Origin of the sequence: Bacillus sp. SJS (assembly GCF_000732485.2) — a bacterium.
Lineage (GTDB): Bacteria > Bacillota > Bacilli > Bacillales > Bacillaceae > Metabacillus_B > Metabacillus_B sediminis.
Genome location: NZ_JAQV02000004.1, coordinates 1 through 115,343, shown reverse-complemented (window position 1 = coordinate 115,343; position 115,343 = coordinate 1). Strand labels below are relative to the sequence as shown.

The following is a 115,343-nucleotide window of genomic DNA, read 5'->3' as shown; positions in this document are numbered from 1 at the left end:
GGTCCGATCTCGATAGCGGGTACGAAAACAGCGATCATTCTCCTTGGCTCCAGGTCTACGGTGAAATATGATTTGCCTCTTCTCGAAGACTGCAGGAAGCTTGGAGCAGCGGTGTATTATCTCGGACCGGACCTCACGGAAGAGGACAGGGAGAGGGTAACAGAATCATTCGCCCTGCCTGCCGGAACAGCGGATCATCATTCGGTTCTCGCCATGCCTTATGTTCAGAAAATAGCTTATTATAGGGCGAGATTTCTTAATCTAAATCCGGATCTGCCGAAAAACTTAACACAAGTGGTTCACATTCCATTATAGCTGGGAGGAAAATGGTATGGATTGCGCAATCGGACTGGACATTGGCGGATCCAAGATAGCGGCGGGACTCGTATTTGAGTCTGGGAAGTGCGGTTCAGTGACCATTCGCCCTTCTGCTCCCTCCAGCGAATCAGAAATGTATGAGCGGGTTAGGGAGTGCATTGGCGAAGTCATCGCCAAATCTGATATTCAACTGGAGCGGATTGCCGGCATTGGGGCAGGCTCACCTGGTTTAATTGATAGAGAAAAAGGGCTTGCTCTGTTTTCCAATAACCTTCCATGGAGGAGCTTTCCTCTCTCAGAAAAACTTCAGGAAGACTTCGGCATGCCGGTCCTGCTTGATAACGATGTTTGTATGGCGTCTTATGCGGAGTGGTACAATCTGGGCGGGGAAAAAAATGAAACGTTTGTTTTTATGACAGTAAGTACAGGCATTGCATGCAGCATCATTCATAACGGAGCTTTTTTTAGAGGGGCAGGAATGGCCGGGGAAATTGGAATGTATGTGGAGGAAGAGGCAGGTGACGGCACTTTCGTTTACCGAACTCTGGAAGAGGTGGCTTCCGGATCAGCCATTTCCGAAAAGGTTAAAGCTTTCAGCGGAAAATTAATGGAGGAGAAAATGGAGCTGTTTGATTACCTTCTTGCAGGGGAGCAGGCAAAGGAAACGGAGAAAATGATTGCCCGTTTGGCCAAATCCGTTTATTCCATCATCTGTTTGATTGATCCTCACCGAATTGTCCTTGGGGGCGGCGTTATGAACCGGAACCGCAGGCTTGCTGCCGAAATTTGCCGTGAGCTGGATGGGTACCGCTCCCTTCGGAATGAACCGATTTCAAAGCGGATATCAGTAAGTGCTTTAAACGATACCGCCGGCTTAACTGGAGCGGGTCTTATGCTTCTGCATTCTCTTAAGGAATAATCCTTTCCTTTCCTGGAAGGATTATTTTTTTAAGGGGCATTAAAGAATCTTTTTGGAAACAGTCCGCACTCTCCCTTATTATGGTAAAATTTCAAAAAAAGAGCTTGGGAGATTGATTGGTTTGAAGGTAACGATTATTAGACATTTTAAAGTAGATTGTCCGCCTAAAAAAATGATGACATCAAAAGAGTTTTCTGAATGGTGCATCCGCTACGATCATTCTCCTATATGCGAGCCTTATAGCATAAAGACTGCAGAAAACTGGGACAGCTGCCACTCAAGCAATATGACAAGAGCCTCCGATACCGCCGCTGCTCTTTACGGCCCGGCTCATATCACTCCATGCTTGAGGGAAATTCCGCTTTCACCTTTCTTGCAGACATCTTTCACGCTTCCATATTTCCTGTGGATCGTCTTCGGCAGGCTCGCCTGGTTTTTCTCACATTCTTCTCAATCCGAAACGAGAAAACAGTCTGCTGACAGGGCAGATCAATACATTTCTGAGCTGGAATCTCAAAACAGCAGGCATGTTCTAGTTGTGTCCCACGGATTCTTCATCTCTGTCTTATCAAGGAGACTGCTTAAACATGGCTATACCGGAAAAAGAGCCGTTCGCCTGAGAAATGGAGAAAGGATCGTTTTTGTAAAGGAGCAAGCTGATGATCTTTTATAGATCTATCTTAGAATAAAGACAGAAATAAATCCTGCTATGAATACGCATACCATGAGGAACCACCATGTTTCAGTTATCTCTTTTTTTGCTGACTGATCCTTATTCTTCATTTGAAAGAACCTCCAATATTTCTATAACTCTATAATGAATTATTGTACAGCAGTCATGAATTTTTTTCCAATTTTCATAAACTGCTTTAACGGCTGGCTATTCATTCTACTCCATCTTCAGCCCACATCCAGTTTGTATCGGCTACCTGCCTCAAGTATAATAGAGTAATTGAGGGGTGAAGAAATGTTAAAACCTAAAGCCCGATGGTCCGTCACAGGTGCGGATGCCGATAAGGCAGAAAAGTTAGCAGACAGCTTGAGAATCACGAATTTGGTTGCTTCTTTGCTTGTAAACAGGGGAATCGAAGAACCCGAGGCTGCAAAAGCATTTTTATATATGGAAGACCAGGAATTTCATGATCCATTTTTAATGAATGGAATGGAACAAGCTGCTGCAAGAATAAAAAGAGCCGTTGAAAATAAGGAAAAGATCTGCGTGTACGGTGATTATGACGCAGATGGTGTGACCTCAACCGTTGTGATGCTGGAGACGCTGAAGCAAATCGGAGCTGACGCAGACTTCTACATACCGAACCGGTTTACAGAGGGGTATGGTCCGAATAAAGAGGCATTTTTCAAACAAAAGGAAGCAGGCGTTTCGCTGATTATTACGGTCGATACCGGGATTTCTGCTGTAGATGAGGCAGAGTATGCAAAAGAAATCGGAGTAGACTTAATTATCACGGATCACCACGAAGCAGGTCCGGTTTTGCCTGATGCCCTCGCTCTAGTGCATCCAAAGCTGCCTGGCAGCGAGTATCCATTTAAAGAGCTTGCGGGAGTAGGGGTCGCGTTAAAGGTTTCTCAAGCTCTCCTTGGGACGGTCCAGGATTCATTTCTAGAGCTGGCAGCCATTGGGACAATCGCTGATTTAGTATCTCTGCATGGAGAGAATCGGCTGATTGCGTTCAAAGGCATTGAATTATTGAAAAAGACGACTCGTCCCGGGATCAAAGCGCTGCTTCAGCAGGCCGCCTCGAAGGACAGCCAGCTTTCCGAAGAAACAGTTGGTTTTGCCATTGCTCCGAGAATCAACGCAGTCGGCAGGCTCCAATCGGCAGACCCTGCTGTAGAACTGCTGCGCACAGCTGATTCTCTTAAAGCTTCGGAACTTGCTGCTGAAATTGACGGTCTCAACCGCGAAAGGCAAAAAATTGTTCAGGATATTGCCCAAGAGGCAATTGAGATGGCTGAAACACACTATCCTCCGGAGGAATATCCCGTTCTTGTTCTTGCGAATAAAGGATGGAACCCCGGTGTAGTGGGAATCGTTGCCTCAAAGCTTGTAGATAAATTTTACCGGCCGGCGATTATTCTTTGTTTGGATGAAGAAGGGATGAAAGCGAAGGGTTCGGCAAGAAGCATTGCCGGGTTTGATCTTTTTAAAAATCTTTCGGAATGCCGTGAGCTGCTTCCTCATTTCGGGGGGCACCCGATGGCGGCAGGAATGACGCTTGCTGCAGAGGATATAGACGAGCTCCGGGAAAGGCTGAACATGCTTGCGAAAAATCAGCTGAAAGAAGAAGATTTCATACCTTTAACAAAGGTCGATCTCTCCTGCAAATTGGAAGATGTGACTCTTTCAACGATTGAAGAACTGAATTTGCTCGCTCCATTTGGAATGAACAATCCCAAGCCCGTTGTTATGATCGAGGATTTAACAGTGACCGGGATGAGGAAAATCGGCTCGAACCAGAATCATCTGAAGCTTACCCTTGAACAGGATGCTTCTCAGGTCGATTGTGTAGGCTTCGGTTTTGGGTACTTGCATGACGAAATTTCGCCCGTCTCCAAAGTGTCTGTCGTTGGCCAGCTTTCCGTGAACGAATGGAATAATTTCCGCAAGCCTCAATTTATGCTGCAGGATGCCGCAGTCGACGGATGGCAGCTATTTGATCATCGCGGTGCCCGCCAGCTGAAAACCGTATTGGACCGGATATCAAATTCAAAGGCTCAGTTAATTGCGTTTAAAGAAGCAACGAGGCAGCAGCTCATCAAGGATGGGGCTGCATCTGACTGTCTCTTCGTTCAAAGCGCTGAAGAAGCGGAAAAAATAGATCTTACCGGACGATACGCTGTGTTTATGGATGTTCCGGAAGATCTTGATGCCCTGACAGCTCTTTTTGTACAAGGCATGCCTGAGAGAATATATGCTTTCTTCATCCAGACAGAAGACCACTTTTTTTCCACGCTGCCAACACGGGAGCATTTTAAATGGTTTTATGGATTTCTTGCAAAAAGAGACAATTTTGACTTGAAAAGGCATGGTGCGGAGCTTGCAAAGCACAAGGGCTGGACAGCAGATACAATAGATTTTATGTCTAAGGTGTTTTTTGAGCTGGATTTTGTTACAATAACTAATGGTCTGATTTCAATTAATCGACAAGGTGGAAAACGCGATTTAAGTGAATCGATTGCCTATAAAAAGAAAAAAGATCAAATGGAGCTGGAAAACAGGCTGCTGTATTCCTCTTACCGTGAGTTACTCGAGTGGTTTGATGAACGGATAAGCAGATCTTCTAAGCCTGTTCAAGTTTGAGGAGGAAAAACGAAAGATGGATTTAAAACAATATGTAACGATCGTCGAGGACTATCCGAAACCCGGAATCCGTTTCAAGGACATTACGACACTTATGGATAAAGGCGAAGTCTATAAATATGCTACAGATCAGATTGTTGAATTTGCCCGTGAAAAGCAAATTGATATCGTTGTCGGTCCTGAGGCGCGCGGATTTATTATCGGATGTCCAGTGGCATATGCACTGGAAGTAGGATTTGCCCCTGTGAGAAAAGAAGGAAAGCTTCCGCGCGACGTAATTAAAGTAGATTACGGCCTTGAATACGGCAAAGATGTTCTCACTATTCATAAAGATGCCATCCTGCCTGGTCAAAGAGTGCTGATTACGGACGATCTGCTTGCAACAGGCGGAACAATAGAAGCGACGATTAAGCTTGTTGAAGAGCTTGGTGGAGTAGTTGCGGGAATGGCATTCCTTATCGAGCTCTCCTATCTTGATGGCCGCAAAAAGCTTGATGGCTACGATGTTATGACATTAATGCAATATTAAAATTTATTTGAGGAAAACTGGCCGCCTGCGGTCAGTTTTTTTTCGAATAGCTAAAAAAGATGGATAAATAATTCAATGATAAAAATCTTTTTTAAAAATACAATGTAAGCGCAGACAAAGCCTGAAAATAAGGTGAAATACAACCATCTACTACCCCCGTAAACCGGATATCCAATCGAATTCTTTTCCTTACCCTTTACAGAACTCTTTTTTTTCACGATAATAGGTACAATAAAGTTTTCTTCAAAAAAGGTGATTCCATGGCGAATGAACAAGTCCTAACCGCTGAACAGGTGATCGAACGGGCGAAGCGGTATTTGGCTGACGACAATCTTGATTTTATCCGGAGAGCTTACGATTTTGCAGAGGAAGCACATCGTGAGCAGTACCGTAAATCCGGTGAACCCTATATAATTCATCCTATTCAAGTAGCGGGTATTTTAGTGGATCTTGATATGGACCCCTCCACTATAGCCGGCGGTTTTTTGCATGATGTGGTTGAAGATACAGATGTGACTCTGGACGATATCCGCAAGGCATTCAGCGATGAAGTGGCCATGCTGGTTGATGGAGTGACAAAGCTCGGAAAGATTAAATACAAATCCCATGAAGAGCAGCAGGCAGAGAACCATCGGAAAATGTTTGTTGCAATGGCCCAGGATATCAGGGTGATCCTGATAAAGCTTGCGGACCGTCTTCACAACATGAGAACTCTTAAGCATCTGCCGCAGGAGAAGCAGCGGAGAATTTCAAATGAAACGCTGGAAATTTTTGCTCCTCTAGCCCATAGACTCGGGATTTCCAAGATTAAGTGGGAGCTTGAAGATACAGCTCTCAGATATTTAAATCCTCAGCAGTACTACCGGATTGTGAATCTGATGAAAAAGAAACGGGCAGAGCGCGAGGAATATTTGGACGAGGTCATTAATGACGTTAAAAACAGTGTGCAGGAAGTTCAGATTGCAGCTGAATTTTCCGGCCGGCCAAAGCATATTTACAGCATTTATAAAAAAATGGTTCTCCAGAATAAACAATTTAATGAAATATACGATTTGCTCGCAGTCAGGATCGTAGTTAACAGCATTAAGGATTGCTATGCCGTTCTGGGAATCATTCATACGTGCTGGAAACCAATGCCCGGCCGCTTTAAAGATTATATTGCAATGCCGAAGCCAAACATGTATCAATCCCTTCATACGACCGTGATCGGCCCTAAAGGCGATCCTTTGGAAGTCCAAATCCGTACGATGGATATGCACCACATTGCTGAATACGGGATTGCCGCCCACTGGGCATACAAAGAAGGAAAAGAATTGGATGACCATGCTTCTCTCGAAAAGAAATTGACATGGTTCAGAGAAATTCTTGAGTTCCAGAATGAATCCACAAATGCGGAAGAATTTATGGAATCCCTGAAAATCGACTTATTTTCTGATATGGTGTTTGTATTTACGCCAAAAGGAGACGTTATTGAGCTTCCATCCGGATCTGTACCGATTGATTTCTCCTACCGAATTCATTCAGAAATCGGCAATAAAACAATTGGTGCAAAAGTAAACGGCAAAATGGTGACCCTTGATTATAAACTGAAAACAGGGGACATTATTGAAATTCTGACCTCCAAGCATTCGTACGGACCGAGTCAGGATTGGCTAAAGCTTGCCCAGACTTCACAGGCTAAAAATAAGATCAGACAGTTTTTCAAGAAACAGCGCCGTGAAGAAAACGTTGAAAAAGGGAAGGAATGGGTCGAAAAAGAAATCAAGAACATGGATTTTGATTTGAAAGAGATCCTTGCTTCCGACAACGTTAAACGGGTTTATGAAAAATTCAATTTTGCCAATGATGAAGATATGTTTGCAGCAGTAGGCTACAACGGAATTACAGCTCTGCAAGTAGCGAACCGCCTGACGGAAAAATGGCGCAAAAAGCGCGACCTTGAGGAGCAGGAAAAAGCCGTTGAAGAAGTGGTGACTGAATCAAAGCAGTATCCTTCTCAGAAGAAGAGGGATGCCGGTGTAAGAGTCAAAGGCATTGACAACCTCTTAATCAGGCTGTCCAAATGCTGCAATCCGGTACCTGGAGATGAAATTGTCGGATTTATTACGAAAGGGCGGGGCGTATCCGTTCATCGTGACGATTGCACGAATATCCAGGCAGATGATGCAAAGGACCGGCTAATCCCGGTTGAATGGGAGCATCAGATTGACGGCAGGAAAGAATATAACGTTGAAATTGAAATCATGGGCTATGACCGCAGAGGGCTTCTGAATGAAGTGCTTCAGGCAGTGAATGAAACAAAAACCAATATTTCTTCGGTCTCCGGCAGATCGGACCGGAATAAGGTCGCAACCATTCATATGGCTCTTTCCATTGCAAACATCAACCACCTTCATAAGGTGGTTGAAAGAATTAAACAAATTTCAGATATTTACTCTGTTAGAAGATTGATGAACTAAAGTGAGGGTTCTTTTCAATGAAGATTGTTCTTCAGCGTGTAAAGGAAGCAGAGGTTACTGTCGGCGGCAGCTCCACAGGGAAGATTGGCCGGGGGATTATGGTTCTTGTCGGTGTCACACATGATGACACGGCAGATGATGCGAAATACTTGGCTGATAAACTTGCGAACCTTCGAATTTTTGAAGATGATGAGGAAAAACTGAACCACTCGCTTCTTGATATAAAAGGGGAGGTTTTATCCGTATCGCAATTTACCCTTTATGGAGAATGCCGAAAAGGGAGAAGACCGAATTTTATGGCTGCAGCCAAATCGGACATAGCTGAACCGGTATATGAGCAGTTTAACGATGAACTGAGACAGCTCGGTCTGGTGGTTGAGACCGGAACGTTTGGGGCGATGATGGATGTTTCGCTTATAAACGATGGGCCTGTAACCCTGATTGTGGACAGCTCTGAAAGAGGAAAGAAATAGCATCAAAAAAGGAAGCCTCTGCGGCTTCCTTTTTTGATGCATTTTACAGTTTTGTTATTGCTGGCTGAAATAGTCTTTAAGTCCTTCCGTTATGCCGTGAACGGCATTTTTCTGAAAGGAGCTTGAGTTGACCGTCATTTCATCTGTGATGCTGCTTAAATATCCGAGCTCGATTAAGATGGATGGCCTGCTGTTTTCCCGTATGACATGGTAATCCCCGAAACGGACACCGCGATCTGCTGATCTTGTATTCTTAATCAATTCCTCTTTTACCGGGAGAGCTAATTTCTGGCCGGATGAATGATAATAATAAACCGTCATCCCTCTAACTGCTTTATTCGAGCTGCTGTCGTAATGGAGGCTGATAAAGGCATCCGCTGACCTCGACTGAGCTGAATTGACCCTTGAGCTTAGGCTGATATACAGATCAGAGCTTCTAGTCATGACGACATTGGCGCCCTCTGACTGCAGCTCGCCTGAAAGGTAGCCGGCTGTTTTCATCGTCAGAGATTTTTCAAGGGTTCCGCCGGATCCTGACGTACCCCCGTCTATACCTCCGTGTCCTGGGTCAATTACAATCGTTTTTCCCTTGAGGGACTTTGACTCTCCTGGCCGATTGACGGTTTTGCCAAATTCCGCATCCTCAGCAAGCCAGCCTGCCACATAGCCTGTCCTGCCATCAAGCAGCTTAATTTTGTACCAGTCGTTTTGCAGTGAAAGGACGGTGTATGTCTGACCTGTTGTCCCTCTGGCAATGACAGAGCTGTTCACAGAAGCGGAGGAGCGAATATTCGTCCCGTCTGAGATCAGCCGGATTGCTCCGCTGTTTTTGGGAGCTGTATCCTGTTGTGATCCTGTTTCTGAAGCTTTAATATAAAGCGATGAAACCCAGCCTGTCTGACTTCCGTTAAATCGGATTTTCGTCCAGCTGTTTTTTTCTTCAAGGATGGATACCTGTTCATTTTTTACGACTTTTCCAGATAACCCGCCAGTAGGGGAAGGAGCATTCCGGACGTTTAAGGATGCAGCTGTAACGATCCCTGTTTTCCCAGTTTTAATCTGGCTTTCAAGACTGCCGCTTTTTACAAAATCCCGGCTTACCCAGCCTGTCTTTCCGCTATAGGAAATTCTAAGCCAGCTGCCCTCCGACTTCAAAATGGCAACCTTAGTCCCTTTTGTTACTGAACCAAGCAATGAGCTTGCAGAAGAAGGGGCGGATCTTACATTTAGGGAGGTCGCAGTTATGTATCCTGATGGTCCTTTAACGTCCGTTTTTTCTTTCGAATCCTTAATGGATGAAGAAGCATAGCGGGAGGAAATCCACCCAGTTACCCCGTTAAACGAGATGTTTGTCCATTCCCCTTCTTTTTTCAGAAGCACAGCCTGTTTTCCATAAGGGAAGGTGCCGACGATTGCATGGCCGGTTCCCGGTCCCTTGCGAATCCTGACATCTTCGGCATTTGAGTATACGGTTTTTACTTGTGATGGGGACTGAATTTCCACAAGCCAAGTGGCCGCCCAGCCTGTCCGGTTTCCAGGCAGATCAAGTTTTACCCATTCCTTGTTTTTTTCAAGAACACCATACTTTTCGTCTTTGCGTGCAATTGCCTCAATTCCATAGCTTAATCCTGGTCCTTTGCGAATATTAAGGGTGTCATTTAAAATTTTCGCCGTTTCCTTCGGAGCAGCCTCTGCATAAAACGGCTCTGCTGGAATGAGTGAGAAGAGCAGAATCGCACACAAAGCTGCGCTAACTATTTTTTTATACATAAGAACCCCCTTTTTAACCTTCACTTCTATCATTATATCGTCAAATCCCTGGTTCGTTTGAAATAATTTTTCGTCAATTTGGGCAAGCTAAAATGAATCTTACGAAAGGGGCTTTCAGAATGAGATACAGTGAAAAAGGAGAATGGGCCCATCAGTCACCGGGAAATTTGTTTTCAGCCGACCTGCATGCCCTCTCAAAGGTGGAGAAGGATAGCGCCCCAATGGAGCTTGCTTCGGAATTTGGTTTAACATTAAGAGAGGTAAGAGATTTGAAAAAACATTTACACCAATCTTGACATGACAAGCGTGCATGCGTATGATAAGATAAAATTCGAATCTTGAAGGTTATACATATGAACAACCAGTGAGGGAGAAAAGTAGCTGGAACTACACGTGGAAAGAGATGAAATGCCTTGGCTGAAAGCATTTCTCCATGATGATCCAATGAACGAACACTCCTTAGGTTTCTTTCTGAAAAGCAGGAGCTTAGTAGGATAAGGACGCAGCCGGCGTTAAAGGTTATGAGCGGAAGCCTGAATCATGAGGCTTCAACTAGGGTGGAACCACGGGTATTAACTCTCGTCCCTGCGATAATGCAGGGATGGGAGTTTTTTTATTTTAGCTCATTAAAGTTCGAAGCTGATTGGAACGCGATGTGATTTCGGGAGTTACCGCTGAAAAAAGAGTGCTGGAAGCGGATTTTATCAGAATCATTATTTTTAAGAACGCAGGAGTGATGAAAAATGGCATTTCAAGTTCCAAGAGGGACACAGGATATTTTGCCGGGACAATCTGAGCGGTGGCAATTTATTGAAAATATTGCAAGAGAAGTATGCAGCATTTATCAGTACAAGGAAATAAGAACCCCAATCTTTGAACACACAGAATTATTTCTAAGAAGCGTCGGCGAATCAACGGACATCGTACAAAAAGAAATGTACAGCTTTGAAGACCGCAAAGGAAGGAGCATTACCCTTCGTCCGGAAGGAACAGCTTCTGCTGTAAGATCTTTTGTAGAAAACAAAATGCATGCAGCAGCGCAGCAGCCTGTCAAGCTTTACTACATTGGACCGATGTTCCGTTATGAAAGACCACAGGCAGGCCGCTACCGTCAATTTGTTCAATTCGGTATCGAAGCGATTGGCAGCGAGGATCCAGCAATTGATGCAGAGGTTATTTCTTTGGCAATGAGCGTGTATCAAAAAGCCGGTTTGAAAAACTTAAAGCTTGTCATTAACAGCCTTGGGGATCAGGATAGCCGCTCGGCACACAGAGAAGCGCTTGTTCAGCATTTCCAGCCAAGAATAGGGGAGTTCTGTGCAGACTGCCAAAAGCGTCTTGCTCAAAATCCACTTAGAATTCTTGACTGCAAAAAAGACCGGGAGCATGAGCTTGTTCAATCGGCGCCATCCATTCTTGAATATCTAAATGAAGAGTCCGCAGCGTATTTCGAAAAGGTGAAATTTTACCTGAAAGAACTGGACGTTGAATATACGGTTGATAAAAACCTTGTACGCGGGCTTGATTATTACAATCATACCGCTTTTGAAATTATGAGCAACGCGGAAGGATTCGGTGCTATAACGACTCTTGCCGGCGGCGGCCGCTACAGCGGTCTCGTAAAAGAGATGGGCGGACCGGAAATTCCCGGAATCGGTTTTGCGATGAGTCTGGAGCGGTTCCTCGCAGCGATTGATGCTGAACAGGCAGAGCTTCCTATACAGTCCGCAATTGATTGTTATGTTGCATACATGGGCGACAAGGCAAAAGACCGTTCCGTTTTGATTCTAAATCATCTGAGAAAAGCGGGCTTGTCCGCTGAAAGAGACTACGAGAACAAAAAACTGAAAGGCCAGTTCAAATCAGCAGACCGTTTACAGGCTCGATTTGTCGCGGTTCTTGGTGAAGATGAGCTTGAAAGAGAAGCGATTACGCTAAAAGATATGGAATCAGGAGAGCAGCAGGAAGTTTCCATATCAGACCTTGCGGAAGTCATTTTATCCCGAAAGAACGGGAAATAAGTTTCACTGATTAAAACGATTTTAATTGAAAGTAAGGAGAGGTTTACATGTTTGGAAGGACTTATTATTGCGGGGAAGTTGCACCGGAAGCCATTGGCGAAAAAGTAGTTTTGAAAGGCTGGGTTCAGAAGAGACGCGATCTTGGCGGACTGATTTTTATTGATTTGCGCGACAGAACGGGCATCGTCCAAATTGTTGTCAATCCTGAAGAGGCAAAAGGAGCCTGGGAGACGGCAAACAATGTACGCAGTGAATATGTCCTTGATATTGAAGGGACTGTAACGGGAAGAGCGGAGGGAACCGTTAACCCGAATTTAAAAACAGGGAGCATTGAAGTGCACGCTTCATCCGTTTCCATACTAAACGCTTCTAAAACCCCTCCTTTTATGATCGAGGATAAATCGGAAGAAGTATCAGAGGATGTTCGTCTCAAATACCGCTACTTAGATCTAAGAAGACCTGCATTATTCAATACAATTAAAATGCGTCATGATGTGACAAAGGCCATTCGTTCTTTCCTTGACAATGATGGTTTTCTGGATGTTGAAACCCCGATTTTGACGAAGAGCACACCAGAGGGTGCACGTGATTATCTTGTACCAAGCCGTGTCCATGAAGGGGAATTTTATGCGCTTCCTCAATCTCCGCAGCTTTTCAAGCAATTGCTGATGGCATCTGGGTTTGAAAAGTATTATCAAATTGCCCGCTGCTTCCGTGATGAAGATTTGCGTGCAGACCGCCAGCCTGAATTTACCCAAGTGGATATTGAGACCTCCTTCATGAGCCAGGATCAAATTATGGAAATGGCAGAGCACATGATGGCTCACGTGATGAAAGAGGCGAAGGGTATGGAAATCTCTCTTCCTCTTCCAAGAATGAGCTTTGATGAAGCCATGTCCCGCTTCGGTTCCGACAAGCCTGATACGCGCTTCGGAATGGAACTTGTAAATGTCTCAGAGCTTGTGGCAGACAGCGGCTTTAAAGTATTCAGCAGCGCTGTGGAATCTGGAGGAGAAGTGAAGCTGATTACCGTGAAAGCCGGTGCTTCAAAATATTCCAGAAAAGATATCGACGCCCTTACTGAATTCGTTAAGCCATACGGCGCAAAAGGGCTTGCCTGGCTGAAACAGGAAGAGGACGGCTTAAAAGGACCAATCGCGAAGTTCTTCTCAGAGGAAGAGCAAGCGGCTTTAATTCAAACGGCTGATTCAGAAATTGGCGATTTGCTGCTTTTCGTTGCAGATCGGAAATCAGTAGTAGCCGATTCTCTAGGCGCGCTCCGTCTAAAACTGGGGAAAGAACTTGAACTGATTGATGAAAGCAAGTTCAACTTCCTATGGGTAGTGGACTGGCCGCTTCTGGAATTCGATGCAAAAGAAAACCGATACTACGCTGCCCATCACCCGTTCACGATGCCTGTGCGCGAGCATCTGGATAAGTTTGAAAGCGATCCTGCCGGAATGATCGCACAAGCATATGATTTAGTATTGAACGGCTATGAGCTTGGCGGAGGATCCATCCGTATTTTTGAAAAAGAAATTCAGGAAAAAATGTTTACCCTGCTAGGCATGAGCAAGGAACAGACAGAGGATCAATTCGGATTCCTACTTGAAGCCTTTGAGTATGGCGTTCCTCCGCATGGCGGAATTGCACTCGGTCTTGACCGCCTTGTAATGCTGCTTGCGGGTAGAACCAATTTGCGCGATACCATTGCCTTTCCTAAAACAGCGAGTGCGAGCTGCATGATGACGGATGCTCCTGGCCAGGCAAGCGACGCCCAGCTTGACGATCTTCATATTGCCAGAAAGACAAAGTGAACACAGAAAACAGGAGGACTGCCCCTCCTGTTTTCCCTTGAAAACGGAAAATCCATATAGTATAATCTTCTAAAAGACGGGGAAAAGTCCTGATGTGTTCGTTGGATACCTTGCATTTTGACCGAACAATTTTTTGATTGGGAGCTCGCGTTTTTGAAATGAGCAAACGCCTTTTGTAAGGACTTGCGAACTTTCAAAACAGGGCACCCACCTGCTGAGAGCGGGTTCAAAACAAAGGATAAACACGACGGCACGATTGGGACTTAGCCCATCGAAATAATCAATAACCTGCATGGGCAAGGGTGCTCATGCAGTTTTTTATGAGGTAAAAAACCAATAAAACATACAGCAATGGAGTGAATGAATGTGCTGCACCAGTTTTCCAGAAACGAACTAGCGATTGGCCAGGAAGGCATTGAAATCTTAAAAAACAGTACGGTTGCTGTACTCGGAATTGGCGGGGTCGGCTCTTTTTCGGCAGAAGCTCTCGCACGCTCCGGAGTTGGCCGTTTAATATTAGTGGACAAAGATGATGTGGATATCACCAATGTAAACCGCCAGATTCACGCGCTTGTGTCTACAGTGGGCAAGCCGAAAGCGGATTTAATGAGAGACCGCGTAAAGGAAATTAACCCTGAGTGTGAAGTAATCTCACTGAAAATGTTTTATACGGAAGAAACCTATGAGGAATTTTTCAGCTATGGGCTCGACTATGTGATTGATGCATCAGACACCATTTCATACAAAATTCATTTAATGAAAGAATGCTTGAAACGAGACATTCCGATTATCTCCAGTATGGGTGCTGCAAACAAAACCGATCCGACAAGGTTTAAAGTAGCGGATATTTCAAAAACCCATACGGATCCAATAGCCAAAGTCATCCGCACGAGACTGAGAAAAGAAAGAATTCACAAAGGGATTGAGGTTGTGTTTTCGGATGAAAGCCCAATTGTGATCCGCGAGGATGTCCGCAAGGTGGTTGGTAAAGAGGATGCCCCTATCCGCAAAGCAAAAATGCCGCCTTCTTCCAACGCTTGGGTTCCCTCTGTTGCAGGCCTCATTATGGGCGGCCATGTGATTATGAAATTGCTTAAAGATATTAAAATAAGCCGGGTAAATGATTAAAGCAGCCACTGATGCTGCTTTTTTTAATGCTCTCCTTTTTGTTATTTCCAGTTGAAAAAGGGTAAAGATAGGGAGTCGAATATAAGGGAGAGATAATCATGAATTCAATTAAAGGAAGAACAGCAATTATTACGGGTGCAAGCAGCGGGATCGGAGAAGCGATCGCGAAAAAATTGGCTTCTGAAGGAGCAAATATTGTTCTGGCAGCACGCCGCGAAGACCGTATTTCCACATTGGCAAACGAGCTGAAAGAATCCTTTTCATCGGAAGTGCTTGCTATCTCAACGGATGTAACATCAAGGGAAGATGTAGAGCAGCTTGTGAAACAGGCGAAAGAAAAATTCGGACAAGTGGATATCCTTATTAACAATGCAGGAGTCATGCTGCTGTCTTTCCTTAAAAATGACCTTGTTGATCAATGGGAGCAGATGGTGGATGTGAACATTAAAGGAGTATTGTTCGGAGTGCATGCTGTACTTCCGGAAATGCTTGAAGCCGGACGAGGACATGTAGTGAACGTTTCCTCTGTAGCAGGGCATGAAGTATTCCCGACATCCGCTGTTTACAGTGCTACAAAATATGCTGTTCGGGCTCTGTCCATGGGAATGGAAAAGGAATTGGCGGAAACGGCTATTAAGGTGACAAATATATCTCCTGGAGCCGTGCAGACTGAATTGACAACCCATATTACGGATGAGGAAGTTCAAGGGATGTTTAAGAAAATGATTCCTGAAGATATGAAGGTGCTTGAAGCGAAAGACATCGCAGAGGCTGTTTTTTATGCCGTGTCCCAGCCGGATCATGTGAATGTGAATGAAGTGATTGTGCGGCCGGTGAACCAGGCTTAAGTGTTAGGGAACAAGGGGTCGTCTGAAAAGTACAATAACTAAAATAACTAAAACAGGGAGACGCATTTTAAGCGTTTCCCTGTTTTAGTTTAATAGTAGCCCAACCAATCCATATTCAAAAGCGAAAGCAGCTTTGAAAACTACTTTCTGGACAGCCCCTTGTTATTTAAGCTGCTGTCCATTTAGCTTTTTGTAGACCTGTGCAAGAGCCTGTTCAAATTTCCCGGTTGTTTTTGGGGTGTAATAGGTTTTATTTTTAATGGAATCCGGCAGGTATTGTTGCTTGACCCAGCCGTTTTCAAAGTCATGCGGGTACTGATAGCCGATTCCGCGGCCGAGTTTTCCCGCAGATTTATAATGGGCGTCCTTTAAATGTGCCGGAACATCTCCGGATTTGCCGGATCGGATATCTGCAAGCGCCTCATCCAATGCTTTATAAGCAGAATTGGATTTCGGAGACAGGCACAATTCAATGACTGCATTCGCAAGGGGAATTCTTGCCTCAGGAAATCCGAGACGTTCAGCTGATTCAATTGCTGCGAGCGTCCTTGCACCAGCTTGAGGACTCGCCAGCCCAATGTCCTCATAAGAAATGACGAGCAATCTTCTTGCAATGCTCACCAAATCGCCGGCTTCTATTAATCTGCCTAAGTAATGAAGGGCTGCATTAACATCTGAGCCGCGGATGGATTTTTGAAAAGCTGAGAGGACATCATAGTGGGCATCGCCGTCTTTATCATGAGCAAATGCCTTCTTTTGCAGGCACTGCTCGGCCGTTTTTAAATCGATCGAGATGACGCCTTCCGGATTTTCAGGGGTTGAAAGAACCGCAAGCTCCAATGCGTTAAGAGATGACCTTACGTCTCCGCCGCTTCCTGCAGCCAGGTGATCCAGGGCTTCGGGAGAAATGGAAATGTGTTTTTCTCCAAAACCCCGTTCCCTATCCTCTATCGCATTTGACAGTGCCTCCTTAATTTCTGCCTCCGTCAAAGCCTTCAGTTCAAATATTTGGCATCTGCTCCGGATCGCAGGGTTAATGGCATGATAGGGATTGCTCGTAGTAGCTCCAATCAGCACAATTCTCCCGTTTTCTAAATGAGGCAATAGAAAATCCTGCTTCGCCTTATCCAGCCTGTGGACCTCATCGAGAATCAGGATGACTTTGCCTGACATCTTCGCTTCCTCAACGACAATTTCCATATCTTTTTTATTATGAATGACCGCATTTAATGTCCGGAATGCCGTTTCTGTGCTTCCGGCAATCGCTGTTGCAATGGAGGTTTTCCCAATCCCGGGCGGTCCATAAAGAATCATCGAACTTAGGTGTCTGGCATTGACCATCCTGGAAATGATCATGCCTTCACCAACTAAATGCTCTTGTCCAATTATTCCATCCAATTTTCTTGGTCTCATTCGATAAGCAAGAGGCTTCAATTCAATCTCTCCCAAAAGTATCATGTGTGCTCCCTATTATAGTACGTTTTCACTTTGTTTGCAGGCAGCTGATTTGCGGTACGGAATTTTTGCAATGGCAGCTTGAATTCATTATAATATTCCAATCGGTCCTGCGGTTTTCAAGCGGACACCCTCTTAAATATGGTATAATGACATAGGTTTTCATGGAATTACAAATATGCATAAACAGTAAATTATTGCTTGATGTGTGAATTTATATAGATTTTTTGTGATATATAGCAGTCTGATTAATTTGAACGATACCGGATTAGGGGTGTTTTGGTTGAAAATATCGACAAAAGGCAGATACGGTCTGACGATTATGATTGAATTAGCAAAAAAACACGGCGAAGGACCAACCTCGCTTAAAAGCATCGCTCAGACAAATGATTTGTCCGAGCATTATTTAGAGCAGCTGATTGCTCCTTTAAGAAATGCAGGACTTGTCAAAAGCATCAGAGGCGCATACGGCGGATATGTACTTGGAGATGAGCCTGAGAACATCACATCCGGGGACATCATCCGGGTTTTGGAAGGGCCGATCAGCCCTGTAGAAGTTTTGGAGGATGAAGAGCCGGCTAAACGGCAGTTATGGATCCGGATCCGGGATGCTGTCAAGGATGTCCTGGACAGTACGACTCTTGAAGACCTTGCGAGCTATTCCGATGGCGAGCAGGAATCCTATATGTTTTACATTTAACCTGTAAGAGGTGAGAACATGTCACGAATATACCTGGATCATGCAGCGACTTCACCTATGCATCCAGCTGTAATAGATACGATGACTTCATTTATGGCCGAAACATATGGCAATCCATCAAGCATCCATGCGCATGGCAGAGAAAGCCGGCGTATTTTGGATACAGCAAGAGAGGAGATTGCCTCAATAATCGGTGCGAGGGCTAACGAAATTATTTTTACAAGCGGTGGAACAGAAGCCGATAACCTCGCCATCCTCGGCAGCGCATACGCAAACCGCTCCAAAGGAAATCACATTATCACGACGTCTGTTGAGCATCATGCTGTTCTTCACACATGTGAGTTTTTGGAGAAGGAAGGATTCCAGGTTACGTATCTTCCGGTTAATGAAGCTGGAGAAATCTCCATGCAGGATTTCGATCAGGCGCTTACCGAAGAAACCATTCTTGTTACCGTTATGTACGGAAACAATGAAGTTGGAACCATTCAGCCGATAAAGGAAATCGGCGAACGGCTTAAAAATCATCAGGCAGTCTTCCATACAGATGCCGTTCAGGCGTTCGGCATATTAAGCTTGAACGTACAGGAGCTGCAGGTCGACTTGATGTCAGTTTCGGGTCACAAGCTTAATGGACCTAAAGGGATTGGCTTTTTGTATGTTAAAACCGGACTTAAGCTGAAGCCCCGTGTTTTCGGCGGTGAGCAGGAGCTTAAAAGACGGGCAGGGACTGAAAATGCAGCAGGAGCAGCGGGATTGCATAAGGCAGCTTTACTGGCGGAAGATTCCAGGGAAAACAAGGTGCGGGAATTTACGGCCATGAAAAATAAGATGGCTGAAGTTTTTCGCAGCAACGGGGTTTCATTTGAAGTGAATGGGTCACTTGAAAAAGGCCTCCCGCATGTCCTGAATGTATATTTTCCGGGTACAAATGTTGAATCCTTTCTCGTTAACCTGGATTTAGCAGGAATTTCAGCGTCAAGCGGATCTGCATGCACGGCAGGCTCAATCGATCCTTCCCATGTGCTTACAGCTATGTATGGAAAAAATTCCAAACGTCCGGCATCGTCCATTCGCTTTAGCTTTGGACTTGGGAATACCGTTGAAGAGGTTGAGCAGGCTGCTCATAAAATAGCCGATATCGTAAAAAGGATTACAGCTTAGAATAGAGGTGAGAGCAAATGGAAAAAGCAATAAAAGACACGCGTGTAGTAGTCGGAATGTCAGGAGGAGTTGACTCATCTGTCGCAGCGCTCATGCTAAAGGAGCAAGGCTATGATGTGATCGGCATTTTTATGAAAAACTGGGATGATACCGATGAAAACGGCGTTTGTACAGCCACGGAGGACTACAACGACGTAATCCGGGTATGCAACCAGATCGGCATCCCCTACTATGCAGTAAATTTTGAAAAACAATACTGGGACAAGGTATTTACCTATTTCCTTGATGAATATAAAGCAGGCAGAACGCCAAATCCGGACGTGATGTGCAACAAAGAAATCAAGTTCAAGGCATTTCTTGAGCATGCCATGTCTCTCGGCGCCGATTACCTTGCAACAGGACATTATGCAAGAGTGGAAAAACGGGACGGCGTTTATAAAATGCTTCGCGGCATCGATGAAAACAAAGATCAAACGTATTTTTTAAATCAGCTCGGACAGGAGCAGCTTTCAAAGGTGATGTTCCCGCTCGGCGGAATTGATAAATCCAAGGTGCGCGAAATAGCTGCAGAAGCTGGATTGGCGACAGCGGCTAAAAAGGACAGCACAGGAATCTGCTTTATCGGTGAACGGAATTTCAAGGAGTTTCTGGGAGGCTACCTTCCTGCCCAGCCTGGAGAAATGCAAACCTTGTCAGGTGTAAAAATGGGCAAGCATGACGGCTTGATGTATTATACGATCGGTCAAAGGCACGGCCTTGGAATCGGCGGAAGCGGCGAACCGTGGTTTGTCATTGGAAAAGACCTGAAACGCAATATTCTATTCGTTGATCAAGGCTTCCATAATGACCTTCTTTATTCAGACTCGATTATCGCAACCGACATCAGCTGGGGCTCAGGTCAAGCACCCGAAGGCGATCTTGATTGCACAGCTAAATTCCGCTATCGTCAAAGCGATAATAAAGTAACGGTTACCATGCTGGATGAAACAACAGCCAAAGTAACGTTTGCCGAGCCGATTAGAGCGGTGACTCCAGGCCAGGCCGTTGTATTTTACGACGGTGATGTGTGCCTGGGCGGAGGAACGATCGATGAATTATTCAAAGACAGCGAAAAATTAATGTACGTGGGATAATGCACAGCAGGACTGTCTCGAAGGATGTTCGGCCAATCAGCCTAGCGCTGTATGAATGGGTCTGGCGAAATTTGAGCAGTCCTTTTTACTTTACATAACGTTAGGAGAATGATGATGGATAAAAATCAGTTAGGCATTCAATCCATGCAGGAGGGAGAGTTGGAGCAGGCAGCTAAATATTTTACGGAAGCAATCAGTGAAGACCCTTCCAACCCGGTTTTATATGTAAATTTTGGCAACCTTCTGGCTTCCATTAATGAATTCAGCAAAGCGGAAAACTTTTTCAGCAAAGCCCTTGAGCTGGATCCTAAATTGGCTACTGCCCAATACGGTAAAGGCAATGTTTATTACGAGAAAGGCGAATTTGATAAAGCAGCAAAATCATTTACATCAGCAATGAATGATGGGCTTGAAGAAGCAGATGCTTATTTTATGACAGGAATGTCCCTCGTCCAGCTCAGCAGAGAGAAATTAGCACTTCCGTACTTTATGAGAGCGGTTGAAATGAACGGAGAAGATGCGGATGCACGTTTCCAATACGGATTGTGCCTGGCATCACAAGGACAAATCGAGCATGCTGCAAAAGAATTCCGGCACGTAATCGAGCTTGAGCCCAATCACGCAGATGCCTACTATAACCTTGGAGTAGCCTATTCCTTTGAAGAAAAAGGACAGGAAGCCTATGAAATGTTTTCAAAGGCTGTTTCCATTCAGCCTGATCATGTATTGGCATTGAACGGCAAAAAGCTAATGGCAAATGCACTGGGGAAATCTTAAAGAAGCAATCATGCAGGAGGGGAGGAAAAAGCAATGCAAATATCGATGGATGAGCTTTCCAGCGCTAATCATGAGGAAAAGCCTTATGTTAAAGCGGTCATCAGGGCGGTTATTTTCCATAATGAACAGAATCTCTATACCGTTCTGAAGGCAAAATTGCTGGAGTCCAATCTGGAATTTGATGAGAAAGAAATCACTGTAACCGGATATTTTCCTCTCCTTGCTGAAGAAGAGACCTACCTTTTTTATGGAGCCGTCAAGCATCATCCGAAGTTCGGCATGCAGTTTCAGACCGACCACTTCAGAAAAGATATCCCCAATACAGAAGAAGGAATCATTCAGTACCTGTCCAGCGATTTGTTTAAAGGGATCGGAAAAAAAACGGCTGAAATCATTGTGGGGGAGCTTGGAACATCCGCCATTTCAAAAATCATGCAGGATCCGTCTGTCCTTCATAAAATTCCTAAGGTAAACAAGGAAAAAGCCGATATCCTTGCCAAAACGTTAAAGCAGCACCAGGGTTTGGAGCAAATCATGATTTCCCTGTCCCAATTTGGATTCGGCCCGCAGCTTTCGATGAAAATTTACCAGCAATATCAGGATCAGACGCTTGAAAAGATCCAGGAAAATCCCTTCCAGCTTGTGAAAGACGTTGAGGGAATAGGCTTTGGAAAAGCAGATGAACTGGCGCATCATTTAGGAATATCAGGCAGCAGTCCTGAACGGATCAACGCCGCTTGTCTATATACCATTGAACAGTCCAGTTCACAGGAAGGACATGTCTACCTCACCGAGAACCAGCTGGTTGAGAAGACAAGACAGCTCCTTAGTGCCTCAAATAAAGGACAGGTAAACGCTGAAAGCATTTCTGCTCAAATTGCCGCTCTTGCTGAAAGCAAACAGCTCATTGCGGATGAAGGAAGGATCTACTTTCCAATCCTTTACTACTCTGAAAAGAAGGTAGCCGAGCACATCCAGCAAATCCTGGAGCAAACGGAATATGACGACTTATTCCCGGAATCTGAATTCCTTCTTTCCCTCGGCAATCTCGAGGAACGAATGAAGGTTACATATGCACCAAGCCAAAAGGAAGCAATTCAAAGAGCGCTTATGACACCGATGCTGCTATTAACAGGCGGACCCGGTACCGGCAAAACGACCGTCATTCGGGGAATTGTCGAACTATACTCTGATTTGCACGGCTGCTCATTGGATCCAGGCGAATATAAAAAGGATGAGCCTTTTCCGATTTTGCTCGTCGCGCCCACAGGCCGGGCTGCAAAAAGAATGAGCGAATCAACCGGAATGCCCGCCGTCACCATCCACAGGCTTCTTGGCTGGAACGGATCGGAGGGATTTGACCGCAATGAGGACAATCCGATTGAAGGAAAACTTTTAATCATTGATGAAATGTCCATGGTCGATATCTGGCTCGCCAATCAGCTTTTTAAATCACTGCCTAAGCAGATCCAGGTTGTCATGGTAGGCGATGAAGACCAGCTTCCTTCTGTCGGCCCCGGTCAGGTTTTAAGGGACTTGCTTGCCTCAAAGGAAGTGCCGACTGTCAGGCTGACTGATATTTACCGCCAAGCGGAAGGTTCATCGATCATCGAGCTCGCTCACCACATAAAAGATGGGAAAACCCCGTCTGACTTGAAAACCCCGACCTCAGACCGGTCCTTTATTAAATGCGCCTCCGGCCAGGTTAAAGAAGTTGTTCGAAAAGTGGTCGAGAATGCGAAGAAAAAGGGCTTTACGGCCCGGGATATTCAGGTGCTGGCGCCAATGTACAGAGGACCAGCGGGAATCGACCAGCTCAATATTCTGCTGCAGGATATTTTTAATCCGGCCTCAAGCACGAAGCGGGAAATGAAATTCGGCGACCTCATCTACCGGATCGGCGATAAAGTGCTCCAGCTTGTCAATCAGCCGGAAAGCAACGTTTTTAACGGGGATATGGGCGAAATTGAATCCATCTTTTACGCGAAAGAGAATACGGAAAAAGAAGATATGATTGTCGTTTCCTTTGATGGAAACGAAGTCACCTATACCCGGTCCGATTTTTCGCAATTCACCCATGCCTACTGCTGTTCTATCCATAAATCGCAGGGAAGCGAGTTTCCAATCGTCGTTCTGCCTGTTGTAAAGAGCTATTACCGTATGCTGCGCAGGAATTTGATTTACACCGCGATCACTAGAAGCAAAAAATTCCTGATCATGTGCGGGGAAGAAGAAGCCTTTATACGCGGAATTGAAAACAGAGATCAGCTTGAGCGCCAAACTTCATTAAAACAGAGGCTGAATAAATTTACAGAAGAAGAAGATGAACTTCAGAAGCTCCTGCCGTTTGATGTAAGCGATGCGAATATTGGAATGGAAAATATAACACCATTTGATTTTATGTAAAAAAAAGCCGCCTGCTGGATGACAGGCGGCTTTTTGGCTTTTATTAATTAAACATCGGTAAAATATAGCTGATTAAAAACCAAATGATTCCAAAAAAGATGATCAAATACGCTGCGTATTTAATAAATGTAGATGCAACAAGACTTGAATCCTTTCTCTTCTCTCTAACCTCGACATCTTTATGTTCATTCATAAAATCACGTCCTCGATATTGGTATGATTGCTTGTTATTAAATACCACATTTGGAAAATGTCAAACCTTTTCCCTAAAGAACTTTTTAGCGGAATGGAAAACGTTACGCTGTATGACTTAATGCTGGAGGAAGAATCCTAAGTGTGTTCGGAAAGGTGGGAGATCATCTTGCGGACATACGGAACATTAAAGGGACTTCCGGTTTTTGATGCAAGAAACGCTGCCTGCATAGGCAAAATTACGGATTTAGTCATCAGCACAGACGGGCACGTTTCCGGACTTATCTTGGATGGCAAAGGTCTATTCAAGAAAGACCGCTTCATTCCGCTGGCCTGTATAGATTCAGTGGGAGAAGACGGAGTGATGGTCAAAGATCCGGAACAGCTGCAGCCTGCAGCTGCTGCAAAAGAAGATTATCGATTCCGCGGCAATGGGCAGCTGTTTAACAAAACCGTCTACTCGAAAACCGGCGAACAGCTCGGTCTCCTGGAAGACGTATATTTTACAGAACAACTGGGCACAATCGTAGCATACGAACTGACAGACGGATTCTTCGCTGATTTAACCGAAGGGCGGAAAAAAGTAAACCCCCTAAGCGAGGAACTAATGGTAAGCAAGGATGCCATCGTCATGGATGTGATTCAAGAGTGAGGTGTGCCCGGTTTGTTAAAATGCCCGAACTGTCAATGCAAGGACCTTGGAAAAATAGGAGTAAACCAGTATTACTGCTGGGGCTGCTTTATCGAGCTTTCAGTATCCAAAGGAATGATTTTAACCCATCAGGTTGAAGAAGACGGTACCTTAAGCTCACTAGATGACTTGTTTGACGAACATGACCGTACCGTAAGCTAAATCGAAATTAAAGGAGGAAAACGCCATGAACCGCACCATGACCTCAATAATTTCAATGGGAATCGGCGCTGCCGCAACCTACGCAATGAGCGGCAAACGCATGAACACCCGCAAAATGAAAAAAAACTGGCAGCGCCAGATGAAGAAAATGTTTTAATAGCAGTTGGTGAAAACCTCCGCGTGTTGCGGGGGTTTTTTTTGTTGGATTTAAACTAAAGAGAAGGGGCGAAAATTGTGTAAAATTGTCGATAGGTCGCTATTCGACAAACTGGAGTTTATATTCGACATATTGAGGTCGCTATTCGACATACCCTAGTTTATATTCGACATATTTCCGTTTATATTCGACAACCATCACTCAATTTCTTCAAAAAAAGTCGTATTTCGTAGCAGGAAACCGAGACGTCTTGTAGAATTTACAACTTGGAAAGGAGATTATTATGATCATCAAACCTCTTACAAGTCCTCAAGCTTTAAAGCAGCTGGAAGCATTAAAACGCAGGATTGCTCCTGGACATCCAAAAATGGATTCAGTCATTCAAAACTTTGCAATCAGAAATGTTGGTTATATGGGAGAAAAGAGCCTGGAGTATCCTCTAAGTTTTTTGGATCCCGTTAAGTATCATATTTTTCATGATATTAGGATGTTTGATGGCACCCATTATTTTCAAATTGATACTTTGATCCTTTCAACAAGTTTTATTGTTATTCTTGAAGTAAAGAATATCTCAGGAACATTATATTTTGATTCCGATTTTAATCAGATGATTAGGGTTCAAAATGAGGTGAAAGATTCTTTTCCTGACCCTCTAATTCAAATAAGGCGTCAACAAGCACAATTAATTAAATGGATAAATCTTCGAGGTTATCCTCATTTCCCTGTAAAAGCATTCGTTGTAATCAGCAATCCTCGGACAATTCTTCAAGCTTCTCCTAAAAATCAAACTTCACATGAAAAAATTCTACAAAATCCTCAAATTCCGTTTAAAATAGCCCAGTTAGAAAACGAATATGCCAGCCCGAATATTTCTGATCAGGAGTTTTATACCCTTAGTGAAACCGTTTCGAAATCACATACCCCTATTTTTTCAGATATACGCAACATGCACCAGATTCCTAAAGCAGATATTCGTTCCGGGGTACATTGTTTGAAATGTTTCAATTTGCCAATGATGTATATGAGCAGGCGAGGATGGAAATGTACATTGTGCGGATTTATGTCAAAAGACGCCTATAGAGAAACTTTAATGGATTATTCGTTACTAATAAATCAAACCATCACTAATCGTGACGCAAGAAATTTTTTGCAGCTCACTTCTAACTCAGTTGTAAAAAATTTATTAAATTCAATGGAAAGTAAAACATATGGTAATCATAAATCCCGTATTTACAAACTTGAGATGAATTAGTTTCGTTCCCTGCATAATCCCCCCAAAAATCCCCCAAACTAATCTCCGGAGGGGATGCCCCGTGAAAGAAAAAAAGATCCTGCTAAGAGCGGGAATTATTCTGCTGTCTTTATTATCCCTTTATTTATTTCTTAAACTGCGGGTAGTGTGGAATCCAGTCTGGATTATGCTGCAGGCCATTATCGTGCCGTTTGTGATTGCTTCCTTTATCACGTATTTGCTTCATCCGATTGTAGAGAAGCTGCATGAAACGGGGCTTCCGAGGACGCTTTCGATTCTCATTATTTATTTGCTGTTCTTCGGTTCGATTGGGTATGGTTTTTATCGGGGCATTCCGCTGCTTATTAATCAGCTGATGGAGCTGTCGGCTAATGCGCCGCGGATGGTGAAGCTTTATGAGGGCTGGCTTACGATGATCAGGGATCAGACGGATCATTGGCCGATGGGGCTGCATCATCGGGTGGAGGGGTTGCTTGGCGAGGCGGAGCAGTGGATCTCAGGGATGATTGACGGCATTATCTACTCGATCCGGTCACTGTTTGATAATGCGGTAATTTTAACGCTTATCCCATTTTTGGTTTTTTATATGCTGAAGGATTTTTCACTGTTGAAAAAAACGGCCTGGTATTTGACTCCGAAAAAGTGGAGAAGGAGGGGGAAGGAGCTGCTGAGGGATGCAGATGAGTCTCTCGGAAGCTACATTCGGGGCCAGTTTTTTGTTTGTGTCATTATGGGTCTGCTGGCGTTTCTCTCTCTATGGTTCTTTGGGGTAAAATATCCGCTTGTGCTTGGAATGATTATAGCGATTACAAATGTGATCCCTTACTTTGGCCCTGTGATCGGTGCTATTCCGGCTTTAATTTTGGCGGCAGCGATGTCGACCCAAACGGTGATAACCGTGGTTATTATCATTTTGGTTCTGCAATTTCTTGAAGGAAACGTAATCAGTCCTCTGATTGTTGGAAGAAGCCTGCATATGCATCCCATTGTTATTATGCTGGCGCTCGCTGCTGGCGGTGAGCTTGCAGGAATTTTCGGACTGATTATCGCCGTACCTGTCACCGCTGTCCTGAGGGTCGTTTTGGAGCATGGAGTCCGGCTTCTCCGGCATGATTGACAGGCGGGCGGGCATTGTCTATAATCTACGGTATAATAGGTAATAAACGCTGATGGAAACGAGTAGGTCACAGTCCATTTCCAGAGAGAATGCCCCAAGGCTGAAAGGGTGTTTAATGAAGGGTGACGGAACGCTATTCCTGAGTGCAGGTAAAAGTCCTGCCGTCCTGAGACCGCGTTAAGGTCCAATGAAGCTGATGGATATTTTGGAATCCATAATCAGGGTGGTACCGCGAGCAACTCTCGTCCCTGTGCAAATCTAAAGGATTTGTACAGGAACGGGAGTTTTTTGTTTTTCGGAGCCGCCCGGCATACATATTAAGGAGGAGAAATGAATGAAATTTTTAACGTCTGCAGAAGTACGCCAAATGTTTCTTGATTTTTTCAAAGAAAAAGGCCACTCAGTAGAACCAAGTGCATCACTTGTTCCGCATGAAGATCCTTCTCTTTTGTGGATTAACAGCGGGGTTGCTACCCTGAAAAAATATTTTGACGGACGTGTGATTCCTGCGAACCCAAGAATTTGCAACGCGCAGAAATCCATCCGCACCAACGATATTGAAAATGTAGGGAAAACGGCACGACATCATACGTTCTTCGAAATGCTTGGAAACTTCTCAATCGGAGAATACTTCAAAGAAGAAGCAATTGAATGGGCTTGGGAGTTCCTTACAAGCGAGAAGTGGATCGGCTTTGACGCTGAAAAGCTTTCTGTTACGATTCACCCTGAAGACAATGAAGCCTTCGACATATGGACGGCTAAAGTAGGCGTTCCGGAAGAGCGCATCATTCGGCTTGAAGGGAACTTCTGGGATATCGGCGAAGGCCCGAGCGGACCGAACACGGAGATTTTTTATGACCGCGGTGAGGCTTACGGGAACGATCCGGAAGATTCCGAGCTGTATCCAGGCGGCGAAAATGAGCGTTATTTAGAAGTATGGAACCTTGTTTTCTCTGAATTTAACCATAATTCGGATGGAACCTATACTCCGCTTCCTAAGAAAAATATTGATACAGGGATGGGACTTGAGCGGATGTGCTCCGTTATTCAAAATGTTCCGACCAACTATGAGACGGATCTCTTTATGCCGATTATTGAAGCAACTGCAGCAATTGCCGGTATGGAGTACCATGACAGCAAAGAGAAGGATGAGGCATTTAAGGTTATTGCCGATCATATCCGTACCGTATCCTTTGCAGTAGGGGATGGAGCTCTTCCGTCCAACGAAGGCCGCGGCTATGTTCTCCGCCGTCTGCTTCGACGGGCTGTGCGCTATGCAAAAAAACTTGATATCAACCGCCCATTTATGTATGAGCTTGTACCGGTAGTTGGTGAAATTATGGAAGCCTTCTATCCGGAAGTTAAACAAAAGACCGAGTTTATACAAAAAGTCATTAAAAACGAGGAAGAGCGTTTCCATGAAACGTTAAATGATGGACTGGCTATTTTATCTGAAGTGATTAAAAAGCAAAGAGAAGCGGGACACGATGTCATTCCAGGCACTGACGTTTTCCGCCTTTATGATACCTATGGCTTCCCGGTTGAATTGACAGAAGAATATGCAGAAGAAGAAGAAATGAAGATTGATGCAGAGGGCTTTGAGTCTGAAATGCAAAAGCAGCGCGAACGGGCAAGATCGGCTCGCCAGGAAGTCGATTCCATGCAGGTTCAGGGAGGAGTACTTGGTGATCTCACAACGGAAAGTACGTTTGTCGGTTACGAGCACCTTACTGTTGAAACTGAAGCTGCTGCCCTTGTGAAAGATGGCGAACTTGTCTCAGAAGCATCTAAAGGGGACGAAATCCAGCTTATCCTTGTACAGACACCGTTTTATGCGGAGAGCGGCGGACAGATTGCAGATGAAGGAACCATTTCCAATGCAAATTTCACCGCACGCGTTAAAGACGTTAAAAAAGCTCCAAACGGGCAAAATCTGCATCGCGTGATTGTTGAAAAAGGAACATTAAGAGCAAATGATTCCGTCACAGCTGCGGTTGACCGTAAAGTAAGAGAAGGTGTTGTGAAGAACCATACTGCGACTCATCTGCTGCATCAGGCATTGAAGGATGTTCTCGGAGGACACGTCAATCAGGCTGGATCATTGGTGACGGAAAACCGTCTTCGTTTTGATTTCTCCCATTTCGGCCAGATTACAGATAGCGAGCTAAAACAAATTGAGCAGATCGTGAATGAAAAAATCTGGGCAGGCATTGGTGTAAACATTGACTTAAAACCAATTGATGAAGCAAAAGCAATGGGAGCAATGGCTTTATTCGGTGAAAAGTACGGCAAAATTGTCCGTGTTGTTCAAATTGGAGAGTACAGTCTTGAACTATGCGGAGGCTGCCATGTGGATAACACTTCTTCAATCGGCTTGTTCAAGCTTGTATCTGAATCCGGTATCGGTGCAGGTACAAGAAGGATCGAAGCTGTAACAGGAAAAACGGCTTATGAAACGATGAATGAGCAAATTGCCATTCTGGAAGCGGCCGCTGCTAAGCTTAAAACAAACAGTAAAGAGGTTCCAGCCCGTATTGATGCTCTTACAGGCGAACTGAAAGATCTTCAGCGCGAAAACGAGTCTCTTACTTCCAAGCTTGGCAATCTTGAAGCCTCTTCTTTAACGGACCAGGTAAAAGAAATCGATGGCGTTAAACTTCTTGCAAGCAAGGTGAACGCAAAGGATATGAACAGTCTTCGTGCCATTTTGGATGATTTGAAGGAAAAGCTTGGATCTGCAGTAATCGTTTTAGGGGCTGCAAATGGTGATAAGGTAAATATTGCAGCCGGTGTTTCGAAGGATCTTATTGACCGCGGCCTGCATGCCGGCAAGCTCGTAAAAGAAGTCGCAGAGCGCTGCGGCGGAGGCGGCGGAGGCCGTCCGGATATGGCTCAGGCAGGAGGAAAAGACCCTGAAAAACTCGAATCTGCTCTAAACTATGCAGAGGAATGGGTTAAATCCGTTTTATAATTCTCATTCTTAGTGTAGAATGGTGATAAGAGTCAGGACGAGCAGGATCAAGTCCTCGAGCGCGAACTTGAGAAAGAGGTGCAGACAGTGAGCTCATTCGATAAAACAATGAAATTCAACGTTTCGGACGATTCCGTTCAAACAGATGTGAACGAAGTTTTGTTTACGGTACATGATGCACTCAAGGAAAAAGGATACAATCCGATCAATCAGATCGTCGGTTATTTGCTTTCAGGAGATCCGGCTTATATTCCCCGTCACCGTGATGCAAGAAGCTTGATCCGCAAGCTTGAGAGAGATGAGCTGATTGAAGAGCTTGTTAAATCGTACCTGCAAAATCATCGTGAGGAGTAATAGATGCGAGTATTAGGTTTGGATTACGGAACGAAAACAATCGGAGTAGCAGTCAGTGATCTTATGGGCTGGACAGCTCAAGGACTCGAAACGGTTAAAATTAATGAAGAAGGCGGAGACTATGGTCTGACTAGGCTTTCTGAAATCATTAAAACGGAAGAGGCGGACAAAATTGTCGTCGGTCTTCCGAAAAATATGAATAACACAATTGGTCCGAGAGGGGAAGCGTGTCAAAGATTCGCTTCCCTGCTGGAAGAGACATTTTCGCTTCCCGTTGTTCTCTGGGACGAGAGATTAACGACAATGGCTGCAGAACGGATGCTCATTGAAGCGGATGTAAGCAGAAAAAAACGCAAAAAAGTCATTGATAAAATGGCAGCTGTCATGATCCTTCAAGGATATCTTGACAGCCTCCGATAACGGAGATTACTTAACGAGGTGAATAGACATGGAACATGGTGAAAAACAGATTACAGTAGTAGACGAAAACGGAAACGAACAGCTTTGCGAGATCCTTTTTACATTTGAGTCAGATGAATTCAAAAAATCCTACGTTCTTTACTACCCAATCAGCAGTGAAGATCAGGATGAAGAGGATGTAGAAATTCATGCATCAAGCTTCACGCCAAGCGAAAATGGCGAAGATGGCGAGCTTCAGCCAATTGAAACAGAAGAAGAGTGGGACATGATTGAAGAAATGATGAACACATTCTTCGATAACGAGGAAGAAGAAGAAAACTAAATGCAAATAAAAAGGAGCCTGGGGATGTATTCCCGGCTTCTTTTTTTGTTCAGATAGTGACGAATGGGGTAGAATTTTGTAGTATAATATACGGAAGTGAAAGGGGGAAAAGGATGAAGCAAAAACAAAACAAACCATCCATACATAAAACACTGCTTGAAAAACAGGAAGAGGCAAAATCAATCCGGAAAATTGTATGGCGAATTGTCCTTGTGGCTGGGATCGCAATTGCTGCGATCGCTCTTGCAGGCATCATATATATTCAGAACGCATTGAGTCCAGTGGACCCTTCTGATAAAAAACAAGTAAAAGTATCCATTCCTCTCGGATCATCTCTTTCAGGGATAGCTGCGGAGCTTAAAGAAGAAGGAATCATTAAAGATGCCAGGGTGTTTAAATATTATGTGAAATTTAAAAATGAAACCAATTTTCAGGCCGGAGATTATTTGCTAAGTAAATCTATGACGATGGATGACATGATTCAGCTCCTTAAAACAGGAAAAATGGCAGAAAACATTGCCATGCAGTTTACCATTCCTGAAGGCCATCAAATGAAGCAAATCGCGGCAATCATTGAAAATAACAGTGAATACTCAAAAGAGGATGTTTTAAAGAAGATCCAGGATCCAGCATTCATTGCAGCAATGAAAAAGAAATACCCCAATACCGTAACCAATGAAATTGATAAAAAAACAGCAAAATATAAGCTTGAGGGTTATTTATATCCAGCAACTTATCCATTTGCGGACCCAAAAACATCTCTGGACACCATTCTTGAAAAGATGATCAGCGAGACAGATGAGAGGATAAAGCCTTATCTGCCACAAATGAAAGAGAAAAAATGGAGTGTTCATTATTTCCTGACCATGTCCTCGATTATCGAAGAGGAGGCAACAGGAAAGGTAGACAGAAAAAAGATTGCGAGTGTTTTCTTTAATCGCTTAAAGTCAGGCATGCCTTTGCAGACAGATCCAACGGTACTGTATGCACTCGGAGAGCACAAAGACCGGGTTACTTATAAAGATTTGAAGGTCTCCTCTCCATATAATACGTATGTAATCAAAGGCCTTCCGCCAGGACCTATTTCAAACAGCGGGAATATGTCCATGGAAGCGGCACTGAAGCCGGATAACACCGACTATCTATATTTCCTCGCAGCACCGGATGGAACCGTTTATTATTCCAGAACGCTGAAAGAGCATAACCAGCTGAAGGAAAAGCATATAACCGGTCCGAGAAAAGGATCATAAGTGAAAACGGGGAGTGAATTTTATTTTCATTCCCCGTTTTTTTATGCTAAAATATATCAGGTTATATGAAGAACAGGACTATGGTGTTAAATAAAGGCAAGAGTTCTTAACAGGAACTCTTCTTTTTGCGCAAGGAGGCAAAATTAGTGCTTGACCAAAAGCTTCAAACCTACATGGAAAGCATGATACCCGATCGCCCACCAGCTATTCAGGAAATGGAAGCCTATGCAAGCGAGCATGGAGTTCCGATTATGGAAGCGGCGGGAATGGAAGTATTGCTTCAATTTCTTCGGATTCATTCTCCCCATCATATACTTGAAATTGGAACTGCCATTGGCTATTCAGCCATCCGCATGGCATCTGCTGTTCCAAAAGCCTCTATTGTCAGTATAGAAAGAGATCAGGAGAGATATGATCAGGCACTTTTACGAATTGAACAAATGGGTCTAAGCAGCAGAATCCGAGTTCATTTTGGGGATGCCCTTGAACTTTCTGATGCAATAGAAAGCGAGGGACCTTATGACGCACTTTTTATTGATGCGGCAAAAGGCCAATATCAGCGCTTTTTTGAACTGTATGAGCCGATGCTGACTGAAGGCGGTATGATTATTACCGACAATATTTTATTTAAAGGTCTTGTAGCAGAAGAACAGGACCAGATTGATAATAGACGGATACGGAGTCTCGTTAAAAAGATAGCGGGCTACAACACTTGGCTTATGTCCCATCCTTCTTATGAAACGTGTATCATACCAGTCGGCGATGGCATTGCCGTGAGCATTAAAAGAGGTGAACAAAAATGAAAAAACCGGAATTGCTGGTTACGCCTTCAAGCCTTCACGATTTGGAGCCGCTCGCTGAGGCGGGAGCAACTGCATTTATTATTGGGGAACAGAAATTCGGACTTCGTCTCGCAGGTGAATTTAAAGGCGAAGATTTTAAAAAAGCGGTTAGAATCGCCCATGAAAAAGGGGTAAAAGTATACGCTGCTATGAACGCCATTTTCCATAATGACAAAATTGATGAACTAGCTGATTATATGCTGTTTCTTAAGGATGCTGGTGCTGACGCGATTGTGTTTGGCGATCCGGCTGTTTTAATGATTGCACGTGAAACGGTACCGCAAATGAAACTTCACTGGAACACAGAAACAACGGCAACGAACTGGTATACATGCAATTACTGGGGCCGGAAAGGTGCAAAAAGAGCCGTGCTTGCAAGAGAGCTGAATATGGATGCAATAGTGGAAACAAAGGAAAATGCAGAGGTTGAAATTGAAATTCAGGTTCACGGCATGACGTGTATGTTTCAATCCAAACGCTCACTTATAGGCAACTACTATTTGTACCAGGGAAAAGAAATGGAAGTTGTGAATAAAAGCAAAGTCGATTCCGGCCTCTTGCTGCATGATAAAGAACGGGAAAATAAATATCCTATTTTTGAAGATGAGAATGGCACACATATTATGAGTCCAAATGATATGTGCATCATTGATGAATTGCCGGAGCTGATCGATGCAGGAGTGGATTCCTTCAAGATTGATGGGATACTCCAGAAGAGTGACTATATAATTGAAGTAACTAAAAAATATCGAAAAGCCATCGACCTTTGCATCGAAGCAAGGGACCAATATGAAGAGGTGAAGGGCGCCCTTCTTGAAGAAATTGAGCAGATTCAGCCCGGGCACCGTCCGCTGGATACTGGATTCTTCTTTAAAGAAACCGTCTATTAAGGAAACCTCGTTTTCAGCTATGAAAATAAATAGGGAGGCACGCAGATGGACGCCTTAAAAGATTCAATTTCCAAGATCGTTGACGGAAAACGGGTCATTATTAAAAAGCCAGAGCTTCTGGCACCGGCCGGAAACCTGGAAAAATTAAAAATTGCTGTCCGTTATGGAGCGGATGCCGTTTTTATCGGCGGACGCGAATATGGACTTCGTTCAAATGCCGATAATTTCTCACAGGAAGAAATGGCAGAAGGCGTACAGTTTGCCAATCAGTACAATGCCAAAATTTATGTGACAACGAATATTTTTGCTCACAATGAAAATATGGACGGACTTGCCGATTATTTAAAAGGACTTGAAGAAGCAGGGGTTACAGGGATTATCGTAGCTGATCCGCTCATTATAGAGACATGTAAAACTGCTGCGCCAAAGCTTGAAATTCACCTGAGCACCCAGCAATCCTTATCCAACTGGAAGGCTGTTCAGTTTTGGAAGGAAGAAGGTCTTGAGCGGGTTGTTTTGGCACGTGAAACAAGCGGAGATGAAATCCGCGAAATGAAGGAAAAAGTGGATATTGAAATCGAAACATTTATTCACGGGGCGATGTGCATCGCTTACTCTGGACGCTGTACTCTTTCAAATCATATGACAGCCCGCGATTCAAACCGCGGCGGCTGCTGCCAGTCCTGCCGCTGGGATTATGATCTTTACAAACAGGAAGATGGTCTGGAAACTCCATTGTTCGGGGACGGCGATTCTCCATTTGCCATGAGTCCAAAAGATCTTAAACTAGTGGAGTCTATCCCTAAAATGATTGAAATGGGCATTGACAGCCTGAAAATTGAAGGCCGCATGAAATCCATTCACTATATCGCAACGGTGGTCAGCGTGTATCGCAAAGTAATTGATGCCTATTGCGCAGATCCGGACAATTTTGTCATTCAGCAGGAATGGCTGGAAGAGCTTGATAAATGTGCGAACCGCGATACAGCAACGGCATTTTTTGAAGGAGTGCCGGGTCACAAAGAGCAAATGTTTGGCATACATGGAAAAAAGACGGCATACGATTTTGTCGGAATGGTACTGGATTACGATCCTGAAACCAAGAAGGTAACACTCCAGCAGCGGAACTACTTTAAGCCGGGAGATGAAGTTGAATTTTTCGGACCTGAGCTTGAGAATTTCCGTACTGTAATTGAAGCGGTATACGATGAAAAAGGCAATGAACTGGATGCTGCACGCCATCCTCTTCAAACGGTGACATTTACATTGGACCGGCCTGTTTATCCTTACAACATGATGAGAAAGGGGTTCTAGGATAAATGGTAAAAAAACCTATTGTAATCGGGGTTGCCGGAGGATCCGGATCAGGAAAAACTAGTGTAACGAAAGCGATTTACGAGCATTTTAAAGGACATTCCATTATGATGCTTGAACAGGATTATTATTACAAGGATCAAAGTCATCTTCCTTATGAGGAGCGCCTCAACACCAACTATGATCATCCTTTGGCATTTGATAACAATTTGCTCATTGAGCATTTGAAGAAGCTTCTCCATTATGAAAAGATCGAAAAACCGGTGTATGATTATAAAATTCATACAAGATCTGAGGAAATCATCGAGGTCGAACCGAAGGATGTCATCATTCTTGAAGGAATTCTCATTTTGGAAGATGAACGCCTGAGAGATCTTATGGATATTAAAATGTATGTGGATACAGACGCAGATATTCGAATTATCCGGCGCATCCTCCGCGACATCAAGGAACGCGGACGTTCCATTGACTCAGTAATCGAACAATATGTGTCCGTTGTAAGACCGATGCATAACCAGTTCATCGAGCCTACAAAGCGCTATGCAGATATTATCATCCCTGAAGGCGGCCAAAATCACGTGGCTATCGATTTAATGGTAACAAAAATTCAAACAATTCTTGAACAAAACGCTATTTTGTAATAACATAGCATAGATATAGAGCACTGTGCCCATATTATGTATAGATTGTTAAACGTTTCATGTAAAAGACGCGCTCAGGCAGATTGAACGCCAATTCTCGATATGAAAGAAGAGTGTGAGGGCATCATTGCCCTCGCTCTTGTATTATTAACAGGTCTTACATACCAAATTTCGGGGGACAGCTGTTTCAGAAGGAGTGAGTATCGATGGCAGTAGAGAAAGAATTTCCGATGACGAAAGAAGGAAAAGAAAAGCTCGAACAAGAATTGGAGTACATGAAAACTGTACGTCGTAAAGAAGTAGTCGAGCGGATTAAAATTGCGCGCAGTTTCGGTGATCTTTCTGAAAACTCCGAGTATGATTCCGCTAAAGAAGAGCAGGCGTTTGTTGAAGGAAGAATTACAACGCTTGAAAACATGATCCGCAATGCGAAAATCATTGTCGAGGATACATCGAATTCAAATTCAGTAGCGCTTGGCAAAACCGTTACGTTCCAGGAACTTCCAAATGGTGAAGAAGAATCTTACACAATTTTGGGAAGTGCGGAAGCAGATCCTTTTGAAGGAAAGATTTCCAATGACTCACCAATCGCTAAAAGTCTTCTTGGCAAACAAGTGGGCGATGAAGTAACTGTGCAAACGCCTGGCGGTGAAATGCAGGTTAAAATTGTAAAAATTAAGTAAGATCCGATTAAAGAATGACCGCCTCGTCGACAATGGTGACGAGGTGGTTTTTTTATGCGTGCAATTAAAAAAAGAATCGTATCTGTTTGCGTGGTAATCACCATTTTTCTGCTGATTTTGACAGCAAGACTTGCTGAACTCCAGCTTTTTCGGACTGAATCGTTCGGAAGCCATCATATCAATTTGATTGAAGAGAGCGTGAAACAGCGAACGCAATCCGTATTAATTGATGATGGCAGGGGGAGCATTGTCGATCGGAGGGGTGAACCGCTTTCTGCAGGGGTTGAGCCATCCGTTGTGCTGTTTCCGTTTATTAAGAGCTTAAATTGGCCGAGCGAAAAAGTTGCCTCCATAACCGGGATGTCAGAGGGAATTATTCATTCCCTTGTTTCCAGAGCAAAAAAACCGGTTATCTTGTCAAAAAAGGATGGCGCGGAGCTTACCCAATCTGATTTAACAAAAATTAATGAATTTAAGTTTCCTGGTGTTTATGGGGTAATGGTGCAAGAGAAGCCAAGTGAATTATCAGCGTCCCACATCATTGGATATACAGCTGAAATGCCTGAGACGGCGAAAAAGCGGTACCCTGATAAAAAGCTTCCGCTCACTATGAAAATAGGCGCAGCGGGGCTGCAAAAGGCCTTTGATGCGTTTTTGCTGCCGGAATCAGAGACAAAGCTGCTGTATCATGTTGATGCGAATAACAATCCTCTTTTTGGCGTGAACGTCAAATACATCGCCGATTCCAGCGCACACTATCCGGTGAAAATTAAAACTACTCTTGATTCAGACATGCAGCAGCTTACGGAAAAAGCTCTTACACAGGCTGGCATCAAAAAAGGAGGAGCCGTTCTAATAGATATCCAGTCCAGTTCCCTTCTGGCAATGGCGAGCAAGCCGGATCTCAATGTGAACGGGTCGTCTTCAAGCTTAAGCAACTATATGCTTGAGAGCATGAAGCCAGGCTCAATATTTAAAATTGTGACTGCTGCGGCAGCGATAGAGAACGGGCTTGATCATCCCTCCGCCCGGTATAATTGCAATCTGAATCCATACGGCGGCGCTGAAGAAGACCGCCAGCTGGGTTCTCTGAGCTTTGATCAAAGTTTTTCAAGAAGCTGCAATTATACCTTTAACGTCCTTTCCAATCAGCTTATAAAAAAGGTGCCGGATTATATGGAAGCGACTGCTGAAAAAATGGGGTTAGTCCACCCTGTGGGATGGCAGGGCACAGTGTTCCATTACAGCGCCTTCAAGCAGTTTCCAGAAGAAAAACAGGGAACTGTGTGGTCTGATAACAGAGACAAAGGCTCCCCTAAAGCTGTTGCCCAAACCGCCATCGGTCAAAAAGATGTCCAGGTTACCCCGTTTGCAATTGCGAATATGATGGCGACGATTGCAAGAGGAGGTAAAGGGATGGAAGTAAAAACGGCTGAGGAAATCCTGTATAAAAATGGAACATCCATGTACCGTTTTCCGGATTCAGAGCTTGCGAACGTATCCATTGATCATTATACAGTCCAAAAGCTCCAGAAGCTTCTCCGCCTGGTGGTATCTGACGAAAAAGGCACAGGAGTTAGATTCAGGACGCTGCCGTTTGAAGTGTCCGGGAAATCAGGTACGGCAGAAACAGGAAGAAAGGACGCAGAAGGACATAATTTGATCAATAAATGGTTTGCCGGGTATTTTCCATCAGACAGCCCGAGGTATGCTCTAGTGGTTGTTGATGCTGATACAATTGCCAGCAAAGCTGCTGCAAATCAGGTGTTTTATGATATAGCGGCCGGCCTGAAATGATTCTATTGAATCAAAACTGGCTAGATTCATACTCCTTTGATAGAATAGTACAGAAAGAAAGTGGGAAGAGGAGTGAAGATGATGAATAGAACCCGCTATGGCAACCGCGATAAGCGCAGAAAAACTAATGTCGTATTGAATGTCATGATCGCTGTCGTGCTCATTCTCATTGCGGCCGTCGGCTACCAGCTTATTACTGGAGGCGAAAAGAAGCAGACTTCCAGCAGCAAAATCTCTGACCAGCAGTCACAAAGCGAAGAGACAAGCGAAGAAACTGCGTCTGAGCAAACAGACAAAGAAGATACAGAATCACAAAATACATCCGGTGATGAGGCATCTAAGGAAGAAGCCAAACCTGCTGATGACAATAAGCAGAGCGAGGAAGACAAAGCAGCAGAAGCGGACAAGGAAACAAAAAGCTCCGAATGGGAGCCTGTCGGTACCTCACAAAAAGGGGAACATACCACAGTTTATGATAAAGGCTCAGCGGATTGGCAGGAAATGACCAAGGCGATGAGTGTAGCAACTGGAATCCCGGAAGATAATATGACGATCTGGTTCCTTGGAAATAATGGTTCTCCGAACGATGCAAAAGGAACCGTTTCTGCTAAGAACTCGGATGAGAAATATGAAGTAACCCTTCAGTTTATAGAAAATGAAGGATGGAAACCCCTTACAGTTGAACCGAAATAATGATAAGAACGCTGCCGATTCACGGCAGCGTTCTTTTTTGCAGGAAGCGAAATTACATGTTCGTTTTAAAATGAACGACGGCACTGTAAAATCTCCGCCCGTCTTCAAGGACATGCATTTGATGGGTAACCGAGTGAACCTCCATCATAATGGCTTTATTATGGTCAATCTGCTCGGCAATTTTTGTTTCCAGATCTTTTATGCTCGAAGCTTCAAAAAATTCTACTTTATCTTTAAGATAATCAAGCTGAAAATTCATTCCATGTCTGCCTCCTCTGTTCTCCTCTCTCAGTTTACCAAAAACACTGCTGCAGCGCATAGGCAAAAACTTTTAGGTTGAGGTTACTGCAGGAATATGATAATCTTTGAACAGTTATTTATTTTAATTCATACTATACTCATAGGAATTATTAAGTTTTCAAAGGGAGCGTGTCGTCATGGGCAGAGAATTTTTGGAGTTGTTTGAAGGATGGGCCTCTGATTATGATACAACCGTCAGCGGACATGACGTTGAATATAAAGAAGTATTTCAAAACTACAGCGGTATTCTTGAAGAAGTTACAAAAAGATCAGGATCCTCCGTATTGGAATTCGGACTGGGTACCGGGAACCTGACAGCTCTTCTGCACGCTGCGGGCAAAAAGGTATATGGCATTGAACCCTCGAATGCTATGAGAGAAAAGGCAATTGAAAAGCTGCCTGCAGACATTTTCATTTCAGATGGAGACTTTCTTGATTTCCCAAAGCCTGCAGAGCAGATTGATTCAATAGTAAGTACTTATGCTTTTCATCACCTTACGGATGAAGAAAAAGATAAAGCCGTCGGGATTTATGGAAGCATGCTTGCCAAAGGTGGTAAAATAATCTTTGCTGATACTGTTTTCACTGACCGGGATGCGTATATAAAGAAGATTGAAGAATCGAGAAGAAGGCAGTATTTAAGCCTCGCTCTGGATCTTGAGACAGAATATTACACAACCCATGTTGTGATGAAGTCAATATACGAAAAGCATGGATTCCATGTAACCTTTACACAAATGAATCCATTCGTATGGATTATGGAAGCAGTAAAACAGTAATTTTAGAGTAAAGAGGGTTGTCACAATGAAAATAGCTATTATTGGAGCAATGGAAGAAGAAGTAAATATATTAAGAGAAAAGCTTGAAGGTCAAAACAGCGAGCTGATTGCAGGCAGTGAATTTACTGAAGGAATGTTCGAAGGAAAAGAAATCGTCCTTCTAAAATCAGGAATCGGAAAAGTGAATGCTGCTTTAAGCACAGCACTTCTGCTTGACCGCTATAAGCCTGATTATGTAATCAATACGGGATCTGCCGGCGGATTTCATCAATCGTTAAATGTTGGCGACGTTGTGGTTTCGACAGAGGTTCGCCATCACGATGTTGACGTGACAGCGTTTGGATACGAATACGGTCAGGTGCCTGGACTTCCTCCGGCTTATTTACCAGATCCAAAGCTATTGGAAATTGCGGAAGCACAGGCCAAAAATATTGAAGGAATCCAAGTGGTTACAGGAATGATTGCAACAGGTGATTCTTTTATGAACGATCCTGAACGGGTTGAATACATCCGCACTAAATTTGATAACCTGTATGCCGTAGAAATGGAAGCAGCAGCTATTGCTCAAGTTTGCCACCAATTCAAGGTGCCGTTTGTCATCATCCGTGCACTATCGGATATTGCAGGCAAGGAATCAGATCTATCGTTTGATCAATTCCTTGAAAAAGCGGGTCTTCATTCAGCAGAGCATGTTCTACGCATTGTCCGCAACTTAAAATAATTAAACGCACAGCAGAATGATTTCATCCTGCTGCGTCATAAAGAAGGTGTTTGGATGAAGGTAGTCAAAGGTGTCCATGAATTAATCGGGTCAACACCACTTATGGAGATACAGCATTTTCCGCTTCCAAACGGAACGCGTCTTTTTGCAAAACTTGAATTTTACAATCCAGGCGGAAGCATTAAGGACCGGCTCGGTAAAGAACTGATTCAAGATGCTCTAAAGACCGGTAAAGTAGCCAAAGGCGGCACAATCATTGAGCCGACAGCCGGCAATACGGGTATTGGACTTGCTTTAGCAGCCATTCATGAAGATCTTCAGGTGATGTTCTGCATTCCTGAAAAATTCAGCATAGAAAAGCAGGAAATCATGAAGGCGCTGGGAGCGAAAATTGTCCATACACCTACCAGTCTCGGTATGAAGGGAGCCATTGATAAGGCCCAGGAGCTGGTAAAGGAAATACCCGGATCTTACTGCCCTCAGCAGTTTGGAAATCCTTCCAATCCCCTTACCTACTACAAGACGCTCGGCCCGGAAATTTGGGACCAGCTTGAGGGAAATATTGATGTCTTTTTGGCAGGAGCCGGTACAGGCGGAACATTTATGGGGACAGCTGAGTATTTAAAGGAACAGAATCCACATGTTAAAACGTGTATCGTTGAACCAGAAGGATCCATTCTGAACGGCGGAGAATCAGGACCTCACAAGACAGAAGGAATCGGTATGGAGTTTTTGCCGGATTATATGAAGAAGGAGTATTTTGACTCCATTCATACGGTAACCGATGAAGATGCCTTCCGCAGAGTTTCAGAGCTTGCCAAGCGGGAGGGACTTCTTGTTGGAAGTTCATCGGGGGCTGCCCTTCACGCTGCATTGATTGAGGCTGAGACTGCGAAAGAGGGAAGCATCATTGTGACCATTTTTCCTGACAGCAGTGAGCGATACTTAAGTAAAAAAATTTACGAAGGGGGCATTTAGTCATGAAAAAACTGACAAAAATGATCCACGGAGGAATAACTGGCGATGAACAGACAGGTGCAGTCAATGTACCGGTTTATCAGGTTAGCACCTATAAGCAGGACCGCGTAGGAGAGCATAAAGGCTATGAGTATTCCAGAACGGGAAATCCTACGAGACATGCATTGGAAGAATTAATTAAGGACCTTGAAGAAGGACACGCTGGGTTTGCATTCGGTTCCGGAATGGCAGCCATCTCAGCTGTCATGATGCTGTTCAGCAGCGGCGATCATGTCATCATGACGGATGACGTATACGGCGGTACCTACCGTGTGATGACTAAGGTATTAAACAGACTGGGCATTGAATCTACCTTTGTGGACACAAGTAATTTAGATAACATCACAGATGCCATTCAATCCAACACAAAAGCATTGTATGTGGAAACACCAACAAATCCGCTGCTGAAAATTACGGATATAGAGGCTTCTGCCCGTCTTGCAAAAGAGAACGGATTGCTGACAATCGTAGACAATACGTTCAGTACTCCTTATTGGCAGACTCCGCTTACTCAGGGCGCAGATATTGTCCTTCACAGTGCGACAAAATATATTGGGGGGCACAGTGACGTTGTGGCCGGTCTTGTAGCCGTAAACAGCCAGGAGCTGGCAGAAGACCTCCATTTTGTTCAAAATTCCACAGGTGGTGTTCTTGGGCCGCAGGATTCATGGCTGCTGATCCGCGGTGTGAAAACACTCGGTCTCAGAATGGAAGCTCATGAAAGAAATACGAAAGAGATTGTTCATTTCCTGAAGGAACATCCGGCTGTTTCCAAAATTTATTATCCAGGCCTTGAAGAGCATCCAAACCATGAGATTGCGAAAAGGCAGGCAACAGGCTTCGGCGGAATGGTTTCATTTGATGTCGGAAGCCAGGAAAAAGCAGATCAGGTGCTGAGCAAGGTGAAATATTTTACATTGGCTGAGAGCTTAGGTGCAGTGGAAAGCCTGATTTCCGTACCAGCCAGAATGACTCATGCATCCATTCCTGCTGACCGCCGGAAAGAGCTTGGAATTACAGACGGCTTGATCCGTATTTCCGTTGGAATAGAAGATGCGGATGACTTAATTGAAGATTTAAAACAAGCCCTTTCGTGATTTCCTGATATTACAAGTGAGATAGCCTGCCAGACTATGTTAACCTAGTAATTGTCAAAACATTTTCTGGCAGGTGATATAGCTTGAAGAAACAGTTGCAGGATTTAGTTCTTGATTTCAAAAATTATGCGTTCGTCCTGTTAGCGTTAGGGACATTTTTCTATATAGGAGTATTTGTTGAATCCGGCAAGGTATCAGAGCAATCTACCATGATGGGGGCCTCAGCCTTTATGCTGGCCGGCGCACTTATTTGTTTTAACATTTCTCTTACCTTTCATAAAAAACTTCAAAAAGAAGCCGAATAACCTGCAGATGATTCTGCAGGTTGTTTTTTAATTTTTAGCTCTGTTAAACGTAGTTGTTAATTGCAGCTAGCAGGCGCTCGCTAATTCTTAGTCGGGCGGTGAGCCTGCCCCTCGCTACACCACTGCGGGCTCTCACCTGTCCCGCTGCTCTAAGCAGAAGTCTAGCGCCTTCCGCTCCAATCATAGACGTTAAAAATCAGCACCAGACTTTAAGCGAGCCTAAGTTTTAAAAATCCAGTATAATCGATTCGTTTTTTTTATAGGCATTTGGATTATTTTTCAAAAAAGTTAAAAAATTGGTTTACTTTCATGTGTGTTGTGGATATAATTACCATGTAATTAAAATTATTTCTAAGGAGGCCGGTTAAAATGACGATGACTGTTAAAGCGGATCAGCTAAAACAATTGAATAAAGTAATCAAATCTCATTGGCCGGTTTACAGCTAACGTATGTCCTTTTTTCAATAATGATTGGATTATACGCCGCAGGCTAAGCGATTTGCTTACTCTGCGGCGTTTACTAGTTAAAACAAGACAGACGCCCGGGGTATTTCCTGCGGTGTTTTTTTGCGTAGAGAACCCAGGGCGCCTCGCCTTTTAAGGAGGTGATACCATGACCATCCATTTACTATTTGTAACGGTAACTTTTAAAAGGAACATGAAAACAAAAGAAGAAATGAATGACGACAAACGTGTCAGAAATTTGATGGAGAAAGTGCAGAACCGCCAGCTTATGCTGTAAGAAAGCTCATTGAATATCATGAAGGGAGCGATAATTATGATGAAAAGCGAAATAATGAACTACCTCACTGTGGAGAAGGATAGCGGTTAGTTAAAGAAAATAGATAAGGATAGGGGAAGATACCCTTTTTCCTTATCTTTTCTTTTTTTTGCTGTTTTTCTCTTTTTCAGCACGATAAAATTCGTGGAACATTTTCATGAGCGCTCTTTTCTCAATGCGGGAAACATAGCTCCTTGAAATGCCCAGTTCTTTTGCGATTTCCCTTTGCGTTTTTTCTTTCTGCAAGTCGAGTCCAAAACGGCCGACAATGACCTCTTTTTCCCGCTCATCTAAAACATCGATAAATTTTTTGACCTTCTCTAGCTCCATATTCAGCTGAATGGTATCAATAACGTCTTCGCTTTCGGATTTTAGGACGTCAATAAGCGATATTTCATTTCCTTCTTTATCCTGTCCAATTGGATCATGAAGGGACACATCTTTCTTGGTCTTTTTTAAGGCTCTTAAATGCATCAGGATTTCGTTTTCAATACATCTTGCGGCATACGTTGCGAGTTTCGTACCTTTTCCCTGTGAATAGCTCTCAATCGCCTTGATCAATCCGATTGTTCCGATTGAAATCAGGTCCTCCGCATCCTCTCCTGTGTTTTCGAATTTCTTGACAATATGCGCGACAAGCCTTAGATTATGCTCAATCAGAAGATTTCTGGCATGTTCATCGCCTTCTGCCATTAATTGAAGGTATTTTTTTTCATCGCTTGATGACAGTGGCTGCGGGAAGGCGTTGTTCTTTACATAGCTTACAAGAAAAACCATTTCCCTCATGACATAGGCCAGCGCTGTGAATAATCCGGACAAATAAGCACCTCCAAGGGTCGTTATGTAGGCAATCGCCTATTTAATTATGTGTATGTAAGAGAGGGCCTGCCCGTGTCTGTTTACCATCATAAAGTTGAGAATAGTGAAACCGGCAAGCTGAACATGCTTTAGCTGGTTGAAACACAGTCAGTTCTATATTATAGTGTTTTATAGCTTACGGAGGTGCAGGAGTTGAAAAAGCTTTTGGTTATCATATGTCTCTTACTCGCTGCCGGGTGCGGTGCAGGAAATAACGAATACAATACGGTGGCGTTTGGAGACAGTAATACAAGGGGAGCGAATTACCCCATAAGAGATTATCCTGAAAATGAAAAGTGGGTGAACTTGCTCAATTTATCACAGCAGGGGAAAGTTACTATTTACAATGCGGGTATAGGCGGAGAAACAACTGAGGATGCGAGAAAGCGATTGGAAAAGGATGTATTAAATCGTCATCCTGAAACTGTCTTTATCATGTTCGGTACTAATGATGCGGTGGTTTTGCAAAGCGGAGAGCCGAGGGTTGAAAAAAAACGGTTTGAAGCGAATCTCCTTTATTTTATAGATGAAATAAGAAAAAACGGCGGCCATCCAGTTCTGATCACATGCCTGCCAATTGTTGAAGGAAACGGGAAAGACAAGCTTTACTATTCCAGATATGAAAAAATCTATTATGACGCAGGAAAAGGCGCAAGGAATTGGCATAATTCCTATAACGATATTGTAAGAGAGATTGCGAAGAGGGAACAGCTCCCGCTTATTGACCATTGGAGGAATATGGTGAGGGCAGCGGGAGGAGACACAGATTCAGATTTAATTGCATCGGGATTAATTGACCCATCTGGCAATCATATGACACCAAAGGGCGCAAGGATTCTATATCAGGCAATTCTTGATAGCGGCTTATTGAAATAATAGACGATTTGATTAGACGTCCGGACAGCAGCCTATACCTTGGCATAGTACATACATACAATGCTAAGGAGAACGCGCAGAAGGAGGTCTATTTTATGTCCGTTGGATTTTACCCGTGCAGTCCCGGCTGTGGTCCGCTGCCCTATCCATACCCGTACATTCCCCCTAATGCTTCGTACGGATTCTGGTATGCTGTCCTCATTATCGCCTTCATATTGCTGCTGATCTTTGGAGGCTATTACTGGTTCTATGGCGGAGCTTGCAGATAAGGCACCTCATTTACTTGAGGTGTCTGCTTCAGGTCTTCTTGCAGGCCGGGTGGAGGTTAGGGGTTCAGGCATGTTATAATAGCATGCATTCATGATTTTGAGCTCTGTGATTTAGGGTATGGCTTAATAAAAGAAAAGCGCTCAACCCCCTGCCTCATGAGTTTCTCAGCATGTGGGCAAGAGAGCGGCGCTTTATTTCAGATTCGATTAACTCGATAAAATCGTGGCTGAGTTTTAATTCTGTTGCTTTATAATAAGATTCAATCAACAGCTCATCGGATAATTTACGCATACTGGCTGGCCAAATGATTGGCAGGTCACCTCCCTGGAAAAAATGGACTAAATGCTTGTCCCTGTGCATAGGATAGTAGTTTCTTTATGACTGACTTAAATCTAACATGTTTAAGGTAGAGGAACAATCGTTCTGTTATCCACAAGTAAAAGTGGATAACCTGTTAGTAGGTTGTTTATAAACCTGGAAAATTTTGAAATAAAAGGGTGGATAATGTGTATATAGTTATCCACAGGTGTAGGAAAGAGCCGGTATCTGTCGAAAAATTTTCTTTATATTACCATTAATCCGCGATTTTTGAAGATTTTTTTGAAAGATTTGTCGAAATTGGGTAAGATGGAGAATGGCTAAATATGAACTTAGAGGTGTGAGCCCCTTGTTAAAAATGTTTTTACCAGGCGAATTTGTTAAGAGTATTTTTGAGATTAACCCTTACAAGCTTAAGGAACGCAATATAAAAGGCATTATCACGGACTTGGATAACACACTTGTTGAATGGGACAGGCCCAGTGCAACGCCCAAATTGATCGAGTGGTTCAAAGAGATGAACGACAGCGGAATTAAAGTTACCATTGTATCAAATAACGTGGAAAAACGCGTGAAGGATTTTTCAGATCCTCTGCGTATTCCGTTCATCTATAAAGCCAGGAAGCCGATGGGCCGTGCATTCAGGAAAGCCATTAATGATATGCAGCTAAAAAAAGAGGAAGTAGTTGTGATCGGAGATCAGCTCCTTACGGATGTACTTGGAGGAAACCGGAACGGATTCCATACAATTCTTGTAGTTCCTGTAGCTTCTACAGATGGAGCCATGACGAAATTCAACCGTAAAATTGAGCGCCGAATCATGGATACTTTAAAGAAAAAAGGCATGATTCAATGGGAGGAAAAGAAGTGAGAGAAGAAATTACCTGTGTTGGCTGCGGAGCCGTTATTCAAACAGAGAATCCTGAAGGAGTTGGATATACCCCTCCAAGCGCACTGCTGAGAGAACCAGTTATATGCCAGCGTTGCTTCAGGCTGAAAAATTATAATGAAATTCAGGACGTGGCTCTGACTGATGCTGATTTTTTAAAAATTCTTCATGGAGTTGGAGAAACAGACTCACTGATCGTTAAGATTGTCGATATCTTTGATTTTAACGGGAGCTGGATTAGCGGGATACAGCGTTTTGCAGGAAACAATCCCATTTTGCTGGTAGCTAATAAGGCTGACATTCTGCCTAAATCAGTCAAGAAACAAAAGCTGATTCAATGGATGCAGCGGGAAGCGAAAGAAAACGGGCTGAAACCAATCGATATTTTCTTAGTGAGTTCATCGAGAGGGCAGGGCGTTAAAGAAGTGGCCGAAGCGATTGAACATTATCGTGATGGAAAAGATGTCTATGTGGTTGGCTGTACGAATGTAGGGAAATCTACATTTATTAACCGCATCATTAAAGAAGTGGCTGGAGAGCAGGATCTGATTACAACCTCTCACTACCCTGGAACGACCCTTGATTTAATAGAAATTCCTCTAGATGACGGATCTGCACTTTATGACACTCCTGGGATTATTAATCATCATCAGATGGCTCATTTTGTGAATCAGGACGATTTGAAGCTCCTATCCCCCAAAAAAGAAATCAAGCCCAAAGTATTCCAGCTGAATGAAGAACAGACTTTGTTCTTTGGAGGCCTGGCAAGGTTCGATTTTATTCAGGGAGGAAGGAGTACTTTCACCTGCTACATCCCGAATGAGCTCTATATTCACCGTACTAAGCTCGAGCAGGCGGATACTCTATATGAGACCCATCGAGGAGAACTTTTATCTCCGCCAAGACCTGATCAGCTTGAAGAGTTTCCAGAGCTTGTTCCGCATACGTTTACAATAAAGAACGAAAAAACGGACATTGTATTTTCAGGCTTAGGCTGGGTTACAGTGAACGAACCCAATAAGAAAATTGTTGCCTATGCACCAAAAGGTGTGTATGTAGGCTTAAGAACTTCGCTTATCTGAAGCACTTCTTTAAAGGGGGAGCTTAAATGTCAGATTTATATGGTATAATCGGATGTCCCGTTGGCCATTCCATGTCACCTGAAATCCATAACCGTTCCTTTTCGGACCAGAAATTGGATGCAGTCTATCACAGGTTTCATGTTGAAAAAGACCAGCTTGGTGCAGCAATAAACGGAATGAGGGCTCTTGGCATAAAGGGAGTGAACGTAACCATTCCCCATAAAGAGAACGTACTCGCCTATTTAGATCATGTGGATAAAACCGCTACAGAAATGGGAGCGGTCAACACCATCGTAAACCGCAACGGAGTTTTGACCGGATATAATACAGATGGACCCGGGTATTTGGAGTCCATCAAACCATATTTAGCATCCCCGCTGTCTGAAATGAATTGCTTAATTATTGGAGCAGGCGGAGCTGCAAGAGGGATCTATACGGCACTGGCACACGCTCAAACGGGAAGAATAGATCTGGCGAACAGAACAAAAGAAAAAGCGGAGGCGATCATCCGGGAATGTGATTTGTCTGTTCCTGGCCGGCCATTAAGTTTGGAGGAAGCTGAGTACCATCTTGGTGAATACCAGCTTGTCATTCAGACAACCTCTATTGGAATGGCACCGAAATTGAATGATCAGCCGATTTCCCTGGAAAATATTACAGAAGGAACGCTCGTAAGTGATATTATATACAACCCGGTAAAAACAGCTTTTATGAAGGATGCGGAGCAGCGTGGCTGCCGCACTGTTACGGGGGTTGGGATGTTTATTTATCAGGCTGCGCTTTCCTTCCGTTACTGGACAGGTATAATGCCCGACATTCAAATTATGGAATCAGTGGTTATGGAAAAATTAGGAGGTAATTAACATGCTTACAGGTAAACAAAAACGTTTTTTACGTGCGGAAGCACACCATCTTAACCCTATTTTTCAAGTAGGAAAGGGCGGCGTCAATGATAATATGATTAAGCAAATTGAAGAAGCTTTAGAGGGAAGAGAACTTCTTAAGGTAAGCATTCTTCAAAACTGTGATGAAGATAAAGATGAAGTTGCCGACAGACTATCCAGAGGAGCAAGAGCGGAGCTAGTTCAAGTTATTGGTAATACGATTGTCCTTTATAAAGAATCACGGGAGAATAAGCAGATTAAGCTTCCTAACTGACGAAGGGGATTTAAGGATGAAGGAAATTGGCGTTTTTGGCGGAACTTTTGATCCGCCCCATTACGGTCACCTGCTTATGGCCAGCGAAGTAAAGGCTGCCCTGTCATTGGATGAAATATGGTTTTTGCCAAACAGCCTTCCTCCTCATAAACAGGATGAAGAGCATTCAAGTCCTATCGACCGGTGCGAAATGCTCAAGCTTGCTGTCAGCGGAAAAGAAGGATTCCTGGTGGAACCCATTGAACTTGAAAGGACCGGTCCTTCCTATACATATGATACGATTGTGCTGTTAAAGGAAAAATACCCGGACTATCATTTTTCTTTTATTATAGGAGCAGATATGATTGAGTATTTGCCAAAATGGAACCGGGTCGATCAGCTTTTATCTATGGTTCGGTTTGTGGGTGTCGGCAGGCCGGGCTATTCTCCGGCTACAAACTACAATTTAACTATGGTCGACGTTCCTCAATTTGACGTATCATCATCGATGATCAGGAACCGGATTGAACAAGGCATAACAACGAGTTATCTGATGCAGGATAAAATAATGGACTTTATTAAGGAGAAGGGGCTGTATGGAACGTAAGCAAGCTTTAGCTATTGTAAAGGAACAGCTGACAGACCATCGCTATCAGCACACCCTTGGTGTTATGGAAACGGCTATTGAACTTGCGGGAAAATATGGCGCGGACTTTAGGAAGGCAGAAATGGCTGCTATTTTCCACGACTATGCAAAGTTCAGGCAAAAGGAAGAAATGAGGCAGATTATTCTCGATCAGAACATGAGAAGAGACCTGCTTATCCATAACGAAGAATTATGGCACGCACCCGCAGGCGCTTACCTTGTCCAAAAAGAAGCGGGTATAGAAGATCTGGAAGTACTTGACGCAATCCGTTACCATACATCAGGCAAGGCTGGTATGAGCGTGCTTGAAAAGGTCATATATGTTGCGGATTATATTGAACCCGGAAGAAGGTTTCCGGGTGCAGAAGAGGCAAGAGAAGCTGCTAAAAGGGACTTGAATGAAGCGATGATTCTATCATTGCAAAACACAATTATGTTTTTGCTTAAGAAAAATCAGGCTGTTTATCCAATGACAATTGAAGCTTATAACGATTTGATCTTAGCAAAACGGGAGGATTTGAATTCAGAATGAATGAAAAAGACATTTTAAAACTGGCTGCAGCTGCTGCAGATGATAAAAGAGCAGAAGATATGGTCGCATTGCGAATGAAAGGATTATCACTCATTGCGGATTATTTTTTAATTTGCCATGGTAATTCAGATAAACAAGTTCAGGCGATTGCCCGTGAAATTAAAGATAAAGCGGACGAGCATGGAATTCAGGTTAAAAAAATGGAAGGATTCGATGAAGCACGCTGGATTCTCGTGGACCTTGGCGATGTAATAGCGCATGTTTTTCACCGCGATGAACGCCTTTATTACAATCTTGAAAAACTTTGGGGAGACGCCCCGTCTGAAGATGTGGCCAAGCTGCTTGAAGCATGATGTATCAGGGCTTTGCGGGTGTCTATGATCATCTGATGGAGGATGTTCCTTATCAGGATTGGGCAGACTTGCTTGATTCCTTAATAATAAAGTACGGAAATAAAGGCAGAAAAGTAATGGATCTTGCTTGCGGGACTGGGGAAATCACTTTGCTGCTTCATGAAAAAGGCTATGAGATGACAGGTGCAGACTTAAGTGAGGACATGCTCGCTCTCGCCATCCAAAAAGCTGAAGAAAAGAAGATGCCCATTCGTTTCTTTCAGCAGGACATGAGAGAGATGGAGGGCCATGATCTTGCCTATGATGCTGTTATCATTACCTGCGATTCACTAAACTATTTGCTTGAAGAACAAGATGTGCAAAGCACCTTCAGAGCGGCAGCCAAAATGCTGAATGATGATGGGCTTTTCCTTTTTGACATTCACTCCATATATAAAATGAAACACATATTTACGGGGTCAACATTTGCTGATGCCGGTGATGATGTGAGTTTGATTTGGCAGTGCTTTGAAGGGGAAAAAGAGCATTCAGTTGAGCATGAGCTTACCTTTTTCGTCAAAGAGGATGATGAGTGCTACAGGCGAATTGATGAATTTCATCAGCAGCGGACATATGAAATTGAAAAACTTATTCTTTGGCTCAATCATGCGGGCTTTGAAGTGCTGGAGTCGTTTGGTGATTTTCAGCCCGGTGAGATAAGTGAAGAGGCAGAGCGCATATTTTTTGCTGCCAAAAAAACCAGGAACTAAAAAAGGACGCGTAGTTGCGTCCTTTTTTCTTTTTTAAAAATTTATAGAAGGATTATACAGAACGATGACGAATTTGAATTAGTGATGGCTCCTGAATTGATCCCCGACAAGCGAAAGATCTTCATCAAACTTCTCATGTGTCTTCCTGAATAAGTGCTCAAATACGTTCCCAAGCTCCTTTTCAAGAATGCCGATTCCTTCTCCGGTGACTCCGCCTTTTACACAAACCTTTTTCTGCAGACCAGGCAGCGTGTAATGCCCGGTTTCAATCAATTTCCCCATTCCCGTTATCATTCCTGCTGCAAGCTGTTCCGCCATTTCCCTGCTGATTTGTGTTTCCTGAACGGCCGCATCAGTAAAACGCTGAAGGAGGTAGCTGAAAAATGCAGGCCCGCAGCTCACGATATCAGATGCAACTCTGGTTACATCCTCTTCTATTAGCACAGGTTCTGATATTTGCGCGCATAACTGAAGAATTTTAGCCCGGTTCTCTTCTGAGCATGTTTTTCCAAAAGTAATGAGCGATATTCCGCTTAGTGCACGGTTTGTAATACTTGGTATCACTCTGGCCGTCTGACAGGGAGAAATGGATTCAAGAAGATTTGCTGAAACCGGACTCGTTATTGAGATTAAACATTGATCTTTTGTAAGCTGAGGCGAAAGGCGCGTCACTAAAGGATGCAGATCAAGCGGCTTCACGCAAAGGAAGATCAAAGAGCATATTCTCGCGATTTCTTCGCTGTTTTCGCTTACATGTATTCCTGGAAACTGCGATTGTATATGGTGAGCTTTTTCTAAAGTCCGATTCGTAATATGGATCTCCCGGGGTTTTACCGCCGCTGATTCAACGAAAGCCTCGATAAGAATCCTTCCCATATTTCCCGTTCCAATAAAACCGATGTTCAATGGCTTTCCCCTCCTTCACTTGCCTATTCTCCTACACATTATGCAGCTCCTATTTTACTTATACCAAATATAATCATTAGAGGTGATGGAATGGATTTTATTCAGAAGTATAAGGTGCTTTTGATTGCAGGGTCTCTCATTCTGCTGGCCGGGGTATTTTTTATGTTTTCAAGAGAACTGCCGGATAAGGCTGAAAAAGCTCAGGAGATTCCTGCAGAAGCTGAAATTCAGGCTGCCAGTGAAGCGGAAGTCTTCAATGAGCCAGAAGCTCAAAAGAAAACGAGCGCTAAAAAGGAAGGTTTTATGGTGGATGTAAAAGGATCTGTCCAGCGGCCGGGAGTTTATGAATTATGGGAAGGCTCCAGGGTGAAGGATGCGGTTGAGCATGCAGGAGGATTATTGGAATCTGCAGATGGAAAGCTAATTAATTTAGCTGCGGTTTTAGAGGATGGTACAGCCATTTATATACCGGCAAAGGGAGAAACAGCTGAAGCAGAGCCGTCTCAGGGAATCGGCACTGCGCACGGCAATGCTTCACCAGATTCAAAAAAGGTTAATCTGAACACTGCCGCTTTGGAAGATCTGCAGACACTTCCGGGGATTGGCCCGTCTAAAGCGGAAGCCATTTTAGCATACAGGGATGAAAATGGGAAGTTTAAATCGGAAGATGAATTAAAAGAGGTTTCAGGAATCGGAGATAAGACGTATGAAAAGCTAAAAGATTTGATACAGGTCAATTAACCTTTGACGGAGGATTTCCTGCACCGCTAAAATAAAGGAAGGTAAAAAAGCGGAGGGATAAATGATGAATCGCATTTCATGGGATCAATATTTTATGGCGCAAAGCCATTTGCTGGCACTTAGAAGTACATGCACCAGGCTCGCGGTCGGGGCGACCATCGTACGTGAAAAAAGAATGATAGCAGGAGGGTACAATGGGTCCATTGCTGGTGGAGATCATTGTATTGATTCAGGATGCTATTGTATAGACGGCCATTGTGTGAGAACTATACACGCCGAAATGAATGCCATATTACAATGTGCAAAATTTGGCGTGCCGACAAAGGATGCAGAAATCTATGTGACCCATTTTCCGTGCCTGCAGTGCTGTAAAGCAATAATTCAAGCTGGTATACAATCGGTTTTTTACTCTGCAGATTACAAGAATCATCCGTATGCCATTGAGCTTTTCCAGCAGGCAGGTGTAAAAGTAAAGCAGGTTGAGCACAGACAGCTGGAAAGCATGAAAGGCACAGAAAAGGACGAGCTGCTGACGGATTTGCTCAGCCGGTTAAAAGAGCTTGTGGAAGATGAGTCGGAAATGGACGAATTGAAAAGAAGGGCTGACCGGATTATGTCAGGGTCCTGAGTTATATTTTTAGGAGGCGCCTGTGTGAATTACGTATTATGTGCAGCTGCCTCTGTCATTGCCGTTATCTCGGTCCGATACCATTTGGAATGGACAGGTTTCCTCCTCTTATTAGGAGGATGCCTGCTCCATGTATCGAAAAAGAGGGTGATCGGAAGTGTCCTGGCTGCTGCAATGTTTTTATTCTTTCTATGTTTATCCTCGTACCACAGCCATCATAGCCAAAGCAGTCTCCGTGAGGGAGCCTTTACAGGAAGAGGAATGATGACCGTTCATCCTGTTACAGATGGAGATCGTTTCAGCGCTAGAATTAGGCTTGATAACCATGAAACGGTCGCCTTGCGGTTGCTAATTCCTAATGAAGCCATGAAGCAAAAACTCCAGACAATAAAGGGGGGGATGAGCTGTCAGGTGAAGGGGATGCTTGAGCCTCCTCTAAATTCAACTATTCCAAACGGCTTTAATTATAAGGAGTACTTGGAGGCGCAATCGATTCACTGGATATTATCGTCATCCAGTATAAGTAACTGCATGACTGGTTCCTCTCCCGAAGCTGCCTTGCTAAATTGGAGATCTGAGGGGCTGATGCTCATTCTCCGGTATTTTTCGCCAGAATCCGCAGGAATCGTTCAGGCTCTTATATTTGGAGAGCGGGAATGGATCAATCAGGATACAGAAAAGGCTTATCAAAGAATCGGCCTCACTCATTTGCTGGCTATCTCAGGCATGCAGGTTGCTTTAATTGCCGCAGCGGGCAGGTTTATGCTAATGAGGATGGGGTTAAGCAGAGAAACTTCTGCCCTCCTGCTCTTTATTCTGCTTCCTTCCTATTTGATTTTGGCAGGAGGATCGCCATCAGTAGTAAGAGCCGTCTTGGCAGCAGAGCTCTATTTTCTGTTTCTTCTTTTAAAATGGCCGATTCATCCTCTAAATCTGCTGTCATTACTATTTCTTTTATGGCTCGCTTCCAGTCCCTTGAACTTATTTTTAGCTGGATTTCAGCTCACATTCATTATTAGTTTTTGTATATTGCTGTCTGCTGCAATATTTAATACGTTCAGCGGAAGAATTCATGTTCAGAATTTGTTTCTCACCTTCTTATCCATGATTTCCACAATGCCCCTCATCTTATCTTCTTTTTGGGAAATGTCCCTCCTCAGCTTAATCGTCAATTTCTTCTATGTTCCATACTATTCATTCATCTTAATGCCACTGTCTCTCATTTCTTTTTTTATGGCTTGCATGAAAATTCCGTTTTGGCAGGGCGGGATCCGTATCGCAGACTTGGTGATTGATTGGACAAACAGGATAACCGAATTTATTGCTGCTGCCGATCCCTTTCTTCTCAATATGGGAAAACCCTCAAGCTTTCTCATACTATGTTATACGGCAGGGGTCATCTATTGTTTTTGGTCAATGGAAAAAGGGATAAAAAAAACGATCGGGGCCATTTCCCTTTTAGCCGGGCTGCTGATCATCGATTTCATTCTTCCATATATTGATCCGAATGGATCGGTAACATTTTTGGATGTTGGACAAGGGGATTGCGTGGTCATTGAACTGCCTTATAATAAGGGAACGTATTTAATTGATACCGGAGGGAAAATTGTATTTCAAGAAGAGGATGCAGAGTGGAGGCATCAGAGGGAGAAAAAACGGCTTTCAGATTATACACTTCTTCCCTATTTATCATCTAAAGGAATTTCAAGGATAGATACAGTTTTCCTTAGTCATGCAGACCAGGACCATACAGGCGAATACTTAAACATTTTGAACAATATCACGATAGGGGAGCTTATCGTACCGGGAGGGTTTGTCCGGGATCAAACCGATCGAATTCTTATTGAAAAAACCGTTCAAAAAGGAATAGCAGTGAAAACAGCCAGAGGGCAGCAGGTCATTAAAAAAGCAGGAATCAATTTTCAGGTCCTTTGGCCGCTTAAGTGGAGTGAGAGCAAAAATGAAGATTCACTTGTCCTGCGATTTAGTCTTGGGGGGAAGCGGTGGCTTCTAACGGGGGATTTGGAGAAGGAAGGTGAGGCTTTCATGCTAAAAACAGATCAGCAAATGAATATTGATGTTTTAAAGGCCGGCCACCATGGCAGTAAGTTTTCAACCTCGTCTGACATGCTGGAGAGGATTCAGCCCTCCGCTGCGATTATATCTGCAGGAAGGAAAAACCGGTATGGACATCCCCATCTCGAAGTTCTGAAAAGGCTAAAACAAGAAGGAGTCAAGACACTCCGGACGGATACTGGCGGGACCATCCAATTCCTTTTTAACGGAAAAACAGGAACCTTTATCAACCATCCTCCATACGATGTAGTAAACCCGGGCAGCAAAAAAAATAGAGACTGAATGCCAGTCTCTCCCATCACCATTCATTCCTCTTTTAAAATCAGGATGCAACAAGCTTGATGACTGTTGCAATAATGAAAAGGGTTGCAAAAAATCCGAAGGAAACAGCAAATCCAACTCCTGAATCTACAGCATCATTTCGTTTACTCTGCACATTTTTCTCAAATTCATTCACATTTACCCCTCCTGTTTCCACATTAGTATAAGGGAAACTAGAAAAAAAATCCATCCTGCGCATGTAAAAAGATCTGCTGATTAGAAGATCTTAACAGCGATACTCTGCTGCTTTAAACACAAAATAGAAGAAGTAGATGCGGCATCGTTTTTTTGCAGAATGAACCCGGGACCTGCAGAAGAACGTTTATCATATATGGATGGAGGGGTTTCATCCCTCCTCCGTTTCATAGAAGATTTGGCGTTCTTCATCTTGCCAAACAGAGAGAAACTCTTTACGATGAGTGTAGAGTTTTTTTACATAGGAGCTGGATCATTGTGCTGCAGTTTTGGAAACAGATCAATACTAAAAAACTGTCTCCGGTTTATTTACTGATCGGGACAGAAACATATCTTATGGAACAATCGGTGAAAAAATTGATAGCCGCTGCTCTCCAAGAAGATGAGAAGGATTTTAATTTCTCTATTTATGATATGGAAGAAACAGCTGTCGAAACGGCTATTGAAGATGCCGAAACTCTTCCTTTTATGGGAGAAAAACGGGTGGTTCTCCTTAAGAATCCGTCATTTCTAACGGGAGAAAAGAAAAAAGAAAAAATAGAGCACAATACAGAGAGATTTGAGCAATACCTTAAAGAACCCGCCCCCTATACTGTTTTAATCGTACAAGCTCCATATGAAAAATTAGATGAGCGCAAAAAGATTTCAAAGGCCTTAAAAAAGAATGCTGTGATCGGTGAGGCTAAATCTTTATCGGAACAAGAGCTCATCCAATGGACGCATACCCTGGCTGCAGCAGAGGAAACAGAGCTGGAATCTGATGCAGCAGAACACCTCGTATCCTTAACGAGCGGAAGTCTGATGATGATGGATCAGGAGATTCACAAGCTTTCAGCTTATACCGGACCAGGAGGGGTCATTACTAAATCGCTTGTGGACGAGCTGACTGCGAGAACTCTTGAACAAAATATTTTTGAATTGATTAATCATGTGACAGCTAGAAAAGCAGACCTCGCTCTTCACGTCCTCCACGATTTATTGAAGGCAAATGAAGAACCGATAAAAATTCTTTCCCTTATTTCCTCGCAATTCCGTCTGATTCTCCAAGTGAAGCAGCTGAGTGCAGGAGGTTATGGCCAGCCGCAGATTGCCAGCACGTTAAAGGTGCATCCTTTTAGAATAAAGCTCGCTGCACAGCAGGCAACGTCGTTTTCTGAAGAAGAACTAAAGCAGCTGATGAAGCGTCTTGCCGATGCAGATTACGGGATGAAAACAGGCGGCATGGACAAGGTGTTAATTTTGGAGCTGTTCTTAATACAGCTTGCAAAGCCGCGAAAATAATCGATTAAATTTCCTTTAGCCTGGACCTGTTGCTTATGCTTATTGAAGCGAAGAAAAGTGAGGCAGGAGCGGGCATGCAGGTAAGCAGTGCAGGCGATTTGCTGCGGGGGTGAACGCGAATCCTCCATGTTGAATACAGCTGTATCCCAGCATAGGCTGTGAAAAGCACAAAGAAAAGAGGGCCGGCGATATGCCGGCCCTCTTTGTTCTTTGCTTACGCGGACAATCCGTTAACTTGTTTAGTCAAACGGGATTTGTAGCGAGAAGCAGTGTTTTTGTGGATGATTCCGCTTTGAGCAGCTTTGTCAATTCTTTTAGCAGCTTCTTGAAGAGCAGTTTTTGCATTGTCAGCATCGTTGTTAACAACTAGTGACTCAACTCTTTTGATTGCAGTACGCATAGAAGACTTAAGTGTTGCGTTATGAGCGCGGCGCTGATCATTTGTTTTTACACGTTTAATAGCAGATTTAATATTTGGCATCCGATTCACCTCCTAAAAAAAAGCAATCGAGATCTATTTAACTCGATATTATTTCCAACATAGAGAACAAGAGATATTTTATCAGACCCCGCACGGTTATGCAATACCTCTGACAAGGAATTTTCGTTGATAGCCTACTTTCAGAATGGCTGCCCTCCTAATTGGAAAAAATAAAACCAGGACAATCATCAGGAGGGAAAATAATGAGTGATTCGATTGATTTAGGAAAGTATACGGTCCGTACCGATCTTGCAATTGAAGCAAGGGATCTTGCCCTTGAACAGCAGGAAAAAAGCCAGGCTCAGCCTAATCCTTCAAATCAGGGCGAAGTGAAGGGGATCGTGGTTAAGGAGCGTACAGAGGGGGAAATTAAGCTTACTTCTGTAGAAATAAATAAAGAAGGTGAAGAGGCTACAGGTAAAAAGGCCGGCAATTATTTAACCATTCAGGCAGACGGAATCAGACAAAAGGATACAGATCTCCAGCAGGAGGTAATCGAAGTATTTGCAAGGGAATTCAGCAAATTTATTGAAAACCTCGGAATTAAGAAAGAGGCCTCATGCCTGATTGCGGGTTTAGGGAACTGGAATGTTACACCCGACGCACTTGGACCGATTGCAGCAGAAAATCTTCTTGTGACGAGGCATTTATTTGAGCTTCAGCCTGAAAATGTCCAAGAGGGCTACCGTCCGGTCAGCGTCATCTCTCCTGGAGTAATGGGACTTACGGGAATTGAAACGAGCGACATTATTTTAGGGGTTGTCAATCGGATTAAACCTGATTTTATTATTGCAATTGATGCGCTTGCGGCAAGATCAATTGAGCGGGTAAATGCGACGATTCAAATCTCGGATACAGGGATCCACCCGGGATCGGGCGTAGGAAACAAACGAAAAGAATTAAGCGTGGAAACACTTGGAATTCCAGTGATTGCAATTGGTATACCGACCGTGGTGGACGCAGTCACCATTGCGAGCGATACCATCGATTATATTCTGAAGCATTTTGGCAGAGAGATGACACAGGGAGACCGTCCATCCAGGTCGCTTGTTCCAGCGGGAATGTCTTTTGGCGAGCGCAAAAAATTAAGTGAAGAAGATCTTCCCGGAGAGGAACATCGCCAAACTTATTTAGGGATTATCGGAACGCTCCCTGAGGAAGAAAAGCGGGCACTCATTCAGGAAGTGTTAAATCCTCTTGGTCATAATCTAATGGTTACACCAAAGGAAGTGGATGTATTTATCAGTGATATGGCCAATGTCATTGCGAGCGGCTTAAATTCTGCTCTCCATGGCCAAATTGGACATGATAATAGAGGCACCTACACACACTAGCAATTTGGTTCTAACTCTCGCAAATGGTCCATAGAATGTATAAGACATTCTGCGAGAGGACGGATATGCATGAAACGGACAAGCACAGCCCCTATCATGGCAATTAACGGGACAAGCATTAAAAAATTGTTTATATCGGCCTTTTTGGGCCTTGTATTTATTTTTGTTTTGTCGGGCGTCCTTACTTCATTAAAGCCCCAATACCGACCAGCTTCAACTTCCATTCACAGCCTCGCAGACGGTATTGCGGGCGAAGCATTCGTTTATTTACTGGGAACTGAGAATCATTACTTTACACAAGTGCTGCCGGAGGAAAGCAAGCCCGCTGATTGGTCATCCATGTTTTTGAAGCTCGCTGCAAGTATAAATCTGAATGATCCGCGGAGTTTGCTTGGAAGGGAGCTTCCCGGGTTTTCTTTATATGACAGTGAAATCATTGTTGCGGGTGAAGGCGGCAACTATAGTACCATTATTCCTTTTGAATCCGCACCTCCCGAAGAAGTGCAGCTTCAGGAACGGGAAGCATCAATTGAGGAGCTCCGCAAGGCTTCGGCAAAGTCAGAGGGTACGGTTAAGCCTCCCGTCCATAGTACTGGAGAAAAGAAAGTGGTTTATATCTACAGCACACACAATACGGAATCCTACCTGCCTCTGTTTAAAAATCCATCCAAGGACCCTGACGATGCCTTCCACAAAAGTGCGAACGTCACTCTTGTTGGGAAGATGCTTGCCGATGAACTGGAGGCTCAAGGAGTCGGGACGCGTTTTGAGCAAAAGGATATCCAGAAAATTTTAAAGGACAGGAAAATGAAATATAGCCAGTCCTATACAGCAGCAAGACCTGTCGTACAGGAAGCGATGACTTCCGGAAAAGATCTTGCGTACCTGATTGATATTCACCGTGATTCCCGACCTCATGCTCAGACGACGGTATCGATAAAGGGAAAACCCTATGCTCAGCTTGTATTTGTAGTCGGAGGGAAAAATACGAATCGTGAAAAAAACATAGAATTGGCTAAAAGCCTTCATACTAAACTTTCTGAAAAATACCCCGGGCTCAGTAAAGGGGTAACATTGAAGATAAAAAATTCGAACGGGCTTTTCAATCAGGATTTATCCGGTAATTCACTTCTTATGGAATTTGGGGGAGTGGATAATAATATGGAAGAGTTGAGAAATACGACTAAGGCCGTTGCTGATGTTTTCAGCGAATTTTACTGGCAGGCAGAAAAAGTTCAGGCTGACGTCAAAACGGAGAAGAAATAATAAGACGGCGAGGGATTCAAAATGGGAAAATTTATGGTGAAATCCATCCTTACTGCAGCCCTTCTTTTCATTGGTGTCTTAATGGGTATGCAGCTTGCCGGGAACGGGATGAAAAATCTTCAGGGATATGATAATCCTGATATGAAAAGTGCTTTTACTGTTAAAAATGGCGGACAAAATCAGGACATAGAGGCCTCCGTTCTCGGCCAATCCATTACAAGTCATGACCTGGAAACGAAAAGAAAGCAGCTCGAAAGCATGGAAGCCTTCAATCCCTTGTCGGAGGCAGCTAAAGGAATTTCCTCTGGTATTGAAAACCTTTTTGGCAAACTGATTTCCGCCGTGAAGGGAGAAAAGGATCAATAACAAGCAGCAGCTTCCTTCAAGGAAGCTGTTTTTACATGCAGCAAATCTGCTCCTTTCAAAACATTAGTTGAATGTTGAATTTCCAATTGATATAATCAATGCTAGCGCACTGCGCAGTTTTGTAGGAGTGATAGATGATCATGAATAATCCGGATAAATTTAAAAGACAGTCTAAAATTCGTAATTTCTCAATAATTGCCCATATTGATCACGGAAAATCCACTTTAGCAGACAGGATCCTTGAGAAGACTTCGGCCATAACTCAACGGGAAATGAAAGCGCAGCTTTTGGATTCAATGGATCTTGAACGGGAACGTGGAATAACGATTAAATTGAATGCCGTTCAGCTTACATATAAAGCTAAGGATGGCGAAGAATATATTTTCCACTTGATTGACACCCCTGGCCATGTCGATTTCACTTATGAAGTATCCAGAAGCCTTGCAGCGTGCGAAGGTGCCGTGCTCGTTGTCGATGCAGCACAGGGAATTGAAGCTCAGACTCTTGCCAACGTGTATTTGGCGCTCGACAATAACCTTGAAATACTTCCAGTCATCAACAAAATCGACTTGCCAAGCGCAGAGCCTGAACGTGTTCGCAAGGAAATTGAGGATGTTATAGGTCTTGATGCATCAGAAGCGGTTCTCGCATCCGCAAAAGCAGGGATCGGCATTGAAGAGATTCTGGAGCAGGTTGTAGAAAAGGTTCCGGCTCCTACAGGAGATCCTGAGGGTCCTCTTCAAGCAATGATTTTTGATTCTTTGTATGATTCATATCGCGGCGTCGTTGCTTACATCAGGATTATGGAAGGTACCGTAAAAGTCGGACAGAAAATTAAAATGATGGCTACCGGTAAAGAATTTGAAGTGCTTGAGCTTGGTGTGTTCACGCCAAAAGCGGTCATGAAGGACGAGCTTACGGTAGGGGATGTTGGATTCCTTACAGCAGCCATCAAAAACGTCGGGGATACCCGTGTGGGTGATACCATTACCAGTGCGAAAAATGGTGCTGCCGAGCCGCTTCCAGGCTACCGCAGACTAAATCCGATGGTTTATTGCGGTCTTTATCCGATTGACACAGCCAAGTACAATGATTTACGGGAAGCGCTTGAAAAATTGGAACTGAATGATTCTGCACTTCAATATGAGCCGGAAACGTCACAGGCACTAGGCTTTGGTTTCCGCTGCGGTTTCCTTGGACTTCTTCATATGGAAATCATCCAGGAGCGTATTGAACGTGAATTCAATATCGATTTAATTACCACAGCACCAAGTGTTATTTACACCGTGTTTTTGACAGATGGAGAAGAGCTTAGAATTGATAATCCGTCCAATATGCCTGATCCTCAGAAAATTGCCCGTGTAGAAGAGCCATATGTAAAAGCAACCGTTATGGTACCAAATGATTACGTTGGAGCCGTTATGGAGCTTTGCCAGGGCAAACGCGGAATTTTTATTGACATGCAGTACCTGGATGAGATCCGAGTGAGCATCGTTTATGAAATCCCGTTATCAGAAATTGTGTACGATTTCTTTGATCAGCTGAAGTCCAGTACAAAAGGATATGCTTCATTCGATTATGAACTAATTGGATATAAGGAATCCAAGCTCGTTAAAATGGATATCCTGCTTAATAACGAAACAATTGATGCTTTATCCTTTATCGTTCACCGCGACAGTGCATATGACAGAGGAAAAGTGATTGTAGAAAAATTAAAAGATCTCATCCCGCGCCAGCAGTTCGAGGTGCCTATTCAAGCAGCGATCGGTCAGAAAATTGTGGCTCGTTCTACCATTAAAGCTATGAGAAAGAACGTTCTGGCTAAATGTTACGGCGGAGACATTTCCCGTAAAAGAAAGCTTCTTGAAAAACAAAAAGAAGGTAAAAAGCGCATGAAAATGGTTGGTTCTGTTGAGGTACCGCAGGAAGCGTTTATGGCCGTTCTTAAAATGGATGATAACTAAAAATGATAAGGGATGCCGCAGAATTTCTGCGGCATCTTCCATTAAAAAAGGAGAGTCCATCATGGTGAAAGCAGCCTATGTCCATATCCCATTCTGTGAATACATCTGCCATTACTGCGATTTTAATAAGATCTTCATCCAAAACCAGCCGGTGGAATTGTATCTTGACTATTTGCAAACGGAAATTGTCCGGGTAATGCAAACACACGATAAACAGGAGCTTGATACCATTTTTATCGGCGGAGGAACTCCGACAGCGTTGAATGAGGCACAGCTTACACAGCTTATGACTACAATCAGCCGTCACCTTCTTCCTTCAAATAAGAACATTGAGTTTACGGTTGAGGCAAACCCGGGGGATCTCTCCTACGAGAAAATGAGACTTCTTAAAAGCTTTGGAGTCAATCGGTTCAGTATAGGGGTCCAGAGTTTTGAAGACAGTCTGCTCGAGAAAATTGGCAGAGTGCACCGTAAGAACGACGTGCTTAGAACAGTCGAGGATGCGAAAAAAGCCGGTTTTGATAATTTGAGCATTGATTTGATGTTTGGTCTTCCAGGACAGACTGCAGAAGATTTTGAGCGAACGCTGGATTTGGCATTGGCTCTTGATGTTCAGCATTTTTCCGCCTATTCGCTGATTATTGAACCAAAAACCGTTTTTTATAATCTTGTGCAAAAAGGCAGGCTTCCTCTGCCCCCTCAGGAAGAAGAAGCTCGCATGTATGAGCTTTTAATGTCCAGAATGAGGCAAGCCGGCTTTAATCAATATGAAATCAGCAACTTTTCCCTGCCTGGTATGGAAAGCCTGCACAACCTGACATACTGGAATAATGAAGAATATTTTGGTTTTGGCGCAGGAGCTCACGGGTACGTAAATGGGATGAGGGAAGTAAATGCCGGTCCTTTGAAGAAGTACATGTCATTGATTGATGAGTCGGGTTCCCCTATAACGACAAGGCATAAAGTAACGGAAGCTGAACGAATGGAAGAAGAGCTATTCCTCGGTCTTCGTAAAACTGCAGGTGTCAGCAAGCAAGTATTTAAACAAAAATTCGGTCAGGAACTGACGGATGTTTTTAAAAGCCCAATAAACGAGCAAAAGCAAAAAGGACTCCTTGAAGAAGATGAGTCAAGCATCTTTCTTTCCGTTCAGGGCAGGCTTCTCGGCAATGAGGTGTTCCAGTCATTTATAGGGCTTTCTTAACCGCAGGCATGGTAAAGCCATGTGCTGTTTTAAAAAGACCTGTTTATTGGAGCGGAAAGGGAACGCCTTCTGTAGAAATCAACAGTCAAGTGGAACAGAGCTACACCATAAAAAAAGAAGACTTTTGAATTGACTTTTCTTTTCTGTTTTGATAATTTGTAAATAGTATTAGCACTCAGCAACTACGAGTGCTAACAGAGGTGATGACAGATGCTAACTAATCGTCAATTGCTGATTTTGCAGGTAATTGTTGATGACTTCATCCAGTCAGCTCAGCCTGTCGGTTCCAGAACCCTGTCCAAGAAAGAAGAGATATCTTTTAGCTCAGCTACCATTCGGAATGAAATGGCAGATCTCGAAGAATTGGGCTTTATTGAAAAACCGCACACTTCTTCAGGACGTATACCTTCAGAGAAAGGCTACAGGTATTACGTTGATCATCTGCTGTCTCCTAAAAGACTGGCAAGCAATGAGGTTCGAATGATCAAATCTCTTTTTGAGGAAAAGATCTTTGAACTGGAGAAAATGGTCCAGAAGTCTGCTCAGATCCTTTCTGATATGACCAGCTACACGACCATTGTGCTTGGGCCAAAAGTGAATGAAAATCAGCTTAAACACTTGCAAATCATCCCAATCAGCGAAAATGCTGCGGTTGCTATAATGGTGACGAATACGGGACATGTTGAAAGCAGACCGATTTCCCTTCCTGAAGGCATACGTCCAGGCGATTTGGAAAAAGTCGTCAATATCCTTAATGAACGACTATCAGGGGTTTCACTTTCTGAACTTAAGGATAAAATGTACAAGGAAGTAGCCAGTCTATTAAAAACGCATATTGAGAATTATGGAATGTTCCTTCAAAGCTTTGAGGACAGTCTACTGCCGAAGAATCACCAGGAAAAGCTTTTTTTCGGCGGAAAAACCAATATGCTGAATCAGCCGGAATTCAGTGACCTTGAAAAGGTGAAAACTCTTTTGAGGATGATTGATGAGGAACGGCTGTTTTATAAATTATTGAGCAGCAAAGATTCCGGACTATCCATTTCAATTGGGAAAGAGAATCAGATTACTGCGATGGAATACTGCAGTCTGATTACTGCTGATTATTCAATTGATGAAAAGAAAATCGGAACGATAGCCATACTGGGTCCTACCAGGATGGAATATTCAAGAGTTGTCAGTTTGCTCCAAAAAGTTGCAGGGGGACTTTCAAAAGCGATGTCTGATCAGTATTACAGCTGAAGATGAGTTTGCTTTTTAACGCAGCTTTTTATTAAACGTATGCTGCTTGTGTGCAGGCCGTTTATTCTAACCGCACCCTATGCAGTTTCCTGACATTAGAATTTGTGAAAACGGCCTGAAAAAAGAAGGATGGGGACTGGCAAAACCCATCCCCTTTCTCATGCATTTAAGGGAGGTGAAAGATTGTGGAAAATGAAAAAGATCTAAATGAACGTGATTTAGCAAAAGAAGCAGAAGAAAAATCCGCTCTTTCAGAAGAGGAGATTCTTTCTCAGGAAGAAACTGCAGAAGCTGGGCCTGAAACGGACGAGCTAAGCGAAGCGAGAGAGAAGATTGCTTCCCTTGAATCACAAGTTGAGGAATCTGAAAGCAAGCTGCTCCGCGTACAGGCAGATTTTGAGAACTATAAGCGCAGAGCAAGAATGGATGCTGAATCCGCCCAAAAATACCGCGCGCAAAATCTGATCTCAGAAATTCTTCCGGCATTGGATAACTTTGACAGGGCTCTTAAGGTAGAAGCTTCTGATGAACAGACTAAATCTATTCTTCAAGGAATGGAAATGGTTCACCGTCAGCTCGTCCAAGCTCTGAAAAGTGAAGGTGTAGAGGAAATCGAGACTGTAGGAAAAACATTCGATCCTCATTTGCATCAGGCTGTTATGCAGGGTGAAGAAGAGGGATTTGAACCAAATACGGTCATTGAAGAGTTTCAAAAGGGCTATAAATTGAAAGACCGGGTTATTCGCCCGTCCATGGTAAAAGTAAGTCAATAAGCGTACATAACTTGAGGAGGTAGCATTATGAGCAAAATTATCGGGATTGACTTAGGTACAACAAACTCTTGTGTGGCTGTTCTCGAAGGCGGAGAACCAAAGGTAATCCCTAATCCAGAGGGCAACCGTACAACACCATCCGTTGTATCTTTCAAAAATGGAGAACGTCAAGTAGGGGAAGTGGCAAAGCGCCAGGCTATTACAAACCCTAACACGATCATGTCTGTTAAGCGCCATATGGGAACAGATTACAAAGTAGAAGCAGAAGGCAAAAACTTTACACCTCAGGAAATTTCAGCTGTCATCCTTCAGCACTTGAAGTCCTATGCTGAAAGCTACCTTGGCGAGCCGGTTACAAAAGCTGTTATTACAGTTCCTGCTTATTTCAACGATGCAGAACGTCAGGCTACAAAGGATGCCGGCCGAATTGCGGGTCTTGAAGTTGAACGTATTATCAATGAACCGACTGCTGCAGCACTTGCTTACGGTCTAGATAAACAGGATGAAGATCAAACGATCCTTGTTTATGATCTTGGCGGCGGTACATTTGATGTATCTGTTCTTGAACTGGGGGACGGTGTGTTCGAAGTCCGTTCGACTGCAGGTGACAACCGCCTTGGAGGAGACGATTTTGACCAAGTAATTATTGATCATTTGGTAGCTGAATTCAAAAAAGAAAACGGCATTGATCTTTCTAAAGATAAAATGGCGCTTCAGCGTTTGAAAGATGCAGCAGAAAAAGCGAAGAAAGATTTATCTGGTGTATCTTCTACTCAGATTTCTCTTCCGTTTATCACTGCTGGTGAAGCTGGACCTCTTCACTTGGAACTTAACCTTTCAAGAGCGAAATTTGAAGAACTTTCTTCAGATCTTGTAGAACGTACGATGGCTCCTGTGCGTCAGGCACTTCAGGATGCTGGTATCTCAAGAGACGAACTTGATAAAGTAATCCTTGTTGGGGGTTCTACACGAATTCCTGCTGTACAGGATGCAATCAAAAAAGAAACTGGCAAAGAGCCGCATAAAGGTGTCAATCCGGATGAAGTAGTAGCGCTTGGCGCTTCCATTCAAGGCGGTGTGATCACAGGAGACGTTAAGGATGTCGTTCTTCTTGATGTAACACCTCTATCTCTTGGAATTGAAACAATGGGCGGTGTTTTCACAAAGCTTATTGACCGCAATACAACAATTCCAACAAGCAAATCACAAACCTTCTCAACGGCGGCGGACAGCCAAACAGCAGTTGACATCCATGTGCTTCAAGGTGAGCGCCCGATGTCAGCAGACAACAAAACACTTGGCCGCTTCCAGCTTACGGATATCCCGCCTGCACCAAGAGGTGTACCTCAAATCGAAGTGAGCTTCGATATTGATAAAAACGGTATCGTAAACGTTCGTGCGAAGGATCTTGGTACAAACAAAGAACAAACTATTACAATCAAATCTTCTACTGGCTTAAGCGATGATGAAATCGACCGCATGGTTAAAGAAGCGGAAGAAAATGCCGATGCAGACAAAAAACGCAAAGAAGAAGTAGAAGTGCGCAATGAAGCGGATCAGCTTGTTTTCACTACTGAAAAAACACTGAAAGACCTTGAAGGCAAAGTGGACGAAGCAGAAGTGAAAAAAGCTAACGATGCGAAAGATGCGCTTAAAGCAGCGATTGAGAAAAACGAGCTTGAAGAAATCAAAGCGAAAAAAGATGAGCTTCAAGAAATCGTTCAGCAGCTGTCAATGAAGCTTTACGAAGAAGCAGCTAAACAGCAGCAAGCTCAAGACGGCGGTTCCGCTAAGCAAGATGACAATGTAGTGGACGCAGATTTTGAGGAAGTTGACGACAACGATAAAAAATAAACTGTTTTCGACCCAGAAAAGTCAAAGTCAGGCTTGCCTTGACTTTGACTTTTTTTACGAACAGAAAAGAACGGAAAGAGCGGGGATTTAATAAGATGCAGAAACAAGGAATGGGCGGACATCAAGAAACGGTCTTAGTAGAACAACCTTACTTGAGCGCCCTACGCTTTTCTTTATTGTCTAGCTGCGGGCGCTGTGCCGCAGGGTCATTTCGCTTTTTCGGTCGAGGGCCTTCAAGATGAAGGCTCGTTCAGCGTTGCGACAGGACGTCGCGCTTTTAGCTGAACAACCTTACTTGAGCGCCTCTCGGTCAAAAGCTCCAATGCCCCAGACTGAGGCCTGCAGGAGGCAGGTCAGTTCTGCTTTGCGGCAGGACGTCGCGGTCTTAGCAGAACAACCTTACTTAAGCGCCCTACGCTTTTCGTTATTGCTACAATGTGCTTTAAAATGATACAATTTACTTTATGTGAGAATTCGGGAGTGAGAGGATTATGAGTAAGCGAGACTACTATGATGTACTTGGCGTCGGCAAGGATGCTTCGAAAGAGGAGGTCAAGCGCGCCTACCGTAAGCTTTCGAAACAATACCATCCGGACATTAATAAAGAGGCAGATGCCGATCAAAAATTTAAAGAGATAAAAGAAGCATATGAAATCTTAAGCGATGATCAGAAGCGCGGCCATTATGATCAATTCGGCCATACGGATCCGAATCAGGGATTTGGCGGATTCGGCGGACAAGGCGGAGACTTTGGCGGCGGATTTGGCTTTGATGATATTTTCAGTTCTATTTTTGGCGGAGGCGGAGGCCGGAGAAGAGATCCGAATGCCCCGCGTCAGGGAGCTGATCTGCAATACACCATGTCATTGAAGTTTGAAGAAGCGGCATTTGGATTGGAAAAGGAAATTGAAATTCCTAGAGATGAAGCGTGTGATACTTGTCACGGCTCAGGTGCTAAACCCGGAACATCTCCGGAAACCTGTTCACACTGCGGAGGTTCAGGTCAGCTGAATGTTGAGCAGAATACACCATTTGGCCGTATCGTTAACCGCAGAGTCTGTCATTATTGCAGTGGTACTGGAAAAATGATTAAGCATAAATGCTCCACATGCGGCGGCGATGGAACAGTGAAGAAACGCAGAAAAATAAAAGTAAACATTCCGGCAGGCGTGGATGACGGGCAGCAGCTTCGCGTTTCAGGGCAAGGCGAACCGGGAATCAATGGCGGGCCGGCAGGAGATTTATATGTCGTATTCCAAATACAGGAGCATGATTTCTTTGAGCGTGATGGAGACGATGTATATTGTGAAATGCCTCTAACGTTTGCCCAAGCAGCATTAGGGGATGAAATTGAAGTTCCAACTCTTCAGGGGAAAGTGAAGCTGAAGGTTCCTGCTGGAACACAAGCTGGTACTAAATTCCGTCTGAAAGGAAAAGGAATACCGAACGTCAGAGGATACGGACAAGGGGACCAGCATATTGTTGTGCGGGTTGTTACACCTACAAACCTCACTGAAAAGCAAAAAGAACTGATCAGAGAATTTGCTGAAATAACCGGCAACCTGCCTGATGAGAATGAAGAAAGTTTCTTCGATAAAGTAAAACGAGCAATTAAAGGCGATTAATATATGAAGGAGTTGGCAGAGGATGAAATGGTCAGAAATCAGTATCCATACAACACAAGAAGCAGTAGAACCAATCTCTAACATACTACACGAAGCTGGAGCGAGCGGTGTCGTAATCGAAGATCAAATGGACCTGCTAAAGGAAAGAGAAAGTGTGTATGGAGAAATCTACCATCTCGATCCTCTTGACTACCCTGCTGAGGGGGTCATCATTAAGGCCTATCTGCCAATGAACAGCTTTTTAGCCGAAACGGTTGAAGGAATTACAAACTCTATTGAGGGATTATCTCAGTATGGGATTAATCTGGGATCAAAGCAGCTCAAGACGAGCGAAGTGAACGAAGAAGACTGGGCTACTGCATGGAAAAAATATTACCACCCTGTAAAAATATCAGAAAAATTCACCATCGTTCCTACCTGGGAAGAGTATGAGCCTGTTCATTCCGATGAACTCATTATTGAACTTGATCCTGGTATGGCTTTTGGAACGGGTACGCATCCGACAACCGTTCTATGCATTCAGGCCTTAGAGCGTACGGTCAAAAAAGGTGACAAGGTAATTGATATTGGAACTGGCTCAGGTGTACTCAGTATCGCTTCTGCATTGTTGGGCGCTGAAGCTGTTCGTGCGATGGATTTAGATCCAGTGGCAGTTGAAAGTGCTAGGCAAAATACAGTCCTTAACAAAGTGAATGGAAAGGTTGAAGTTTTTCAAAACGACTTGCTTTCCGGAATTTCCGAACAAGCAGATGTCATCGTAGCGAATATATTGGCCGAGGTTATCTTGAAGTTTACAGATGAAGCTTACAACCTCGTAAAAGAGGGCGGATGGTTCATTACATCCGGCATCATTCTTAATAAGAAAAATGATGTGAGAGACGCGCTTATTAAGGCGGGGTTTGAGATTTCGGAAACGGTTGTCATGGAAGACTGGGTTGCTTTTATAGCAAGAAAAAGCGAACAAAGTGCCATCTGATTTTTACAGTTAACGGGGCCGGCTCTTTTAGTCGCCCCTTTCAATTTTCAGTACCTGCGGGTGGAGGGATTATGATGCAGCGTTATTTTATCGATACACCAAGAAGTGAAATTGGATCCTCCATAAAAGCGGCAGGCGACGATTTTCATCATATGATCAAGGTTATGCGGATGAGAGAGGGAGATTCGATCATCTGGGTGACTTCGGATGGAGAGGAAGCATTATGCACTCTGGCAGAACCGGGTCAACATGATGCAGATTGCCATGTGTCAGAATGGGTGACAGAGAATAAAGAACTGCCGGTACACGTTACAATTGCATGCGGGCTGCCTAAAGGGGATAAACTGGATTTAATTATCCAGAAAGGGACAGAGCTCGGTGCTCGGATGTTTATCCCTTTTAATGCGGCTCGTTCTGTAGTAAAATTGGATGACAAAAAATCCAAGAAGAAAGCCGAACGCTGGCAGAAGATAGCAAAGGAAGCAGCCGAACAGTCCTATCGAAATCGTATTCCATCCGTAAAAAATCCGGTTTCTCTAAAAGAACTTGTTCAGATATCAAAAAAGTATGATGTGAAAATTGCAGCATATGAAGAATCAGCAAAAAAAGGGGAAAAGAGCAGTTTCTCAAAAGCTCTTGAACAGCTGTCCGCGGGGCAGTCACTGCTTGTTGCAACAGGACCTGAAGGCGGATTTACGCTTGAAGAAATTGACTTTCTTCAGGAGCAGGGCTTCATAACAGCAGGCTTTGGACCGAGGATTTTAAGGACTGAAACCGCTCCGCTCTATGCACTTGCAGCGGTTTCCTACCATTTTGAATTAATGAGGTGAAGATATATGGCATCCGTTGCGTTTCATACATTAGGCTGTAAAGTGAACCATTATGAAACCGAAGCCATTTGGCAGCTTTTTAAAGAAGCTGGCTATGAGAGGAAAGAATTTGAAAGTTCAGCAGACGTTTATGTCATTAATACATGCACGGTTACAAATACAGGGGATAAAAAGAGCCGCCAGGTCATTCGCCGGGCGATTCGAAAAAATCCAGACGGTGTTATTTGTGTTACAGGGTGCTATGCTCAGACATCACCGGCAGAAATTATGGCCATCCCTGGTGTGGACATCGTTGTCGGTACACAGGATCGGGTGAAAATGCTTGATTACATTTCCCAGTATCGCGAAGAAAGACAGCCGATTAATGGTGTAAGCAATATTATGAAAGCAAGAACCTATGAAGAACTCGATGTACCGGCATTTACCGATCGCACAAGAGCTTCATTAAAAATCCAGGAAGGCTGCAACAACTTTTGCACGTTTTGCATCATTCCATGGGCCCGGGGACTAATGCGCTCCAGAGATCCTGAAGAAGTGATTAAACAAGCTCAGCAGCTTGTGGATTCAGGCTACAAGGAAATTGTTTTGACTGGAATTCATACCGGCGGTTATGGGGAAGACATGAAGGATTACAATTTTGCTGCCCTTTTGCGTGCACTGGATGAGCGGGTAGAGGGTCTGAAAAGAATCCGGATTTCTTCGATTGAAGCAAGTCAAATTACCGATGAAGTTATTGAGGTATTGGATCAATCAGATAAAATCGTCCGCCATTTGCATATTCCTATTCAATCTGCTTCAAATACCGTTCTGAAAAGAATGAGAAGAAAATATACGATGGAATTTTTTGCAGAAAGACTTGTCCGGCTGAAAAAGGCACTTCCTGGATTAGCAGTCACTTCCGATGTCATTGTTGGATTCCCTGGTGAAACAGAAGAAGAATTCATGGAAACATACAATTTTATTAATGAGCATAAATTCTCAGAACTGCATGTATTCCCTTATTCGAAGCGGACAGGCACTCCAGCGGCAAGAATGGAAGATCAAGTGGATGAAGAAGTGAAAAATGAGCGGGTTCACCGTCTAATTGAATTATCCGATCAGCTTGCGAAAGAATATGCGTCATCTTACGAAGGAGAAGTTTTAGAGGTGATTCCTGAAGAAGAGTACAAAGATGCACCTGGAAGCGGCTTATATGTGGGTTATACCGATAACTATTTAAAAGTTGTTTTTCAGGCTTCAGAAGAAATGGTTGGGCAAATTGTCCGCGTAAAAATCGAAAAGGCTGGTTATCCTTATAGTGAAGGCCAATTCGTCAGAGTTGTGGAAGAGCCAAAGGATACCATTCGCCTAAGCTCTTAAAAGATGCAGGAAATCCGGTTTTCGGATTTCTTTTTTTTAGGCAATCTGTAAGGGCATCTGCTCGCAATTTCAAAGCCCGATGCCTTGCAAAGCGCTTTGATTTTAAGGTAATGACTTCAGCGTCCTGTCTATGTATAATAGAGGAGGTAGGAAGTCAGACAACTAGTTGAGAGGGGTTTAAAATATGACTGAAAATATGGCAAAAATGATAGATCACACAGCACTAAAACCGGACACAACAAAGGCTCAGATTGAAAAACTTTGTGAGGAAGCAAAAGAATATCAATTCGCTTCTGTCTGTGTAAATCCAACATGGGTTGAAACATGCGCCCGTCTTTTAGAAGGTACAGATGTCAAAGTATGTACCGTTATCGGTTTTCCTCTAGGAGCTTCCACACCTGAAACAAAAGCATTCGAAACGAAGGATGCGATCGAAAAGGGTGCGGCAGAAGTAGATATGGTTATTAATATCGGTGCTCTCAAAGATGGAGATGCAGAACTGGTAGAAAAAGATATCCGTGCGGTAACAGAAGCAGCAAAAGGCAAAGCCTTAACAAAAGTAATCATTGAAACATGTCTTTTAACAGATGAAGAAAAAACACTTGCTTGCGAACTTTCCGTTAAAGCCGGTGCTGACTTTGTCAAAACCTCTACTGGTTTCTCCACAGGAGGAGCAACGGTTGAAGACATCCGTCTGATGAGAAAAACAGTCGGTCCTGATCTGGGAGTTAAAGCATCTGGCGGAGTGCGTGACCGTGCTGGAGCAGACCTTATGATTGAAGCAGGGGCAACCCGAATTGGAGCAAGCGCCGGGATCAGCATTGTCAGTGGAGGAAGCTCTCAGTCTGATTATTAATTAAAAGGCTCTGTTAAAGCCTGGTGTTGATTTTAAGCCCTTGTTGATCGGAGTGGAAGGCGAGTCTCCCGCGGAAAGCGAACGCCTGTTAACTGCAATCAACAGCCAAGTTTAACAAAGCTAATTAAAAAGCGATAACTTAAGCTTTAAAGCGAGTTTTGGTTGACCATTTCCTCCTATTATATTATAATGGCAAAGTACATGTTTAAAATAAGCATGACAACTTTGAAGCATTCGTCGATTGGTGTATTCGGAGGGAGGGAAATAGCATGTCTAAAACAGTAGTTAAGAAAAATGAATCGCTTGAAGATGCTCTTCGCCGCTTTAAACGTTCCGTTTCAAAAACAGGCACGTTGCAAGAAGCAAGAAAGCGTGAATTTTATGAAAAACCTAGCGTAAAACGCAAAAAGAAATCAGAGGCGGCTAGAAAGCGCAAATTCTAAAAGAGGGTGTATTGCATGAGTCTTCTTGATCGTTTAAATCAGGACATGAAGCAAGCGATGAGAAATAAAGACAAAGACAGACTCACTGTTATACGAATGGTCAAGGCTTCCATGCAAAATGAAGCGATCAAGCTTAACAAATCCGAGTTGTCTGAAGAAGAGGAATTAACCATCCTCTCTCGCGAACTTAAACAACGTAAGGACTCCCTCCAGGAATTCAAAAACGCTGATCGTTCTGATTTGGTAGATAAACTTCAAGCTGAAATTGTGATCGTCAATGAGTACATGCCTGAACAGCTTTCAGATGAAGAATTGCTGGCCATTATCAATCATGCGATTGAAGAAACTGGCGCATCTTCCAAAGCTGATATGGGCAAGGTAATGGCTGCGATTATGCCTAAAGTAAAAGGCAAAGCAGATGGTTCCCTTGTCAATAAGCTCGTACAGCAGCAGCTATCATAATAATTAGCAAAACACCTTGCCATTCGGCGAGGTGTTTTTAGTTATGTGGATTTTCTTGTATATTTCCAATAAAATTGAATCTTTTTCAATTTTAATACGTATATCCATTGAGGGGAACTGAAAGGGGGGAGTGACCAATCAGCCTGACGAAATATGCAAGCGTTTTAATTATCCTATTAACAATTTGTATGGTGCCTGGTCCGAAAAGTTCAGCAGAAAGCTCAGAAAATCAAAAAGTGCTGATAATTCCGGTTGAAAACGAGGTGGATTCCGTTCTCGCCGCGTTCATTGAACGAAGTATTCACCGTGCGGAAAAAGAACGTGTAAGTCAGATTATGCTGGATATAAACACGCCTGGAGGATCACTGCAAGCTGCAATGGACATTTCAGAGCAGCTCAGAAAAACAAAAATTCCCACTGCATCCTACATTAATACGAGAGCCCTTTCAGCTGGTGCTTATATCGCATTAAGTACAGACTCCATTTACATTCGCAAGCAATCAAAAATGGGTGCCGCTGCCGTTATAAAAGGAAATGGAGGCGATGCTGATAAAAAGACACAGTCCTTTTGGCTTGCAGAGCTGAAAGAAACAGCCGAGAGCAGCGGGCGGGATCCGGTATATGCTCTTGCTATGGCGGATTCATCCATTGATCTTCCCAAATACAATGCCGGAAAGGGCAAGCTGCTTACTCTGACCGGTAAACAAGCACTTGAAGTAAAGTATGCAGAAGGGGAGGCGGATTCGCTGAAGGAAGTTTTCGCAGCACTGAATCTTTCCAAAGCCCATGTGGAAACAGCTAATATGGGCTTTGCAGACCAGGCAGCACGATTTTTGACAAATCCTGCGATCATTCCCATCCTTCTGACCATTGCCTTTTTAGGACTGCTTCTTGAATTGTATACACCGGGATTTGGAGTATTCGGTTTCCTTGGCCTATCAGCTCTCTTTTTATTTTTCTTTGGACATTTGGCTGCTGGCCTGGCTGGATTAGATGCTGTATTATTTTTTATTGCAGGAATCATCCTGCTAATTGCAGAAATCTTCCTCCCTGGCGGAATTATTGGACTTGCAGGGGCAGGCGCTGTCGGGTACAGTCTGATTATTTCAGCTGATAATCCATCCTGGATGGGTGTTTCAATTGGAATTGCAGCTGCAGTATGTATTATTGCTTCCATCTTACTTACAAAGGTGTTTGGTAAAAAAATGAAATTTTTTAAAAAGTTTATTTTAAATGATGCTGTCGATACGAAAAGCGGCTATATTTCTAATCGCTCCCGGGTGGAGCTAATCGGGAAAAACGGTATTTGCTTAACGGCGCTCCGTCCTACAGGTACTGTTGAAATTGATGGAGAGCGTGTTGATGCCGTATCTGAAGGAACATTTACCGAAAAAGGAAGACGGGTAAAGGTTGTTAAAACAGAAGGAATACGTGTGGTCGTAAGAAAAATAGAGTCTTAACATTGACGGGAGGATAATTATGGATCCATCTACCTTATTAACAATAGGTTTAGTTGCTGCAGCAGTTATTTTACTGGGTATATTCTTTACGTTTGTACCGGTTATGCTCTGGATTTCCGCACTTGCTGCCGGAGTCCGGGTCAGTATTTTTACACTGATCGGGATGAGGCTCCGGCGCGTAACCCCAAGCAGGGTCATAAACCCATTGATCAAAGCTCATAAAGCAGGCATTGGTGTAACTACAAACCAGCTGGAAAGTCATTACCTGGCAGGAGGTAATGTTGACAGGGTTGTTAATGCCCTGATTGCTGCTGAACGAGCTAACATTGAACTGACGTTTGAAAGATGTGCTGCCATCGATTTAGCAGGGCGCGATGTACTGGAAGCGGTGCAAATGAGTGTAAATCCAAAAGTCATTGAAACACCATTTATTGCGGGAGTTGCGATGGATGGTATTGAAATGAAGGCAAAAGCAAGAATCACCGTCAGAGCGAATATTGAGAGGCTGGTAGGCGGAGCCGGTGAAGAAACCATTATCGCGCGTGTAGGGGAAGGGATTGTCAGTACAATCGGAAGCAGTAATAATCATAAGAAAGTACTTGAAAATCCAGATATGATTTCACAAACTGTATTAAATAAAGGGCTAGATTCCGGTACGGCATTTGAAATTCTCTCGATAGATATAGCAGATGTGGACATCGGTAAAAATATCGGAGCCATCCTTCAAACTGATCAGGCTGAAGCAGATAAAAAAATTGCACAGGCTAAAGCTGAGGAGCGCAGAGCGATGGCTGTTGCTTCTGAACAGGAAATGAGAGCGAAGGTAGAAGAAATGCGAGCTAAGGTTGTAGAAGCGGAAGCCGCTGTTCCTCTAGCGATGGCAGATGCTCTTAAAAGCGGCAATATGGGGGTCATGGATTACCTGAATATCCAAAACCTTTCTGCCGATACGGACATGAGAGGTTCGATAGGAAAAATGAATGAACCTGAAGACGACTCTAATTAGTATTGGAGGACGGATTTAATGAATGGCATTGAATCACTAATAAATGCGATTGCAGAAAACCCGATAGTATCAGCCGCTCTTTTATGGCTGATTGGAGCAGTCTTATCCAGAGTCTTTAAAAATGGCGAAAGAAAATCTGAAATCAAGAAAAAAACATCGCCACGTCATAAGGCTCACAAGCCTCAGGAAAATCAGGTCCAAGAGACCGTGCAGACGGTCTACGAAAGAGTTCAAAGAGAACATAACAGGGAAAGGGCCCGCAGCATTGATAAGGAGCTGAGTGTAGTCAGGCTGGACAGGAAGGAAAGCAGGCAAAACAAAGCTGCGGTTCAAAATCCGGCCGTTCAAGGGATTATATGGGCCGAAATTATTGGACAGCCACGCTCTGTTAATCCTCACTATACAAGGCGCAGAAAATAAGACCATAAGATTCATGAATCAGAACTCTGCTTCTCTCATACATATGAGATGAAGGGGGGTTCTTTTTTATGGCAAAAAAATGGAACAGCCGTATAGCAGATTGGATAACGAAAACGATTGAACTCCCGCCTGATGTCATGATGGACTTACCGCGAATTACGATGGTGGGCCAAATTCATATATACATTGAAAATCACCGGGGGCTGCTGAAGTTCTCCGATCAGGAAATTAGGCTTCTGCTTAAACAGGGACAGCTTTTAATTAAAGGAAAAAGCTTTGTAATCCGAACGATTTTGCCTGAGGAAATTATGCTTGAGGGGAAAATAGAGCAGGTTCATTACCTTGAACAGTAACGGCAATGGAGGAATGGAGGAGAAACGGTGTGAAAAACAGCTGGACAAACTTTTGGATTGGCTATGTTCAGATTAAAGCAGAAGGGAACGGACTGGAGCGGATGATAAATGAGTGTCTCCGCAGCGGCATATCCGTATGGAGAGTAAAGCGTGAAGGGGATCAATCGATTTCCTTTTTTATTCCGCTAAAAGATGTACATGCTTTCCGGACCGTAAGAAGGAAGCAGGATTGCAAATGCAGCTTTCCAAAGAAAAAAGGCTTCCCCTTTATTGTGAAAAGATCATACAAAAACAGTGGATTTGTACTTGGAATGCTGCTGTTTTTAGGTGTGCTGTTCATGCTGTCCAATATGATCTGGGCAATTGAAGTCCACGGAGCCAAGCCTGAAACTGAGCATTTAATTGTAAAGGAACTGGATAGAATGGGAGTGAAACCAGGGGCCGTCCAATTCTTGACCTATGATTCAGATGACATTCAGAAAATCTTAACAAGCCGTATTCCGGCTTTAACCTGGGTCGGGGTGGAATTAAAGGGGACATCCTATCAATTAAAGGTGGTAGAAAAAAATATGCCGGAGCAGGAGGAGTATTCAAGTCCCCGCAATATCGTGGCAAAGAAGAAAGCCGTTATCACAAGAATTTATGTTGAGCAGGGGAAGCCGCTTGCAATGGTTCATGATCACGTGCAGCAGGGCCAGCTTCTTGTATCGGGGATGGTAGGAGGAAAATTCATACCGGCTAAGGCGAAGATTTTTGGCGAGACATGGTATGAAACAGAAGTCGAAGTGCCTCTTAAAACCGATTTCAGCGTTTATAACGGAAATTTATCAGAAAAACAATACGTCTCAATTAACGGATGGAATCTTCAGATTTGGGGTTACAGACAGAAAGATCCGTCTGTTTATGTAAAAGAGCAGGACAAAAGAGATTTGCAATTTCTAGGGTGGAAGACCCCGTTTTCGTATATAAAAGAAATAAAAAGGGAAAAGGAAGTAGTAACCAGGAGTTATACCGTAAAGGAAGCGGTAAGAGCCGGAGTCGAAATGGGAAAAGAGGATTTAATGCAAAAAATTGGAGAAAGCGGCCGTATCAAGGGCGAAAAAGTTTTGCACCAAAGGAATGAGAATGGTAAAGTAAAATTGAAAATACTTTACCAGGTAATTGAAGATATCGTGAAAACCACACCAATAGTTCAGGGAGACTAAAGAATGCCAGAAGACTTAGTGTCAATGAATCAGAAGCTAGAAAATCCGAATGAAGCCATCATGCTCTTCGGTAATCAGGATATTCATCTTAAAAGGCTCGAGGAAGAGCTCCATGTCACCATTGTGACCCGCGGTGAAGCAGTATATGTTTCTGGGGACTCCATAAATGTTCAGCTGACTGATGACATATTGCAGGCGCTGCTAGGCGTCATACGCAAAGGAATTGTTATATCCGAAAGAGATGTAATCTATGCAGTCAGCATGGCGAAAAAACAAAAACTCGATGAATTTCAGTCCTTATTTAACGAAGAAATTACGAAAAGTGCAAAAGGAAAACCAATCCGCATTAAAACATTGGGGCAGAGGCATTATATATCTGCCATCAGGCAATCAGACCTTGTATTCGGAATTGGTCCGGCTGGTACAGGGAAAACGTATCTTGCCGTCGTAATGGCTGTCAATGCGCTCAAAAGCGGCTCAGTTAAAAGAATCGTGCTTACGCGGCCTGCTGTTGAAGCGGGAGAGAGCCTGGGATTTTTACCTGGTGATTTAAAAGAAAAGGTAGATCCTTATCTAAGGCCGCTCTATGACGCTCTGCATGATGTGCTTGGCCTGGAACATACGGAACGTCTAATGGAACGCGGAACCATTGAAATTGCCCCGTTAGCCTACATGAGAGGACGTACCCTGGATGACGCATTTGTTATTTTAGATGAATCCCAGAATACGACTCATGCGCAAATGAAAATGTTTTTAACCCGGTTGGGATTCGGTTCAAAAATGGTGGTAACGGGTGATATCACTCAAGTCGACTTGCCAAAAGGAGTCAAATCCGGTCTTGCCATTACCCGCAGCATGCTTGAGAACGTGCCGGGGATCTCATTTGTTGAATTAGAGCAGGCAGATGTAGTGAGACATCCTCTTGTTGGGAAAATTATTGAAGCGTATCAAAAAAATGAGAACTGATGGCAGATGACCCTCACCGGGTCATCTGTCTATGTATCATCACTCATTTGATCTTACTTCACAGCGGCGGGAGGTGCCTTTACATGAAAAAAAAGCAGACAGGCTTAAAAAAACAAATTGACCTCATAAATCAAAACCGATTTCTTCACTATATTCTTTATGTGCTGTTTGGAATTATTTTATTCGCTAGTCTGTATGGAAACGTTAAGCCTCAAAACCTCGATATTAAACTGCTTGATATCTCAAAGCAAACGCTGTACTCCCCGATCAATGTAGTAGACAGGGAAGAGACGGAGAGAAAAAAGAACGAGGCCTATCAGCAAATAGAAGATCAATACAGGCTTGTTGAAGAGTACTCGGACAGCAGAGTCCAGCTTGTCAACTTTATTTACAACTCTGCAATAGAAGTGAACACTGAGGCATTAAACGAAGTGAAAAACGACGCCGCAAAAAACGAAGATCCGGTAAAGGAAAAACAATTGAAACCGCTTACCGCAGAAGAGAAGTATGCTCTTCTTGAAAAAAAACTGGCAGACGGTTTCAAGCGGAAAATACCAAAGGATACCCTCTTTCCTCTAATTGGAGCTTCGACAGAGGAACTGACGGTGGCCAAGGAATCGGTTGTGACGACCGTTAATAAGGTGATGCGCGAGGAAATTTCCACTGATAAGCTTGAGGAGAAGAAACAGCAGGTGGAGAAGGAACTTCAATATACGCCGCTAACATCTGAAATGCTTCAGTCCTCCATCGAAATTGGCCAGTATGCAGTTATTCCGAATTATATTTATGACGATAAAGCTACTAAGGAAAAGCGGCAGCAGGCTGCAGACAAAGTGAAGGAAAGTGTCATTAAACAAGGTCAGATTATTGTTTCAGAAGGACAAACCATTACCCCTGAAATTTATCATAAGCTGGATATTGCCGGCCTGATTAATAATAAGCAATCCTTTAAACCATTTTTGGGCTTGCTGATTTTTGTGTTGCTGGCGGTTTCAATCCTGATTTATTATTTTGAAAGCCAGCAGAAAACAGCAGAAAAAAAGAATCTTTCCCTGCTTCTCTTCTTTCTCGTTTTTTTCATATCTTTGCTGTTTATGAAAGCGATCAGTCTTTTCCAGCAGCTGGATATTACATACATAGGGCTTATTGTGCCTGCTGCAATGGGACCGATGCTCGTTAAATTGCTTATCAGCGAGAGACAGGCCATTCTTTCAAGCATTATTCTGTCTGTTTGCGGCAGCATCATTTTTAACGAAGGAATTACAGGTACATTTAATTTTAATATGGGAATCTATTACCTTGCCGGCTGCCTTGCTGGTGTACTGTTCCTCAATAAGCATAACTTACGATCAAGAATATTGCAGGCGGGCCTTTTTGTAGCATTGGTTAATATTATGATGATTACAGCACTGACTTTGATACAAAATGGAAACTATTCAAATTTGGAAATCGGAAGCTATTTTATCATGGCGGCGATTTCCGGTATCGCAGCATCTGTTCTGGCAATGGGATTTCAGCCGTTTTTTGAAACAGGCTTCGGCTTGCTTTCAACTATGCGCCTTATTGAGCTGTCAAATCCGAATCATCCGCTGCTGCGGAAAATTCTCACAGAAACGCCTGGTACGTATCATCACAGTGTGATGGTAGCGAACCTGTCTGAGTCTGCCTGTGAAGCAATCGGAGCAAATGGATTGCTTGCGAGGGTAGGAGCATATTATCACGACATAGGAAAAACAAAACGTCCCCAATACTTTATTGAAAATCAAATGAAGATGGACAATCCTCATGATAAGCTTTCCCCTCAGCTAAGTAAAAATGTAATCATTGCCCATGCATCAGATGGTGCTGAGATGCTGAGAAAACACAAGATGCCGAAAGAATTTGTTGATATTGCCGAGCAGCATCACGGCACGAGCCTTTTGAAATACTTTTACTACAAAGCAAAGGAACGCGGGGATGAAATTCTGGAGGAAGAGTTCCGTTATCCCGGACCTAAGCCGCAAACCAAAGAAATCGCTGTAATATCGATTGCCGATAGCGTTGAGGCAGCGGTACGCTCCATGTCCAGCCCAACACCTGAGCGCATCCAAAAGCTGGTTAGAGGAATCATTGCTGACCGCCTCCAGGATGGACAGCTTAATGAATGTGATTTAACATTAAAAGAACTGGATATAGTGGCGAAGTCTTTTTGTGAATCCCTTAAAGGAATTTTTCACTCCCGCATTGAATATCCGGAAGTAACGAAACAGAAGGTGAAACAGGCATGAATAAAAGATTAATGATTGATCTATACGATGAAACAGGTGAGCTGTCTTCTGAAGAAATCAATATTGTAGAAGATCTTCTCCAATTTGCTGCAGAAGCAGAGCAGACAAAAGACGGGGCCGAGGTTTCGGTCACGTTTACGGATAACAGCAGGATTCAGGAAATTAACCGTGAATACAGGGATAAGGATCAGCCAACGGATGTGATCTCCTTTGCCATGGAAGAGCAGGGTGAAGATGAGATCGAGATTATCGGGGCGGACATGCCTCCGGTACTGGGTGATATTATTATCTCTGTAGAAAGAACAAGAGAGCAGGCTGCTGACTATGGTCACAGCTTTAAAAGAGAGCTTGGATTTTTAGCCGTTCACGGTTTTTTGCATTTGCTGGGGTATGATCATTTGACAGAGGAAGACGAAAAGGAAATGTTTACTAAGCAGAAGGGGATTTTAGATTCCTATGGGCTTACAAGATCAGAAAACATCTGAAATTAAACGTCTGTTGAAAAGTTTTGCATTCGCCTCGTCCGGACTCATAAATGTGTTCCGGCATGAAAGAAATTTTCAGATCCATTGTATATTGATGGTACTGGCCATTACTGCAGGTTTCATTCTGGAAATCAGTTTAATGGAATGGTACATGGTTATTGGGTCAATTGCGGCAGTGCTGTCACTTGAGCTTATGAATACAGCAATTGAACGGACAGTAGATCTTGTAACGGATGAAATGCGTCCGTTGGCGAAGGCTGCCAAAGATGCTGCTGCGGGCTCAGTGTTCGTGGCGGCCATTGCAGCTTTCTTTATTGGAGTGCTAATATTCACTCCAAAAATAATTGAATTTTTATAATTGAGAATATTCTAATTATTTATTCTTTATTTCACGAGAAAACGTGAAAAAGATGATGTTTTCGGGTAGAATAGAAATAGACGCAGCTGATTGAAAATGAAAGGATGAAATGCGGCATGAATACAGAACAACTGATTATTGAAGCGAAAACAGCACGGGAAAGAGCGTATGTGCCCTATTCAACATTCAAGGTAGGCGCTGCGCTTTTGACCAAATCCGGTAAGGTATTTGGCGGGTGCAACATAGAAAATGCCGCATATAGCATGTGCAATTGTGCAGAACGGACTGCCTTATTCAAGGCTTATTCAGAAGGTGAAACGGACTTTGAAGCGATAGCAGTCGTTGCAGATACGAAAAGACCGGTTCCGCCATGCGGTGCATGCCGGCAGGTAATTTCCGAGCTTTGCAGCAAGGATATGAAAGTGATACTAACAAATATGAACGGCGATATTGAACAGCTTACAGCAGGTGAATTGCTGCCGGGAGCATTTTCAGCGGAGGATTTAAATGACTAACAGAGAATATAAATCAGGTTTTGTTTCCATTATCGGCAGGCCAAATGTCGGTAAATCAACATTTTTAAACCGGGTAATTGGCCAAAAAATTGCCATAATGAGTGACAAACCTCAAACAACACGAAATAAGATTCAGGGAGTTCTGACTACTGACGACTCTCAAACCATCTTTATTGACACCCCGGGAATTCACAAGCCGAAACACAAGCTTGGCGACTTTATGATGAAGGTTGCACAAAATACTTTGCGTGAAGTAGACATTATTATGTTTATGATTAATGCAGAAGAGGGCTATGGCAGAGGCGATGAATTTATTATCGAAAAGCTTAAAGAAGTTAAAACGCCCGTTTTCCTTGTAATCAATAAAATAGATCAGCTGCATCCAGATCAGCTGTTCCCGCTGATCGAAAAATATAAAGGGTTATACCCGTTCAAAGAAGTGGTGCCAATTTCTGCATTGCAGGGGAACAATATTGAAACGCTTCTTGAGCAGATTAAAACATATCTGCCTGAAGGTCCGCAGTATTATCCTGCCGATCAAGTAACTGATCACCCTGAACGCTTTATTATTTCCGAACTGGTCAGAGAAAAGGTCCTCCATTTGACTAGGGAAGAGATTCCTCACTCCGTTGCAGTCGTCATTGATGCAATCGAACGCAGGGAGGAAAACGCTTCAGTATATGTGGCAGCTACTGTTATCGTAGAGCGTGATTCGCAAAAGGGCATCGTGATTGGAAAGCAAGGAAAAATGCTGAAGGAAGTCGGACAGCGCGCACGGGTGGATATTGAAGCCCTTTTAGGATCGAAAGTGTTTTTGGAGCTTTGGGTAAAGGTTCAAAAGGACTGGCGGAATAAAATGAATCAGCTGAGAGACTATGGATTCAGAGAAGATGAATACTAAAAAATTAGCATGTTAAAGCATGGTGTTATTTGAGACCTGCCGGCTGCAATCAACAGCCAATTTTAACAGAGCCAAAAATAAAAAATTGGCTAGCACAATTTAGCAAATATTGTTTAACATGATTAGAGGGAGTCAGGGTCATCCTATCAGTAAGAAAATTGGATTAAGCTTTTCTGGTCTTATTGACGAAAGGTGGGGGTAACATGAAGGATTTTACCTGGAAGGTTTTTTATCAGACAGGTAATATTGACACGTATCTTCTTTTTAAGGAAATGGAAAAGGAGCATGCAGATGGACCCGATACACAAGAGGATGAGCTGATTAGTCCAGATTTTCCGCTGATTTGATTCTGGCCCTTCCGGATGGAGAGGAAAAAGGTGCTCCAAAAATGCGAAGGAATCATTATTCGTTCATCCAACTATGGAGAGAACAATAAAATAGTCACGATTTATACAAGAGAGCTGGGTAAAGTTGGAGTGATGGCTAGGGGAGCAAAAAAACCAAACAGCCGTCTTGCAGCGATGACTCAGCTTTTTACTTATGGCACATTTTTATTTCAAAAATCATCAGGCCTTGGAAGTTTGCAGCAGGCCGAAACCCTCTCTTCAATGCGTTCCATTAGAGAAGATTTATTTATGACGGCTTACGCTTCCTATATGGCAGAACTGCTGGACAAGGGGACAGACAGCCTTGAAAGGAACCCTTTTCTTTTTGAACTCTTTCTGCAAATGTTCCAGCACCTTGACGAGGGGCAGGATCCAGATATTCTGCTAAGAATGTTTGAACTGAAAATGCTCCCGGTTCTTGGAGTTACTCCGCATCTGAATGGCTGTGTCAATTGCGGAAGTACGGATGGAACCTTTCATTTTTCAATTAGAGAAGCGGGTTTTCTGTGCCACCGCTGTTTTGAAAAAGATCCTTACAGACTCGTTGTTTCACAGGGAACAGTCAGACTCTTGCGTCTCCTGTATTTCTTTGATTTAAACAGGCTTGGCCAAATTTCTGTCAAAACCGAGACGAAAAATGAACTTAAGCTCGTTTTAAACAGCTATTATCAGGAATATTCTGGTCTGTACTTAAAATCAAAACGATTTTTGGATCAGATCGAAAATTTACGGGATCAGCTGTAGCAGGTTGACAATCATGATAAATTTCATTATGATTCGTATATAATTTAATCGAATTTTAACCATGTGAAGAAGGAAAGAAGTACCAGCATGTGCTTTTGTTATAGCGAGTCCGGGGTGGTGAAAGCCGGATACGAAGCAGCTGCGAAAGGCATTCCGGAGCATGTTTTTGAAAAGAGGGGAACGACGAAGCAGTCTTCTGAATTCCCAAGTAGGGTGGAACCGCGGGTAACTCTCGTCCCTATGTCATTCTGTAATGGCATAGAGACGGGAGTTTTTTACGTTTTTTGCCGAAATTATCATCCTTTTGGAGGGATCTATATGAATATTCAAAACATGATCTTAACATTGCAAAAGCACTGGTCAGAACAGGGCTGTATTTTAATGCAGGCTTACGATACCGAAAAAGGTGCAGGAACGATGAGCCCTTACACATTTTTAAGAGCAATTGGACCTGAGCCCTGGAACGTAGCGTATGTAGAACCGTCTCGCCGGCCTGCTGATGGCCGTTATGGAGAGAACCCTAACCGTCTGTATCAGCATCATCAATTTCAAGTAATTATGAAACCTTCCCCTGATAATATTCAGGAGCTGTATCTTGACTCCTTAAAAGCACTTGGAATAAATCCGCTTGAACATGATATCCGTTTTGTAGAGGATAATTGGGAAAATCCTTCTCTTGGCTGCGCCGGTCTTGGATGGGAAGTATGGCTTGATGGAATGGAAATCACCCAATTTACGTATTTTCAGCAGGTAGGCGGATTAGAGTGCAAGCCTGTTTCAGTTGAAATTACATATGGAATTGAACGTCTTGCGTCCTATATTCAAGATAAGGAAAACGTTTTTGACTTAGAATGGACGGATGGATTTACTGTACGGGATATATTCGGAATGCCGGAATATGAACATTCTAAATACACGTTTGAGACATCGGATGCAGAGATGCTCTTCCATCTGTTTACGGTTTATGAAAAAGAAGCACATCGCCAAATGGATCAGGGGCTGGTGCATCCAGCGTATGATTATGTATTGAAGTGTTCTCATACCTTCAACCTTTTAGATGCGAGAGGGGCCATTTCAGTCACTGAACGAACAGGATATATTGGCCGAGTAAGGAATCTTGCAAGAAAAGTGGCTAAAACGTTCTATGATGAAAGAGAAAAGTTAGGCTTTCCAATGGTAAAGGAACAGGAGGCGGAAAATCATGATTAAACGTGACCTGCTGATAGAAATCAGACTAGAAGAGCTTCCGGCAAGGTTTGTTACAGATTCAATGAATCAGCTTGGAGAAAAAGTACAGAAATGGCTGACTGACCATGCGGTTCCATTTGGAGAAATGAAGCTGTATTCAACCCCTCGCCGTCTTGCTGTTTTGGTTTCCGGTTTAGCTGAGAAACAGGAAGATGTAACAGAAGAAGCGAAAGGGCCGGCAAAAAAAATTGCTCTCGATGCAGAAGGCAATTGGAGCAAGGCTGCAATGGGATTCTGCAGAGGACAGGGTGCTTCAGTAGAGGATATATATTTTAAAGAAATCAACGGTGTAGAGTATGTCCATGTTCAAAAGCATGTGAAAGGACAGTTCACTGCGGAACTTTTGAAAAACCTGGATAAAGTACTCTCGAGTCTAACCTTCCCTAAAAATATGAAATGGGGAAGTCAGGACATGCGCTATGCCCGCCCTATTAAATCGATCATAGCGTTATTCGGCAATGAGGTTATACCTTTTACACTGGCAGGTATCCAAACGGGTATTGTAACAAGCGGGCACCGCTTCCTTGGAGAATCTTCTGTCTCCATAACAGAACCAGCCAGCTATGAAAACGAGTTGAATGAACAATATGTTATTGCAAATCCGGCTGAACGCAAGCAGCTGATCAGACATCAGCTCGAGGAGATGGCAAAGGAAAATCATTGGGTTATTCCGGTTGATGAAGATTTACTTGAGGAAGTAAACAATCTGGTGGAATACCCGACTGCCCTATATGGGAAATTTGAAGCGGATTATTTAACCTTGCCTGAAGAAGTGCTTGTAACGACGATGAAGGAACATCAGCGCTACTTCCCGGTTAAAGATGAAAAAGGCGTCCTTCTTCCTTACTTTGTAACGGTCCGCAACGGAAACGATGTGCATCTTGAACAAGTTGCCCGTGGAAATGAGAAGGTATTAAGAGCCCGCCTTTCTGATGCTGCATTCTTTTATAATGAAGACCATAAGCTGAAAATCGTCGAGGCTTTAGAAAAACTTGAAAAAATTGTATTCCATGAAGAACTCGGTTCACTAGGGGACAAAGTAAGAAGAGTTACCGCACTGTCAGATGTGTTGGCAAAACATCTTGAGCTGAATGAAGAAGTCCGTGAAGATGCAAAGCGGACAGCTCAAATCAGTAAATTTGATCTCGTTTCCCATATGGTTTACGAATTTCCTGAACTGCAAGGTGTAATGGGTGAAAAGTATGCCAGGCTTTTAGGGGAGAAAGAAACGGTTGCGGCGGCAATCAATGAGCACTATAGTCCACGGCATTCCGAGGATTCGATCCCTGCTTCCGAGGCAGGTGCGGTCGTAGCGATTGCCGACAAGCTTGATACAATTACTGCTTTCTTCTCAATTGGAATGCTCCCAACAGGATCACAAGATCCATATGCACTCAGAAGGCAGGCAAGCGGAATTGTTCAAATCCTTATAGGCTATAATTGGAAGATTTCGCTTCGGGAGCTATTCCAGCTTTCCTTGTCCTCTCTAGAAGCAGAAGAACCGGAAAAACTGATCGATGAATTAACAGGATTTTTCAAAATGAGAGCGAAGTATGTTATGGATGAAAGAAATATTCGCTACGATTTGGTTGAGGCCATTCTGCAATCCTCTGAAGCAGAGGTAACGTCCATGATCAAACGGGCGGATGTACTGGCATCTGAGTCCGGTACCGAAACCTTCAAAGAAACCATTGAAGCCTTCTCGCGTGTACTAAACATAGCGAGTAAGGCAGGCGATAACACAGCTGTAGATCCAGCGCTTTTTGAAAATGAATACGAAAAGGCTCTGCACAGCAAAGCGGAAGAAGCCATTTCCGAATATTATAAGGCTTCAGCCTCCTCGGATTTCGTTCAAGCATTTGCTGCACTGAAAACGATGACGCCAGAAATTACGTCATACTTTGATCATACTATGATTATGGCAGAGGATGAAAAAGTAAAAGTGAACCGCCTCGCTCAAATGAAGCAGCTGGCTGATGTAATTCGTTCTTTCGCTGAAACCAATTCTATTATCGTTAAATAAGTTCTTTGGATCCTGTTTTTTCAGGATCCAAAGCTTTATGCCGTAAATACGCCGCTATAAATGAAGAAAGCCTTCTCTGATGGCAGTTTTGCATAAAAAAGCTTTCATAACATGACTTTTTTTCCTGCCTGTTTCATATATAATGTTGATAGAACAAGCGTAATGTAATGCATTTACATAATCCTTTGCGGAAGAGAAAAAATAGCCGCAGAATGCCGGAACTGGTGGTGAGTATAATCGAACTGAACAAGCGGCAGGAAATAATCCTTCAAATCGTGAAGGAAAATGGGCCTATAACAGGTGAACATATAGCAGATCAATTAAATTTGACAAGGGCTACTCTAAGACCGGACCTTGCTATTTTGACGATGTCCGGATATTTGGAAGCAAGACCGAGGGTCGGCTATTTTTATACTGGAAAGACAGGCAATCAGCTATTAAGCGATAAGCTGAAAAAACTTCAGGTGAAGGATTTTCAATCCATTCCCGTAGTCGTTAGCGAGAATGTGTCGGTCTATGATGCAATCGTCACGATGTTCCTCGAGGACGTAGGTACATTATTTGTTGTGGATAAGGACTCCCTGCTCGTTGGTGTGCTCTCCAGAAAAGATTTGCTGCGGGCTAGCATCGGCAAACAAGAATTAGCTTCCATCCCGGTTAACATCATTATGACACGAATGCCGAATATTACAGTTTGTAAAAACGAGGATTTTATAATGGATGTGGCAAAATCGCTGATTGAGAAGCAAATCGATGCACTTCCAATTATTAGGGATACAGAAAAAGGGTTTGAAGTCATTGGGAGAATTACTAAAACCAATATGACCAAAATTCTAATGAGACTTGCAGATAACGATATCATTTAACATAGGGAAGCGGGGGAACGGGATGAATAACCGGGTCATTTATGTAGTATCAGATTCAGTAGGGGAGACGGCCGAACTGGTTGTTAAAGCAGCAATCAGCCAGTTCAATGGAACCGCGGCAAACACGATGATCAAGCGGATTCCTTACGTTGAAGACAAAACCACTCTGGAGGAAGTCGTATCCTACGCACAAATGGACGGAGCAATTATTTGCTTTACTCTTGTGGTACCGGAATTGAGGAACTACCTGATTCAGCTGGCAGCTGTCAGGAATGTGCCAATTCATGACATTATCGGTCCTTTAATTGATAAAATGGAAACATCCTATGGCATCCAGGCGAAATATGAACCTGGCAGAGTACGCAAGCTGGATGAAGACTATTTCAAAAAGGTTGAGGCCATTGAATTTGCTGTTAAATATGATGATGGCCGAGATCCAAGGGGTCTGCTGAAAGCCGATATTATCCTGATCGGAGTTTCCAGAACATCCAAAACACCTTTATCCCAATACCTTGCACATAAACGTTTTAAGGTGGCCAATGTTCCGATTGTACCGGAAGTGGAGCCGCCCGAAGAACTTTTCAAGATCCCTGCCAAAAAGTGCATCGGTCTTAGAATCAGTGCAGAAAAGCTCAATAACATCAGACGCGAGCGCCTCAAATCACTTGGATTAAATGACCAGGCAATCTATGCCAACATCAATCGGATTAATGAAGAAATCGAGTACTTTGACAAAGTGGTGGAACGCATTGGCTGCAACGTAATTGACGTTTCAAACAAAGCGGTAGAGGAAACGGCAAATATTATTCAAACCATTATGAATAAATGAGCGATTATTCCTTTTTTAGGAACGAGTGCAACGGTGAAAAATATTTTCTTTTTGTTAGTGGAGCGATTACAGTGCAGATAAAACCCGCATCCTGCGGGACTGGCCCAGCTGAATTTTTTCAGCCGGGCTTTCATTTGATGTGCGCTCCTGGAGCATGAAAATTTCTTTTTCAAATTTAAGTAAAAAACGTAGAAAAAATGAAGGCTTTGTATTATAATAAAAAATTGTGATAAAATTACACTTTTTAGGTTTAGACTTTAAGGCGATAGAATAAACTAATTACTAGTATCTGTCAAGAACAATATGCTAAAATTATTCGACAATGGTTTTAGCAGATCAGCTTCCTTCAGACATTTCATCACGCTTTATTCTAATACTCCTCTTAGTCAGGGTGAGTAAGAATAATGATTCTGCTTTGGAAGAAGGATTTTAACGGAGTGATGGAGAATAGAGAAAAATGCCGAAAAAAAGCTGAAAATATTAGTGGATGCTGATGCATGCCCAGTAAAGAAGGAAATCGCTGATTTAGCTGACACTTATGAGACAGAGTCGATATTTGTCGCCTCCTATAATCACATGACAAGCGAAACGCTGGGGAAAAAGTGGGTTTATGTTGACACAGATAAAGAATCGGCAGATCTCTATATTGTGAACCATATTCATCCCGGGGATATTGTGATTACTCAGGATATTGGGCTGGCAGGCTTACTCCTGAAAAAGAACGTTATTGTTTTAACGCCTAGGGGTAAACAGTATACAGAGTATAATATAGAAACGGCTTTGCAGTACCGGTATTTGTCTGCGAAGGGAAGAAGAGAGGGCATTCATTCTAAAGGACCAAAACCTTTTCTGGATGCCGACCGGAAACAATTTAAAGAATCTCTGGAAAAGTTCTTGTCGAATATTGCAGGGATTGATTAGTTAGTCTCGAATACTTCAAACACGGGGATGTTAGAATGGCTCAGAGAATTCCTGAGGACGCTGTAAATAAGATTCAGCAGTCCGTGGACATTGTCGATATCATCGGAGAATATGTCCAGTTAAATAAACAGGGGCGAAATTATTTTGGGCTTTGTCCATTTCATGGAGAAAATACTCCATCATTTTCTGTTTCACCTGACAAGCAGATTTTTCATTGTTTTGGCTGCAAAGCAGGAGGGAACGTATTTTCTTTCTTAATGCAAATGGAAGGGTATGAATTCGTAGAGGCTGTCCGGCAGCTTTCCGAGAAAGAAGGAATAGCTTTGCCTGAGGAAGTCGCGCTGGTCTCTTCCTCCAGTCATGAAAAGCAGGATGATGATACTGCTGCTATGCTGAAAGCGCATGACCTCTTAAAGAAATTTTACCACCATTTGCTGGTAAATACAAAAGAGGGCCAGGACGCATTGGATTACCTTTTGGAAAGAGGATTTACAAAAGAATCCATTGAACAATTTGAAATTGGCTTTGCACTGCCTTCCTGGAATTTTGTATCTAAATTCCTCTCGGGCAGAGGGTTCAGTCTGCCGCTAATGGAACAGGCAGGTCTGCTGGTCAAGAAGAACGACGGGAAAGAGTTTCTTGACCGTTTCAGAAACCGGATCATGTTTCCAATTCTTGATCATCACGGAAACACCATTGCTTTTTCAGGACGGGTTTTGACAGATGAACAGCCCAAATATTTAAACAGCCCTGAAACCAAACTGTTTAATAAAAGCAAGGTGCTTTATAACTTTCATAAGGCAAGGCTACATATCAGGAAACATCAGCAATCTGTTCTTTTAGAAGGCTTTGCAGACGTGATCTCTGCTTCTAGGGCAGGGGTTGAACAGTCTGTTGCTGCAATGGGCACTGCACTGACTGAGGAGCAGGCAAAGATTCTGAAGAGAAACAGTGCTGAGATTGTCATTTGCTACGATTCAGATAAAGCCGGCCTTGAAGCGACACTGCGTTCGGCAAAAACACTGAATCAGGCTGGAGCATCCGTAAAGGTTGCCATGATACCGGATGGGCTTGACCCCGATGACTACATTAATCGGTTCGGAGCAGAAAAGTTCCGCCAGGATGTAATAGGGGCCAGCGTGTCGGTAATGGCCTTTAAAATGCATTATTACAAAAGAGGAAAAAATCTTCAAAACGAAGCGGAAAGACTGCAATATATTGAGCAAATCTTAAAAGAATTTGCCGATATGCAAAATCCGCTCGAACAAGAGATCTATCTAAGGCAGCTTTCACAGGAGTTTTCACTGGATATGAGCATTTTGAAGGAACGGCTTTCTGAAGTGATTAGGACCTCTGGAAGGCCGAAGGAGATCAGGGAGCAAAAAAAGGCAGCGGCTGAGAAGCCTATGGCTCCCCGTAAACGCAAGACTCTTCTGCCTGCCTATCATAATGCAGAGCGAATGCTTCTGGCTCACATGCTCAAGAGCAGGGATGCAGCACAAAAGGTGCTTGATACACTCGGACTTCAATTTAATATTGAAGAACACAAGGTAATTGCTACTTATTTATATGCCTATTATGAAGAAGCAACGGATGATAAGATCAGCTCTTTTATCCAGAGGCTTCCCAGCAAAGAGCTTATGTCTGCCGTGTCAGACATTGCCATGATTCAAATCAGTGATGAGCCTTCTCCTCTCGAGATCCAGGACTATATGAGACAGATTTTAAATCATCCGAAAACCCGGGATCTTCAGCAGAAAGAGGTTGAAAAAAATGAAGCGGAAAGACAAAGGGATTTTGTCAAAGCGGCTAGAATTGCCATGGAAATCGTTCAGCTTAAACGCTCATTTAAATCTTAACCATTCGAAAATGACCGTCCATTATAAATGGAGTTCATCTATAGCAACCCAGCAGTCTTACAATAAGGCAGCGCAAAATTTAACTGCCTGAAAAGGCTGCAAGAGTTTGGAAGGAGGGGATCCAATGGCTGACAAACAAACCCATGATACAGAACTGACGCTTGAGCAAGTGAAAGATCAGCTAACGGAAATCGGCAAAAAGCGTGGATCATTGACATATGAGGAAATAGCAGAACGTATGTCCAGCTTTGAAATGGAATCAGACCAAATGGATGAGTATTATGAATTTCTTGGTGAACAGGGCGTTGAGCTTCAAGGTGAAAACGGTGAAGCAGAAGACCCTAACATACAGGATTTAGCTAAAGAAGAAGAGTTTGACCTGAATGATCTCAGTGTGCCGCCAGGGGTTAAAATCAATGACCCGGTACGGATGTACTTAAAAGAAATTGGTCGTGTCGACCTTCTATCTGCTAATGAAGAAATTGAATTGGCCAAAAGAATAGAAGATGGTGATGAAGAAGCTAAACGCCGTTTAGCGGAAGCAAACCTTCGTCTTGTTGTAAGTATCGCTAAACGCTACGTAGGACGCGGCATGCTCTTCCTTGATTTGATTCAGGAAGGAAACATGGGTCTGATGAAAGCGGTAGAAAAATTTGACTACCGTAAAGGCTACAAATTCAGTACGTATGCAACATGGTGGATCCGCCAGGCTATTACACGTGCAATTGCCGACCAGGCCCGTACGATAAGAATTCCCGTCCATATGGTGGAAACCATTAATAAGCTTATTCGTGTTCAAAGACAGCTCCTGCAGGACCTTGGCCGTGAGCCATCACCGGAGGAAATTGCAGAAGATATGGATTTAACCCCGGAAAAAGTACGGGAAATCCTGAAAATTGCACAAGAGCCAGTATCTCTTGAAACACCGATTGGTGAAGAAGACGATTCACATCTTGGTGATTTTATTGAAGATCAGGATGCAACATCTCCATCTGAGCATGCAGCATATGAATTGCTCAAGGAACAGCTTGAGGATGTCCTTGATACGCTGACAGACAGAGAAGAGAATGTCCTCAGGCTGCGTTTCGGATTAGATGACGGCCGTACCAGAACGCTTGAAGAAGTTGGAAAAGTGTTCGGTGTAACTCGTGAGCGTATCCGCCAAATCGAGGCGAAGGCATTAAGAAAATTGCGTCATCCCAGCAGAAGCAAGCGGCTTAAGGATTTCTTGGAATAGAAAAGGAAAGGCGGATGTCCGTCTTTCTTTTTTTTGTCTCTTTACAGAAGATGGCTGTTCTTAACGAACATGATTGGTAATGAAGCACGGGACCAAATATCCAGTCCACTATATGCAATGTTTGCTGAATCAAACAAAAAAGGAAAGCGCTTTCTAATTTATTTGTATTTACGAACAAAATAAATATTATTAAAATATAGCTATAAGATAAAATTTCCATGTTACTTTTCATCTTAAAGCCAGCTGCGGCCGCAGTATGAGGGTCTCGATCACTGGTTTTTTAAAATCATCCGCTTATCCTTATCAGGTGAAAAAAGCTGAAATTTTTCTTTACCCTTAAGGTGAATAACATGACAAATGGGGAATGGCACCAATGAATAGTGAAAGAAAACAAATAATCGTCGATGAAATAAAGCATTGGAAAATCAACAAACTGCTTCCGGAAACCTATTGTGACTTTCTGCTAGCCTTATACACAGGCGGAAAGCAAGAGGAGCAGGTAAAGAAAAAGAAGCGGTCCGCTTTATTAATGCCTTATATCATTCTGCTGCTACTTCCTGCATCTCTTTTTGTCTATTTTACTGAAATGAATCCTCCAATGCAAATGAGTCTTCTTACAGGATTTGTAATATGTGTGATTCCAGCATTGAAAATGAGCAGAGGCCAAAGGATGTTTTTTTATTATATGGGGGTCTTGTTCCTGCTGCTATTGCTTCTTAGTTTAACAGGGATTGGCATAGCCCATCTGCCGAAAGGACCTTCCTCCGCAATTGCCATCATTATACATAGCTTCATCTGGATCACTTTTGCTGTTCGCTTTAAAACGCGTTCTTTTTTTATCGCTGGATTGGCAGGCATTTTGCTTTCAATTGGCTCTTTCCTTTTCTAAAATTAAAGCATGGTATTGATTGTAAACACTTGTTGATTGGAGTGGAAAGCGAACGCCTGCTAACTGCAGTCAACAGCCAAATTTAACAGCTTTTATAATAAAAATGAAAGAACGTTAGTTTGCGAAAAAATATTAAATTTTTAAAAAGTTGTGAAAATATTCCTTTCCTCTTATAATAATAATGTAAGCGTGTTCAACATTCAGGGGGGATTGGATGAACTTTGATTTAACGGCTGAACAAAAAATGATTCAACGGACAATAAGGGAATTTTCGGATGCTGAAGTAGCACCGGGAGCTGAAGAAAGAGATAAAACAAAGGAATTTCCAAAGCAGATATTTAAAAAGCTTGGAGATATGGGCATGCTGGGCCTACCTTTCCCTGAAGAATTCGGGGGAGCTGGAGCAGATACCGTGAGTTTTGCTATTGTAACGGAGGAATTGAGCAGAGCCTGCGCTTCGACTGGTATTACATACTCTGCACATATTTCACTTGGGGGAGCGCCCATCAATTTATTTGGAACAACCGAGCAAAAGCAAAAGTATCTTTCGAAAATTTGCTCAGGGGAGTCATTGGGAGCCTTTGGGCTAACAGAGCCTAACGCTGGTTCAGATGCTGGCGGAACAGCTACTGAAGCGGTCTTAAAGGATGGCAGCTTTTTAATTAACGGAAGCAAATGCTTCATTACCAATGCATCCTATGCGAAATTTTTAGCTCTAACTGCTATAACAGGGAGAGACGGAAGTCAAAAAGAAATAAGCGCTATTATTGTCCCAACCGATGCCGAAGGGTTTTCAGTCATTGACAATTACGAAAAAATGGGGCTAAGCGCTTCAAACACGACTGAATTGGTTCTGGAAGATGTCATGGTGCCTGAGGAAAACCTGCTTGGTGAGAGAGGCAGAGGATTTAAGCAATTCCTCATTACATTGGATGGCGGCCGCATTGGGATTGGGGCAATGGGAGTAGGAATTGCACAGGCTGCATTTGAAAAAGCGCTTAATTACGCTAAAGAACGGAAGCAATTCAACAGAAGCTTGTCAGCTTTTCAGGCAATACAATTTAAGCTCGCTGATATGGCCATGAAAATTGAGCTCGCCAGAACGATGGTATATAAAGCAGCCTGGCTTAAGGATCAGGGTAAAGCTTTTACAAAGGAAGCATCTATGTGCAAGCTCTACGCTTCTGAAATTTGTTCTGAAGTCACCAATCAGGCCATCCAAATTCATGGCGGCTATGGTTATATGAAGGATTACCATGTTGAGAGGTATTTGCGTGATGCAAAGCTGCTTGAAATCGGCGAGGGAACGAGTGAAGTTCAAAGAATGGTTATTGCAAGACAGATCGGCTGCTGAAAAGAATCTAGGAAAAGCTGGTTTTTTGGATGAAATTGGACTAATTCTCTTTTCCTTCCCTCTAATATAAAGTAAAATGAAGGAAGTTTACATCTATAATACATATAGAGAGAGACGAAGTCTGGGAGGAGAAAAAATGAAACGGAATCCGCTTATTCCTTTTGCCTTAATTGCTCTTTTCGGTATAGGATTAATGCTCTTTTTTTCAGTAAAAGGGATTGGTGACGGGAAAGAAATGGCTGGCGGAGAGAAAGAGAAGCCTAAACAAGAGGATATTGCGAAACTGTCTCCTGAGGAAATTTATAAAGGAAAGTGTATTTCCTGTCATGGAGAAAACTATGAGGGCGGCGTTGGTCCAAAACTCGCTGGTAATGATTTGGATGTAAATGCCATCAAAGAAAGAATTAAAAACGGGGGCGGCGGAATGCCGGCTAATCTGGTTCCAGATGAAAAGAAACTCGATGAAATGGCAAAATGGGTTTCAGAGTTAAAATAATGCGCCTTAGACCCCTTAAAAGGGGTTTTTTTGTTTTGCCTGTTGGACATGAAGAAGCACTTCACCTAAAATAGGGGAAGGTATACATAAATTATGGACAAAGGTGACATCATGAATGAATTGAAATTATCAAAAAGACTATACACGGTTGCGAACTTTATTCCATCTGGAGCGGTTTTAGCCGATATTGGATCGGATCATGCATATTTGCCATGCTTTGCGGCCATAAACGGAAAGGTTCAAAAGGCGATAGCTGGCGAAGTGGTGGAGGGTCCTTATCAGTCCGCAGTCAAACAGGTGGAGAGGACTGGATTAACAAGCCGGATCGATGTGCGCAAGGGGGATGGGCTTTCTGTATTGCGCCCATCTGAGGCCACATGTGTGACCATTGCTGGAATGGGCGGAGGACTGATTGCCAAGATCCTCGAGGAGGGAAAGAGCAAGCTTGATCAGACCGAGCGCCTTATCCTTCAGCCGAATGTAAACGCGAATTTTATACGGACTTGGCTGATTGAAAATGGATGGGAGCTTATCCATGAAGAAATTCTGGAAGAGGATCTGAAAATCTATGAGGTCCTTGTAGCAGAAAAAGGCGACCCCCTCCATCCTTATAACGGAAAAAAACAGGAATCTGCCATTTTGTTTGGCCCATTTCTGATGGAAGAGAAAAATGAAGTATTTATTAAAAAATGGAGTCATGAAAAACGCCACTGGGAAAGTGTCGCTGCTCAAATTGCTAAAGGAAAAACAACAGATGAATCTACAAGCAGGCGGGAAGAAATGGAGACTTTGATAACCATGGCATCGGAGGTATTGGAATGAGCAAAATCCCGAACGGATATGAGGTCATTGAGCTGTTTGAAAGCTTTTCTCCTAAACGCTATGCAGTTGAAGGAGATAAGATTGGTCTTCAGGTTGGAACTCTTAATAAGCCGGTTAAACAGGTGATGATTGCACTGGATGTTCTGGATGAAGTAGTTGATGAAGCCATTAGCCAGAATGTCGATTTAATCATCGCCCATCATCCGCCGATCTTCAGACCGCTGAAAGCTTTGAGGACCGATCAGCCAGCGGGGCAGCTGCTTGAAAAATGCATAAAACACGATATTGCCATCTACGCGGCTCATACAAATTTGGATGTTGCGGAGGGCGGTGTCAATGACTTGCTGGCTCAGGCTCTAAATTTACAGGATACAAAAGTTTTATCTCCCACCTACGAGGAAAAACTTAAAAAATTAACGGTGTTCGTACCTGCATCACATAAAGATGAGGTTAGAACAGCCATTGGACTTGCAGGGGCAGGGAGTATCGGTAAATACAGCCGCTGTTCGTTTGCAGCACAAGGGACAGGAAGCTTTTTACCCATGGAAGGGGCGAACCCGTTTATCGGAGAAGCAGGGAAGCTTGAAGAGGCGGATGAATTCAGAATAGAAACGGTTTTTCCTGAGAACCTCGAGAAAAAAGTAGTCTCTGCCATGATGAAGGCGCATCCGTATGAAGAACCCGCCTATGATATCCATACCCTGGATCAAAAAGGCATTGAGATGGGTCTTGGAAGAATCGGCAAGCTTGAAGGAGAGATCACGCTCAGGGAATTTACTGAACAAGTGAAAAAAGCGCTGAATGTTGAAACGGTTCGGGTCGTTGGAGATTTAGACGCGAAAGTAAAGAAATGTGCTGTACTCGGCGGAGACGGAAATAAATACCTTTATGACGCCAAATTCAGTGGAGCAGATGTTTATGTTACGGGAGACCTTTACTACCATACGGCACATGATGCCATGATGATGGGCCTTAATGTGATTGACCCAGGCCATAACGTGGAAAAGGTCATGAAACAGGGAGTAACAGACCTGATGCTCTCGCTATTTGAAGAAAAGAAATATGAGGTCAGTATTATTCCATCCGCCGTTCATACAGATCCATTTACGTTTATCTAATAGAAATCAAAAAGGTGTACCTGCAAATCCGCCGGTACACCTTTTTCTTATTTTTTTACCCGTACTTTCGGCAGGATTTTGTTCAATGGTACAGCATGGACAACATCCCAAACCTTATCTTCATCGTCCTCGTATTTCTCAAGAAAAGTAATAACTTCCTTTGTGATTGGCGTCGGAGTAGAGGCGCCGGCAGTAATCGCAACTGTCTTAACGCCCTTCAGCCATTCCAGTTTCAGCTCGGAAAGGTTGGAAATCCGATAAGCCGGTGTGCCGGCAATCTGCTCTGAAACCTGAGCCAGCCTGTTTGAATTGTTGCTTTTCGGATCACCCACAACAATTGTCAAGTCAGCTTCTTTTGCCTGTTCTGCAACAGCCTCCTGGCGCACCTGGGTGGCAAGACAAATTTCCTGATGAAATTCAACATGGGGAAATTTGTCTTTTACCTTTTCCATAATATCGTATACGTCCCATTGGCTCATTGTAGTCTGATTCGTTACGATAATTTTATCGGAATTGATTTCAAGAGCGTCTGCATCCTCTACCGTCTCAATCAAGTGAACAATTTCCGGAGCCACTCCAACGGCACCCTCTGGTTCAGGATGGCCTTTTTTGCCGATATAGATTACCTCATAGCCCTTGGCTTTTACATCCCTGATTAAGTCGTGGGTTCTCGTTACATCCGGACATGTAGCATCAATGCTCACAAGGCCTTTTTCTTCGGCAATGCGTCTGACTTCCGGGGAGACGCCATGCGCTGTGAAAATAACCGTTCCTTTATCCACTTTTTGCATAATTTCAAGACGGTTAGTCCCGTCCAGAGTGATAATTCCTTCTTCTTCAAAAGCATCAGTAACATGTTTATTATGAACGATCATACCCAAAATGTAGATCGGTCTTGGCAGGGTTTTGTCCATTGCCGCGTTTTTCGCAATGACCATCGCATCCACAACGCCATAGCAATATCCGCGGGGAGCAATCTTAATTACATCCATGTATCTTCCTCCTAAAGGATGATCAGGAAACGAAAATGAAAAAAGCCGGTAACCGGCCTTTTTTCTCATTACCTGACATTATTATAGCGAAATGGGCGGAAGAATACAAAACTCTTATACATAAAGTCTAGGTTTTGACGTACCTTTTCTGGCTGAAGGCTCTTCAGACAATTCGTCTTGCTTCTCTAAGCTATAATCAGCTTCATTGGATAATGGCTCTGTTTTTTTCTTAACGGCTGTTTTGCTTTCAGCTTTTTTTTCTGTCTGTTCTTCCGAAGAAGAGCTGCTGTCATCCTCATCATCACTGTTCATTTGACTGAAAATCTTAATCATTGCCGGGAGATTTCTGACTAATGGACCATATTGCTGGACCATTGGTGTTACCTGCTGAGCCATACCGAGGACCTTTTGAACATTTCCAAGCATCCCCGTTATATTGGACGGATTGGCAAGACCTGAGATTCCCTGCTGGGCAGCCCCTGCAATATTTCCGGCACCGCCTGCTGAAGGGATAAAGCGTGATAGTAAGCCTCTAATTCCACCGCTGCCGGCGCCAGCTGCCTGCTGGGCCCCTGGAACCTGTCCTCCGAAGCCTCCAAACCCGCCAAACCCTTGGCTGCCCCCAAAGCCCTGACCGCCGCTAAATCCTTGAGGACCGCCAAATCCTCCGAAATTACCTCCTTGAAAAATGCCTCTTGCTCCTGGTGCCTGCCCTGTAAATGGACGATTTCCAGGAATAGGGGGTCCGCCACGGCCAGCAAACGGGCCTCCGCCTGAAAATGGTCCCGGCATGAATCCTCTTCCCTGTGTGCCGCCGGGCGGCATAGGTCTTTGTGGAAACATAGTCTTACTCCTTTCTATCCTGTTACCTACTACAGAGTATGCATAAGCGGGTAAAAGGTTTTTCTTTTCACTGGAAAAGACTTTGCAAGGTTGGTGTTTTGCCCTGTTTTCGTATATAATGTGAAAATGGTTAAACCTGTCCAGATACGGAACGTCTATAAGACAGGAAGGCAAATTATTAAGGGAGTTTTATACAACTATGGAGAGATTTGAACGATTAAAGCTTAAACCGTTTCTAATAGACGCAGTGAAAGAATTGGGCTTTGAGAAGCCTACTGAAATACAGGAGAGAATTATTCCTTCGATACTTAAAGGGGAAAGTGTGATCGGCCAGTCTCAGACAGGGACAGGAAAAACCCATGCATACTTGCTTCCGTTATTAAATAACCTGGATCCTGCTTCCCAATCCGTACAAGTGGTCATTACTTCACCGACAAGGGAATTGGCAAACCAAATATACAAAGAAGTCCTTAAGCTGATCAGCCACCATGATCAGGAAATTCAGGCAAGGTGCTTCACTGGAGGAACTGACAAGCAGCGCTCCATTGATAAGCTGAAGCAGCAGCCTCAAATTGTCATTGGAACACCAGGAAGATTGCATGATTTGCTGAAAGTAAACGCCCTTCATGTTAATAATACGAAATCATTTGTCGTCGATGAAGCCGACATGATCTTGGATATGGGCTTTCTTGAGGACGTGGATCGTATTGCTAGCGGAATGCCGGAACAGCTTCAAATGCTCGTTTTTTCTGCCACCATTCCAGAAAAATTGAAGCCGTTTTTGAAAAAATACATGGCCAATCCTAAATTCACGCATGTTGCCCCCAAGCAGGCTGCGGCAGAAAAGATTGAGCATGTGCTATTACCGCTCAGACACCGCAATAAAACGAAACTTGTGCATGATATGCTTCTTGCATACAATCCATATCTTGCAATTGTTTTTACGAATACGAAAAAAATGGCCGATGCTGTAGCTGATGAGCTTGCTGCAAAAGGTCTTAAAGTTGGCCGGATTCATGGAGGACTTCCTCCGCGTGAACGGAAAAAGGTAATGAAACAGGTCAATGATCTGGAATATCAATACGTTGTAGCAACAGATCTTGCAGCACGTGGAATAGATATTGAGGGCGTAAGCCATATCATCAACTATGAGCTTCCTCAGGATTTGGACTTTTACATTCACCGTGTAGGACGTACAGCACGTGCAGGGTATTCGGGACTGGCTGTAACCATTTATGAAACTTCTGATGAAGATGCATTAGCGAAGCTTGAAAAAATGGGTATCTCATTTGCATACAAAGATCTTGAAGGTTCAGAATTTAAGGATGCAGATGATCGCCATCGCAGAAAAAATCGTCCAAAAACAGATAGAGAAGTTGATGAGCGTGCGAAGCATGGTATTCGTAAGCCTAAAAAAGTTAAGCCTGGCTACAAAAGACACATGAAATGGGAAATGGATAAAATTAAGAAGAAGCAGCGCCGAATTAAGAGAAGAGAGAAATAGGAGGGGATTTGCATGCTTAGAATCGGCTCCCACGTCTCGATGAGCGGGAAGCATATGCTGCTGGCAGCGAGCCAGGAAGCAGCATCTTACGGAGCAAACACCTTTATGATTTATACAGGTGCCCCTCAAAACACGAGACGCAAAAAAATTGAAGATTTGAATATCGAGGCCGGACAGGCTCATATGAAGGAAAATGGAATGGACAACATCATTGTTCATGCTCCTTATATTATTAATATCGGGAATTCTGTTAATCCGGACACATTTGAGCTTGGGGTAAACTTTTTGCGGTCCGAAATTGAGCGGACAGCCGCACTCGGGGCAAAACAGATTGTTCTCCATCCAGGTGCACATGTTGGGGCAGGAACAGAAGAGGGCATTAGGAAAATCGTTGAGGGGCTGAATGAAGTGCTTCTCAAGGATCAGCCGGTTCAAATTGCCCTGGAGACGATGGCTGGAAAAGGCTCTGAAATTGGTTCAAACTTTGAAGAGCTCGCACGGATTATGGATGGGGTTCATTACAATGAACATTTATCTGTCTGCTTTGATACTTGCCATACACATGACGCCGGTTATGACCTGATTAATAATTTTGATGGGGTATTAGAGGAATTTGACCGGATCATCGGGCTTGATCGACTAAAAGTTCTTCATGTAAATGATAGCAAAAACCCGATTGGTGCCAGAAAAGACCGCCATGAAAACATTGGTTTCGGACATATTGGCTTTGATGCGCTTCTAAACATCGTGCATCATCCTTCTCTAGCAGATGTGCCAAAAATATTGGAAACTCCTTATGTAGGGGAAGATAAGAAAAATAAAAAACCGCCTTACAAATTTGAGATTGAGATGTTTCGATCTAAAGAATTTGATGAAGGGGTACTAGATAAAATCGTCAGTCAATAATGGGAAACTCCCGTCCCAGGGAGATTTGCTTCCCGTTCATTCAGGGTAAACAAACAGAAGGCTGTCTCCTAAAGACAGCCTTTCTGTATTTTTTGTAAATGAAGAAAACCCGTAATAGCCCGAATCCAACTTACATAAGCTATTTAACAAACTGCTTGAACAGCAGGTCCACCTGCTGTGCCGTTGCGGGGGATGTGATCGCAGAAATGCTGGCAAGAAGTTTTCTTCTCTCGTTTTCATTGAAGATGTTCACATTTTTTCCTTTGATCACTTTAACTATTTGAGCTGCCTGAGCTGGACTGATGGATAGCTGATTTTGCTTAGCCAGCTGAAGCAGTTCATCGGCGGTTATGGAATTAACCTTTTGATTAATTATTTTTTGAAATAAAATCAAAATTAAACCCTCCTCTCTCCACAATCTATGGATTCATGCCTAAGTTGTGCGGAAGGATGAGGCCTTGCCGCTTCCATCCTCTTTAATGAAGAGGGATATCATATACATATGGGCTTAAGCGTATTTCATGTATAAAAATAAGCAGAAAAAGGAGAGGGCTATGGAAAAAAGACAGCATCGCAAAGAAAAATTAGGAAGAACAATCTATCGATTTATCATGATCATCATCGGAGCGGGTCTGGCAGCCGCTGCACTTGAGCTTTTTCTAATCCCCAATAACATCATTGATGGCGGAATTATAGGTATATCTTTAATTCTTGACCACATTACTCCCGCAGGACTAGCTTTCATTAGTTTTGGTACACTAGTCGTTGTGCTGAATCTTCCTTTTATGTATTCCGGCTACAAACACATCGGGAAAACCTTCATGATTTCTTCTATTTTCGGGGTCGTTGCTTTGGCCATTATTGAGCAATCCCTTCATCATGCAGAACCATTCACTACTGAGCCAATTCTCGCTACCGTTTTTGGTGGGCTGATTTTAGGCCTCGGAGTGGGATTGGTGATCCGTAATGGCGGAACGCTGGACGGAACAGAAATACTTGGTATTTTAATGACGAAACGCCTTCCTGTATCTGTAGGAGAATTTGTTATGTTCATCAATATTTTCATTTTTGGATGGGCAGCATTTGTATTTGGACCTGAGCAGGCCATGTATTCAGTGATGACGTATTATATAGCGTTCAAAACGATTGATACGGTCATACAGGGACTTGATGAGACTAAGGCCGTTATAATCGTGACTGAGCAGTTCGAAGAGGTGTCAGATGCAATTCTGCACAGACTTGGCCGCGGAACGACTAAGCTAAAGGGAAAAGGCGGATATTCAGACGAAGATACAGAAGTCATTTATGCCGTGGTCACAAGGCTGGAAGTAACAAAACTGAAGTCCATTATTCATGAAATTGATGAAAATGCGTTTATCACCATCATGAACACACAGGAAACTCATGGAGCGCGATTTAAATCAGCCATCCACTAATTTGATTTTCTTTACAAACGCAGGGAAGGCATGTATACTTTTATAGTTATATAAAATGGCATGCACAATAGCTGCCATTTTATTTTTGTAAAGTAAATCGTAATCGTTCTTACTTTAATTATTGCAAAGCAAGAGGTGAAAAGGATGAATCATCCTGTTATTGAAATTACCCATTTATCCTACTCATATGATCGGACTAGAGTTCTTGATGATATTAATTTAACGGTGGAAGAGGGAGCGTTCATCGGGCTTGTAGGTCCGAACGGTTCAGGAAAAACCACTCTTCTCAAATGTTTGCTTGGCCTGCTCAGGCCTCAAAGCGGATCCATCCGGCTCTTTGGAGAGGATTTGAAAAAATTTAAGAATTGGCACGATATTGGATTTGTATCTCAAAAAGCGAACAGCTTTAATACCGGTTTTCCAGCTTCTGTTTTTGAAGTGGTAGCGAGCGGCCTTACAAGCAAGCTTGGACTGTTCCGATATATGAAAGCAGCAGATCGTGTGAAAGTAAAAGAGGCCATAGATGCAGTAGGGCTTAGTGAATTCTCCAGAAGAAATATTGGGGAGCTTTCAGGCGGCCAGCAGCAAAGGACGTTTATTGCCAGGGCTCTTGTCAGTGATCCGAAGCTGCTCATATTAGATGAACCGACGGTGGGAGTGGATTCAGCTTCTGTTCAGAGCTTTTATCGTATGCTGAAGGATTTAAACGGCCGGCTTGGGATTACACTGATTTTGGTCACTCATGATGTAGGAACCATTTCAGATAAGGTAACACAGGTGGCATGTTTGAATAAAACACTTCACTTCCACGGATCTCCTGAAGAATTCGATCAATTAAACGGACACTCACTTTCAGATTACTATGGGCATCCAGTTCATGTGTTAACCCATGATCATCACGGGGAGGGGCATCATCATGATTAGTCCGTTTTTTGAATTTGAATTTTTGCAAAATGCCTTTTTCTCAGGCCTTCTCATTGGGCTTATTGCTCCTCTTCTTGGTGTATACATTGTCGTCAGGCGTCTTTCGCTTATTGCGGATGCCCTGAGTCACGTAACATTGGCGGGGATTGCGGTCAGCCTTTTCCTTGAAAAGAAATGGGGGATTTTAGCAGGAGCGAACCCTATCTATATGGGAATGGCCTTCTCCGTTACCGGCTCTTTATTAATTGAGAGGCTCCGCGGTCTTTATAAGCACTACCAGGAGCTTGCAATTCCAATCATCTTATCCGGCGGTATCGGAATTGGTGCCATCTTTATATCACTGGCGGACGGATTTAACAAAGATTTAATGAATTATTTATTTGGAAGTGTGCTGGCCGTTACACGGTCGGATTTGATGATTGTAGTTGGCATTTCCATTTTTGTTTTACTTATCATCGGGCTTTTGTATAAAGAGCTTTTCGTTCTCTCATTTGATGAAGAACATGCGACTGCATCAGGTATTCAGGCAAAGTGGATTCATTTTATTTTTATTCTGACCGTTGCCTTAGTCATTGCCGCATCCATGAGGATTGTTGGTATCCTGCTTGTTTCATCATTAATGACCTTGCCGGTTGCAGCGAGCATTCGTATCGCCAAAGGGTTTAAGCAAGCCATGTTTTTATCTGTTATTTTCGGCGAGCTGTCTGTTATTATAGGGTTAATCGTTGCCTATCAAGCCGACCTCGCTCCAGGCGGTACGATTGTGGTATTGAATATCATCATTTTGGTGCTTTCTATTATTGTTAGCAAGTTCAAAAGGGGACATGTACAATGAATATTGAGCAAGCGCTCCAAATGCTTAAAGATTCAGGCTACAAATATACAAACAAGAGGGAAGAAATGCTTTCCTTCTTTGCAGACTGCAATAAATATCAAACCGCCCGGGATGTTCTTGAAAGCATGAAATCCAACTACCCCGGTCTCAGCTTTGATACAATATACCGGAATTTATCCTTATTCGCTGAACTGGGCATTCTGGAGACCACTGAACTATCCGGTGAGAAACAATTCAGGTTCACGTGCAACCATGCCCATCATCATCACCATTTTATCTGTATGGACTGCGGGAAAACGAAAGAACTTCATTCATGTCCAATGGATAAATTAAAAGATGACCTTGAAGGTTATGATGTGAGCGGCCATAAATTTGAGATATATGGGACCTGCCCTGATTGTATTTAACAAACAAAAAATGGAGCTGAGTTTCAAATCTCCTTGCGCTTTTAATTGGAGTTGTTTTGACTGACTCACGCTTAATTCTCGCTTCTTCCGCTGCAATTAGCCTATCCCTTAATATTTTTGGAAAAACAAATCCCCGGAATGCTTACACAGCATTCCGGGGATTTCAATTTCAATCGTTTCCTCTTAGCAGGATTTTTAGATTACCGCTATTTCTTATCACCGATTACCGATTCTCTTTTAGCTCAAGTACCCGGCGATCCAGCCATTCCTCTGCCTCAAACCAGCTGTTCACACGCACGACTTGCTCCGGAACGGGATCCTGATTGTATGGAGTGTTGAAAAGGATGACTGGAATGTTAAATTCCTCGCTAATCATACAGGCATTATCATGCTTATCCTCAAAAAACACATCGATGCGGTGTTTCTTAACGGCCTCAAGCTTGTCATGTGAACCAACTAAGTCGATATTATGGAACGAAACCTCATTCTTTTCAAACCAGTTCAAGGTCGTATCATAGAGATGATGGCCTCTGGCACTGATAAATATTAAATCATGCTTCTCTTTCCATTTACCGAGAATTTCCTTTGCCCCTTTTGAAACCGGAGCCTCTCCATAGATAATCGGTTCAAATTCCGCCATCCATTGACCCAATTCTTCGTAGCTGACTTCAAGAGCTTTCGTCAAGTCATAATCCTTTATGTCATCAAGGGTTATTTGCTTTTTAAATGATTTGTTTAAATATGGAACAAAGGTTTCTGGCGGTGTAATGGTCCCGTCAATATCAATCCCTAAACGCAGCATGCCGACACTCCTTTTTTGATCTTTTCCAAGTGTATCACAAAGCAGTGCAGAAAAAGAATGGATAAAGGCATAATTATGGACCGCCTTCTGCATACTAAGGATGCTCCTTATATCTGAAAGTGAGGGGAAAGGAATGGCAGACGAAAGACACTTTGAAGATCACGGCAACATGACGAACTCAGATCAGGTTAATGGTCTGAATAACCGTGATGAACTAATGGAAATTGAAAAGCACCGTGAATATAGAGAAGAATCTGCTGCAGAAATCGCACCTCCGATTGGTTCATACCGTGAAGAGGAACGCGTGGCAGATGATGACCGTCATGGGGCTGTTGAAGGCAGATCCACCGGGTATATAGCGATCGCTCTTTCCGTTATTTCACTTTTCCTTCTTCCCGTTATCTTAGGAGCAGTGGGAATAATTGTTGGATTTGTGGCGAGAAGAAAGGGTGCTAAAACCCTTGGAGCCTGGGCAATAGGAATTGGAGCAGTTTCCGTGATTCTGGGACTGTTTGTAACACCATTCTTTTAATAAGAAAGCTCTGTTAAACTTGTCTGTTGATTGCAGCTAGCAGGTGTTAAATAATCAACACCATGCTTTAACACAGGCAATAAGAAAAACGGGCATTCCCATAGGGAAGTGCCCGTTTTTTTTTATCATAAGTGTGTATAAATTTCTGACTTGTCCAGCTCCAGTGGCCGAAGGGTGAACGAGCCGCTGAAGCTATTCTTGATTAGCCTTGAACTTCCGCTTTTTCCGCTGCTTCCTTTGCGTAATGAGCTTCCGCTAATTTATCGATTTCTTTTTTCAGTTCTTCTACCATGATTTCTTCAGGGACTTTACGAACAATTTGCCCTTTCATGAATAGTAATCCTTCTTTGCGCGCTCCGGCAATCCCGATATCGGCTTCCCGTGCTTCGCCAGGGCCATTTACAGCACACCCGAGCACAGCTACTTTAATCGGAGCTTTAATTGTGGAAATGTATTCCTCTACTTCATTTGCGATACTGATCAGGTCAATTTCAATCCGTCCGCACGTAGGACATGAAATCAGCGTTGCCGCATTTGAAGCAAGTCCGAATGATTTTAGAAGCTCTCTTGCTACTTTGACCTCTTCAACAGGATCCGCGCTTAACGAGATGCGCAGGGTATTTCCAATTCCCATACGGAGGATGGCTCCTAAACCGGCGGCACTTTTTACAGTGCCTGCAAACAGGGTGCCTGATTCAGTAATTCCAAGATGAAGGGGGTAGTCAAATGCTCTGGAAGCTTTCTCATAAGCTTCTATCGCAAGATTTACATCAGAAGCTTTCATCGATACGATAATATCGTGAAAATCGAGATCTTCCAATATCTTAATGTGATGCAGTGCGCTTTCAACCATTCCATCTGCAGTCGGATAGCCGTACTTTTCTAAAATGCGTTTTTCTAGAGATCCTGCATTCACACCAATACGGATCGGAATGCCTTTTGCTTTTGCTGCATTAACAACAGCTTCTACTTTTTCTTTGCGGCCGATGTTTCCGGGATTAATCCGGATTTTATCTGCTCCGCCTTCAATGGCTTTAAGAGCCAGTTTATAGTCAAAATGAATATCAACGACAAGTGGAATGTTTATCCGCTTCTTGATTTCGGAAATTGCGTCTGCAGCGCGCTCATCCGGACATGCAACCCGGACGACTTGGCAGCCAGCTTCTTCAAGACGGTTAATTTCTGCAACCGTTGCTTCAACGTCGTGTGTCTTAGTTGTGGTCATGCTTTGTATAATAAGCTCGTTGCTTCCGCCAATCGTTAAATTACCGACTTTGACAGGACGAGTTTTTGTACGATGTGTAATTTCACCCACGAGTGGATCGCTCCTTATTCATATAGGTTTGGTAACCAGATTGATACCTTTTCCTATCACATTGTATCAGTCATTTAGCAGTATTGACAAGGAAATAGACAAATCGGCTACTCATAAACAGGGAATTTATAGGAGTGTCCGGTTAGAATTCGGTTCGCTTTTGTTCCGGGATTGAGTTTTTCAAAATCCTCGGCTGCAGTTTCCAGGGGGACAGGAATGGAATGGCCGTTGACCTTATTGATGATGATAAGGACGGATTCCCCTTTTTGAACGCTAAGCTGTTTAAACGTCTCCTTCTTTACAGGCTGTGATACAGCCATTATGTTCTCCTCCTCCGCTCTCGGAAGAGTCCCCCTGCTTAAATCATAGTAAATAATATATGTGAGCAGTGCAATCGAGCACAGCAGAATGAGTCTTTTCATCGGCTGACCTTCCTTCATTTCAGGCATAATTCATACTATGCTTGTCCAACTGAAATCATAACTGATGGATTCAAAATGCCTAAAATAAAGAAAAATAATGGAGATAATATATGATAAAAGAACTAATTTTCGACAAAAAATCGCAAAAATTAATGTGAAATTTACACTTCCTTAATATTTTTTTGGGATAATTTAATTACATTTCACAATATGTACTTTAAAAGGAGAATTTTCCATTTATGAAACGAATATGGCTAAGAAGGTTTCCAGATAGGCAATTTTTTCTTGCTTTAAAACAGTCATCGGAACGATGGATGAAAACAGCCTCCAGCTTTGGCAAAAATTTCAGCGGAATCAAAAATGGCTTTAGCCTTCAGACACGGATCATCGCACTTGTTCTATTCATACTTGTTACCTCTGTATTAGTAGTCGGTATCACTTCTTATCAAAAGGCGAAAGAAACGACCATATCGATTATCGAGAACCGTCTAGAGCGGGAAGTAAATACAACAAATGAAATAGCCGGTAATCTGATGTTCGCATATATAGGGGACGAAGAAGGTTTCAGCAAGCGATTTAATAAAACGGTTTTGCCTAATCAGTCCAGCCAGCTGATTCAGGATGGCCTGAACGCAGACTTTTATCTTTTGAAAGATCAGCAGGTAACGATGCTTGAAGGAACCGGGGAAGAGCTTAAGTATCAAGAATTAGGAGACCTTAAAAAAAATGAAAAGCAGACCATTGTTCATAAAAAAATCAATGGGAAAGACTACACTTTATCCATAAAAGAAATCCAGGAGCTAAAAGGCATTCTGATTATCGCTGTTGAGACAGAGAGTTATCTGGCTCCAATCTATTCCTTGGCGAATTTTACTGCATGGACAGTAGCAATCAGCATTTTAATTGCTACTCTGCTGATTGTATTTTTTGTAAGAGGACTGACGAAGCCTCTGTCCCAATTAAGACTTGTTATGAAACAGGTAAGAGAGGGAAGCCTTGATGCAGGAACAAATATAAAAACCAATATTCCTGAAATCAGATCGCTTGTGGCAAGCTTTAATCAAATGATTGCTCAAATGCGAACGATGATATCGAATATGAATTCAACTACGCTGGACTTATCGCATACAGGCTCTGAACTGACCGAGTCTTCAGCTGATGTACTGGATCAGAATGAACAGCTTGTGGAGGCTATCAAAGTGGTAAAAATGGGAGCAGAACAGACAGCTGCCACCTCAGAAACAAGCGTGGCTGCGTTCAATCAGATGAAGAAAGAAATTGGAACGGCATTAACAAGCATGGAATACCTGTTTAAAAGTGCGGATGGAATGAATGTGTCAGCGGACAAGGGAGAGAAAAAAATATCAGGTTTGATCAGCGAAATTCATGAGTTCGGACTGGAATTCGAGAAAATGAATGAAACGATACGGGGGGTAAAAAACCACTCCAGCTCTATTTCAAAAGTTGTCAGCTTAATTCAATCCGTTTCAGAGCAGACAAAATTGCTTGCATTGAATGCTGCAATTGAGGCAGCAAGGGCGGGGGAATCAGGTAAAGGTTTCGCAGTCGTGGCAAATGAAGTCAGAAAACTGGCCGAGCAGTCCTCAAAAGCAGCAGAAGAAATAAAAGGCTCTGTCCAGAAAATGGAGAATATTTCAAATAAAGCAACGGATGAATTTGGAGAGCTCCACAGCAGCCTGAAATCACATTTAACAGCAGCAGAAGAATCAAGGTATTCCTTTGATCATCTAATGGAAGAAATGAAAAGTGTGAATGCGAAGCTAAAAGAGATGAACAGCAATATGCACTCTCTTCAGGAGAGTATGCCTTTGATGGAGCAGTCAACTGAAAATTTCGTTTCGGTTTCCCAAGAGACACTAGCAAGTGCGGAACAAATGCTTGCCTCTTCTGAAGAGCAGATGATTCAAATTAATCACACTCATGAGATTGGAAACAAATTGACCAGTTTGTCTAATGAGCTTTCAAGCCTGACAAGCAAGTTTAAACTGGCAAAATAAGAAAAGGTGTTCCGAAACCCGGAACACCTTTTGTATTAGAGGCTGATTTTAATTTTGTATTCTTTCAGCCATTCGTTTATTTGTACAAGATAATCCAGGATGGCACGTGCTTTATCCCCTTGTATTTCCTGGTCTTCTCCTCTTGAGATGGCACGTACCCGATCCTGATTGATTAGCGGAAGGATCGGGGCGTCTTCATCCTCAAGTATTTGTGTCATCCAGCTGCTGATGCCTTTGAGATAAGCGTCATCCTTCGTACTTGGATAGGCACTTTTTTTGCGGTTGCGGACGTCATCCGGCAAATAATCCTTAAATGCACGGCGAAGAATTCCTTTTTCAATCCCATCTATGCTTTTTAATTCAAATGGAACGTTCCATAAGTATTCAACCAGCCGGTAATCACAAAAGGGGACCCTCACTTCAAAGCCGGTCATCATACTTGCCCGGTCTTTTCGATCCAGCATAAATGGCAGGAAACGAGTGATAAAGAGATAGGACATTTGGCGCTGCTTCGCTTCCAGTTCACTTTCGCCCTCGAGGAATGGAACTTCGTTAACAGCCTCTTTAAAACGTTTTTGGCGGTAAGCCTCAGGCTGCAGTTTCAATCTTGCCTCATCGGATAAAATATCAGTGAAATATCCCAGATTTACAAGCCATGGGAATTGTCCGGCATTCAAATACTCTTCCTGGTGAAACCATGGATATCCTGAGAAAACTTCGTCGGCGGATTCTCCAGAAAGGGCAACAGTCGCATCCTTTTTCATTTCTTCAAACAGCAGGTAGAGAGAGGTTTCAATCTCACCAACTCCAGGAAGATCTCTTGCCCTCATTGGAACAAGAAGATTGTCTACTAGCTTTTGAGCATCAAAAACGATTGAATGATGCTCAGTACCAACGTGCTCGGCTACTCTTTTTACCCAGGGCTCATCTTTATCACGTCTAAGAAAATCCTCTTTAAAATCCTGATCGTTGTTAACGAAATCAATCGAATACGTATGAAGAACCTTATTTCTGCTTCCGTATTCTTTTCCGGCGATTGCCGTCAAGCCGCTGGAATCAAGGCCTCCGGAAAGCATGGAGACAACGGGTCTGTCAGCAATAAGCTGGTGTTTAACCGTATCTTCAAGCAGTCCTTTTATTTTTTCGGCTGTTGCAATCTCATCATCGCGATGTGACTCGCTTTTCAAGTTCCAATACCGGACCGATTTTTGCCCTTCAGCCGTAAAGACCGCATAATGACCCGCACGTATTTCTTTTACATCTTTAAAAATTCCATTTCCCGGAGTCCTCATGGGACCTAATGCGAATACCTCGGATAATCCTTCAGCTGTCACTTCAGCTTCCACTAAAGGATGTTTCAGGAGAACCTTTAATTCGGAACCAAAAATAATGGATTGGCCGCGTTCTGCAAAATAAAGAGGTTTAACTCCAAGATGATCACGGGCGAGCATAAGCTTTTTAAGATGATCATCCCAAATTCCGAAGGCAAAAATCCCGTTAAAGTGCTGGACGCAATCCTCTTTCCATTCTATATAAGCGTGAATGAGAACCTCTGTGTCAGATTTTGTTTTAAACAGATGTCCCTTATTCTCCAATTCTTCACGAAGTTCAATGTAATTATATAGCTCACCGTTATAGACAAGAGCAATTTTCTGATTCGTGTCTTCATAGATCATTGGCTGAAGTCCGCCCTCAGGGTCGATGACAATGAGTCTTCGGTGTCCAAGGACGGCATGGTCGGAGTACCAGAATCCATCTGCGTCCGGTCCTCTGTGAGTGATTGCCTTTGTCATACTTTGAATAATGTCTTTTTCACCTATTAATTCTTTGGACCAATCAGCCCAGCCTGCAATTCCGCACATTCTCAAGACCTTCTTTCATAAAGTTAATCTGGATTTTTTCGACCAAAAATCTATATTGGTCGAAATGAGAGTAAAAATTCGACCGAATGATGAATTTGGTCATATTTATATGTTAGAACCTTCAGAATAGATTGGCAACCTTTCTGACAAAAAAGCGAAAGAAGTCCCTCCTCTTCGTTAAAAACTTCCAATATGGACAAGTGAGCGGGACAAGACTGTGCATTTGACTGTTCTGCCATAATTGGCAATAATGGAGAAACACACATGACTTTTATCATAAGGGTGCGGTAAATGAAGGACTTAGGGAAAAAAGAGAAAATTATTCAATCAGCAACACGGCTTTTCTCAAGCCTTGGCTTTAGGGGAACTACGTTAAGTAAAATTGCCGGAGAGGCAGGAATCGGGAAGGGTACAATCTATTATTATTACAATGATAAAAATGAGATCCTCCTTGATTGCTATATGCGTCACATCAGAAAGACCCGTTCAGAAGCTTTTAAAGCCTACAGGACAGAAAAGGATATTCTTGTAAAGCTGCGCAAAATATTAAGGTACTTGAGTGCAGAGATTCATCATGATTCTTTTGTTTCTTCCTTATTTGAAGAATATAAGGAATACCGGATTCCTGAAATTGAAAAGTGCTTTACAAGCGGTGAGGAAGAATCGGTCCAGCTTATTTGCAAATTGATAAGAGAAGGACAGGAGCAAGGATATTATGCACATGTTCCTCTTCCGCTAACTGCTTTTATGCTCGTTCGGATGATTTTCGCCTACGAGCTTGATTATGAGAAAACCGAGCAAAGCGATTTGCATTTAAAACAGCTGCTCCGGCATATGCTTAGAAGAGAAATTGATCCTTTGAACTAAGCTCTGTTAAACTTGGCTGTTGATTGCAGTTAGCAGGCGCTCAGCGACCAGCGGGGCGGGCGGTGAGCCTCCT

119 protein-coding genes, 1 other RNA gene, 1 pseudogene and 2 other annotated features (1 of these 123 running past the window's edge) are annotated in these 115,343 nt (G+C 43.2%); of the genes and pseudogenes, 105 read left to right on the top strand and 16 right to left on the bottom strand.

Annotation, left to right across the window (positions count from 1 at the left end):
• From AS29_RS02725 to dtd, 7 genes are all read left to right on the top strand, one after another.
• On the top strand, nucleotides 1–315 hold the 3' portion of the coding sequence (locus tag AS29_RS02725; protein WP_035405245.1) for an SIS domain-containing protein. Its footprint begins 720 nt before the window's first position; only the last 315 of its 1,035 coding nucleotides appear in the window; the start codon falls outside the window, past its left edge; its stop codon occupies nucleotides 313–315.
• A 16-nt stretch (nucleotides 316–331) separates the two neighbouring features.
• Nucleotides 332–1,237, top strand: coding sequence for an ROK family protein (locus AS29_RS02720; protein ID WP_035405243.1), 906 nt, complete (start codon nucleotides 332–334; stop codon nucleotides 1,235–1,237).
• Between the two features lie 52 nt (nucleotides 1,238–1,289).
• Nucleotides 1,290–1,910: a histidine phosphatase family protein gene (locus tag AS29_RS02715; RefSeq protein WP_051860553.1), complete on the top strand. Its 621-nt coding sequence runs from the start codon at nucleotides 1,290–1,292 to the stop codon at nucleotides 1,908–1,910.
• Nucleotides 1,911–2,204: 294 nt separating this feature from the next.
• Nucleotides 2,205–4,559, top strand: a complete 2,355-nt coding sequence (gene recJ / locus AS29_RS02710; RefSeq protein ID WP_035405242.1) for a single-stranded-DNA-specific exonuclease RecJ — start codon at nucleotides 2,205–2,207, stop codon at nucleotides 4,557–4,559.
• Between the two features lie 16 nt (nucleotides 4,560–4,575).
• Nucleotides 4,576–5,088 (top strand): adenine phosphoribosyltransferase, encoded by a 513-nt coding sequence (locus AS29_RS02705; RefSeq protein ID WP_035405241.1) that lies wholly within the window; start codon nucleotides 4,576–4,578, stop codon nucleotides 5,086–5,088.
• Nucleotides 5,089–5,348: 260 nt separating this feature from the next.
• Nucleotides 5,349–7,547, top strand: coding sequence for a RelA/SpoT family protein (locus AS29_RS02700; protein WP_035405240.1), 2,199 nt, complete (start codon nucleotides 5,349–5,351; stop codon nucleotides 7,545–7,547).
• A 17-nt stretch (nucleotides 7,548–7,564) separates the two neighbouring features.
• Nucleotides 7,565–8,020, top strand: a complete 456-nt coding sequence (gene dtd, locus AS29_RS02695; RefSeq protein ID WP_035405239.1) for a D-aminoacyl-tRNA deacylase — start codon at nucleotides 7,565–7,567, stop codon at nucleotides 8,018–8,020.
• A gap of 54 nt (nucleotides 8,021–8,074) precedes the next feature.
• Here dtd and AS29_RS02690 read toward each other — a convergent pair whose 3' ends face one another.
• The gene (locus AS29_RS02690; RefSeq protein WP_035405238.1) at nucleotides 8,075–9,790 is read right to left on the bottom strand and encodes an SH3 domain-containing protein; all 1,716 of its coding nucleotides are present in this window, start codon (nucleotides 9,788–9,790) and stop codon (nucleotides 8,075–8,077) included.
• A 119-nt stretch (nucleotides 9,791–9,909) separates the two neighbouring features.
• On the opposite strand from AS29_RS02690, the gene AS29_RS21535 reads away from it, so the two are divergent.
• From AS29_RS21535 to AS29_RS02665, 6 genes are all read left to right on the top strand, one after another.
• A complete protein-coding gene (locus tag AS29_RS21535; protein WP_197491566.1) occupies nucleotides 9,910–10,086 on the top strand; it encodes a hypothetical protein in 177 nt (58 codons plus the stop codon).
• A 59-nt stretch (nucleotides 10,087–10,145) separates the two neighbouring features.
• Nucleotides 10,146–10,380 (top strand) — a binding site (T-box leader).
• A 153-nt stretch (nucleotides 10,381–10,533) separates the two neighbouring features.
• A complete protein-coding gene (gene hisS / locus AS29_RS02685) occupies nucleotides 10,534–11,811 on the top strand; it encodes a histidine--tRNA ligase (protein WP_035405237.1) in 1,278 nt (425 codons plus the stop codon).
• 47 nt (nucleotides 11,812–11,858) lie between these two features.
• A complete protein-coding gene (gene aspS / locus AS29_RS02680; protein ID WP_035405235.1) occupies nucleotides 11,859–13,628 on the top strand; it encodes an aspartate--tRNA ligase in 1,770 nt (589 codons plus the stop codon).
• Between the two features lie 83 nt (nucleotides 13,629–13,711).
• Nucleotides 13,712–13,895: non-coding RNA, 6S RNA (gene ssrS / locus AS29_RS02675), on the top strand.
• 99 nt (nucleotides 13,896–13,994) lie between these two features.
• Nucleotides 13,995–14,756, top strand: a complete 762-nt coding sequence (locus AS29_RS02670; RefSeq protein ID WP_035405233.1) for a tRNA threonylcarbamoyladenosine dehydratase — start codon at nucleotides 13,995–13,997, stop codon at nucleotides 14,754–14,756.
• A gap of 98 nt (nucleotides 14,757–14,854) precedes the next feature.
• Nucleotides 14,855–15,604: an SDR family oxidoreductase gene (locus tag AS29_RS02665; protein ID WP_035405232.1), complete on the top strand. Its 750-nt coding sequence runs from the start codon at nucleotides 14,855–14,857 to the stop codon at nucleotides 15,602–15,604.
• Between the two features lie 162 nt (nucleotides 15,605–15,766).
• Here the strand turns inward: AS29_RS02665 and AS29_RS02660 are convergent, their stop codons facing one another.
• The gene (locus AS29_RS02660; protein WP_035405378.1) at nucleotides 15,767–17,038 is read right to left on the bottom strand and encodes a replication-associated recombination protein A; all 1,272 of its coding nucleotides are present in this window, start codon (nucleotides 17,036–17,038) and stop codon (nucleotides 15,767–15,769) included.
• A 304-nt stretch (nucleotides 17,039–17,342) separates the two neighbouring features.
• Here AS29_RS02660 and cymR point away from each other — a divergent pair, with 304 nt between their 5' ends.
• From cymR to recD2, 5 genes are all read left to right on the top strand, one after another.
• Complete coding sequence (gene cymR, locus AS29_RS02655) at nucleotides 17,343–17,759, top strand: cysteine metabolism transcriptional regulator CymR (RefSeq protein WP_035405231.1); 417 nt, start codon at nucleotides 17,343–17,345, stop codon at nucleotides 17,757–17,759.
• An 18-nt stretch (nucleotides 17,760–17,777) separates the two neighbouring features.
• Entirely contained in the window at nucleotides 17,778–18,920 is a 1,143-nt protein-coding gene (locus tag AS29_RS02650; protein WP_035405230.1) for a cysteine desulfurase family protein, read from the top strand.
• Between the two features lie 17 nt (nucleotides 18,921–18,937).
• Complete coding sequence (gene mnmA / locus AS29_RS02645; RefSeq protein WP_035405229.1) at nucleotides 18,938–20,053, top strand: tRNA 2-thiouridine(34) synthase MnmA; 1,116 nt, start codon at nucleotides 18,938–18,940, stop codon at nucleotides 20,051–20,053.
• Nucleotides 20,054–20,167: 114 nt separating this feature from the next.
• Complete coding sequence (locus AS29_RS02640; RefSeq protein ID WP_035405228.1) at nucleotides 20,168–20,830, top strand: tetratricopeptide repeat protein; 663 nt, start codon at nucleotides 20,168–20,170, stop codon at nucleotides 20,828–20,830.
• Nucleotides 20,831–20,863: 33 nt separating this feature from the next.
• Nucleotides 20,864–23,236 carry an SF1B family DNA helicase RecD2 gene (recD2, locus tag AS29_RS02635; RefSeq protein ID WP_035405227.1) on the top strand — a complete coding sequence of 791 codons (2,373 nt, stop codon included), beginning with the start codon at nucleotides 20,864–20,866 and terminating at the stop codon, nucleotides 23,234–23,236.
• Nucleotides 23,237–23,279: 43 nt separating this feature from the next.
• Here the strand turns inward: recD2 and AS29_RS21530 are convergent, their stop codons facing one another.
• A complete protein-coding gene (locus tag AS29_RS21530) occupies nucleotides 23,280–23,429 on the bottom strand; it encodes a hypothetical protein (protein ID WP_197491565.1) in 150 nt (49 codons plus the stop codon).
• 168 nt (nucleotides 23,430–23,597) lie between these two features.
• Between AS29_RS21530 and AS29_RS02630 the strand changes: the two genes are divergently transcribed.
• The 17 genes from AS29_RS02630 (at nucleotide 23,598) to AS29_RS02555 (ending at nucleotide 38,984) form a co-directional block, all read left to right on the top strand.
• Entirely contained in the window at nucleotides 23,598–24,080 is a 483-nt protein-coding gene (locus AS29_RS02630; protein WP_035405226.1) for a PRC-barrel domain-containing protein, read from the top strand.
• Between the two features lie 12 nt (nucleotides 24,081–24,092).
• Entirely contained in the window at nucleotides 24,093–24,281 is a 189-nt protein-coding gene (locus AS29_RS02625; protein ID WP_035405225.1) for a hypothetical protein, read from the top strand.
• A gap of 25 nt (nucleotides 24,282–24,306) precedes the next feature.
• Nucleotides 24,307–24,438: a DUF3918 family protein gene (locus AS29_RS20900; RefSeq protein WP_082883708.1), complete on the top strand. Its 132-nt coding sequence runs from the start codon at nucleotides 24,307–24,309 to the stop codon at nucleotides 24,436–24,438.
• 283 nt (nucleotides 24,439–24,721) lie between these two features.
• Nucleotides 24,722–25,690 carry a nuclease-related domain-containing protein gene (locus AS29_RS02620; RefSeq protein ID WP_035405224.1) on the top strand — a complete coding sequence of 323 codons (969 nt, stop codon included), beginning with the start codon at nucleotides 24,722–24,724 and terminating at the stop codon, nucleotides 25,688–25,690.
• Nucleotides 25,691–25,751: 61 nt separating this feature from the next.
• Nucleotides 25,752–26,807, top strand: a complete 1,056-nt coding sequence (locus tag AS29_RS02615) for an AI-2E family transporter (RefSeq protein ID WP_035405223.1) — start codon at nucleotides 25,752–25,754, stop codon at nucleotides 26,805–26,807.
• Nucleotides 26,808–26,847: 40 nt separating this feature from the next.
• Nucleotides 26,848–27,060: a binding site (T-box leader), on the top strand.
• Nucleotides 27,061–27,141: 81 nt separating this feature from the next.
• A complete protein-coding gene (gene alaS, locus AS29_RS02610) occupies nucleotides 27,142–29,778 on the top strand; it encodes an alanine--tRNA ligase (protein ID WP_035405222.1) in 2,637 nt (878 codons plus the stop codon).
• A gap of 87 nt (nucleotides 29,779–29,865) precedes the next feature.
• Nucleotides 29,866–30,132 (top strand): IreB family regulatory phosphoprotein, encoded by a 267-nt coding sequence (locus AS29_RS02605; protein ID WP_035405221.1) that lies wholly within the window; start codon nucleotides 29,866–29,868, stop codon nucleotides 30,130–30,132.
• A 3-nt stretch (nucleotides 30,133–30,135) separates the two neighbouring features.
• Nucleotides 30,136–30,552 (top strand): Holliday junction resolvase RuvX, encoded by a 417-nt coding sequence (ruvX, locus tag AS29_RS02600; RefSeq protein ID WP_035405219.1) that lies wholly within the window; start codon nucleotides 30,136–30,138, stop codon nucleotides 30,550–30,552.
• A 28-nt stretch (nucleotides 30,553–30,580) separates the two neighbouring features.
• Entirely contained in the window at nucleotides 30,581–30,874 is a 294-nt protein-coding gene (locus AS29_RS02595; protein ID WP_035405218.1) for a DUF1292 domain-containing protein, read from the top strand.
• Nucleotides 30,875–30,987: 113 nt separating this feature from the next.
• Entirely contained in the window at nucleotides 30,988–32,124 is a 1,137-nt protein-coding gene (mltG, locus tag AS29_RS02590) for an endolytic transglycosylase MltG (RefSeq protein WP_035405216.1), read from the top strand.
• Nucleotides 32,125–32,270: 146 nt separating this feature from the next.
• Nucleotides 32,271–32,927 carry an O-methyltransferase gene (locus tag AS29_RS02585; RefSeq protein WP_035405214.1) on the top strand — a complete coding sequence of 219 codons (657 nt, stop codon included), beginning with the start codon at nucleotides 32,271–32,273 and terminating at the stop codon, nucleotides 32,925–32,927.
• The gene (locus AS29_RS02580; protein WP_035405212.1) at nucleotides 32,924–33,856 is read left to right on the top strand and encodes a peptidase U32 family protein; all 933 of its coding nucleotides are present in this window, start codon (nucleotides 32,924–32,926) and stop codon (nucleotides 33,854–33,856) included. The genes AS29_RS02585 and AS29_RS02580 overlap by 4 nt, the downstream gene beginning before the upstream one ends.
• 45 nt (nucleotides 33,857–33,901) lie before the next feature.
• Complete coding sequence (locus AS29_RS02575; protein WP_035405210.1) at nucleotides 33,902–35,170, top strand: peptidase U32 family protein; 1,269 nt, start codon at nucleotides 33,902–33,904, stop codon at nucleotides 35,168–35,170.
• Nucleotides 35,171–35,175: 5 nt separating this feature from the next.
• Entirely contained in the window at nucleotides 35,176–35,811 is a 636-nt protein-coding gene (udk, locus tag AS29_RS02570) for a uridine kinase (protein WP_035405208.1), read from the top strand.
• A 206-nt stretch (nucleotides 35,812–36,017) separates the two neighbouring features.
• The gene (greA, locus tag AS29_RS02565) at nucleotides 36,018–36,494 is read left to right on the top strand and encodes a transcription elongation factor GreA (protein WP_035405206.1); all 477 of its coding nucleotides are present in this window, start codon (nucleotides 36,018–36,020) and stop codon (nucleotides 36,492–36,494) included.
• Nucleotides 36,495–36,548: 54 nt separating this feature from the next.
• Nucleotides 36,549–38,291: a peptidoglycan D,D-transpeptidase FtsI family protein gene (locus AS29_RS02560; RefSeq protein ID WP_035405204.1), complete on the top strand. Its 1,743-nt coding sequence runs from the start codon at nucleotides 36,549–36,551 to the stop codon at nucleotides 38,289–38,291.
• An 81-nt stretch (nucleotides 38,292–38,372) separates the two neighbouring features.
• Nucleotides 38,373–38,984, top strand: a complete 612-nt coding sequence (locus AS29_RS02555) for a YrrS family protein (protein WP_197491564.1) — start codon at nucleotides 38,373–38,375, stop codon at nucleotides 38,982–38,984.
• Between the two features lie 52 nt (nucleotides 38,985–39,036).
• Here AS29_RS02555 and AS29_RS02550 read toward each other — a convergent pair whose 3' ends face one another.
• The gene (locus AS29_RS02550) at nucleotides 39,037–39,243 is read right to left on the bottom strand and encodes a DUF2536 family protein (RefSeq protein ID WP_035405200.1); all 207 of its coding nucleotides are present in this window, start codon (nucleotides 39,241–39,243) and stop codon (nucleotides 39,037–39,039) included.
• Nucleotides 39,244–39,421: 178 nt separating this feature from the next.
• Between AS29_RS02550 and AS29_RS02545 the strand changes: the two genes are divergently transcribed.
• From AS29_RS02545 to AS29_RS20895, 6 genes are all read left to right on the top strand, one after another.
• The gene (locus tag AS29_RS02545) at nucleotides 39,422–40,063 is read left to right on the top strand and encodes a class I SAM-dependent methyltransferase (protein ID WP_035405198.1); all 642 of its coding nucleotides are present in this window, start codon (nucleotides 39,422–39,424) and stop codon (nucleotides 40,061–40,063) included.
• A gap of 25 nt (nucleotides 40,064–40,088) precedes the next feature.
• On the top strand, nucleotides 40,089–40,784 hold the full coding sequence (gene mtnN / locus AS29_RS02540; RefSeq protein WP_035405195.1) for a 5'-methylthioadenosine/S-adenosylhomocysteine nucleosidase: 696 nt from the start codon (nucleotides 40,089–40,091) through the stop codon (nucleotides 40,782–40,784).
• Between the two features lie 54 nt (nucleotides 40,785–40,838).
• Nucleotides 40,839–41,762, top strand: coding sequence for a PLP-dependent cysteine synthase family protein (locus tag AS29_RS02535; protein WP_035405193.1), 924 nt, complete (start codon nucleotides 40,839–40,841; stop codon nucleotides 41,760–41,762).
• 2 nt (nucleotides 41,763–41,764) lie between these two features.
• Nucleotides 41,765–42,898, top strand: a complete 1,134-nt coding sequence (locus AS29_RS02530) for a bifunctional cystathionine gamma-lyase/homocysteine desulfhydrase (protein WP_035405192.1) — start codon at nucleotides 41,765–41,767, stop codon at nucleotides 42,896–42,898.
• A gap of 83 nt (nucleotides 42,899–42,981) precedes the next feature.
• Complete coding sequence (locus AS29_RS02525) at nucleotides 42,982–43,203, top strand: YrhC family protein (protein WP_035405189.1); 222 nt, start codon at nucleotides 42,982–42,984, stop codon at nucleotides 43,201–43,203.
• A gap of 613 nt (nucleotides 43,204–43,816) precedes the next feature.
• Complete coding sequence (locus tag AS29_RS20895) at nucleotides 43,817–43,945, top strand: YrzI family small protein (RefSeq protein ID WP_082883707.1); 129 nt, start codon at nucleotides 43,817–43,819, stop codon at nucleotides 43,943–43,945.
• 132 nt (nucleotides 43,946–44,077) lie between these two features.
• Here the strand turns inward: AS29_RS20895 and sigK are convergent, their stop codons facing one another.
• Nucleotides 44,078–44,803, bottom strand: coding sequence for an RNA polymerase sporulation sigma factor SigK (sigK, locus tag AS29_RS02520; protein ID WP_035405187.1), 726 nt, complete (start codon nucleotides 44,801–44,803; stop codon nucleotides 44,078–44,080).
• 192 nt (nucleotides 44,804–44,995) lie between these two features.
• Here sigK and AS29_RS02515 point away from each other — a divergent pair, with 192 nt between their 5' ends.
• Nucleotides 44,996–45,718, top strand: coding sequence for an SGNH/GDSL hydrolase family protein (locus AS29_RS02515; protein ID WP_035405186.1), 723 nt, complete (start codon nucleotides 44,996–44,998; stop codon nucleotides 45,716–45,718).
• Nucleotides 45,719–45,813: 95 nt separating this feature from the next.
• A complete protein-coding gene (locus tag AS29_RS21195) occupies nucleotides 45,814–45,987 on the top strand; it encodes a hypothetical protein (RefSeq protein WP_156505842.1) in 174 nt (57 codons plus the stop codon).
• Between the two features lie 154 nt (nucleotides 45,988–46,141).
• Here the strand turns inward: AS29_RS21195 and AS29_RS02510 are convergent, their stop codons facing one another.
• Nucleotides 46,142–46,279 (bottom strand): sporulation histidine kinase inhibitor Sda, encoded by a 138-nt coding sequence (locus tag AS29_RS02510; protein ID WP_035405183.1) that lies wholly within the window; start codon nucleotides 46,277–46,279, stop codon nucleotides 46,142–46,144.
• Between the two features lie 385 nt (nucleotides 46,280–46,664).
• Here AS29_RS02510 and AS29_RS02505 point away from each other — a divergent pair, with 385 nt between their 5' ends.
• The 8 genes from AS29_RS02505 to AS29_RS02470 are packed head-to-tail and all read left to right on the top strand — an operon-like array spanning nucleotide 46,665 to nucleotide 51,694.
• Entirely contained in the window at nucleotides 46,665–47,177 is a 513-nt protein-coding gene (locus tag AS29_RS02505) for a YqeG family HAD IIIA-type phosphatase (RefSeq protein ID WP_156505850.1), read from the top strand.
• Nucleotides 47,159–48,277: a ribosome biogenesis GTPase YqeH gene (gene yqeH, locus AS29_RS02500; protein WP_035405179.1), complete on the top strand. Its 1,119-nt coding sequence runs from the start codon at nucleotides 47,159–47,161 to the stop codon at nucleotides 48,275–48,277. Before AS29_RS02505 ends, yqeH begins: the two co-directional genes overlap by 19 nt.
• A gap of 26 nt (nucleotides 48,278–48,303) precedes the next feature.
• Nucleotides 48,304–49,140, top strand: coding sequence for a shikimate dehydrogenase (gene aroE / locus AS29_RS02495; RefSeq protein ID WP_035405177.1), 837 nt, complete (start codon nucleotides 48,304–48,306; stop codon nucleotides 49,138–49,140).
• A gap of 1 nt (nucleotide 49,141) precedes the next feature.
• Entirely contained in the window at nucleotides 49,142–49,435 is a 294-nt protein-coding gene (yhbY, locus tag AS29_RS02490) for a ribosome assembly RNA-binding protein YhbY (protein ID WP_035405175.1), read from the top strand.
• A gap of 16 nt (nucleotides 49,436–49,451) precedes the next feature.
• Nucleotides 49,452–50,021 carry a nicotinate-nucleotide adenylyltransferase gene (locus AS29_RS02485; RefSeq protein ID WP_035405173.1) on the top strand — a complete coding sequence of 190 codons (570 nt, stop codon included), beginning with the start codon at nucleotides 49,452–49,454 and terminating at the stop codon, nucleotides 50,019–50,021.
• A complete protein-coding gene (gene yqeK / locus AS29_RS02480) occupies nucleotides 50,011–50,592 on the top strand; it encodes a bis(5'-nucleosyl)-tetraphosphatase (symmetrical) YqeK (RefSeq protein ID WP_035405171.1) in 582 nt (193 codons plus the stop codon). The genes AS29_RS02485 and yqeK overlap by 11 nt, the downstream gene beginning before the upstream one ends.
• Complete coding sequence (gene rsfS, locus AS29_RS02475) at nucleotides 50,589–50,945, top strand: ribosome silencing factor (protein ID WP_035405169.1); 357 nt, start codon at nucleotides 50,589–50,591, stop codon at nucleotides 50,943–50,945. The genes yqeK and rsfS overlap by 4 nt, the downstream gene beginning before the upstream one ends.
• Entirely contained in the window at nucleotides 50,942–51,694 is a 753-nt protein-coding gene (locus AS29_RS02470) for a class I SAM-dependent DNA methyltransferase (protein ID WP_035405168.1), read from the top strand. The genes rsfS and AS29_RS02470 overlap by 4 nt, the downstream gene beginning before the upstream one ends.
• A 78-nt stretch (nucleotides 51,695–51,772) precedes the next feature.
• Here AS29_RS02470 and comER read toward each other — a convergent pair whose 3' ends face one another.
• Nucleotides 51,773–52,600 (bottom strand): late competence protein ComER, encoded by an 828-nt coding sequence (comER, locus tag AS29_RS02465; RefSeq protein WP_035405166.1) that lies wholly within the window; start codon nucleotides 52,598–52,600, stop codon nucleotides 51,773–51,775.
• 90 nt (nucleotides 52,601–52,690) lie between these two features.
• Between comER and AS29_RS02460 the strand changes: the two genes are divergently transcribed.
• The 3 genes from AS29_RS02460 (at nucleotide 52,691) to AS29_RS02450 (ending at nucleotide 56,327) form a co-directional block, all read left to right on the top strand.
• Nucleotides 52,691–53,341, top strand: a complete 651-nt coding sequence (locus tag AS29_RS02460) for a helix-hairpin-helix domain-containing protein (protein ID WP_035405164.1) — start codon at nucleotides 52,691–52,693, stop codon at nucleotides 53,339–53,341.
• Between the two features lie 64 nt (nucleotides 53,342–53,405).
• Entirely contained in the window at nucleotides 53,406–53,969 is a 564-nt protein-coding gene (locus AS29_RS02455; RefSeq protein ID WP_035405163.1) for a ComE operon protein 2, read from the top strand.
• Nucleotides 53,970–53,993: 24 nt separating this feature from the next.
• Nucleotides 53,994–56,327 (top strand): DNA internalization-related competence protein ComEC/Rec2, encoded by a 2,334-nt coding sequence (locus tag AS29_RS02450; protein WP_035405162.1) that lies wholly within the window; start codon nucleotides 53,994–53,996, stop codon nucleotides 56,325–56,327.
• Nucleotides 56,328–56,367: 40 nt separating this feature from the next.
• On the opposite strand, the gene AS29_RS02445 is transcribed toward AS29_RS02450, so the two are convergent.
• Nucleotides 56,368–56,502: a YqzM family protein gene (locus AS29_RS02445; RefSeq protein ID WP_035405161.1), complete on the bottom strand. Its 135-nt coding sequence runs from the start codon at nucleotides 56,500–56,502 to the stop codon at nucleotides 56,368–56,370.
• 314 nt (nucleotides 56,503–56,816) lie between these two features.
• On the opposite strand from AS29_RS02445, the gene holA reads away from it, so the two are divergent.
• Nucleotides 56,817–57,842: a DNA polymerase III subunit delta gene (gene holA / locus AS29_RS02440; protein ID WP_051860567.1), complete on the top strand. Its 1,026-nt coding sequence runs from the start codon at nucleotides 56,817–56,819 to the stop codon at nucleotides 57,840–57,842.
• A gap of 214 nt (nucleotides 57,843–58,056) precedes the next feature.
• Here holA and rpsT read toward each other — a convergent pair whose 3' ends face one another.
• The gene (rpsT, locus tag AS29_RS02435) at nucleotides 58,057–58,323 is read right to left on the bottom strand and encodes a 30S ribosomal protein S20 (RefSeq protein ID WP_035405160.1); all 267 of its coding nucleotides are present in this window, start codon (nucleotides 58,321–58,323) and stop codon (nucleotides 58,057–58,059) included.
• 203 nt (nucleotides 58,324–58,526) lie between these two features.
• On the opposite strand from rpsT, the gene gpr reads away from it, so the two are divergent.
• The 40 genes from gpr (at nucleotide 58,527) to AS29_RS02235 (ending at nucleotide 99,605) form a co-directional block, all read left to right on the top strand.
• Nucleotides 58,527–59,657 carry a GPR endopeptidase gene (gpr, locus tag AS29_RS02430; protein WP_035405159.1) on the top strand — a complete coding sequence of 377 codons (1,131 nt, stop codon included), beginning with the start codon at nucleotides 58,527–58,529 and terminating at the stop codon, nucleotides 59,655–59,657.
• A 69-nt stretch (nucleotides 59,658–59,726) separates the two neighbouring features.
• Nucleotides 59,727–60,923, top strand: a complete 1,197-nt coding sequence (gene spoIIP / locus AS29_RS02425; protein ID WP_035405158.1) for a stage II sporulation protein P — start codon at nucleotides 59,727–59,729, stop codon at nucleotides 60,921–60,923.
• Between the two features lie 21 nt (nucleotides 60,924–60,944).
• Entirely contained in the window at nucleotides 60,945–61,289 is a 345-nt protein-coding gene (locus AS29_RS02420; protein WP_035405156.1) for a DUF3679 domain-containing protein, read from the top strand.
• Between the two features lie 140 nt (nucleotides 61,290–61,429).
• Nucleotides 61,430–63,253 (top strand): translation elongation factor 4, encoded by a 1,824-nt coding sequence (gene lepA, locus AS29_RS02415; RefSeq protein ID WP_035405373.1) that lies wholly within the window; start codon nucleotides 61,430–61,432, stop codon nucleotides 63,251–63,253.
• A gap of 61 nt (nucleotides 63,254–63,314) precedes the next feature.
• Nucleotides 63,315–64,457 carry a radical SAM family heme chaperone HemW gene (hemW, locus tag AS29_RS02410; protein WP_156505841.1) on the top strand — a complete coding sequence of 381 codons (1,143 nt, stop codon included), beginning with the start codon at nucleotides 63,315–63,317 and terminating at the stop codon, nucleotides 64,455–64,457.
• A 210-nt stretch (nucleotides 64,458–64,667) separates the two neighbouring features.
• Entirely contained in the window at nucleotides 64,668–65,699 is a 1,032-nt protein-coding gene (gene hrcA / locus AS29_RS02405) for a heat-inducible transcriptional repressor HrcA (RefSeq protein WP_035405155.1), read from the top strand.
• Nucleotides 65,700–65,884: 185 nt separating this feature from the next.
• On the top strand, nucleotides 65,885–66,472 hold the full coding sequence (gene grpE / locus AS29_RS02400) for a nucleotide exchange factor GrpE (RefSeq protein WP_156505840.1): 588 nt from the start codon (nucleotides 65,885–65,887) through the stop codon (nucleotides 66,470–66,472).
• A gap of 27 nt (nucleotides 66,473–66,499) precedes the next feature.
• On the top strand, nucleotides 66,500–68,326 hold the full coding sequence (gene dnaK, locus AS29_RS02395) for a molecular chaperone DnaK (protein ID WP_035405152.1): 1,827 nt from the start codon (nucleotides 66,500–66,502) through the stop codon (nucleotides 68,324–68,326).
• 491 nt (nucleotides 68,327–68,817) lie between these two features.
• Nucleotides 68,818–69,951 carry a molecular chaperone DnaJ gene (gene dnaJ / locus AS29_RS02390; protein ID WP_035405151.1) on the top strand — a complete coding sequence of 378 codons (1,134 nt, stop codon included), beginning with the start codon at nucleotides 68,818–68,820 and terminating at the stop codon, nucleotides 69,949–69,951.
• A gap of 22 nt (nucleotides 69,952–69,973) precedes the next feature.
• A complete protein-coding gene (gene prmA / locus AS29_RS02385) occupies nucleotides 69,974–70,927 on the top strand; it encodes a 50S ribosomal protein L11 methyltransferase (protein WP_035405150.1) in 954 nt (317 codons plus the stop codon).
• A 74-nt stretch (nucleotides 70,928–71,001) separates the two neighbouring features.
• On the top strand, nucleotides 71,002–71,757 hold the full coding sequence (locus AS29_RS02380) for a 16S rRNA (uracil(1498)-N(3))-methyltransferase (protein ID WP_035405149.1): 756 nt from the start codon (nucleotides 71,002–71,004) through the stop codon (nucleotides 71,755–71,757).
• A 6-nt stretch (nucleotides 71,758–71,763) separates the two neighbouring features.
• Nucleotides 71,764–73,116, top strand: coding sequence for a tRNA (N(6)-L-threonylcarbamoyladenosine(37)-C(2))-methylthiotransferase MtaB (gene mtaB / locus AS29_RS02375; RefSeq protein ID WP_035405148.1), 1,353 nt, complete (start codon nucleotides 71,764–71,766; stop codon nucleotides 73,114–73,116).
• 184 nt (nucleotides 73,117–73,300) lie between these two features.
• The gene (gene deoC / locus AS29_RS02370) at nucleotides 73,301–73,972 is read left to right on the top strand and encodes a deoxyribose-phosphate aldolase (protein WP_035405147.1); all 672 of its coding nucleotides are present in this window, start codon (nucleotides 73,301–73,303) and stop codon (nucleotides 73,970–73,972) included.
• 269 nt (nucleotides 73,973–74,241) lie between these two features.
• A complete protein-coding gene (gene rpsU, locus AS29_RS02365) occupies nucleotides 74,242–74,415 on the top strand; it encodes a 30S ribosomal protein S21 (protein ID WP_009791389.1) in 174 nt (57 codons plus the stop codon).
• A 15-nt stretch (nucleotides 74,416–74,430) separates the two neighbouring features.
• Entirely contained in the window at nucleotides 74,431–74,877 is a 447-nt protein-coding gene (locus tag AS29_RS02360) for a GatB/YqeY domain-containing protein (protein WP_035405146.1), read from the top strand.
• Nucleotides 74,878–75,065: 188 nt separating this feature from the next.
• Nucleotides 75,066–76,337: an NfeD family protein gene (locus AS29_RS02355; protein WP_051860552.1), complete on the top strand. Its 1,272-nt coding sequence runs from the start codon at nucleotides 75,066–75,068 to the stop codon at nucleotides 76,335–76,337.
• Nucleotides 76,338–76,356: 19 nt separating this feature from the next.
• Nucleotides 76,357–77,343: a flotillin-like protein FloA gene (floA, locus tag AS29_RS02350; protein WP_035405144.1), complete on the top strand. Its 987-nt coding sequence runs from the start codon at nucleotides 76,357–76,359 to the stop codon at nucleotides 77,341–77,343.
• A gap of 18 nt (nucleotides 77,344–77,361) precedes the next feature.
• A complete protein-coding gene (locus AS29_RS02345; protein ID WP_035405142.1) occupies nucleotides 77,362–77,763 on the top strand; it encodes a hypothetical protein in 402 nt (133 codons plus the stop codon).
• Between the two features lie 68 nt (nucleotides 77,764–77,831).
• A complete protein-coding gene (gene yqfC / locus AS29_RS02340; RefSeq protein WP_035405141.1) occupies nucleotides 77,832–78,116 on the top strand; it encodes a sporulation protein YqfC in 285 nt (94 codons plus the stop codon).
• A 29-nt stretch (nucleotides 78,117–78,145) separates the two neighbouring features.
• Nucleotides 78,146–79,321 (top strand): sporulation protein YqfD, encoded by a 1,176-nt coding sequence (gene yqfD / locus AS29_RS02335; protein WP_035405140.1) that lies wholly within the window; start codon nucleotides 78,146–78,148, stop codon nucleotides 79,319–79,321.
• Nucleotides 79,322–79,324: 3 nt separating this feature from the next.
• Nucleotides 79,325–80,287 (top strand): PhoH family protein, encoded by a 963-nt coding sequence (locus AS29_RS02330; RefSeq protein ID WP_035405139.1) that lies wholly within the window; start codon nucleotides 79,325–79,327, stop codon nucleotides 80,285–80,287.
• An 83-nt stretch (nucleotides 80,288–80,370) separates the two neighbouring features.
• On the top strand, nucleotides 80,371–82,554 hold the full coding sequence (locus AS29_RS02325; RefSeq protein ID WP_035405138.1) for an HD family phosphohydrolase: 2,184 nt from the start codon (nucleotides 80,371–80,373) through the stop codon (nucleotides 82,552–82,554).
• On the top strand, nucleotides 82,551–83,039 hold the full coding sequence (gene ybeY, locus AS29_RS02320; RefSeq protein WP_035405137.1) for an rRNA maturation RNase YbeY: 489 nt from the start codon (nucleotides 82,551–82,553) through the stop codon (nucleotides 83,037–83,039). The genes AS29_RS02325 and ybeY overlap by 4 nt, the downstream gene beginning before the upstream one ends.
• Nucleotides 83,011–83,397, top strand: coding sequence for a diacylglycerol kinase family protein (locus tag AS29_RS02315; RefSeq protein WP_035405135.1), 387 nt, complete (start codon nucleotides 83,011–83,013; stop codon nucleotides 83,395–83,397). The genes ybeY and AS29_RS02315 overlap by 29 nt, the downstream gene beginning before the upstream one ends.
• A 104-nt stretch (nucleotides 83,398–83,501) precedes the next feature.
• Entirely contained in the window at nucleotides 83,502–83,912 is a 411-nt protein-coding gene (locus AS29_RS02310) for a cytidine deaminase (protein ID WP_269449384.1), read from the top strand.
• The gene (era, locus tag AS29_RS02305; protein ID WP_035405133.1) at nucleotides 83,905–84,813 is read left to right on the top strand and encodes a GTPase Era; all 909 of its coding nucleotides are present in this window, start codon (nucleotides 83,905–83,907) and stop codon (nucleotides 84,811–84,813) included. The genes AS29_RS02310 and era overlap by 8 nt, the downstream gene beginning before the upstream one ends.
• Nucleotides 84,814–85,016: 203 nt before the next feature.
• Nucleotides 85,017–85,160, top strand: a complete 144-nt coding sequence (locus AS29_RS02300) for a YqzL family protein (RefSeq protein WP_066098940.1) — start codon at nucleotides 85,017–85,019, stop codon at nucleotides 85,158–85,160.
• 30 nt (nucleotides 85,161–85,190) lie between these two features.
• Nucleotides 85,191–85,943 (top strand): DNA repair protein RecO, encoded by a 753-nt coding sequence (gene recO, locus AS29_RS02295; RefSeq protein WP_035405132.1) that lies wholly within the window; start codon nucleotides 85,191–85,193, stop codon nucleotides 85,941–85,943.
• A gap of 318 nt (nucleotides 85,944–86,261) precedes the next feature.
• Nucleotides 86,262–87,152 (top strand): glycine--tRNA ligase subunit alpha, encoded by an 891-nt coding sequence (gene glyQ, locus AS29_RS02290; RefSeq protein WP_035405369.1) that lies wholly within the window; start codon nucleotides 86,262–86,264, stop codon nucleotides 87,150–87,152.
• Complete coding sequence (gene glyS, locus AS29_RS02285) at nucleotides 87,145–89,214, top strand: glycine--tRNA ligase subunit beta (protein ID WP_035405131.1); 2,070 nt, start codon at nucleotides 87,145–87,147, stop codon at nucleotides 89,212–89,214. Before glyQ ends, glyS begins: the two co-directional genes overlap by 8 nt.
• Before the next feature lie 227 nt (nucleotides 89,215–89,441).
• The gene (locus tag AS29_RS02280) at nucleotides 89,442–90,080 is read left to right on the top strand and encodes a helix-turn-helix transcriptional regulator (protein WP_035405367.1); all 639 of its coding nucleotides are present in this window, start codon (nucleotides 89,442–89,444) and stop codon (nucleotides 90,078–90,080) included.
• Nucleotides 90,081–90,102: 22 nt separating this feature from the next.
• The gene (locus AS29_RS02275; RefSeq protein ID WP_035405129.1) at nucleotides 90,103–90,909 is read left to right on the top strand and encodes a pyruvate, water dikinase regulatory protein; all 807 of its coding nucleotides are present in this window, start codon (nucleotides 90,103–90,105) and stop codon (nucleotides 90,907–90,909) included.
• Between the two features lie 483 nt (nucleotides 90,910–91,392).
• Nucleotides 91,393–91,830: a YaiI/YqxD family protein gene (locus AS29_RS02270; protein ID WP_082883705.1), complete on the top strand. Its 438-nt coding sequence runs from the start codon at nucleotides 91,393–91,395 to the stop codon at nucleotides 91,828–91,830.
• Nucleotides 91,831–91,865: 35 nt separating this feature from the next.
• Nucleotides 91,866–93,689 carry a DNA primase gene (gene dnaG / locus AS29_RS02265; RefSeq protein WP_035405127.1) on the top strand — a complete coding sequence of 608 codons (1,824 nt, stop codon included), beginning with the start codon at nucleotides 91,866–91,868 and terminating at the stop codon, nucleotides 93,687–93,689.
• Between the two features lie 124 nt (nucleotides 93,690–93,813).
• Nucleotides 93,814–94,926 (top strand): RNA polymerase sigma factor RpoD, encoded by a 1,113-nt coding sequence (gene rpoD, locus AS29_RS02260; RefSeq protein ID WP_035405126.1) that lies wholly within the window; start codon nucleotides 93,814–93,816, stop codon nucleotides 94,924–94,926.
• A gap of 373 nt (nucleotides 94,927–95,299) precedes the next feature.
• Nucleotides 95,300–95,815, top strand: a complete 516-nt coding sequence (locus AS29_RS02255; RefSeq protein ID WP_035405125.1) for a hypothetical protein — start codon at nucleotides 95,300–95,302, stop codon at nucleotides 95,813–95,815.
• Nucleotides 95,816–96,029: 214 nt separating this feature from the next.
• Nucleotides 96,030–97,169: an acyl-CoA dehydrogenase family protein gene (locus tag AS29_RS02250; protein WP_035405123.1), complete on the top strand. Its 1,140-nt coding sequence runs from the start codon at nucleotides 96,030–96,032 to the stop codon at nucleotides 97,167–97,169.
• 136 nt (nucleotides 97,170–97,305) lie between these two features.
• Complete coding sequence (gene cccA, locus AS29_RS02245; RefSeq protein WP_035405122.1) at nucleotides 97,306–97,665, top strand: cytochrome c550; 360 nt, start codon at nucleotides 97,306–97,308, stop codon at nucleotides 97,663–97,665.
• A gap of 111 nt (nucleotides 97,666–97,776) precedes the next feature.
• Nucleotides 97,777–98,487, top strand: coding sequence for a tRNA (adenine(22)-N(1))-methyltransferase (locus AS29_RS02240; RefSeq protein ID WP_035405365.1), 711 nt, complete (start codon nucleotides 97,777–97,779; stop codon nucleotides 98,485–98,487).
• The gene (locus AS29_RS02235) at nucleotides 98,484–99,605 is read left to right on the top strand and encodes a Nif3-like dinuclear metal center hexameric protein (RefSeq protein ID WP_035405121.1); all 1,122 of its coding nucleotides are present in this window, start codon (nucleotides 98,484–98,486) and stop codon (nucleotides 99,603–99,605) included. The genes AS29_RS02240 and AS29_RS02235 overlap by 4 nt, the downstream gene beginning before the upstream one ends.
• Nucleotides 99,606–99,652: 47 nt before the next feature.
• Here the strand turns inward: AS29_RS02235 and AS29_RS02230 are convergent, their stop codons facing one another.
• On the bottom strand, nucleotides 99,653–100,597 hold the full coding sequence (locus AS29_RS02230; RefSeq protein ID WP_035405120.1) for a 4-hydroxy-3-methylbut-2-enyl diphosphate reductase: 945 nt from the start codon (nucleotides 100,595–100,597) through the stop codon (nucleotides 99,653–99,655).
• Nucleotides 100,598–100,711: 114 nt separating this feature from the next.
• Nucleotides 100,712–101,440, bottom strand: coding sequence for a VrrA/YqfQ family protein (gene vrrA, locus AS29_RS02225; RefSeq protein WP_051860550.1), 729 nt, complete (start codon nucleotides 101,438–101,440; stop codon nucleotides 100,712–100,714).
• A 199-nt stretch (nucleotides 101,441–101,639) separates the two neighbouring features.
• Here vrrA and AS29_RS02220 point away from each other — a divergent pair, with 199 nt between their 5' ends.
• Entirely contained in the window at nucleotides 101,640–102,944 is a 1,305-nt protein-coding gene (locus tag AS29_RS02220) for a DEAD/DEAH box helicase (RefSeq protein WP_035405119.1), read from the top strand.
• A gap of 12 nt (nucleotides 102,945–102,956) precedes the next feature.
• Nucleotides 102,957–103,850: a deoxyribonuclease IV gene (locus AS29_RS02215; protein ID WP_035405117.1), complete on the top strand. Its 894-nt coding sequence runs from the start codon at nucleotides 102,957–102,959 to the stop codon at nucleotides 103,848–103,850.
• A 139-nt stretch (nucleotides 103,851–103,989) separates the two neighbouring features.
• Here AS29_RS02215 and AS29_RS02210 read toward each other — a convergent pair whose 3' ends face one another.
• A complete protein-coding gene (locus tag AS29_RS02210) occupies nucleotides 103,990–104,244 on the bottom strand; it encodes a DUF2624 domain-containing protein (RefSeq protein ID WP_035405115.1) in 255 nt (84 codons plus the stop codon).
• Nucleotides 104,245–104,404: 160 nt separating this feature from the next.
• Here AS29_RS02210 and AS29_RS02205 point away from each other — a divergent pair, with 160 nt between their 5' ends.
• The 4 genes from AS29_RS02205 (at nucleotide 104,405) to AS29_RS02190 (ending at nucleotide 107,452) form a co-directional block, all read left to right on the top strand.
• Nucleotides 104,405–105,286 (top strand): YitT family protein, encoded by an 882-nt coding sequence (locus AS29_RS02205; RefSeq protein WP_035405361.1) that lies wholly within the window; start codon nucleotides 104,405–104,407, stop codon nucleotides 105,284–105,286.
• A gap of 144 nt (nucleotides 105,287–105,430) precedes the next feature.
• Nucleotides 105,431–106,210 carry a metal ABC transporter ATP-binding protein gene (locus AS29_RS02200; protein ID WP_035405113.1) on the top strand — a complete coding sequence of 260 codons (780 nt, stop codon included), beginning with the start codon at nucleotides 105,431–105,433 and terminating at the stop codon, nucleotides 106,208–106,210.
• Complete coding sequence (locus tag AS29_RS02195) at nucleotides 106,203–107,045, top strand: metal ABC transporter permease (protein ID WP_035405112.1); 843 nt, start codon at nucleotides 106,203–106,205, stop codon at nucleotides 107,043–107,045. The genes AS29_RS02200 and AS29_RS02195 overlap by 8 nt, the downstream gene beginning before the upstream one ends.
• Nucleotides 107,042–107,452: a Fur family transcriptional regulator gene (locus AS29_RS02190; protein WP_035405111.1), complete on the top strand. Its 411-nt coding sequence runs from the start codon at nucleotides 107,042–107,044 to the stop codon at nucleotides 107,450–107,452. Before AS29_RS02195 ends, AS29_RS02190 begins: the two co-directional genes overlap by 4 nt.
• Before the next feature lie 223 nt (nucleotides 107,453–107,675).
• Here the strand turns inward: AS29_RS02190 and AS29_RS02185 are convergent, their stop codons facing one another.
• Nucleotides 107,676–108,254: a nucleotidase gene (locus tag AS29_RS02185; RefSeq protein WP_035405359.1), complete on the bottom strand. Its 579-nt coding sequence runs from the start codon at nucleotides 108,252–108,254 to the stop codon at nucleotides 107,676–107,678.
• Between the two features lie 217 nt (nucleotides 108,255–108,471).
• Between AS29_RS02185 and AS29_RS02180 the strand changes: the two genes are divergently transcribed.
• On the top strand, nucleotides 108,472–108,786 hold the full coding sequence (locus AS29_RS02180; RefSeq protein WP_231889897.1) for a DUF308 domain-containing protein: 315 nt from the start codon (nucleotides 108,472–108,474) through the stop codon (nucleotides 108,784–108,786).
• A gap of 202 nt (nucleotides 108,787–108,988) precedes the next feature.
• On the opposite strand, the gene ispG is transcribed toward AS29_RS02180, so the two are convergent.
• Together ispG and AS29_RS02170 are read right to left on the bottom strand one after the other, a co-directional pair.
• Nucleotides 108,989–110,101, bottom strand: a complete 1,113-nt coding sequence (gene ispG, locus AS29_RS02175; protein WP_035405109.1) for a flavodoxin-dependent (E)-4-hydroxy-3-methylbut-2-enyl-diphosphate synthase — start codon at nucleotides 110,099–110,101, stop codon at nucleotides 108,989–108,991.
• 107 nt (nucleotides 110,102–110,208) lie between these two features.
• Nucleotides 110,209–110,523, bottom strand: a complete 315-nt coding sequence (locus tag AS29_RS02170; RefSeq protein WP_035405108.1) for a hypothetical protein — start codon at nucleotides 110,521–110,523, stop codon at nucleotides 110,209–110,211.
• Nucleotides 110,524–110,762: 239 nt separating this feature from the next.
• Between AS29_RS02170 and AS29_RS21995 the strand changes: the two are divergent.
• Together AS29_RS21995 and AS29_RS21990 are read left to right on the top strand one after the other, a co-directional pair.
• A pseudogene (locus AS29_RS21995) lies at nucleotides 110,763–111,593 on the top strand (sensor histidine kinase); the annotation flags it as partial.
• Nucleotides 111,588–112,541, top strand: coding sequence for a methyl-accepting chemotaxis protein (locus AS29_RS21990; RefSeq protein ID WP_442854513.1), 954 nt, complete (start codon nucleotides 111,588–111,590; stop codon nucleotides 112,539–112,541). The pseudogene AS29_RS21995 and the gene AS29_RS21990, both read left to right, overlap by 6 nt.
• A 35-nt stretch (nucleotides 112,542–112,576) precedes the next feature.
• On the opposite strand, the gene asnB is transcribed toward AS29_RS21990, so the two are convergent.
• Nucleotides 112,577–114,403, bottom strand: a complete 1,827-nt coding sequence (asnB, locus tag AS29_RS02160; RefSeq protein WP_035405107.1) for an asparagine synthase (glutamine-hydrolyzing) — start codon at nucleotides 114,401–114,403, stop codon at nucleotides 112,577–112,579.
• Nucleotides 114,404–114,694: 291 nt separating this feature from the next.
• On the opposite strand from asnB, the gene AS29_RS02155 reads away from it, so the two are divergent.
• On the top strand, nucleotides 114,695–115,270 hold the full coding sequence (locus AS29_RS02155; RefSeq protein WP_035405106.1) for a TetR/AcrR family transcriptional regulator: 576 nt from the start codon (nucleotides 114,695–114,697) through the stop codon (nucleotides 115,268–115,270).
• Nucleotides 115,271–115,343 lie beyond the last annotated feature (73 nt).

Excerpts from the sequence above, each read along its gene's own strand:
- AS29_RS02720 (WP_035405243.1), top strand. The coding sequence starts at position 332 with ATGGATTGCGCAATCGGACTGGACATTGGCGGATCCAAGATAGCGGCG.
- recJ (WP_035405242.1), top strand. The coding sequence starts at position 2,205 with ATGTTAAAACCTAAAGCCCGATGGTCCGTCACAGGTGCGGATGCCGAT.
- AS29_RS02705 (WP_035405241.1), top strand. The coding sequence starts at position 4,576 with ATGGATTTAAAACAATATGTAACGATCGTCGAGGACTATCCGAAACCC.
- AS29_RS02700 (WP_035405240.1), top strand. The coding sequence starts at position 5,349 with ATGGCGAATGAACAAGTCCTAACCGCTGAACAGGTGATCGAACGGGCG.
- dtd (WP_035405239.1), top strand. The coding sequence starts at position 7,565 with ATGAAGATTGTTCTTCAGCGTGTAAAGGAAGCAGAGGTTACTGTCGGC.
- AS29_RS02690 (WP_035405238.1), bottom strand. The coding sequence starts at position 9,790 with ATGTATAAAAAAATAGTTAGCGCAGCTTTGTGTGCGATTCTGCTCTTC.
- AS29_RS21535 (WP_197491566.1), top strand. The coding sequence starts at position 9,910 with ATGAGATACAGTGAAAAAGGAGAATGGGCCCATCAGTCACCGGGAAAT.
- hisS (WP_035405237.1), top strand. The coding sequence starts at position 10,534 with ATGGCATTTCAAGTTCCAAGAGGGACACAGGATATTTTGCCGGGACAA.
- aspS (WP_035405235.1), top strand. The coding sequence starts at position 11,859 with ATGTTTGGAAGGACTTATTATTGCGGGGAAGTTGCACCGGAAGCCATT.
- AS29_RS02665 (WP_035405232.1), top strand. The coding sequence starts at position 14,855 with ATGAATTCAATTAAAGGAAGAACAGCAATTATTACGGGTGCAAGCAGC.
- AS29_RS02650 (WP_035405230.1), top strand. The coding sequence starts at position 17,778 with ATGTCACGAATATACCTGGATCATGCAGCGACTTCACCTATGCATCCA.
- mnmA (WP_035405229.1), top strand. The coding sequence starts at position 18,938 with ATGGAAAAAGCAATAAAAGACACGCGTGTAGTAGTCGGAATGTCAGGA.
- AS29_RS02640 (WP_035405228.1), top strand. The coding sequence starts at position 20,168 with ATGGATAAAAATCAGTTAGGCATTCAATCCATGCAGGAGGGAGAGTTG.
- recD2 (WP_035405227.1), top strand. The coding sequence starts at position 20,864 with ATGCAAATATCGATGGATGAGCTTTCCAGCGCTAATCATGAGGAAAAG.
- AS29_RS21530 (WP_197491565.1), bottom strand. The coding sequence starts at position 23,429 with ATGAATGAACATAAAGATGTCGAGGTTAGAGAGAAGAGAAAGGATTCA.
- AS29_RS20900 (WP_082883708.1), top strand. The coding sequence starts at position 24,307 with ATGAACCGCACCATGACCTCAATAATTTCAATGGGAATCGGCGCTGCC.
- AS29_RS02620 (WP_035405224.1), top strand. The coding sequence starts at position 24,722 with ATGATCATCAAACCTCTTACAAGTCCTCAAGCTTTAAAGCAGCTGGAA.
- alaS (WP_035405222.1), top strand. The coding sequence starts at position 27,142 with ATGAAATTTTTAACGTCTGCAGAAGTACGCCAAATGTTTCTTGATTTT.
- ruvX (WP_035405219.1), top strand. The coding sequence starts at position 30,136 with ATGCGAGTATTAGGTTTGGATTACGGAACGAAAACAATCGGAGTAGCA.
- AS29_RS02595 (WP_035405218.1), top strand. The coding sequence starts at position 30,581 with ATGGAACATGGTGAAAAACAGATTACAGTAGTAGACGAAAACGGAAAC.
- mltG (WP_035405216.1), top strand. The coding sequence starts at position 30,988 with ATGAAGCAAAAACAAAACAAACCATCCATACATAAAACACTGCTTGAA.
- AS29_RS02580 (WP_035405212.1), top strand. The coding sequence starts at position 32,924 with ATGAAAAAACCGGAATTGCTGGTTACGCCTTCAAGCCTTCACGATTTG.
- AS29_RS02575 (WP_035405210.1), top strand. The coding sequence starts at position 33,902 with ATGGACGCCTTAAAAGATTCAATTTCCAAGATCGTTGACGGAAAACGG.
- udk (WP_035405208.1), top strand. The coding sequence starts at position 35,176 with ATGGTAAAAAAACCTATTGTAATCGGGGTTGCCGGAGGATCCGGATCA.
- greA (WP_035405206.1), top strand. The coding sequence starts at position 36,018 with ATGGCAGTAGAGAAAGAATTTCCGATGACGAAAGAAGGAAAAGAAAAG.
- AS29_RS02560 (WP_035405204.1), top strand. The coding sequence starts at position 36,549 with ATGCGTGCAATTAAAAAAAGAATCGTATCTGTTTGCGTGGTAATCACC.
- AS29_RS02555 (WP_197491564.1), top strand. The coding sequence starts at position 38,373 with ATGAATAGAACCCGCTATGGCAACCGCGATAAGCGCAGAAAAACTAAT.
- AS29_RS02550 (WP_035405200.1), bottom strand. The coding sequence starts at position 39,243 with ATGAATTTTCAGCTTGATTATCTTAAAGATAAAGTAGAATTTTTTGAA.
- AS29_RS02545 (WP_035405198.1), top strand. The coding sequence starts at position 39,422 with ATGGGCAGAGAATTTTTGGAGTTGTTTGAAGGATGGGCCTCTGATTAT.
- mtnN (WP_035405195.1), top strand. The coding sequence starts at position 40,089 with ATGAAAATAGCTATTATTGGAGCAATGGAAGAAGAAGTAAATATATTA.
- AS29_RS02535 (WP_035405193.1), top strand. The coding sequence starts at position 40,839 with ATGAAGGTAGTCAAAGGTGTCCATGAATTAATCGGGTCAACACCACTT.
- AS29_RS02530 (WP_035405192.1), top strand. The coding sequence starts at position 41,765 with ATGAAAAAACTGACAAAAATGATCCACGGAGGAATAACTGGCGATGAA.
- AS29_RS20895 (WP_082883707.1), top strand. The coding sequence starts at position 43,817 with ATGACCATCCATTTACTATTTGTAACGGTAACTTTTAAAAGGAACATG.
- AS29_RS21195 (WP_156505842.1), top strand. The coding sequence starts at position 45,814 with ATGTCCGTTGGATTTTACCCGTGCAGTCCCGGCTGTGGTCCGCTGCCC.
- AS29_RS02510 (WP_035405183.1), bottom strand. The coding sequence starts at position 46,279 with ATGCGTAAATTATCCGATGAGCTGTTGATTGAATCTTATTATAAAGCA.
- AS29_RS02505 (WP_156505850.1), top strand. The coding sequence starts at position 46,665 with ATGTTTTTACCAGGCGAATTTGTTAAGAGTATTTTTGAGATTAACCCT.
- yqeH (WP_035405179.1), top strand. The coding sequence starts at position 47,159 with ATGGGAGGAAAAGAAGTGAGAGAAGAAATTACCTGTGTTGGCTGCGGA.
- aroE (WP_035405177.1), top strand. The coding sequence starts at position 48,304 with ATGTCAGATTTATATGGTATAATCGGATGTCCCGTTGGCCATTCCATG.
- yhbY (WP_035405175.1), top strand. The coding sequence starts at position 49,142 with ATGCTTACAGGTAAACAAAAACGTTTTTTACGTGCGGAAGCACACCAT.
- AS29_RS02485 (WP_035405173.1), top strand. The coding sequence starts at position 49,452 with ATGAAGGAAATTGGCGTTTTTGGCGGAACTTTTGATCCGCCCCATTAC.
- yqeK (WP_035405171.1), top strand. The coding sequence starts at position 50,011 with ATGGAACGTAAGCAAGCTTTAGCTATTGTAAAGGAACAGCTGACAGAC.
- rsfS (WP_035405169.1), top strand. The coding sequence starts at position 50,589 with ATGAATGAAAAAGACATTTTAAAACTGGCTGCAGCTGCTGCAGATGAT.
- AS29_RS02470 (WP_035405168.1), top strand. The coding sequence starts at position 50,942 with ATGATGTATCAGGGCTTTGCGGGTGTCTATGATCATCTGATGGAGGAT.
- AS29_RS02460 (WP_035405164.1), top strand. The coding sequence starts at position 52,691 with ATGGATTTTATTCAGAAGTATAAGGTGCTTTTGATTGCAGGGTCTCTC.
- AS29_RS02455 (WP_035405163.1), top strand. The coding sequence starts at position 53,406 with ATGAATCGCATTTCATGGGATCAATATTTTATGGCGCAAAGCCATTTG.
- rpsT (WP_035405160.1), bottom strand. The coding sequence starts at position 58,323 with ATGCCAAATATTAAATCTGCTATTAAACGTGTAAAAACAAATGATCAG.
- gpr (WP_035405159.1), top strand. The coding sequence starts at position 58,527 with ATGAGTGATTCGATTGATTTAGGAAAGTATACGGTCCGTACCGATCTT.
- spoIIP (WP_035405158.1), top strand. The coding sequence starts at position 59,727 with ATGAAACGGACAAGCACAGCCCCTATCATGGCAATTAACGGGACAAGC.
- AS29_RS02420 (WP_035405156.1), top strand. The coding sequence starts at position 60,945 with ATGGGAAAATTTATGGTGAAATCCATCCTTACTGCAGCCCTTCTTTTC.
- lepA (WP_035405373.1), top strand. The coding sequence starts at position 61,430 with ATGAATAATCCGGATAAATTTAAAAGACAGTCTAAAATTCGTAATTTC.
- hemW (WP_156505841.1), top strand. The coding sequence starts at position 63,315 with ATGGTGAAAGCAGCCTATGTCCATATCCCATTCTGTGAATACATCTGC.
- hrcA (WP_035405155.1), top strand. The coding sequence starts at position 64,668 with ATGCTAACTAATCGTCAATTGCTGATTTTGCAGGTAATTGTTGATGAC.
- dnaK (WP_035405152.1), top strand. The coding sequence starts at position 66,500 with ATGAGCAAAATTATCGGGATTGACTTAGGTACAACAAACTCTTGTGTG.
- dnaJ (WP_035405151.1), top strand. The coding sequence starts at position 68,818 with ATGAGTAAGCGAGACTACTATGATGTACTTGGCGTCGGCAAGGATGCT.
- prmA (WP_035405150.1), top strand. The coding sequence starts at position 69,974 with ATGAAATGGTCAGAAATCAGTATCCATACAACACAAGAAGCAGTAGAA.
- AS29_RS02380 (WP_035405149.1), top strand. The coding sequence starts at position 71,002 with ATGCAGCGTTATTTTATCGATACACCAAGAAGTGAAATTGGATCCTCC.
- mtaB (WP_035405148.1), top strand. The coding sequence starts at position 71,764 with ATGGCATCCGTTGCGTTTCATACATTAGGCTGTAAAGTGAACCATTAT.
- deoC (WP_035405147.1), top strand. The coding sequence starts at position 73,301 with ATGACTGAAAATATGGCAAAAATGATAGATCACACAGCACTAAAACCG.
- rpsU (WP_009791389.1), top strand. The coding sequence starts at position 74,242 with ATGTCTAAAACAGTAGTTAAGAAAAATGAATCGCTTGAAGATGCTCTT.
- AS29_RS02360 (WP_035405146.1), top strand. The coding sequence starts at position 74,431 with ATGAGTCTTCTTGATCGTTTAAATCAGGACATGAAGCAAGCGATGAGA.
- AS29_RS02355 (WP_051860552.1), top strand. The coding sequence starts at position 75,066 with ATGGTGCCTGGTCCGAAAAGTTCAGCAGAAAGCTCAGAAAATCAAAAA.
- floA (WP_035405144.1), top strand. The coding sequence starts at position 76,357 with ATGGATCCATCTACCTTATTAACAATAGGTTTAGTTGCTGCAGCAGTT.
- AS29_RS02345 (WP_035405142.1), top strand. The coding sequence starts at position 77,362 with ATGAATGGCATTGAATCACTAATAAATGCGATTGCAGAAAACCCGATA.
- yqfC (WP_035405141.1), top strand. The coding sequence starts at position 77,832 with ATGGCAAAAAAATGGAACAGCCGTATAGCAGATTGGATAACGAAAACG.
- AS29_RS02330 (WP_035405139.1), top strand. The coding sequence starts at position 79,325 with ATGCCAGAAGACTTAGTGTCAATGAATCAGAAGCTAGAAAATCCGAAT.
- AS29_RS02325 (WP_035405138.1), top strand. The coding sequence starts at position 80,371 with ATGAAAAAAAAGCAGACAGGCTTAAAAAAACAAATTGACCTCATAAAT.
- ybeY (WP_035405137.1), top strand. The coding sequence starts at position 82,551 with ATGAATAAAAGATTAATGATTGATCTATACGATGAAACAGGTGAGCTG.
- AS29_RS02315 (WP_035405135.1), top strand. The coding sequence starts at position 83,011 with ATGGGCTTACAAGATCAGAAAACATCTGAAATTAAACGTCTGTTGAAA.
- AS29_RS02310 (WP_269449384.1), top strand. The coding sequence starts at position 83,502 with ATGAAATGCGGCATGAATACAGAACAACTGATTATTGAAGCGAAAACA.
- era (WP_035405133.1), top strand. The coding sequence starts at position 83,905 with ATGACTAACAGAGAATATAAATCAGGTTTTGTTTCCATTATCGGCAGG.
- AS29_RS02300 (WP_066098940.1), top strand. The coding sequence starts at position 85,017 with ATGAAGGATTTTACCTGGAAGGTTTTTTATCAGACAGGTAATATTGAC.
- glyQ (WP_035405369.1), top strand. The coding sequence starts at position 86,262 with ATGAATATTCAAAACATGATCTTAACATTGCAAAAGCACTGGTCAGAA.
- glyS (WP_035405131.1), top strand. The coding sequence starts at position 87,145 with ATGATTAAACGTGACCTGCTGATAGAAATCAGACTAGAAGAGCTTCCG.
- AS29_RS02275 (WP_035405129.1), top strand. The coding sequence starts at position 90,103 with ATGAATAACCGGGTCATTTATGTAGTATCAGATTCAGTAGGGGAGACG.
- dnaG (WP_035405127.1), top strand. The coding sequence starts at position 91,866 with ATGGCTCAGAGAATTCCTGAGGACGCTGTAAATAAGATTCAGCAGTCC.
- rpoD (WP_035405126.1), top strand. The coding sequence starts at position 93,814 with ATGGCTGACAAACAAACCCATGATACAGAACTGACGCTTGAGCAAGTG.
- AS29_RS02255 (WP_035405125.1), top strand. The coding sequence starts at position 95,300 with ATGAATAGTGAAAGAAAACAAATAATCGTCGATGAAATAAAGCATTGG.
- AS29_RS02250 (WP_035405123.1), top strand. The coding sequence starts at position 96,030 with ATGAACTTTGATTTAACGGCTGAACAAAAAATGATTCAACGGACAATA.
- cccA (WP_035405122.1), top strand. The coding sequence starts at position 97,306 with ATGAAACGGAATCCGCTTATTCCTTTTGCCTTAATTGCTCTTTTCGGT.
- AS29_RS02240 (WP_035405365.1), top strand. The coding sequence starts at position 97,777 with ATGAATGAATTGAAATTATCAAAAAGACTATACACGGTTGCGAACTTT.
- AS29_RS02235 (WP_035405121.1), top strand. The coding sequence starts at position 98,484 with ATGAGCAAAATCCCGAACGGATATGAGGTCATTGAGCTGTTTGAAAGC.
- AS29_RS02230 (WP_035405120.1), bottom strand. The coding sequence starts at position 100,597 with ATGGATGTAATTAAGATTGCTCCCCGCGGATATTGCTATGGCGTTGTG.
- vrrA (WP_051860550.1), bottom strand. The coding sequence starts at position 101,440 with ATGTTTCCACAAAGACCTATGCCGCCCGGCGGCACACAGGGAAGAGGA.
- AS29_RS02220 (WP_035405119.1), top strand. The coding sequence starts at position 101,640 with ATGGAGAGATTTGAACGATTAAAGCTTAAACCGTTTCTAATAGACGCA.
- AS29_RS02215 (WP_035405117.1), top strand. The coding sequence starts at position 102,957 with ATGCTTAGAATCGGCTCCCACGTCTCGATGAGCGGGAAGCATATGCTG.
- AS29_RS02205 (WP_035405361.1), top strand. The coding sequence starts at position 104,405 with ATGGAAAAAAGACAGCATCGCAAAGAAAAATTAGGAAGAACAATCTAT.
- AS29_RS02200 (WP_035405113.1), top strand. The coding sequence starts at position 105,431 with ATGAATCATCCTGTTATTGAAATTACCCATTTATCCTACTCATATGAT.
- AS29_RS02195 (WP_035405112.1), top strand. The coding sequence starts at position 106,203 with ATGATTAGTCCGTTTTTTGAATTTGAATTTTTGCAAAATGCCTTTTTC.
- AS29_RS02190 (WP_035405111.1), top strand. The coding sequence starts at position 107,042 with ATGAATATTGAGCAAGCGCTCCAAATGCTTAAAGATTCAGGCTACAAA.
- AS29_RS02185 (WP_035405359.1), bottom strand. The coding sequence starts at position 108,254 with ATGCTGCGTTTAGGGATTGATATTGACGGGACCATTACACCGCCAGAA.
- AS29_RS02180 (WP_231889897.1), top strand. The coding sequence starts at position 108,472 with ATGGAAATTGAAAAGCACCGTGAATATAGAGAAGAATCTGCTGCAGAA.
- AS29_RS02170 (WP_035405108.1), bottom strand. The coding sequence starts at position 110,523 with ATGAAAAGACTCATTCTGCTGTGCTCGATTGCACTGCTCACATATATT.
- AS29_RS21990 (WP_442854513.1), top strand. The coding sequence starts at position 111,588 with ATGATTGCTCAAATGCGAACGATGATATCGAATATGAATTCAACTACG.
- asnB (WP_035405107.1), bottom strand. The coding sequence starts at position 114,403 with ATGTGCGGAATTGCAGGCTGGGCTGATTGGTCCAAAGAATTAATAGGT.
- AS29_RS02155 (WP_035405106.1), top strand. The coding sequence starts at position 114,695 with ATGAAGGACTTAGGGAAAAAAGAGAAAATTATTCAATCAGCAACACGG.